Source organism: Onishia taeanensis (assembly GCF_003268885.1).
Lineage (GTDB): Bacteria > Pseudomonadota > Gammaproteobacteria > Pseudomonadales > Halomonadaceae > Onishia > Onishia taeanensis_A.
The window spans coordinates 1-110,769 of the sequence record NZ_QLSX01000011.1 but is presented as its reverse complement, the minus strand read 5'-3'; the positions used below and the strand labels follow the sequence as shown (position 1 = coordinate 110,769).

The window sequence follows — 110,769 nt, the reverse complement described above, 5'->3', positions numbered from 1 at the left end:
GCCATCAGCCAGAGTATGGCCAGAACCGCCAGGCACGCTTTCTGAGTGGGGCAGGTGAGGTAGCTCATACCGAGGGTTCCTGGGTCACGGCGGGGCTCGTCTCGAACTGGGCCAGGAAGGTCTCGAGCTCGGCAAACATGCTCTGACGGATCTCCTCTGCTTCATTGACCAGGTGATGACGCGCTTCGGGGTGGCGGTGGACGATGGCGCGCGGAAACTTGCCGCGCAGCACCTCGAGGTTCCATTGCCAGTCGACGGTCAGGTCCTGCTCGCCCTGCAGGATCAGCACGGGCAGTTCGCTGGGGGGCAGCGCCAGCAGGCGCGGCATCCAGCGGCGCATGGCGTTGATCCAGCTTACCGGCAGGCGATCGGGCTGCAGGGGGTCACTCTCCTTGAGGAAGGTAGTGAAATCGCTGTCGGTGGAGTTGGGATTGAAGCGCCTTGGCAGGCTGCGCAGGAAGGGGCCGGCGAGCAGGTGCAGCCAGCTCGACTGCGACCAACCAAAGGGCCGGACCAGCGGCGCCAGCAGGGCGAGCCCCGCCCACTGACTGTTGGGCCCCTGGCGCAGGGCATCGGTGGCAAGTATCGCCGCACCGGTGCTCTGGCCGATGCCGATCCAGGGCTGTGGCGCCAGACCGCGGTTGGAAAGATGGTCCTGCAATGCGCGCAAGCACAGCCCGTAGTCGTCGAAATCCTCGATGGTGGCCCGGGGACCGCTGGACAGGCCATGGCCGGGCAGGTCCCACATCACGACTCGCCAGCCGCGCTCGAGCAGCAGGGCCAGCAGGTGGCGGTAGAGTCCTAGATGGTCGAAATAGCCATGCACCACGAAGGCCGTGCCCTTGGGCTCGGCTGGGCTCCATACCTGGGCCCAGAGACGAAAGTTGCCGGCCTCGACAAACCCTACGTGCAGGCCGACCTGGTCGGCGAGCAGCGGCGACAGCTGGTAATGCTCGAGATATCGGCCGAGGGTCCCGGCATGAGGTGGGCCGCCGGGGGCACCTGTGCGTTCCATCGGCCCAAGCGCCTGCAGTGATGCGAAGTCGGTCATCAATCTCTCCCTAGTGCTCACATGCTAGCGCTAGCGGGGGGCACAAGCCATATTTGTAAACGACGGCTCTCATCATTTGGTCGAGGAGTTGACGACGCCCGACGAAATATGGGATAGCATCAGCTCGAGAATATTCTGGAATTAATTTCCACAAACAGCCCTCCGTGCCGACGAGAGGGCGCTCGCTGCGGCGAGCCTGGCCGGTTGGTCAGCGTGCATCAGGAGATCCCCATGGTTGAACGAGTTACCCACCACCGCCTTCAGGTGGCCCGCGAGCTGGATAGCTTCATCACCGATCAGGCCCTGCCGGGCAGCGGCATCGACGCCGAGGCCTTCTGGACCGGCGTCGATGCCCTCTTCGCTGATTTGACACCGCGCAACCGCGAATTGCTCGCCGAACGCGAGCGCCTGCAGCAGAAGCTGGATGCCTGGCATCGCGAACATCCCGGCCCGGTAAGCGACATGCCGGCCTATCGGGCCTTCCTCGAGGAGATCGGTTATCTGGTCGATGCGCCGAAGACCGTCAGCGCCACCACCGCCAATACCGATCGTGAGATCGCCGTTCAGGCCGGTCCGCAGCTGGTAGTGCCGGTCAGCAACGCCCGCTATGCCCTGAACGCGGCCAACGCTCGCTGGGGCAGCCTGTACGACGCGCTGTACGGCACCGATGCGATCAGCGAGGACGACGGTGCCGAGAAGGGCACCAGCTACAATCCCAAGCGCGGCGCCAAGGTGGTGGCTTACGCACGCGGCGTGCTCGACCGTGCCGTGCCGCTGGCCACCGGCTCGCATCGCGATGCCGTCGGCTATTCGCTGCGCGACGGCCACCTGCTGGTGCGTCTCGAGGGCGGCCGTGAGACCGGTCTCAAGGATCCGGGCAAGCTGATCGGTTATCAGGGCGAGGCCAGCGCGCCTACCGCCATTCTGATGGCCAATCATGGTCTGCATCTGGAACTGCAGTTCGACAGCAGCCACCCGATCGGTAAGACCGACCCGGCCGGGGTCAAGGACCTGGTGGTCGAGGCCGCACTGAGCACCATCATGGACTGCGAGGATTCCGTGGCCGCGGTGGATGCCGAGGACAAGGTCGGCGTCTATCGCAACTGGCTGGGGCTGATGCGCGGCGATCTCGAAGAGCAGATCGAGAAGGGCGGCAAGACCGTCACCCGTCGCCTCAACGCCGATCGCGACTATCTGACGCCTGACGGTTCCACGCTGAGCCTGCACGGCCGCTCGCTGATGCTGGTGCGCAACGTCGGCCACCTGATGACCACGCCGGCGATTCTTGACGCCGATGGTAACGAAGTGCCGGAAGGCATGCTCGACGCCGTGGTCACCGGCCTGCTGGCGCTGCACGACCTGAAGAAGGCCGACGGCGCGCCGCGCAACTCGCGCAGTGGCTCGGTCTACATCGTCAAGCCGAAGATGCACGGCCCGGCCGAGGTCGCTTTCGCAAGCGAGTTGTTCTCCCGCGTCGAGGACCTGCTGGGCATGGATCGGGACACCTTGAAGATGGGCATCATGGACGAGGAGCGTCGCACCTCGGCGAACCTCAAGGCCTGCATCCACGAGGCTGCGTCACGGGTCGCCTTCATCAATACCGGCTTCCTGGATCGCACCGGCGACGAGATGCACACGGCCATGGAAGCCGGGCCGATGATCCGCAAGGGCGACATGAAGGGCAGCAAGTGGATCGGGGCCTACGAGCACAACAACGTGCAGATCGGTCTGGCCTGCGGCCTGCGCGGCCGCGCGCAGATCGGCAAGGGCATGTGGGCGATGCCGGATCGCATGGCCGCCATGCTCGAGCAGAAGGTCGGCCACCCCAAGGCCGGTGCCAACACCGCCTGGGTGCCCTCGCCGACTGCCGCTGTACTGCACGCCCTGCACTATCACCAGATCGACGTGGCCGGCGTCCAGCGTGAGCTGGAAGCCAAGGGCGAGGCCGACCTGCTGGATGATCTGCTGACCGTGCCGGTGGCCGAGAAGCCCGACTGGTCCGACGAGGACATCCAGCAGGAGCTCGACAACAACTGTCAGGGCATCCTCGGTTACGTGGTGCGCTGGGTCGAGCACGGCACCGGTTGCTCCAAGGTGCCGGATATCCACAACGTCGGCCTGATGGAGGACCGCGCCACCCTGCGTATCTCCAGCCAGCATATCGCCAACTGGCTCCACCACGGCGTGGTGAGCGCCGACCGCGTTCAGGAAACACTCGAGCGCATGGCGCGGGTCGTCGATGAGCAGAATGCCGGTGACCCGGACTACACGGCGATGAGTGCCGACTTCGCTGCCTCCAGCGCCTTCCAGGCCGCCTGTGACCTGGTGTTCAAGGGCCGGGTACAGCCTGCCGGCTACACCGAGCCGCTGCTGCACCACTGGCGGGCGGTGCACAAGGCGAAGGTTGCGCACTGACGGCGATATCCTCGCCTGGTCTCGCCTGGCTCCTCCCGCGCCAGTGGGCTGAGCCCTGAGTCCTGGTCAGTGTTGGGGCATGACTTGGACGCCCCAGGCCGAGGGACCGATTGACGTAAGCAAGCAAGGCCCCGGAACCTCTGTTCCGGGGCCTTTTTGCGTGGCCTGATGGCGGCCCGGTCTGCCACCTTTGAAGGGGCGTTGGGACTGGGCGCGCGGCCTGCCAATAGGCTATCTTGGGCCCGACCCCCGTGTATCATCGGAACACCTCATAGCAACACCTCATAGGAACGTCTCGCCGCAGGGAGCCCGCCATGACCGTGATGTCCGCCGCCGCCATCGAAGAATTTCTCGATGAGGCCTTCCCCCATCGCCAGGGCACCATCGAGGGCGTCGATGAGATGCGTGCCACCATGAGCCTCGCCATCGAGGATGAGCACCTGCGCCCCGGCGCCAGCGTGTCCGGCCCGAGCATCATGGGGCTTGCCGATGTTTGCCTGTACGTGGCGATTCTGGCCCAGATCGGCCCCGAGGCGATGGCCGTGACCACCGATTTCAACTGCCACTTCCTGCGCCGTGCCCGGGGTGATCGCGACCTTATTGCCAACGCGCGTATCGTCAAGCTGGGCCGGCGCCTGGCGGTCGGCGAGGTGGAACTCTACTCCGCCGGCGACGAGCAGCCGGTGGCCATCGTCACCGCGACCTATGCGCTGCCCGACGGCGACTGAAACTTGAGCGCCCTGTCTCTACGCCTAAGCCCTAGGCCCGCCAGGCGCTGAAGCCCAGTGCCAGCCAGCCGAGTATCAGGCACAGGCCGCCAAACGGGGTGATCAGGCCAAGCAGCGTCACGCCGCTGAGTGCCAGCGTATACAGCGAGCCCGAGAACAGCAGCATGCCCAGCGTCCACAGCCGGATCACCGCCAGCTGCCCGGCGCGCGGCAGGCTTGACCGCCAGGCCAGCACGCCGAGTATCGCCAGGGTGTGCCAGGCCTGGTAGCGAACGCCGGTCTCGAAAGCCGCCAGCAGCTTGGGGGCCAGGGTGTCGCCCAGGGCATGGGCGCCGAAGGCCCCGGCCATCACCGTCAGCGCGCCGCTGCCGGCTGCCGTCATCCACCATCGCCTATCTCGCATTCTGCTCTCCTGTTCAACTGGGGGCGGTGAGGCCGCTCGCCGCACCTGGCGCCGATGCCGGGATTACCGTACCCCGAGCGCCGCGAACAGGCTACAATATGTGCCCTTTAACAGCCTGTTGAGAGGATGCCATGCAGATCCAGCTCAATGGTGATGCCAAGCAGCTTGCGAGCGAGACCACCGTCGGCGAGCTGGTTGTTGCGCTTGAACTGGCCGGCCGGCGGATCGCTGTCGAGGTCAACGAAGAGATCGTGCCCCGCAGCCAGCACGAGGCCACCCGGCTCGCCGAAGGCGATCGCGTCGAAATCGTGCATGCCATCGGCGGCGGCTAGCTGGCGCGTTCACCGCGCGCCTGCCCCACCCGAGGAGACCAGATGTCTGAACGTATCGAGGATCAACCGCTGACGATCGCCGGCCGCGAGTTCGGCTCGCGGCTGCTGGTCGGCACCGGCAAGTATCGTGACTTCGACGAGGCGTCCCGCGCGATCGCGGCCAGCGCCGCCGAGATCGTCACCTTCGCGGTGCGCCGCACCAATTTGGGTCAGGACGCTGACGCGACCAATCTGCTCGATGTGATCCCGCCGAGCCGCTATACCCTGCTGCCCAACACCGCCGGCTGCTACACGGCTCGCGACGCCGTGCGCACCTGCAAGCTCGCCCGCGAGCTGCTCGACGGCCACAACCTGGTCAAGCTCGAAGTGCTCGGCGACGACGGCACCCTCTACCCGAACGTGGTCGAGACTCTCAAGGCCGCCGAGGAGCTGCTGGCCGACGATTTCGACGTCATGGTCTATACCAGCGACGATCCGATCGTTGCCCGTGAGCTCGAGCGCATGGGCTGTGCGGCGATCATGCCGCTGGGCTCGCTGATCGGCTCCGGCCATGGTATCCAGAACCCGCACAACCTGCGCCTGATCGTCGAGCAGAGCCAGGTGCCGGTGCTGGTGGATGCCGGCATCGGCACCGCCTCGGACGCGGCGTTGGCCATGGAGCTTGGCTGCGACGCCGTGCTGATGAATTCGGCGATCGCCCATGCCCGCGATCCTGAGCGCATGGCCAACGCTATGCGTCAGGCCGTGGAAGCCGGTCGCGAGGCCTTCCTGGCCGGCCGCATGCCGCGCCGCCAGAACGCCGAGCCGTCCTCGCCCTTCGCCGGACGCATCAACGGCTGATCACTGCCGTTGACTGACGACCGCCTTACTTATGACTCACGGATATTCGACCGCCGCCGTATGAACGACGACCGCACCCCGACGCCCGACACCGCAGCCGCCGCTAAGGTGGATGACACCGCCCCTGCCGCCGATGGCGCTGCGCAGGCGACACACGATGTATCTGTGCAAGAGAAGACAACGCAAGACGAGGCCGCGCCGCTGCACCGCCGCGGCATCAAGAGCTATGTGCTGCGGGCCGGGCGCATGACGCAGGCCCAGACCCGCGGCCTCGAGGAGGTCTGGCCGCGGCTCGGCCTGACGCTCGATGATGGCCCTCAGGACCCGGCGACCCTGTTCGGGCGTCAGGCGCCGCTGGTGGTGGAGATTGGCTTCGGCATGGGGGGCTCCTTGATCGAGCAGGCCGAGCGCCACCCCGAGACCGACTTCATCGGCATCGAGGTGCACGCCCCAGGCGTGGGCAAGCTGCTGGATGAGGCCGACAAGCGCGGGCTCAGCAACCTGCGGGTTTACCGTGAAGATGCCCTGCGGGTACTAGACGAGTGCCTGCCCGACGCGAGCCTTGAGCGCCTGCAGTTATTCTTCCCCGACCCCTGGCCGAAGAAGAAGCATCACAAGCGCCGCATCGTTCAGCCGGCCTTTGTCGAGCTGGTGCGCCGCTGCCTGAAGCCCGGCGGCACCCTGCACATGGCCACCGACTGGGAGGCCTATGCCGAGTGGATGGCGGAGGTGATGGCGGAGGTGATGGCGGAGGCGCCCGGCTATCGCAACACTGCCCCCGCCGAGAGCACGCCCTATGTGCCGCGCCCCGACTTCCGGCCGCTGACCAAGTTCGAGGCCCGCGGCGAACGACTCGGCCACGGCGTCTGGGACCTGATCTTCGCTCGCGAGGCCTGAGCCTCGCCCACCGGCCGGGCCTGGGTCTTAGGGATCTCCTGGTGCGCGTGCTCGCCATCGAGCGCGTCACTGACCTGGGCTGCCCAATGGGATGCCTCCATGTTGGCCTGAGAGGACGTCTGGCTGGTTGCCCGGTCGGGTGCTTGCGTCGAGCTGCTTGAGCGTGGGCGTGAGCCCAGGGCCATCAGCACCCCGGCGGCGGCCACCGCCATCCCCAGCCAGCCAAGCTGCCCCGGCAGCTCGTCGAACAGTACGGCGGTGAAGCCCAGCGTTACCGCCGGCGTCAGGTAGATCAACGTCGACAACCGCGCCACTCCCAAGCGTCCCAGCCCGACCACGAAGAAACCGTAGCCGCCGAAGGTGGCAAGTCCCACCAGCCAAGCCATCACGGTGAGCGTCTCGGCGTCCATCGCCGGCGGCGTCAGAGGGCTGCCAGCGGCAAGCGCCGCCGCGACGAACACCAGCGTTGCCGCCATGAGTTGAGCCGTCAGGCGTGCCATCAACGGCAGCTTCACCCGTGGCGTCGAGGTCATGACGCTGCCAAGCGTCACCGCTGCCACCGCCAGCACTGGCAGGGCATAGGCCCAGGCCGGCGCCCCGCCAACTCCTTGCACGTCATCCAGCACGCATAGTCCGGCACCCAGGGTGGCCACGCCCATGCCGATCCAGCGGCCGCGACCGTTGATTTCGCCGAGCCATAGGCCGGCCAATCCGGCGGCGGCCAGCGGCTGCAGTGCACCCACCAGCGAGGCGACTCCGGCACTGACGCCCTGCTGGACGGCCACCAGCATGGCCAGCAGATAAAGGCCCACGGTCAGGCTGCCAATCGCCGCCTCCCGCCCCAGTGACCGCCACGCAAGCTGCTCACGCAGGCCTTGCGGCCCCGACTGTGCCGCCCAGATCAGGGCCGCGATCAGGGTCGCCAGGGCGAAACGCCAGACGTAGAGGGTGAGTACCGGGGTGTCGACGGCGACCGCGAGGCGGCTGCCGACGAAGCCACTGCTCCAGCAGAGCACGAAGCCCGCGGCGATGGACAGGGTCCCGAGTGGCAGACGGTGAAAGAATCCAGGTGTCGATGAGTGCAGTTGCATGGTGTCTCCTAGCGCATCATCACATCCCAGGTGTTCAGCGGTCGTTGGCGATGATGGCGTGGCCATTCTCGGGCGACTAGAGTGTTAAGAGAATCGATTAAAATTGCAGTGAGCCTTCAATATGTCTGAAGTCGTGTCCAGCGCCCTGGATCTTGAGTCGTTGCGCAGCTTTCTGGCCGTCGCGCAGCTTGGCACCCTGGCCGCAGCCGCCGAGCAGCGGCATCGCACGGTCAGCGCGATCAGCATGCAAATCAAGCGATTAGAGGAGCGCTTGGCGACACGGCTGCTGATCCGCAGCGCTCGCGGCATGACGTTGACGCCCGCCGGCGAGTCGCTGATGCGCGAGGCTCGCGCCCTGCTGGGGCAGCATGATCGGCTGCTGGCGCGTTTCACCGGCCAAGGGCTTTCCGGCAGGGTGCGCTTCGGCATGCCGGAGGATTTTGCCCGCGAGCTGGTAGGCCAGATCCTGCCCGAGTTCATGGCTCAGCATCCTGATGTGCTGTTGGAGGCGGTCACCGCGACCAGCGGTGAACTGGCCCGACGGCTCGAGCGTGGTGAGCTGACGCTTGCGCTGCTGCTCGACCGCTCGCACCGGCTCGAAGGTGGCCAGCCGCTGTGGCGCACTTCACCGGTTTGGGCCGCGGCTCGGGAGTACGTGCTCGACCCGACGCAGCCCTTGCCGTTGGGCCTGCATCCGGTGGATTGCCCGTACCGAGCGATCGGCATTGAGGCGCTGGAGGCCGAGGAGCGCGCCTGGTATGCGGTCTTCACCAGCACCAGCGTTCATGCCCTGGAAACGGCGGTGGAGGCGGGGCTGTCGATCAGCGTGCTCGACCGGGAGCGGCTGACGCCGGCGATGCGCGAGCTAGGGCCGGCGGATGGGCTGCCGGCGCTGACCGGCGGCGAGGCGCAGCTTCACCTCGGCAAACGGATGTCGGCGGCCTCGAAGCCCGCGGTGGATGCACTGGCCGCACTGCTCCACGAGCGGCTCTATCAGCGCGGCCTGTGGCGGGAGCGGGGCGCTCGCTGAGGCTGTGCAGAGCATGCTGGCGCTGAGGAACGTGATGACACGGTCGAGCTTGACGGAGGACAAGGCGAGCCCGACCGATGCCCGGCACAATGGCCTTACCGTCTTGAAAGCCAGACAAAAAAACGCCGCCCGGGAGGGCGGCATTAAGACCGTGACTAGCTTGATGAGGAGAAACCATGACAGGGAACCTGACATTCTCTGCATGGTAAGTGGCGCTTGGCGAGCGCCACACACCAAAGATAAGCATTCTCATTTGATCGGTCAAGCGTAACGAGAATGTTTTTCAACAAAAGATCTGGCTCTAGGTCTCGACCCGTGTTTCCACAAGAGTTTTCAGAAGTTTTTGCACATAGAGTCTTCATACGGGTTTTTACCAGAGTCTTCACCAGAGTCTTCACAAGGAGGTGTCCGTGTCCCGCGTTGCCGTGTTCAGTGCTCAGCCCTACGACCGTCGTTTCTTCACCGAGGCGTGTGCAGGTCGCGATATCGACCTTCAGTTTCACGAGGTGACCCTGACGCCGGACAGTGCGGTGCTGGCCCAGGGTGTCGACGGGGTCTGCGCCTTCGTCAACGATCGGCTGGATGCCGAGGTGCTGGAAGCGCTGGCGGCCTTCGGCGTGCGTTTCGTTGCCATGCGCTGCGCCGGTTTCAACAACGTGGATCTGGCCGCCGCCGAGCGCTTGGGCCTCGCGGTGGCGCGGGTGCCGGCCTATTCACCGGAAGCGGTGGCTGAGCATGCTCTGGCGCTGTTGCTGACCCTCAACCGTCGCACCCACCGCGCCTTCAACCGGGTGCGCGAGGGCAACTTCATGCTCGAGGGGCTTTTAGGCATGACGCTTGCCGGCAAGACGGTGGGCCTGATTGGTACCGGCCGCATCGGCCTTGCCACGGCGCGCATCTTCCGCGGCTTCGGGTGCCGGTTGCTCGGCGAGGACCGTTACCCGAGCGAAGCCTTCCAGGCGCTGGACGGGGAGTATGTGTCCCGGGAACGGCTGTTGGCCGAAAGCGATGTGATCAGCCTGCACTGCCCGCTCACCGATGAGACCCGCTATCTGATCGATGAGCAGGCGCTTTGCCGGCTCAAGCCTGGGGCGATCTTGATCAACACCTCGCGGGGCGGGCTGATCGATACCCGGGCCGCGATCGCGGCGCTCAAGACGCGGCGTCTAGGGGGCCTGGCCATCGACGTCTACGAGCAGGAGACGTCGCTGTTCTTCCGCGACCACTCGGGCGACATCATCGATGACGATGTTTTCCAACGCCTGACCACCTTCCCCAACGTGCTGATCACCGGCCATCAGGGCTTCTTTACCGCCGAGGCGCTCACCGAGATCGCCGAGGTGACGCTTGCCAACATCGATGCCCTGAGTCGCGGTATGCCTTGCGCCAACCGGGTCACCCAGGAAGGCTAAAGCGGCGACTCGGAGAGCAGAATATGGCGTGATAGCCTCGCCAAAAGATCAGTCAGGCAAGAGGTTAGCCCATCACCAGGCCAAGCCACAGCGGCAGGGTCAGCATGGCCAGCAGGGTCTGGGCGGTGATCAGAGCGGCCATCAGTTCGGCATCGCCGCCCAGCTGGCGGGCGAGGATATAGGCCGAGGTGGCGGTGGGCAGGGCGGCGAACAGCAGCGCCACGTCGCGGCTGACGGGGGGCAGACCCAGCAGCAGAGCGAGGCACAGCACCAGCGCCGGCATCAGCGCGAGCTTGATGGCCGTGGCGGCCCAGACGCCGGCCGAGAGCCGCAGCAGAACCTGAGGACGCAGGGCGACCCCCACCGCCACCAGGCCCAGCGGCAGGGCGGCCCGGCCCAACAGACTGACCGCCGCTTCGCTCCAGCCGGGCAGCCCGGTGCCGGTAAGGTTGAGCGCGATGCCTGCCAGGCAGGCCAGGATCAGCGGATTTCGCGCCAGGGCGGCGAAGCTCTTGCCCAGGCTAGAGGGCCCCAGAGTGCCGGCGGCAACGAAGGCCGCAACGCACAGCACGTTGACCACCGGCACCATCAGCGCCACCGCCACGGCGGCCACTGTGGCACCGGCGTTGCCATGCAGGGCGGCGGCCCCGGCCACGCCGACATAGGTGTTGAAGCGCAGCGCCCCCTGGAAAGCCGAGGTAAAGGCCGGCTGGCTCAGCGACAGCCAGCCTCGGCCAAGCCATAGCAGCAGCGCGAAGACGAGCATCGCTCCCAGTAGCACAAGCGCCAGGCGCACCACTGGCACCGAGCCGACCTCAGCGGTGGCCAGGGTCGCCACCAGCATGGCGGGGAACAGCAGGTGATAGATGACCCCTTCGAGGCGCGTCCAGAAGTCGCCGCCGGGCCATCGTGCAACGCCCAGCAGCGCACCCGTCAGAATCAGCAGGAATAGCGGTCCGAGAGCCTGTTCGACGCTGGTCATGGCGTCTCCTCATCCTTGTGGTCGCCCTGCGACATTGCTGCCCAGGGCGTCAACGACAAATGCTGATAAGCTTAACCTTTTAGACATGCCTTGGGAGTGCTGTTTTCGCCGCCATGAACTCTTCCCCTCATGCTCAGGACGATGATGCTCCGCGCTCACCCCTGCTCAATCTGCTGATCATGGTCACTCTGGCCACCGTCGTGGTGGCCTGCTGGTATTTGCTGGACTACTACCTGCGAGACAGCCAGAGCGACGTGACCTGGTATCCACCGTCTGGCGCTTGCGACCTTCACGACGGGCCCTGCGAAGCCAATCTCGGGTTTGGTGGGCGACTGGTGTTTGGTGTTGGCAACGACCTGGCCCCGATGACGACCCTGCCACTCACCGTGGCCCTGGAAGGCCTCGACGCCAAGGCGGTCACGGTGGAGTTCGTGGGGCGCAACATGCCCATGGGGCTGCATCGCTTCCCGCTGAAAAAAGTCGGGCCGGGCACCTTCGTTGGAGAAGGACAGATCGGTTTGTGTACCGAGGCGGTAATGCCCTGGCGTGCCCAGGTGGTGGTCGAAACCGATAAGGCGCGTCGCGGCAGCTGGTTCGACTTCGAGGTGGTCAGAAGCCGTTGAAGCCGTGGCGGGGCAAGACGTGGGCGCTTGAGTGGTGTGCTCTTGCTTCGCTGACTGATTAGCAGGAGCAGGAGAAGGCTCAGCTGTCAGATGCTGCGCCATCGGGCAGGTCGAGCAGTTGTCGAACCATCTTTACCAATCCCGCCAACTGCTTGCCGGCACGGCTGTCGTGCTGAGGTTGCGGCTGCCAGAGACTTTCCTCATAGCCCCACCAGTCCCAGCAGCCCAGTGGGTTGGCGAGGCTGGTGGTGGCCTGAGGGTAGAGCACCACCAGGCCAAGGGTGTCGGCCCACTGATTGAGACTCGTGTCGCGCATGAAGGCCTCGCCGATCGCGGCGGCGTTCATGCTGCAGCCGTGCAGGGCAACGACCAGACTGCAGGTCCTGCCGGACTCGCAGGCTTGCGGCACATAGAGATAGCCCTGTTCGGCCAGATCGTCGTCGAAGGCTGACTGGTCGAAGGTGAACAACCGCTCGGGTGGTGGCGTTGTCGGGGTAGTAAGGGGCGTTTCTTCCTCACCTGACTCACCTTTCACACTTTCCTCACCATCTTCAGCATACAGCCAGCCAAGCGCCTCTCCGGCCCCATCGAGGCCGCAGTCCAGCAAGTAGGGCGTGCCACCTTCCCGGCAGTCGACGAACTCGGCCGAATCGCTCAGGACGCTGGCGTCCACCGGCCAGCCGTGCCCGGCGTCGGCCTGGCGCACGACCTTGAGCTGCGACTCGGGGGCGGTTAGCCAGTCGCGGTACTGCTCGGCGAGCATCTCGCCCAGAGCGGGCTCTACGGTGGTATCGGCGCTGCCATGCCAGAGATAAACCCGCTGGCCGGAAAGCGCCCTGGCCTGGCCGACCAACCCCTGAGTGCGGTAGTCCGAAAGGCGCGCCTGCAGAGCATCGCGCTCCGGCAGGCCGCGGAGGGTCGACATGCACTGGCCCAGTGCACGATTCAGCTCGCCCTGGGCACAGCCCCATGGGCCAGCGGCGAACACGGCGAGGCCCTGGAAGAGCTCGGGGTAGGCTACGGCAAGCTGGGTGGCCATGTAGCCACCGGAGGAGACGCCCATCACGATGGTGGCGCTGGGGTCGAGGGTGAGATCAGGGAGCGGAGGCGGGGGGGCGTCAGATGGCAGCGCTGGGCCCGCTAGGCCCAGCGCCAGAACGGCAGTGAAGCGTGCCGTTCTCATCCTGAGATCAAGAGTCGTCGGCTTGATCGGCATCCGGATTGACGTCGAGCAGCTCGACCTTGAAGGTTAACGTTTCGTTGGGGCCGATGGGGCCCTGACCGCTGCTGCCATAAGCGAGATCAGCGGGAATGTAGACCATCCAGGTGTCGCCGACGCTCATCATCTTCAGGGCTTCCTGCCAGCCCGGGATGACCTGGCCGACCTGGAAGCTGACCGGCTCACCGCGCTCGTAGGAGCTGTCGAAGACGGTGCCGTCGAGCAACTTGCCTTCGTAGTGGACCTTGACGGTGTCACCGGCACTCGGGGTAGCGCCATCACCGGCTTCCAGCACCTTGTACTGCAGGCCGGAGTCGGTAGTGGTTACTCCTTCTTTATCGGCGTTTTCGGCGAGGAATTCCTGGCCGGTTTCGAGGTTGGCGTTGGCCTCGGCCTTGGCGGCTTCCTGACGCTTGGCCATGGCCTGCTGCTGGAACTGCTGCAGCGACTTCGCCATTGCCTCTTCGCTCATGGCGAGGTCGTCGCCGGCATAGACATCTTCGAGGGCCTGAGTGAAGGACTCGAGGTCGAGATCCTCAACGTCTTGGACCAGGCTCTGACCCAGGGTCACACCCAGGCTATAGCCGAGCTTGGCTTCGTCGGTCTCGGGGGCAGCCAGAGCATAGGGCGCTGCTGCGGTCAGCAGGGCGCCAATCGTGGCGGCTTTAACCAATGTCTTCATGAAGGGTCCTTGCAGTCTTGAGGATGGATACGCAACCCTTCGGACTCTACCAAGCCTGATCGGGTTCCGCATCCGGTCGAATTGTCATGCAGGGTGATCGTATCAGCTGATCAGATCACCCGCTTCTTCCACCCGCTATACCACTCTCTAAATCACCCTCTAAACCACCAGGGTCGGGCAGTGGGCCTGACTGGCCACCCGTTGGGAAACGCTACCGAGGAAGGAGGCGCTCTTTTCGCCGCCGGCGCCCTGGGAGCCAATCACGATCAGGTCCACCTGGCGCTTCTTGGCGAAGCGCACGATGGTGCTGGACGGGCGGCCGCCCTTGACGAAGGCGCGCACTTCGGTGGCCCCCATCTTGAGCGCCCGGTTCTTGGCATCCACTGCGATCTCGGAGGCATATTCCTTGAGTGCATCGTCAGGCAGGTCCAGCTTGGCCGGGCGTACCATCGACAGCGATGCCTCGATCAGGCTGTGGTGCTTGAACACGCTCAGCACATAGAGTTCGGCGCCGGTGAGCTTGGCCAACTCTACCGCTCTGAACAGCGCCTCGAGGGCGCCCCTCGAGCCGTCTACGGGTACTAGAATCTTCTTGAACATGGCGTCATTCCCTCCGTCAGGGTCAATCGGCGAAGGCAATATCGCGCAGGAACAGGGCGATCTGCGGGAACATGATCAGCAGAGCCGCCGCCAGGATCAGAATCAGGATGAACGGGGGCGTGCCCTTGATCACATCCAGGTAAGGCCGCTTGAAGATGGCGATGGCCGTGAAGATGTCGCAACCGAAGGGTGGCGTCGCGGAGCCGATGGCGACCTGCAGCGTGATCAGGATGCCGACCAGCACCGGGTCGAGTCCTGTGCTTTCGATCGCCGGGGCGAAGATCGGCGTTAGCACCAGAATCACCACGATGGGATCGACGAACATGCAGGCCACGAAGAAGGCCACACAAATAGCGATCAGCACCCCGGTGGGACCGGCCTCGTTGATGCCGACCGACTCGAGGATCGCCTGCGGAATCTGCGCGAAAGAGATGATCCAGGAGAAACCGTTGCCGACCCCGACCAGAATGAACACCACAGCGGTGATCAGGCCGGTGGACTTGGCGATGGTGTAGATGTCGTACATCTTCAACGAACGGAAGATCACGAACTCCAGCAGGATGGCGTAGAGCACGCAGGCCGCCGCCGCTTCTGTGGGGCTGAAAATGCCGCCATAGATGCCGCCGACGATGATCACCGGGAAGCCAAGCGGCCACAGCGCCTGTTGAACGGCCGTCATGCGTTCACGCCAAGTAGAGCGTGGCTCGGTGGGCACGCCCTTGATGACTGCGTAGAGCACGCAGTAGATCGAGAACATCAGCAGAATCAAGAGCCCTGGGCCGATACCGGCGATGAACAGCTCGCCGATAGAGGTGCCCGAGATGACGCCGTAGATGATCATGCCGATGCTCGGCGGGATCAAGAAGGCAATGTCACTGGCGTTGATGATCAGTGCCAGGGTGAAGGAGTCCGAGTACCCGGCCTTGAGCATCTTGGGGCGCAGCGGCGAACCGACTGCGACCACCGTGGCCTGGGTCGAGCCCGAGACGGCGCCGAACAGGGTACAAGAGGCGGCAGTGCTGACCGCCAGCCCGCCTTTGATATGGCCGATGAAGGACATGACCATGGCGATCAGTCGGTTCGCCGACTGCCCCCGGGTCATGATGTCGGCGGCCAGGATGAACATCGGCACGGCAATCAGCGAAGCCGGACGGATCCCCGCCAGCATCTGCTGGATGAAGGTCTCCATCTGCCCGAAGCCGTTGAACATCATGAAGAAACCGATGACGGCCGCAGTAATCAGCGGAATCATCATCGGGAAGCCCAGCAACAGCAGGGCTATCATGGTCGATACCATTATTGTCGTCATCGCGCGCTCCTGCGAGTTAGCCCTGTGTCAGACTTCCGTTTCCGTGTCTTTATAACCGTCTACTACCGAGGTCGAGAGGTAGACGTCCCGCGTGCGGAAGTTCTTGATGCCAGTCAGGAGGTACTGGATGCCGGTGATCAGAAAGCCGACCGGGACCCAGATGTAGATAATGTAGATCGGAAAGCCAAGGGCGGGCAGGATGCGCCCCTTGCTGTATAGATCGACAATGTAGAGTACCGAATAGTAGAGCAGGAAAAACATCACCAGCGAGGTGAAGAACGAGATACCGATCATCAGCGCCTTGCGGCCACCTACGGGCAGGGCGTCATAGATCGCCGACATGCGGATATGCCGGCCATGGCGCGCCGCATAGCCGATCCCGGCGAAGGTGATCATGATGATCAGGATTCGATTGATCTCGCCGGAGAAGAAAATACTCTCACCGAACACGAAGCGGCCGACTACGTTGGCCACGGTATTGATTGCCATCAACAGCACGCCGATGGCCAGAATCACGGCCTCCAAGCGGCTGATGGCTGTATCGATCAGCCCCAGTACCCCGGGAAGCCCGGAGGTATAGGCTCTTTCTTCCTCGTCGGACATGCACACACTCCCTCGAACGGGTTCCCCAAATCTAGGCCCCCTCGCTGTCAGGCTACAAGAAACACGACAACCGGTAGCGGCCCGATCTCAACGCTGGGTGTACGTTGGGGAATCGGAAACAAAAAGGGGGCAGCCGTGGCCGCCCCCTTGGCGTGGTAGTAAGAGCCGTTACTCCCCGGTCACGGCCTTCAGATCGGCATTGAACTGATCCAGCAGTTTCTTGCCGCTGTCACCGGTCATGTCGATGAAGGCTTTCTCGACCTGCGGAGCGCGCTCCTTGAAGGCGTCCATTTCTTCCTCGGTGAGGCGCGTCACGGTCACATCATCGGAGGCCGCCTGAATCTTCGCGAGCGATTCCTCGGCGAGGCCCTGGATGTGCTCGATGGTCTTGGCGTATGCCGCATCGGTGGCGTCCTGGACCAGCGCCTTGTCTTCGTCGGAGAGACCCTCGTAGAAGTCCTGGTTGGCCATCATGGCGGTAGTGAACCAGCCGTGGCGGGTGAAGGTCAGGTTCGGAGAGACCTCATACAGGCCGCCGGACTCGATCCAGAAGATCGGGTTTTCCTGGCCGTCGATGATGCCGGTCTGCAGCGCGCCATAGACCTCGCCCCAGGGCAGCGGCGTCGGCGTGGCGCCGAAGGCGCTGTAGGTTTCCGACAGCAGCGGATTGGTCATCACGCGGATCTTCTTGTTGTCGAAGTCCGCAGGCGTGTGAATCGGCTCGTCGGCGGTGACCACCATCTCGCCTTCCGGATACATCTGCAGAAGCTCGAGACCCTGCTCGGCATAGAGCTCGGGGAACATCTCGTTGATGGCCTTGCTCTCGTCGAAGAACTTAAGCACGTCCTCCATGCCGGTCGGCATCAGGTACGGGATGAAGAAGATCTGCGCTTCGGGAATCAGTGAACCGGTGAAGCCGGGTGACTGGTTGACGAATTGCAGGATGCCGTTTTGGGTCTGCTCCATGATGTCGTCGGACTCGCCGAGCTCACCGAAGCGATAGATCTGCAGGGTGTTGTCGGAGTTGGCCTCGATGTAATCCTTGAAGGCCACGGCGAAGACATCCTGAACGTCGCCTTTATATTCCTCGTGCGCATAACGCCAGTTGTCGGCGAAGGACGCCGTGGATAGCCCCATCATCAGAGCACCCACACTGGCAGTAGTCAGCAGTTTTTGCACCTTCATTATTGTCATCCCCTTAGCCACATTTGGCATTGGATTGGCCGCATGACTCGGCCGCAAACTTTCACCCGCAAAGCGGCGAATTTAATAAGGTCTTCCTACTCAAACACTAGTCCGACGGACTTGGGGGGTCAAGACGCGCCTGCAGGGTATGCAGGGCTCGGAGGTCAGAAAATGTCGGTGCTGAGAGCCAAATACTCAGGCGTCTGGCCAGGTGAGGGTCCTCATCGCTCAGAGGACGAATGCCCTGTCCTGTGCTGGCCAGTGCTTGCAGTCGCGTCAGTGTCTCACGCTCGGCAAGTAGCTCGGCATGCTTGATTGTCTCTCGCAGTTCGGCGATGGCCGGGTTGGCGAGTGCTTGCTCCTTGAGCGCCCGGCGCTGACGCCTCAAGGGAGAAGTGATCTGGTCTTGCCAGGCCCAGATGTCGGCCCATAGCGGGTGATCGCCAGCGGCGAGTTCCGCCTCTGGGGTCAGGCCATGGGTATCGAGCCAGCAGGCCCAGAGCAGTGCATTGACGTCCAGATCCGCGCTGTCCTGCAGGTGCAGGCAGGCGGCCTCGATGCCTGGACGGGCATAGAAGGCCAGCGCGAAGTCCCATAGCGAGCGCCGCCAGGCTGGCGATGTATTGTCATCGCCAATTGGGGCCCGCAAGTGTTGGCGCAATTCGGTAGAATCCATGCTCATCGTGTCGTCGCCGCCTGAGGGGGTTGACCGGAGGGTGGGGCGCGAACTTTTTGAACTCCGGAGTCAGGCATGATTGCACTGCGTCAACTCAGTCTGCAACGCGGGACCCAGACGCTGGTCGAGGATGCCGACCTGACCCTGCACGACGGCCACAAGGCAGGCATCGTGGGCGCCAACGGTGCCGGCAAGTCGAGCCTGTTCAAGCTGCTGCTCGGCGAGCTGGCCCCCGACAAGGGCCAGCTCGAGATGTCCGGCGGCCAGCGCATCGCCCACATGGATCAGGAAATCGAGGCACTGGACGGGGCCATCGTCGATTACGTACTGGATGGCGACCATGAACTGCGCGCCACCGAGCGAGCCCTGGACGCGGCTCAGGCAAGCGGTGATAACCATCGCGAGGCCGAGCTGCACGGTGCCATCGAAGCGCTGGATGGCTACAGCGCCCGGGCGCGGGCTTCGCAGCTGCTGGTCGGACTGGGGTTCGACCAGGATGATCTCGAGCGGCCGCTGGCGGACTTTTCAGGGGGCTGGCGGATGCGCGTCAACCTGGCGCGTACCCTGTTCATGCCCTCCGACCTGCTGCTGCTCGATGAGCCGACCAACCACCTGGATCTCGACGCCCTCCTGTGGCTCGAACAGTGGCTCAGCCGCTACCCCGGCACGCTGTTGCTGATTTCCCACGACCGGGATTTCCTGGATGCGGTCTGCGATCACATCGTGCACTTTTACCAGCAGCGACTGACCTTGTATCGCGGCAATTACTCGACCTTCGAGCGCACTCGCGCCGAAAAGCTCGCACAACAGCAGGCCGAGGCCGCCAAGCTGCAGGCCCGTCGCGCGGAAATCGAGCGCTTCGTGGCGCGCTTTCGTGCCCAGGCCACCAAGGCCCGCCAGGCCCAGAGCCGGCTGAAGATGCTCGAGCGCATGGGCACCGTCGCCCAGGCGCATGTGGATTCGCCCTTTCACTTCACCCTGCCCTCCGCCGACAAGACCTCGCACCCGCTGCTGGTGCTCGATGAGGCGCGGCTGGGTTATTCCAGCGAGGACGGCGAGCGGGTTCAGCTCGACGACGTCAAGCTGACCCTGCTGCCCGGGCAGCGCATTGGACTACTGGGCCCTAACGGTGCCGGCAAGTCGACCCTGATCAAGTCGCTGACCGGCGAGCTCGCGCCACTGGCCGGCAAGCGGGTCGCCGGGGAGCACCTGGCCATTGGCTACTTCGCCCAGCACCAGCTCGAGGGGCTGGATCTGGGCGCCACGCCCTTCCTGCACGTGCAGCGGTTGTCGCCTACCGCCAGCGACCAGGATATTCGCAACTTCCTCGGCGGCTTCGGTTTTCGCGGCGATGATATCTTCGCCCAGGTCGGCAGCTTCTCCGGGGGCGAGAAGGCCCGCTTGGCGCTGTCGCTGGTGGCCTGGCAGAAGCCCAACCTTTTGCTGCTCGATGAGCCCACCAACCACCTGGACCTCGAGATGCGCGAAGCGCTGACCGAGGCCTTGGCGGGCTTCGAGGGCACGGTGATCATCGTCTCTCACGATCGTCACCTGCTGCGGGCCACCGTCGATGAGTTCTGGCGAGTCGCCGATCATCGCGTGACGCCCTTCGATGGCGATCTCGATGACTATCGCGTCTGGCTCAAGCAGCGCCTCGAAGAGTCGCGCCGCGAGGCCCGGGCCGACAAGGCCGAGGACAGCGCGGCCAAAGCCGCCTCAAGCGGCGTGCAGAAGGATGACCGCAAGGCACAGCGTCGCGCCGCCGCGGAGCTTCGCGAGAAGCTGCGCCCGCTCAAACGCGAGTGCGACAAGGCCGAAAAGGAGCTCAACCAGGTCGTCGAGGCGCTCACCGCGCTGGAGGCGGAGCTTGCCGATGCCGAGCTCTATACCGACCCGGCGCGCAAGGATGAGCTGGCCACAAAGCTGTCTCGCCAGGCAGAGCTGACCAGCCGTCAGGCGCGCCTGGAAGAGCGCTGGATGGAGGCCGCAGAGATCATGGAAGCCGAAGAGCAGGCGCTGCTGGCCGAGGACTAAGGGGGCGTCTGCCATCGTCGGCCTCAGCTTTCCAGCAGGAAGGTCACCGGGCCGTCGTTGGTGAGCTCTACCTGCATATCGGCGCCGAACTCTCCGCAGGCGACGTTTGACCAGCGCGCACGGGCCGCATCGACTAGGTACTGATAAAGGCGCTCACCCTCGGCGGGGGGCGCGGCTCGGGAGAAGCTGGGTCGCAGCCCCTTGCGGGTGTCGGCGGCCAGGGTGAACTGGGACACCAGCAGCAAGCCGCCCTCGACCTGCTGCAGGTCGAGGTTCATCTTGTCATCGGCATCGCTGAAGACCCGGTAGTGCAGCAGCTTGTGTAGAAGCTTGTCGGCCCGCGCCTCGTCATCGTCGCGCTCGACGCCGACCAGTACCGCAAGGCCCTGATTGATGCTCCCGGTTTCGCGTCCCGCCACGCTGACGCGGGCGTGGCTGACGCGCTGAATCAAGGCTCTCATGGCGGCTTCCCCTGGCTGAATGAAAGGGTGAAGCCTAGCATGGCGTCGGCTCAGCGCCCCAGCAGGGCGTCGCGGAAGTCATCCCCCAGCGGCGCATCGCCGAGCCAGATGCCGAACAGGGCCTTGGCCAGGGGCAGGTCGTTATCCTCGAAGATTCTCTCGCCATTGAGCGCCAGGCTCAGGGTCGTGCCGTCCCAGCTCAGGGTGTAGCGATCGCCCGGAACGACGTCGCGATACTGGCGACTGAAGGCCTCGACTCGTTGGCGAATCTCTTGATAGGCGTCGTTGCTAAGGTTGTCGCGCAGCGTGTCCTCGGTGGCCTTGGCGAAGTCCTCTGCGTCGATGGCGTGGAAGTACTCGAGCTCCAGGCGCCTCGGTACGTCCGATTGGGGCGCAGGCTCAGGCACGTCGCTGGCCTGGTAGTAGGCGCCAGCGTAGGCATCCCACATCAGGTAGCGAAACATGCCGCTGCCGATCAGCCGGTAGGACTGCCCCTGCTGCTCGATCCGGGTAGGAAAGGTCGCCCCTTCTACTTCGACCTGCTCCTGGGCGAGCGCGGTCGGGGCGATAAACATGGTCAGTAGCCAGGCGATCAGCGGAATAAGTCGCGTCAGGGGCAGGTGCATGCGTCACTCTCCAGCAGCAATAGGGTCACTGTAAGGACACGAGGGCTGGGGAAAGGTTCGGCAGGCCTCTTACCAGGCGCGACAGACCATGACATCGCAGTGGGGCTCGGCCAGCAGTCGCTCGCTGAGCTGCCCCCTGGCCTGCCAGTCACCGCGGCTGCCCAGCGCCAATAGGTCCGGGGGCTGGCGGCGCAGGCGATTCATCAACACCGCCTCGGGGTTACCCTGTTCGAGCTCAAGCTCCAGTTCCGGTACGTCGTCGAGGGTGGCCATCAGGGCCTCGACCTCGGCCTGCAGCTGGCGGCGCAGCTGGCGCACGCGGGTATCGCGCCACTGGGCATAGTTCGGCGTCGAGCCGAGCTCGCGTTCACCGGGCAGCTCCCAGGCATGCAGCAGTGTCAGATGTGCGGCGGGGAAGCGCGTGAGGGTCTCGCGCAGGGCATTGCGACAGGTCAGCGAGAAGTCCACCGGTACCAGGATATCGCGCCAGGTCTGGGTGGGCGGATGGCTGATCGAGATCACCGGGCAAGGCGCCCCTCGCAGCACCCGAGCCATAGTGGTACCGGCAACCAGGTCGGGCTGGCCACGCTTGCGGTGGGCGCCCATCACGATCATCTCGACCTCGCGTTCGTGCGCCTCGCGAATGATCTCGGCATAGGGCGCGCCGGTCACCGTCTGAATCAGGCACTCCGGCGCGGGGAGCGCATAATCCTCGCGGATGTCGGTGAGCATGCGCTCCATGTCGGCGATCACTGCCTGCTCGAGGTCATGCAGGGCCGCATGTGGCAGGTAGGGGTCGAGGACGTGAAGGACATCGAGTCGGGTACCGGTCTCCAGCGCCAGGCGGATGGCCCGGCCGAAGGCGGCACGGTTCTCGGCGGACAGGTCACAGGCGAACAGCAGGGTGCGGGTCATGGTCTCCCTCCCTCTCGTCTCGCGCATCAGCCGGCGCGGGGCAGGCAGTTTTCAGCATGGTGGCAGTTGCCGATGCCTGCAAGGCGGATCATGACGATGGCGTCCTGCCAGGACAGGTCAAGCATCACGCCGGCCACTCATGTCAGCCACTCATGTCAGTGTCAGCCGCGTGCGCCGGGCATTTACGCTAGCCTTTCATGCCCGCTCATCTCGCAGGAGGCTCTCGCCGCATCCTCGATCAGAATCCGTTGCCTCGTCGCTGCGTCACCACCAGGCATGAAAATGGTGCACAGGGCCGCGACCCTTGCCGATCTGCAGACGGTGACTGGCTTCCAGCCCGGCATGCAGCCAGTGCTTGGCGTCGCCAATGGCTGCCACGATGTCGGCCTGGGAGGCATCGGCCGGCAGACGCGACAGCTTGGCGGCAATCGCCGAGGACAGCGCACAGCCGGTGCCGTGCAGGTTGTCGGTGGCCACGCGCGGGGCCGGCAGCCAGGCGCTATCGGTGGGAGTGGCCAGCAGGTCCGGGCAGGCGGCACCGGCGAGGTGCCCTCCCTTGAGCAGCACATAGGGGGCCTTGAGCGACTGCAGGCCGGGAAGCATTGCCTCCATGGCGTCGGGAGTCTGTGGCACCTCGCTATCCAGCAGCACGGCGGCTTCGGGCAGGTTGGGAGTGATCACGTCGGCCAGTGGCACCAGTACCTCGCGCACCGCCCGGATGCCGTCGGCATCGACCAGGATATCGCCGCTCTTGGCCACCATGACCGGGTCGAGCACGATCCAGCGGGGCCGTCGCTGGATCAGGACATCGTGTATCGTCTCGGCTACCTCGCGACTGGCTACCATGCCGATCTTGACTGCATCGATGCATACGTCATCGAGCAGGTTGTCGAGCTGCTCGCGGATGACCTCGGCAGGCACCGGGTGAACCGCCGCCACGCCGCGGGTATTCTGTGCGATCACCGCGGTGATGACATTGGTCGCGTAGGTGCCGAGAGCCGAGAACGTCTTGATATCACCCTGCAGGCCGGCGCCACCCGAGGGGTCAGAGCCTGCGATAGTCAGGGTATGGGGAATGCGAGGAGAGTTGGACATCGTGGCATCGTCTTTTAGCCGGAAAACGCCGCTCAGCATACGCCAGTCGCGGCGCTTCCGGCCATGTTAAGCCTCTTCCTGGTGGCGCTGGCCAGCGCCACTCTGCTGCCTGGAGGCTCCGAGCTTTGGCTGGCGCGGCTGTGGTGCCAGGGCGAGCCGGCGCTGGCGCTTTGGAGCGTGGCCACTGCCGGGAATACCCTTGGCAGCTTGATCAACGTGGCCCTGGGGCGGCATGCCCGCCACTATCAGCATCGACGCTGGTTTCCGGTTTCTCCACGGGCATTGGCGCGAGCCGAACGGGGCTACCGGCGCTTTGGCGAGACAAGCCTGCTACTGGCCTGGGCACCGGTGATCGGCGATCCGCTGACGGTGCTGGCCGGTCTTTTCCGGCTGCCCTGGTGGCGGGCCACGCTGTGGATCCTGGTCGCCAAGGGGGGACGCTATGCGCTGGTACTGTGGCTCGCCGAGCGCTTTCTGGCGCCGCTTTGCGCCGGGTGAGGCCGGCCGCGTGGGGGAAATGTCAGAGGGAAGGACATCTAATGCAACGGCCTCGGGGGAAAAGCCCAGGCTCACAAAGAGAGGACAAAAAAAGGGCCACCCGAGGGTGGCCCTGATCTGAGCGGCGTGTGCCTTACTCGGTGGTGTCGCCCTCGGGGTTGCGGGCGTTGTAGTAGGCCTGCTCGGAGATGGCGTGATAGTTCACGACCTTCTCCTGGAAGCTGGTGTAGGAGTCGTAGATCTTCTTGGCCATCTCGCTGGACTCGCCAAGCTCTGCGACGACCTCGGCGGACAGTTCCTTGGCCCGGGCCAGCACGTCGTCCGGCAGGCGACGCAGCTCGACGTCATGCTCGTTGATCAGCGTCTCGAGAGCGTCGTTGTTGCGCGCGGTGTATTCGTCGAGCATGTCGGCGTTGACGTCACGGATCGCGGTCCTGAGGATCGCCTGCAGGTCGGCCGGCAGCGACGACATGGCCTCGTCGTTGACGATTGCCTCGAACATCACGGTCGGCTCGTGCCAGCCCGGATAGTAGTAGTAGTCGGCCGCCTGATAGAGGCCAAAGGCCAGGTCGTTGTACGGGCCGATCCACTCGGTGGCGTCGATGGCACCGGACTGCAGCGACGTGAAGATCTCGCCGCCCGGCATGTTGACGATGGCCACGCCCATGCGGTTCATGACCTCGCCGCCGAGGCCCGGCATGCGCATCTTGAGGCCGTCCAGGTCGGCGGTGGAGTTGATCTCCTTGTTGAACCAGCCCCCCATCTGCACGCCGGACGCGCCGGCGACCATGACGTCTACGCCGAACGGCTCGTAGAGCTCGTTCCACAGTTCCATGCCGCCGCCGTAGTGCAGCCAGGCGTTCATTTCCTGGGCGTTCATGCCGAAGGGCACCGCCGCAAAGAACTGGGCTGCCGGGGCCTTGCCTTTCCAGTAGTAGGAAGCGGAGTGGCCGAGTTCGGCGGTGCCTTCGGCGACGGCGTCGAAGACCTCGAAGCCGGGCACCAGCTGGCCGGCGCCGTAGACGTCGATGGTCAGACGTCCGTTGGACATTTCATCGACCAGCTTGGCCAGGCGCTCCGGCCCTTGGCCGACGCCCGGGAAGTTTTTCGGCCAGGAGGTGACCATCTTCCATTCGAAGTTTTCCTGAGCCTGAGCGGTGTTATCCACGCTGGAGACCAGGAATAGGCCGGAGGCGGCGGTGCTGATGGCCACGGCGGCGACGAGTGATTTAAGTTTCATGCGACTTCCTCTCGTTATTTTGCGCATTGTTGTACAGGTTGTTTTGCGGATTGTTGTACGGATTGTGGTGCGAGAGGCCCGCCGAGGCGGACCGGCATGCGAGTTGGGCCAGTGGCCCGGGGCCGGCACTGTAAGAGTGCCGGGAAACTTCATGCACTTCTTATGTAATCAGCATCGGTCAGAATTGCGCTGGAAGCCAGGTGGCAAGCTCCGGGAAGAAGGCCAGGGCGATCAGCATGCCCAACTGCAGGCCGATGAACGGGATGACCCCTCGGTAGATGGCCGATGTCGGTACCGACTCCGGTGCTACGCCACGCAGGTAGAACAGCGCGAAGCCGAAGGGCGGTGTCAGGAATGAGGTCTGCAGGTTGATGGCGATCATGATGCCCAGCCAGATCGGGTCGAGCCCCATGGCCAGCAGAATCGGCCCGACGATTGGCACCACCACGAAGGTGATCTCGATGAAGTCGAGGATGAAGCCGAGCAGGAAGATCACCACCATCACCACCAGGGTCGCTCCCACCACGCCGCCAGGCATGTTGTTGAAGACCTCGTGGATCAGTTCCTCGCCGCCGAAGGCGCGGAACACCAGTGAGAACAACGCCGCCCCGATCAGAATCAGGAACACCATGGTGGTGACATGGGCAGTGGAGCGGAGCGCTTCCTTGAGGGTGTTGAAGTCCAGCTGGCGATAGGCCAGGGCCAGCACCAGGGCGCCGAAGGCACCCACCGCCGACGCCTCGGTGGGCGTGGCGAAGCCGCCGAGGATCGAGCCCAGCACCGCGATGATCAGCATGATCGGCGGCACCAGTCCCTTGAGCAGCAGCGTGAACAGGCTGCCCTGGTGGCCAAGCTCTTCCATCAGCTCTTCGCGGTTGGCGGGCGGCGCCGTCTCGGGCTTGAGCCAGGCGATGAAGGCGACATAGGCGATGTAGAGCGCCACCAGGATCAGACCGGGCACCAGGGCACCCATGAACAGATCACCTACCGAGACGGTCTTGGGGCTGAAGATACCCATCGACAGCTGTGCCTGCTGATAGGCCGAGGACAACACGTCACCCAGCAGTACCAGGGCGATCGACGGCGGAATGATCTGGCCCAGGGTGCCGGTGGCGCAGATGGTGCCGGTGGCGAGCGGCATGCTGTAGCCGCGTTTGAGCATGGTCGGCAGCGACAGTAGGCCCATGGTCACTACGGTGGCACCGACGATGCCGGTAGAGGCCGCCAGCATCATGCCGACCAGGGTCACCGAGATGCCCAGGCCACCGCGCAGCGAGCCGAACAGCAATGCCATGGCATCAAGCAGGGTCTCGGCAACCTTCGACTTCTCGAGCAACACGCCCATCAGCACGAACAGCGGCACCGCCAGCAGTGTCTGGTTGGTCATGATGCCGTAGAGGCGGTTGGGGAAGGCCGACAGGAAACTGGGGTCAAAGTGGGCGTTGATGCCAAGCGCTTCTAGGCCCATGCCGAAGCCGGCAAAGGCAAGCGCGGTGCCTGCCAGCGACAGGGCGACCGGGAAACCGAACATCAGCACCACGCAGATGACGGCGAACAGGATCAGGGGCATGAATTCCAGCATTACAGCAGTTCCTCGGCGTCGTCATCGTGGGTCGGCGCCAGGCGCCCGGTGAAGATCATGGCGTTGCGTGCGATCTCGACGAGACCCTGCAGAATCATCAGGCCAGCAAAGGCAGGGATCAGCGTCTTGAGCAGGAAGACGCCGGGGATACCGCCGGATTCCGGTGAGCCTTCAAGGATCGCCCAGGATTTATCGACATAGCCAAGGCTCGAGACGATCACGAAGATCATCACCGGCAGCAGCAGGAAGAGGGTGCCGAGGAGGTCAACGAGCGCTTTCTTGCGCGCCGTCATGGCGCGATAGAAGATATCCACCCGCACATGACCGTCGTGCTTGAGGGTATAGCCGGCGGCCAGCATGAAGACGCTGGCATGCATGTACATCACCGATTCCTGCATGGGGATGCTGTTGAAGTTGAAGGCGTAGCGCAGCACCACGATCAGGAACTGGATCAGCATCATGATCAGGATCAACCAGGCCAGGCTTTTGCCCAGCCATTCGGAGGCCTGGTCAAGCCTGGCAAAGATGCCCGGCAGAGTGGAAGAGGGGGGCATGGGAGTCTCGCTTTGGGTATCCAACGGAGGTCTACGCCGCAGGCTCGCCAGCGATGGCAAGCCGGGCGGGTGGTCACTACCACCATGGTCGATGAGTGTACGTGATTTGCCCAAGCGCTGTTATGCCAAGCACTTATCCATTGGTCGAAGGAATTGGTCTTACCTATTGCCCAGGGCGGCGTAGCATGCCTCTGGCAGGGTGATATCGACGGCGATCGGCAGATGGTCGGAAAACAGCTGATCGAGCACGCGCACCTCGGTGGCGTCGAGGGACCTGGAGAGCAGGATGTGATCCAGCGCCCGTCGCGGCTGCCAAGACGGATAGCTCAGCGGGGGAAGCACCGGATCTAGCGGCAAGGAGGCGCAGAACCGTGAGTGAGAGTGCAGCTGTTCGGGGGTGCAGTTCAGATCGCCCATCACCACCACATGGTTAAGCGGACTGATGATCTCGCTCAGGTAATCCAACTGACGAGAACGGGCGCGATAGCCCAGCGCCAGGTGGGCGACGAACAGGTGCAGGGCGTTGGGGCCGGTGCCGAAACGGGCATGGATGGCGCCTCGCCCGGGTAGGGTGCCGGGTAGGCGATGCTCCATGAGCCGCGTGGGCGTGAGCCGCGAGAGCAGACCATTGCTGTGCTGGGCGACCCGGCCCAGATTGCGATTAAGCTGCTGATAGTGATGGGGAAAACCGGCCTTGCGGGCCAGGTACTCGACCTGGTTGACGTGGCCGGACCGAAAGCTGCCTCCGTCGACCTCCTGCAGGCCGACGAGGTCAAAGTCCCTGAGCACGTCGCTCATCATCGTCAGACGATCGAGACGGCGAGGGTGCGGCAGCAGGTGCTGCCAGCTGCGGGTCAGGTAATGGTGATACGCCGAGGTCTGAATGCCGACCTGCAGGTTGAAGGTCAGCAGGCGCAGGCGGTGGCCGTCGCGATGCAGCCGATGGCCTTCGGCGCGGGACATGGCGTGGCTCATGGCAACCTTACCCCGCGCCTGGAAGCGTTTATCTCGCTCATGAGGCGTCGTCACGTTCCTCGCGGACCTGGTCGATCAGCTCCCCGGCAATCTGTGGCATATTCTCAAGGCTGCCGGCGCTTGACGGAGTGATCACGTAGCGGCCGTCGACGATCAGGGCCGGCACGCCCATTAGCTGCATGGCGCGCATGCGGGCATGGGCCTGGTTGACCTGGCTCTTGACGCCGAAAGAGTTCAGCGCATCGAGCGCGTCTTGCTCGCTGACGCCGTAGTCGCTGAAGAAGGCAGCGATCTCTTCGGGGTCGGTCAGTTGCTTGCCGTCCTGGTGGATCGCATTGAAGAAATCATCGTGTATCGCTTCCTGGATGCCCAACTGCTTGGCGGCATAGAAGGCCATGGCGTGACGGTTCCAGGCACCGCCCATGGTGGCCGGCATGCGCTGGAAGGTGACGTCATCGGGCAGTTCTGACACCCAGGCGTTAAGCGGTTCCTCGAGCTTGTAGCAGTGCGGGCAGCCGTACCAGAACGCTTCAGTGACCGCGATCTGGCCGTCCTCGACGCGGGTCGGTACCGGTTCATCCAGCACCTCATAGTGCTGACCGGCAACCGTCGGGGCCGCCATGGCCAGGGTGGACATGCCGAGGCCGATAAGGGCAACGCTTAGTGTCTTGAACATGCGACAGACTCTCCTTGAAAAGGCTTGTACGGATCGCGGAACCGTTAGGATATCCACAAAGGTAACAGGAAATGCCGGCGGGGTGAGCCCCAGCCACAGGCTTTGAGCCCGGCCGGGCGACAGGGTTCCATTAGCGATGCCCGCTGATGCCATGGCCTCGACGTGGGGTACCTCAACGCAAAGGGCGACCCTCGGGCCGCCCTCATCAGATCTGCGCTGGCGTCAGGCCCTCACACAGGTTCGTTCATAGTGCTGTCAGGCGCCGAAGGCTGCCTGGCGGCTGTCTTGATACAGGCCTTAATGCAGGCCCAGCACGTACTGGGAGACCGCCTGCATGTCATCATCGCTCATCTTGCCGGCAATGGTGCGCATCATGGCGTTGGGATCGTTGGCCCGTTCGCCGGCCGCGAAGGCTTGAAGCGTGGACACGATGTAGTCGGTCTTCTGGCCGGACAGCGCCGGATAGGCAGCGGTGCCGATGCCCTGTCCGGTGGGGCTATGGCAGGCGGTACAGGCCGGGATGCCCTTGGCGATGTCGCCGGCACGGTAGAGTTGCTCGCCGCGGTCGATGACCTCTGGCTGTGCATCGACCTGGCCGAGGTTCGGCGTCTTGCCGGCAAAGTAGGCGGCCACGTCGGCGGCATCCTGGTCGGAGAAGTTATCGACCTGTCCGGCCATCTGCGCCACCACCCGATTGCCGTCGCGGATATCCCTGATCTGCTTGGCCAGATACGACGCCTGCTGCCCCGCGAGGTTCGGGAACATGCCCACGGCACTGATCCCTTCGGCTCCGTGACAGGCGGCGCAGCTTTGCGCCATTTCGCGACCCGCTGCCGGATCGCCCTTGAGTTCGGCCTGGGCCACGCCGCCTGCGCTCAGGGTGATGGCCAAGCTTACCAGTGCCAGTAACTTTCTCATCGCAAATCCACTCTGCCTAAACGTGATGCCTGTCCGTAATTGACCGGTACGTCCCCGGTGGGAACGCCGTGTCATGAGCGCGGCCTAACCGTCAGGGCGCGGTTCGCGGTCGGTGAGAGCGCGGTGGTACACTAACCCTCTCTATGCCGCAGATATTAGAAACTGCAGTATAGCCAGTTCATCTAGCAACTTGAATTGCCCGATAGTCGCCGTCAAGCCTCAGGATTCCCACCGATCATGCCGCGTCTCAATTATCAGACTGCCCGTTTCCTCACCAGTGCGCCGACGCTTGCCAAGTGCCCGCCGGACCTGGGCGTTGAAGTGGCCTTTGCCGGCCGCTCCAATGCTGGAAAATCCAGCGCCATCAATGCCCTGACGCAGCAGAAAGCGTTAGCGCGGACCTCCAAGACGCCGGGCCGCACCCAGCTGATCAACTTCTTCGGCCTCGCCAACGGCGAAGAGTGCCGTCTGGTGGACCTTCCCGGTTATGGTTATGCCAAGGTGCCGGAGCAGGTCAAGCTCGAGTGGCAGCGCCACCTGGCGGAGTACCTGCAGGAACGTGAATCGCTGCGTGGCCTGGTGCTGCTGATGGACGTGCGCCATCCGCTGACCGAGTTCGACGAGATGATGCTGGGCTGGGCCGACGATAAGGACATGGCGGTTCGCATTCTGCTGACCAAGGCCGACAAGCTGAAGCCGGGGGCGGCCAAGAACGCCCTGCATAACGTGCGCGGCCGGCTGCGGGAGTGGGAGGACTTAGTGTCGGTCCAGCTGTTCTCGGCGCTCAAGCGTCAGGGCGTCGATGAAGTGCATCGTCAGCTTGATGACTGGCTGCTGGGCGACGAGGCGAGCTGAGAAGGCGGGGCTGGCCCTTCCGGGTCGGCGATGTAGCAGACTCAGCCGATCAGAAAACCCAGACCGGCGCCGCCTGACGATGATGATCGAGGAGGCGCTGGCGCAGGGTCTCAAGGCACTCACCGCTGCAGCCGGCGCCTTCCAGACCGGTCGCTTCACGCTCAGAATGCTTGGGCCAGGTGCGATGGGGCGGTGCACCTTTCCCCTCCCAGGCCCCCCAGGGCTTTAAGGACGGCGCGATATTGGCCGTGCCATTCACCGCGACCGTGGGCTCGACTGCCATCGCTTGCGCCGGCACCGGGTAGTGCCTGTCGCTGAACATCACGTTGAACGATGCATCGGTAAGCCCCCAGCCAAGCACCAAGGCCAGGGCGGGAGATAGGGCTTGGGATCGGGCGGGAAATAGAGCTGAAAATAGGGCTGCCTTGGTCGAGGCGACGCAGTCACGAGGGCGCATGAGTTATGCCTCCTATACACATCCTGTACAGAAGTATGGTTCTGCGCCGCCTTTTGTACAAGGGTTCTGGCATCTCATCCCGCCTTCTTCACCACTCGTTGTTCGCCTTGCTTTTCTTACCCCGCTTGTCTTGCCCGGCTTTCCTTTCCTCGCTATTTAAGCCACGCGCTCTTCGTTCCGGTCAGTCGCCCCAGTAGAGGGGCCGATGGGGCGACGCGACATGTCATGTCGGGATATCGGTTGCGGTACGGGCCGTGGCGCCGACTGCGTCAGCGGCCGCCTTGCTCGAGGCTCGCCAGCAGCGCGGGCAGCTCCCGGACGTGGGGCAGCCGGTGTACGCCCGGCAGGTGCGACGGTAGCCCCTCGTCACGCTTGTCGATCCACGCCACGCGCATCCCCAGGCGCTGGGCCGGTAGCACGTCCTCGGCCCAGGAATCTCCCACATGCATGGCCTGCGACGGCGTCGCCCCCAAGCGTGACAGGGCCGCCAGGAAGGGGCGCGCGTCGGGTTTGGGCGCGTGCATCTCGCCGGCGGCAATGCGCACCGGAAAATGATGCGCCAGCGGTAGCCTTGTCAGGTCGACGTTGCCGTTGGTGACGGCGGCCAGTCGAAAGTCTGCGCCGAGGGCGGTGAGTAGGGGCTCGACTTCGACATAGGGTGTCAGGCGATGGCGCAGGGTCATGAACTCGTCCATGGCGGCGGTGGCCCAGCGCCGTGCCTCCTCGGTGGCCAGCCCATACTCCGTCAGCAGCTCATAGAGGCTCTGCTCGCGAATCCAGGTGAAGTCGCCACGGCGCAGCGGGTGGCGTGCGGCCAGCTCGCCGCGGCGCTGCTGGTAGGCGGTGAGCGGGAAACGCTCGCCGAATCGGCCCAGGGCATCGAGGCGGGGGGCATGCCAGGTGGTCAGGGCCTCGTCGAGCCAGGCGTAGTGGCCGGTTTCGGTGTGGGCCATGACCTGGCCGTTATCCCAAAGGGTGTCGTCGAGATCGAAGGTCAGGGCCGTCAGCGGCCGGGCCTGTGTCATGGGGTTCCCTCGTCGGACGGCGGGCGGCGTCGCGCCCTTGGGTGGGCGGCATCGTAGCTGGCGGCCAGGTGCTGCCAGTCGAGCCTTGTGTAGACCTGGGTCGTCGACAGGTGGGCATGGCCGAGCAGCTCCTGCACCGCGCGCAGATCCTGGCTCGATTCCAGCAGGTGGCTGGCGAAGGAGTGGCGCAGCCGGTGCGGGTGCAGATGCTCGGCGAGGCCGCGCTCCCGGGCAAGGGACGCCAGGCGCAGCTGAATGGCGCGATGGCCGAGCCTGGCGCCACGCTGGCCGACGAACAGCGCCGGCTCCCCGGCGCCGGCCCACTGGCCGCGGGCCTGAATCCAGGCGTCCAGCGCAGTGGCGGCGCGGCGCCCCACCGGCACTTGGCGGGGCTTGCCGCCCTTGCCGATCACTCGCACTCGCATCGATTCGAGATCGGTCAGATTCAGCGCCGCCAGCTCGGCCAGGCGCAGGCCGCTGGAGTAGAAAAGCTCCAGCATGGCCTGGTCGCGGCGTGCCAGCGGGTCGTCGTCATGCGGGGTATTCAGGAAGTGCGCCAGTTGGTCGACGTCCACGGGGCGCGGCAAGTGCTGGGGCTGGCGCGGCGAGGGCGTCAGCGAGACCGGGTTATGGGTCAGCATGCCCTCGTGAACCAGTGCGTCGGCGAACCGTGACAGGGCCGCACGGCGCCGGGCCAGGCTCCTCGGTGCCAGCCCGCGGCTGCGCTCCTGGCCAAGGAAACGGCGCACCAGGGCGGCGTCCAGCTGCGACCAGGATTCAAGCGATGCCTCCTCGGCGTAGGCACGAAAGCGGAGCAGATCGCGCCGATAGGCATCGACGGTGGCCGGGCTTGCGTGGCGTGCCAAGGCCTCGAGGAAGGCCGCCAGCGGCGCCTCGAGGGCGGGCTCAGGCATGGCGGGGCGTGTCATGGGGTGGCGGGGCATGACGGACCAGCAGTCGCGACACGACCTCGCCCAGGTATTCGGTGAACAGGGTGTCGAGGCTGGCACGGAAGTGATCCGGGTCGGGGCTCGCCAATACCAGATAGCCCAGCGGCTCACCAAGCGTCAGGCGGGTCAGGGCGCAGGAGCCTGCCTTTTCGGGAACCTTGGTGTGAGGCAGCAGGCGTTTCCAGTCGGTGACCGATAGCCGCGAGCAGCGGCTGGCTCGGCCGTCGAGCAGTGCGGATAACCGCGTCTCAGCGGCCGAGTCGAGCACCTGGCGCGGGGCCTGGGGCGGAGTGTTCTCACCGTCGCTGAGGCTTGATGGGCACCACAGCGCTACGCTCGGCGTCTGAAAACGCTCGCTGAGCTCCCGAGCCAGGGCCTGGCCCAGGTCGTCGTTGCTCTCGGTCTCAAGCAGTGCCAGCACCAGCTCCCGGATGCGCCGGTACTGAGCCTCGTTGTGGCGCGCCGATTCGAGCAGCGTCTCGAGGCGCCATTCGGCGGTTTCGGCGCGGCCGCGCAGATCGTGTACCAGGCGCTCAAGCAGCGAGGTGGCGCCGCGGGTCTCGGGATGCGGGACCTTTAGCTGCTGCAACAGGCCCTCTCGCCCTTCGAAGAAGTCAGGGTGGCGCGCCAACCAGTGAGCGACCATCTCCGGGTCCAGGGTCTGGCGCGGCTCGGGGATCTTGGCACCGGCCATTGGGCACTCCTTCTGTCGTCTCGTTTCGCCTTGCTCGTTTTGCCAGCCCATCGTAATGGCGGCGCGGTATCAGCTTAGCGCGACCCGCCCGTCGAAGACACGCACAACCGGCCCGGTCATCACCAAAGGCGCATCCTGGCTCGGCCAGGCGATGGTCAGATCGCCGCCGGGCAGGTGCACGGTGACCGGGCTTTCGAGCCGGCCCTGGCGAATGCCGCAGGCCACCGCCGCGCAGGCGCCGGTGCCGCAGGCCAGGGTCTCGCCGCTGCCGCGCTCGAAGACCCGCAGGCGGATCTCGTGGGGCGACACCACCTGCATGAAGCCGACGTTGACCCGACGCGGGAAGCGCGGATGTGCTTCGATTGCGGGGCCTAAGCGGGCCACCGGGGCCGTGTCGACGTCCTCGACCGTGAGTACCGCATGAGGATTGCCCAGGGAGGCCACGCCGATCTCAAGCGTTTCGCCGTCGACCTCCAGGCGATGGCGCAGGCGGTCCTCGTCGGCCTCGAAGGGCAGGCTTTGCGGCGCAAAGCGCGGCACGCCCATGTCGACGCTGACCCGACCGTCGTCCTCGACCTTGAGGGTCAGGGGGCCGCCGCGGGTTTCGACGTGGATCTCATGCTTGTGGGTCAGGCGCTGGTCGCGCACGAAGCGGGCGAAGCAGCGCGCACCGTTGCCGCAATTCTCCACTTCGCTGCCATCGGCGTTGAATATCCGGTAGCGAAAGTCCATGTCCGGGTCCAGCGGCGGCTCGACGATCAGCAGCTGATCGAAGCCGATGCCGAAGTGGCGGTCGGACAGTTCGCGAATCTGCTCGTCGCGCAGCCGGGCCCGCTGGGTGATCAGGTCGACGACCATGAAGTCGTTGCCGAGCCCGTGCATCTTGGTGAAGTGCAGGAGCATCAGCATGCCTCCTGGCCATCGGGGAGCAGCGCCTCGCCGGTCCACAGTTCCTCGATGCGCTCGCGGCGGCGCACCAGGTGCATCGTCTCGCCGTCGACCATCACCTCGGCGGGGCGCGGTCGGCTGTTGTAGTTCGAGGCCATCACGAAGCCATAGGCGCCCGCCGAACGCACCGCCAGCAGGTCGCCCGGGGCGATCGCCAGTTCGCGCTCCTTGCCGAGGAAGTCGCCGGTCTCGCAGACCGGACCGACCACGTCGTAAATGGCGCTCTCACGGGCCTCGCGGGTGTCGACCGGCAGAATCGCCTGCCAGGCCTGGTAGAGCGCCGGGCGAATCAGGTCGTTCATGGCCGCGTCGACGATGGCGAAGTTCTTGGTTTCGCCGGGCTTCAGGAACTCGACCCGGGTCAGCATCACCCCGGCGTTGGCGGCGATCGAGCGGCCCGGCTCGAACAGCAGGGTCAGTGAACGGCCGCCGTGGCTTGCCAGGCGCTCGAGCAGCGCGGTGGCATAGGCGAAGGGTTCGGGCGGCCGCTCGCCTTGGTAGGGCACGCCGAGGCCGCCGCCGAGATCCAGGTGCTCGACCTGGATGCCGCGCTCCTCGAGACGCTCGAGCAGCGCCAGCAGGCGGTCGAGGGCATCGAGGAAGGGCGCGAGCTCGGTGAGCTGTGAGCCGATATGGCAGTCGATGCCAACCACGTCGAGATGGGGCAGGGCAGCGGCGTGCTCGTAGGCGGCCAAGGCATCGTCCACCGGGATGCCGAATTTGTTGTCCTTGAGGCCGGTGGAGATATAGGGGTGGGTGCGGGCGTCGACGTCGGGATTGACCCGCAGCGACACCGGCGCCACCTTGCCGAGCCGCCCGGCGACGGCGTTGAGACGCTCGAGCTCGGGCAGCGATTCGACGTTGAAGCACTTGATGCCGAGCTCCAGTGCCCGGGCCATCTCATCTTCCTGCTTGGCGACGCCGGAGAACACCACCTTGGCGGGGTCGCCGCCGGCGGCCATCACCCGCTCCAGCTCGCCCCGGGAAACGATGTCGAAGCCGGCGCCGAGGCGGGCCAGCACGTTGAGCACGGCGAGGTTGGAGTTGGCCTTGACCGCGTAGCAGATCAGGTGTGGGTGGCTGCCCAGCGCCTCGTCGTAGGCGCGGAAATGCCGCTCCAGGGTGGCCCGGGAGTAGACGTAGCAGGGCGTGCCGAAGCGCTCGGCGACCGAGGCCAGGGGCACGTCTTCTGCGTGCATCACGCCGTTGCGGTAGTCGAAATGATCCATGCTCAGCTCTCGTCTTCGGGTGCGTCGGGGGCCGCATCGACCGGCGTGCTCTCGCCGGTCTGGTCGTTGGTATCGTCGCTCGCTGTCTCGCTCGCTTTCTCGTTCACTACGGCGGCGTTGTCGCCTTGGCTGTCAGCGGGCATATACAGCGGCCCTTTCTGGCCGCAGCCGGCGAGCAGCAGGGCCGCCAGGGCGATCATCGTCAGGGCGCGCATCTTAGCTCTCATCTCAGCCCTCGCTGCGCAGGGTGGCCAGGGCGTCGCGGGCGCGCTGGGCGGCGGCGCGGACCTGGTCCGGGGCGGTGCCGCCGATATGGTCGCGGGCGGCCACCGAGCCTTCCAGGGTCAGCACTTCGAAGACATCCTCGCCGATGATGTCGGAGAACTGCTTGAGCTCGTCGAGGGTCATCTCGGACAGGTCCTTGCCTTCCTTCAGGCCGAAGGCGACCGACTGGCCGACGATCTCGTGGGCGTCGCGGAAGGCCACGCCCTTGCGCACCAGATAGTCGGCGAGGTCGGTGGCGGTGGAGAAGCCCTTGCGCGCCGCTTCATACATGCTGTCGGCCTTGGCTTCGATGGCCGGCACCATGTCGGCGAAGGCCTTGAGGCAACCCTTGACGGTGTCGAGGGTGTCGAATAGCGGTTCCTTGTCTTCCTGATTATCCTTGTTGTAGGCCAACGGCTGCGACTTCATCAGCGTCAACAGGCTCATCAGGTGACCGAAGACGCGTCCGCTCTTGCCGCGCACCAGCTCGGGCACGTCCGGGTTCTTTTTCTGCGGCATGATCGAGGAGCCGGTGCAGAAGCGGTCAGGCAGGTCGATGAAGTCGAACTGGGCGCTGGTCCAGAGCACCAGTTCCTCGCTCATGCGCGACATGTGCATCAGCAACAGGCTGGCGAAGGACGTGAATTCGATGGCGAAGTCGCGATCGCTCACCGAGTCCAGGCTGTTCTCGCTGGGCCGGTCGAAGCCGAGCAGCTCGGCGGTGATGTGACGATCGATGGGGAAGGTGGTGCCGGCAAGGGCCGCGGCGCCCAGCGGCATCACGTTGACGCGGCGGCGGCAGTCGAGCAGGCGCTCGTGGTCGCGGGTCAGCATTTCCTGCCAGGCCAGCAGATGATGACCGAAGGTCACCGGCTGGGCGGTCTGCAGGTGGGTGAAACCGGGCATGATGGTGTCGGCTTCACCGGCGGCCAGTTCGATCAGCCCTTCACGAAGCCGGCCGAGCTCGGCGCTGACCGCGTCGATCTCATCGCGCAGGTAGAGGCGAATGTCGGTGGCGATCTGGTCGTTGCGCGAGCGCCCGGTGTGCAGTTTCTTGCCGGTGATGCCGATCTTCTCGGTCAGCCGCGCCTCGAGGTTCATGTGCACGTCTTCGAGCTTCACCGACCAGGCGAAGCGGCCCTCGGCGATTTCCTGCTCGATCTCACCGAGGCCCTGGATGATCGCATCGCGCTCGTCGGCGGTCAGCACGCCGACCCGCTCGAGCATGGTGGCGTGGGCGATGGAGCCGCGAATATCGTGGTGATAGAGGCGCTGGTCGAAATCCACCGAGGCAGTGAAACGCTCGACGAAGGCATCGGTGGGCTCGCTGAAGCGACCGCCCCAGGACTGATTGGTAGACGTCGTCATCGGACTGGCAATCCCGCTGTGAAGTAGCATGAGAGTATGACTTCGGAGTGTACCAGAGTCGGCGAGGCTGGCCACGCTGCCCGCCGGGGGCAGTCGGCGGGCTGAGAGAATTTTTCCTGCCCCCGCGGGTGCTTTATGATGAGGTCATGACCGACGCGGGCGTCTCGCCCCGTTAGCGTCTCGAGCGCCGCCCGAGACGCGTCTCGCCCCGATTGGAGATCGCTGTGCCTGCCAAGACATCCTTACGCATCGCCACCCGCAAGAGCCTCCTCGCCCTCTGGCAAGCCGAGCACGTGCGCGACCGCCTGATGGCCCTGTATCCCAATCTCGAGGTCGAGCTGGTGGCCATGTCCACCCGCGGTGACAAGATTCTCGACACGCCGCTGGCCAAGGTCGGCGGCAAGGGGCTGTTCGTCAAGGAGCTCGAGGACGCCATGCTCGACGGCCGCGCCGACATCGCCGTGCACTCGATGAAGGACGTGCCGATGCACTTTCCGGAGGGGCTGGGGCTGTCGGTGATCCTCGAGGGGGCCGAGCCCACCGATGCCTTCGTGTCCAACCATTACACCTCGCTTGCCGAATTGCCCGAGGGCGCTCGAGTCGGCACCTCAAGCCTGCGGCGCGGCCTGCAGGTGCGCGAGGCGCGTCCGGACCTCGAGGTGCTGAGCCTGCGCGGCAACGTGCAGACGCGCCTGCGCAAGCTCGACAACGGCGACTTTGACGCCATCATCCTCGCCACCTCCGGCCTCAAGCGCCTGGGGCTCGAAGACCGCATCGCTCAGGATATGCCGCCCGAGATTAGCCTGCCGGCCTGTGGCCAGGGCGCCTTGGGCATCGAGTGCCGCAACGATGATGCCGACCTGGTGCGCCTGCTGGCCGCCCTCGATGACCCCGATACCGCGGCCCGGGTGCGCGCCGAGCGGGCCATGAACACGCGCCTCGAGGGCGGTTGCCAGGTGCCGATCGGTGGCCATGCGGTCTTCGAGGACGGCGGTCGCACCCTGTGGCTGCGTGCCCTGGTGGGCAATCCGGAGGGTACCGAGGTGCTGCGTGCCGAGGGGCGTGGCTCGGCCGAAGAGCCCGAGGCGCTGGGCATTCGTGTGGCCGAGGACCTGCTCGATCAGGGCGCCGGCGAGATTCTCGCCCGAGTCTACGGCGACGTTTGAGCATGACGGTGCCGCGGGTACTGATTACCCGACCCGGTGAGCGGGCACGGCATCTGGCCGCCTCTATCGCGGCGACCGGTGCCGCTCCCGAGGCCCTTGAGGTGATGCGCCTGGAAGCGCTGCCCGAGACGCCGGAACAGCGCAGCCTCTGGCTGAACGTCGATGAGTTCCGGCGTGTGGTAGTGGTCAGCCCCTTGGCGGCCGAGTGTCTGGTTGACGCACTCGATCGCTACTGGCCACAGCTACCGGTCGGTGTGGATTTTTATGCGGTAGGTGCCGCCACCGCCGCTATCCTGCATGAACGGCTCGGCGTTCGTGTCCGTGTGCCAAGCTCTGGACGAGGCTTGATCGGGCACGACGCTGGCGAAACACGCCAAGCGCAGGGAGATACCAGCGAGGCGTTGCTGGCGTTGCCTTCGCTGCAGGTGCTTAATGAGCAGAAGGTGCTGGTGGTGGCCGGCGAGGGCGGCCGTCCTCTGCTGGCCGACACCTTGGCGGCGCGTGGCGCCCGCCTGACCCGTCTGGCGGTCTACCGGCGCGTGCTTCTCACGCCAGAAGCGAGCATGCAGCAACGGTTGGCCACCGGCGACTACGCCGCGCTGGTGGTGAGTAGCGGCGAAATCCTCGAACATCTGGCAGGATGGTGCCAACCGGCAGCGTTGAACCAACCGCTAATCGTTTCCAGTCAGCGCTTGGCTACACTGGCAGGCAGCCTGGGCTTCGCGGATTGCCGCGTCGCCGCAGGCGCCACGCCAGTCGCTCTGGCGGCTGAAGTCGCCAGGGCCTGCCACCTGGACGGTGCCGATGTCGATCATGACGATCTTGAAAAGGGCTAGCGACAGATGAGCAAGCAATCACACGATCAGGACGAACCGCAGCAGGCGCCGGGCACTTCCGCCTCGGCCGCCGCTGCTCAGAATGACACCTCATCGTCGGGCGCCGAGTCGTCGACCGCCGATGCGCCGGATACCCGCTCAGCGGATGCGTCCGGCATGGGCGAGACGAACAAGACGAGCGCACGTGGCCGCCCTCGGGGGCGTCGCGGCGGCAAGGGACGTACCTCGAACACGCGCGATAGCGCGAGCACCGGAGCTCAGCATGACGATGCCTCGCAGCAGGCGAGCGATCCGGCCGCCAGCAAGAGCGCCGATAGCGGGGCCGCGGATGCCAAGAGCTCTGATAGCAGCAGCTCGCAGAGCAGCAACAGTTCAGAGGCTAAAAGCCCCGATAGTATGAGCTCTGAGAGCAAGAGCCCGGATAGCAAGGCGTCCACTAGCAAGACGTCCAGTGACAAGAACACCGGCGCGAGTGCCGACGCCAAGGCCTCGACCGGGACATCATCGGCGAGTGCTGCGGCCTCCAAGCCAGAATCTTCCAAGCCATCATCTTCCAAGCCATCAACGTCAAAGGCCTCACCCTCCCCGTCTGCGTCGACAGCTGGTGGGACAGGCGGCACCGGTCAGGGTGGTTCGGCCACGGCTGCCTCAGGCAGGGGCGGCGGCGGGCGCCAGACCATCGGCACCGTTGCCTTGGTGCTGGTGATTCTGTTGGCCGTGGGCGTGGTGGTCGCTGGCTGGTTCGGCTGGCAGCGCCTGGAGCAACAGCAACAGCGCCTGGCACAGGTCGACTCCAACCGTGAGGCAGTCAGTGCCCTAGAGAGTCGCCTCAGCGAGGCCGAACAGGCCCGCGCCTCGGTGGATGACGCCGTGGCGAGTGTCGAGAGTGAGTTTTCCGACTACCGAAGCCAGGTCAATGACACCCTGGATCGCGTGCTCGATGAGCTCAATAGCCAGCAGCAGACCGATGAGCGCGAGTGGCTGCATGCCGAAGTCGCCTACCTGCTGCGCCTGGCCAATCAGCGGCTGCAGCTTGAACGCGACGTGGGCGGCGCCATGGCGCTGCTCGAGACCGCCGACAAGCGTCTGAAAGAGGCCGACAACCCGGCGTTGCTGCCGGTGCGCCGAGCCGTTGCCGATGAGCTTGCCAAGCTGGATGCGGTGCCGGATGTCGATCGCACCGGTCTCTATCTGACGCTCAATGCCCAGCAGGAGCAGCTTGCCAGCCTGCCCCTCAAGCAGGACGTGGCCGAGATCGCCGCCGAAGGCAGCATCGAGACGCCGCCCAGCGGCGACTGGCAGCAGCAGCTGAAGCGCTTTGGCAGCGAGCTCAAGGACCTGGTCACGGTGCGCCGCCACGACCAGGCCCTGGAAGCCTTGATCACCCCCGAGCAGGAGACTTACCTGCGCCAGAACGTGCGTCTGGTGATTGAGCAGGCCCAGCTGGCGCTGCTCAAGGAAGAGCCGGAGCTGTACCGGGCCAGCCTCGACAAGGCCGTGACCCTGATCGAAGGCTACTACGACACCGATCGTGATAGCGTCAAGACTTCCATCGCGCGGCTCACCGACATGCGTGGCAAGACCATTCGCCCCGAGCTTCCGGACATCAGCGGTTCTCAGCAGGCCATGGCGCACTTCATCCAGACGCGTTTCGATGCCGGTGCCCAGGGAGGTGATGCATGAGAAAGCTGATCCTGCTGATCGTCCTGGGGCTGGCCGTTGGCGCCCTGTTCGGACAGCTGATGCAGACAGTGCCCGGCTACTGGCTGGTCCGGGTCGGCGATACCTCGGTGCAGACCTCTTTCTGGTTCGGTCTGGTGCTGTTGCTGGGCGCTTTCCTGGTGCTGCATTTCGTGCTGCGGATACTGATGCGCATGCGTCGCCCGGTCAGCCGCCTGAAGCTGTGGAGCAGCCGCAACCGTAACCGCAACGCCATGCGTCGCACGGTGCGGGGGCTGGTGGCGCTGGCCGAAGGCCGCTGGAAACGCGCCGAGAAATCGCTGGTCAAGGCGGCCGATGATTCCAGTACGCCACTGGTCAACTACCTTTCCGCAGCCCTGGCGGCCCACTATCAGGGGCGCTACGAGCAGGCCGATACCTTACTCAAACGTGCCCACCTGTCCACCGAAGGGGCCGACACTGCAGTGGGCATGGTGCAGGCCCAGCTGATGCTCGATCGCCAGCACTACGAGGAAGCCCTGGCCACCCTGACGCGCCTCGACAAGCAGCTGCCCGATCACCCGCAGATCCTCAAGCTGCTTAAGCAGGCGTACCTGAGCGTCAGCGACTGGGATGGCCTGCGCCGGCTGATGCCGCGCCTCGCGAGACACCAGCTGATCGCCGAGGACGAACGCCAGGAACTCGAGCAGCGTGCCTATCGTGAGCTGATCGTGCAGGCCTCACGCAACCCCGACGACATCGAGCGGGTACGCAACCTGTGGGCCGACATGCCCGACCACCTGCGCAGCAACATCGAGCTGGTGGGGCTGTACGCCGAGGCGCTGGTGCGCGGCGGCGAGGAAGGCCTCGCCGAGCGCCTGCTGCGCCATTCGCTGAAGGATCACTGGGACGCGCGCCTGGTGATGCGCTATGGGCTTCTGAATGTCGATGCCTCGCGCCAGCTGGCCTATGCCGAGAAGTGGCTGCAGGAGCGGCCCAACGACCCTGACCTGCTACTGACGCTGGGTCGCCTGTCGCTGCGCAATGCCTACTGGGGCAAGGCGCAGGAATACTTCGAATCCAGCCAGCGCCAGCGCCCCAGCGGGGTGGTCTGTGCTGAGCTTGCCAGGCTGTTTGCCAACCTTGGCGAGCACAACAAGAGTCAGCTCTACTATCGCCAGAGCGTCGAGCTGCTCGATCGCTCGCTGCCTGCCCTGCCTCAGCCCAGCGATGCCAATCGCTGAGCGATCCCCTGTTTTGCTCTTCCGGGCGCCTTCGTGGCGCCCTTTTTTATGCGGGTATCCGGATTAAGTGGTTGATGATCTCTTCTGAGCCACCAAGACATTAATCCTTCCAAAGGGTTGATAGATCGATGCCGTAGTTCTCCTCAACCTCGAGAAGATCCATGCTGTAGGTCATGGTTGTCCTGCCCAGGAACGGGAATTCCTTGGCCTGTGGTGACTTCATTTTGTGTTTGGTGGTGAAGAGCATCCGGGCTCGCATTACCTCGAATGAGTAGCCCCGGCCATCGCGGTTCTTGTCCTTAGCCAGGCGGTTGATCGACTCCGTGAAGGCGTTGGTGATCGGTATGTCGGTCTCGAAATAGGTCAGCATTTCTTCACGCTAGCTACTGACGGCACTGACGAGATCCTTCCAGACCTCTTCCTGCCTCGTCAATCCAGCGAGCCAGAGCCACCTCGGCATCACGCCGACTGGCGCAGTCCCAAATGTGCTAGAACCGCTCCTTATGCTCGTAGGCTGCCAGGAGCTGAGGGAAGGCTCCTGTCCAAGTCTCCATGATTAGGCGTTCGCGGTCTGAGGCATCGTTTCAGTAGAATCTTCCGGTCGGTCCGTCGCTGGTTGGCCTTCAGTTCCTTCCTGAGGCCCTTGCGAATCTTCTCCAGGGCCTCGTTGGACATCCGCGCGACATGGAACTTATCGACCACGCTGCGAGCCTGTGGCAGTGCCGCCTGGGCAGCACGGCGGTAGGGCTTCCACATGTCCATGCTGACAATCTCGACCTCGTCGCGGTCGGTCATGCTCATGAGGCGCTTTGTCACCGCCTCCTGCTGGCGACCCGGCAGCAGGTCCAACAGAGTGCGCTCCTCCAGGTTGGTCAGGATGCAGCGGTAGCACCGGTTCAGGTACAGCTCATCAATCCCTAACCAGCGGGGCGTTTAGAAACGGTGCCAAGCCGCAAGGAACTCGGCCTTCTTCTTGAAGTCCGCACGGACGGTCTTCTCTTCAAGGTCCGTGGTATCGGCCAAATAGGCGAAGGGATAGTTGAAGGCTTCCTTCTCAACGTGACTGTAAAGCCTCTGCGTCATGCGATGATCGTCCACCATCTCGGGAAGCACTGGGCAAAATGTCTTTCCTCAGGCTCGGCAAGTGTAGCGGCGACGGACCGCCCATAGAGTGACACGCTTGCCGTGGAAGGGTAGATCTCGGTAAGCCACATTGCGCTTACCAAACCTGACGAACTCTCCCTCTACGCCGCACTCCTCGAAGGCCACATGGACCGGAGCTTCGACCTGAAAGTGGAGATCATGCTCTTCCATCTTTGTTGCCAGGATGCCGTATTCCGGTAAAGTGAAGGATGCTGTCAGGCAGACTGGTCATGCAAACGTTCCTTGTGCCTCTTTGTCATGTCACGATGGCCATCTCGTGTGATGACCATCGATCACAAAGGCGTGCTGATGCCAGCCTACCGGATGATAGTGGGGATGGCGATGCGGTTCCGGCCCCTCCCAGCCTTCATGCTCATGCTCATGCTGGTGGTGGTCGTCGTGGTAATGCCGATGGGTGTGCTCCACGGGAGCATGAGCATGCTCAAGCGCCATCGGGTCCCGTGACGGCCAGATACGGGTCGCGAGCACCGTCGATACCAGTGCGATCGTACCCAGCAGAGCGAAGGTCTCGATTAGGCCCACCTCGGCCCCTACCCAGCCGGCCAGCGGATAGGCCACCAGCCAGCAGCCATGCGACAGCGAGAACTGCGCGGCGAACAGCGCCGGACGGTCCTCGGGGTGACATGACTGCTTGAGCAGGCGTCCGGTGGGCGTCATGACCAGCGAGGCGCCGACGCCCAGCAGGAACCACAGCCCCATCAGGCCGACGAACCCGGGGGCGAGCAGGCCGAGGAACAGGCTCACCGTCATCAACGCGCCGCCCGCGAGCATGATCGGGCGTTCACGGACTCGCTCCAGTACTTTCGGCAGCAGCAGGGCTACCAACATCGAACCGCCTCCGACCGCCGCTAAGGCCATGGCCACCGCCTGCTCGCCCAGTCCCAGGGTAGAGCGGACGTAGACCACGGTATTGACGATCTGCATGGCGCCGGCGGCCGACACCACCATGTTCAGGGCCAGCAGCCCGCGCAGCCGAGGCGTCTTCAGGTAGATCCTCATGCCGTGGGAGACCTTAAGCCACACGCTCGGCGCCTCGTCCTCCGCCGCCTGGGGCGACGGCAACACCACCGAGACCACCAGACCGGCCGAGACCAAGAAGGCCAGGCCGTTGAGCAGGAACAGCACATCGAAGCTCATCACCATCAGCAGCGCCGCGGCCGCCATGGGGCTGAGCAGGTTCTCGAGGTCGTAGGCGAGCCGCGACAGCGACAGCGCTCGGGTGTACTGCCCCTCGTCCTCGAGGAGATCCGGGATCGTCGCCTGGAAGACCGGGGTGAAGCCCGCCGAGGCGGCGTTGAGCAGGAAGATCAGCACATAGATCTGCCAGACCTCGGTGACGAAGGGCAGCGCACAGACCACGGACGCCCGCAGCAGGTCGAGGCCTACCAGCAGGGTGCGGCGCGGCAGACGCGAGGCGTAGGCCCCGACTACCGGCGCGATGCCCACATAGGCAACCATCTTGATCGCCAGGGCCGTACCTAAAACGACCCCCGCCTGCCCGGCCGCCAGCTCATGGGCTAGCAGCGCCAAGGCGACGGTGGTTAGGCCGGTACCGACGAGGGCGGTAACCTGAGCCAGAAATAAATGGCGGTAACGACGGTGGCTTAGCACCTGAAGCATGGGACCTCCTCGAGGCGTTGCTGTCGGTTACAGACGGCATGCTGGGATAGAACGATTTATACACATTTACCTTTCTTGCAAGAGCTCATACTACCCCCTAGTATCGATATACTACCACCATGTATAGTTTTCCTTCTCAAAAGAGACAACCACATGCACACGATCAAAGACAAAGCGAAGCTGCTAACTCGTGTTCGACGCATTCAGGGGCAGGCAGCCGCACTGGAAAAGCAACTTGATAAGGAGGGAGATTGCACTGCCGTGCTGCAACAGACCGCTGCGATTCGCGGGGCAGTGAATGGTCTGATGGCAGCCATCATTGAGGGCCACCTGACTGATCACGTCGTCAGGGAGCCCGAGCTGGAGCAGCGGCAACAAGACTTGGATGCGGTGCTACAGGTAATAAAGTCCTACCTCAAGTAGGACAGAAAGAAGCCTGGCACACAGAATACTCAAAATGAATGAGAGTAAAGAGCAAGACCGCCACTTGCTCGAAGAAAAGGCTCAAAGGCACTGGCGCCGGTACCGAGATCACCAGCGCCTAGAGTGATTTCTGTTACGAGACGACTACAGTTATCCGCCCCGGCTTCCTCGCTGTGCTGAGCCCCCCCGGGACACTGGCCATGTTTCTTGTTGGACACCAGTATCGAGTAGAGAAAAGGGCCGATGACAACAAAGCCAATCTCGAACGCCAAACAATGGGTTCGAACGATCAAACGAGATATACACGCCGTCTGGCTTGCCGCTCGTGATCCACGGACTCCATGGCTCGCAAAGGTGTTAGCAGTGGTTGTCGCGGCCTATGCTGTCTCACCCATCGACTTGATCCCCGACTTCATTCCCTTACTCGGCTACGTGGACGACATCATCATTGTGCCACTCGGGATATTGTTGGTGGTGAAACTTATACCACCAGAGGTCATGAACGAGCACCGAGAAACCGCTGACGAAGCCTCTGAACGCCCGGTAAGCCGAATAGCTGCTGGGGTGTTTATCGCTATCTGGATCGTTTTCGCAACCTTCCTGGCAAGACTGTTCTTGTAAATATATCCAACCGAAAAGTGGCAGGTACATCCTGCCTTTTATCAGCGCGGAAAAACGTATCGACCCAATGGCTTGATAGAGAGAGCAGTCCGCTGGGAGTCTCGAGGGCCAATAACGAAGGAAGCATATATGTCAGACCACAATCACAGCCATAGCGGCGGCAAGACCTTGCTGTTCGCACTGGTATTCACCACAGGTTTTGCAGCTATCGAAGTCTTCGGCGGCCTGTTAGCTGATTCTCTTGCTCTGCTATCGGACGCAGGCCACATGTTTACCGATTCATTGTCGTTAGGGATTGGTGCCTTCGCTGCTTGGCTGGCCAAGAAGCCAACATCGCGTCAGCACTCCTTTGGACTCAAGCGCGCGGAAATTCTCGGCGCCCTGTTCAACGTGCTGTTTATGTTCGGGGTGATTGTATTCATTGCCTACGAGGCGATCCGCCGCATGGCAGATACACCAGCAGTTGCCGGTGGCATGGTTTTGGCGATCGGCGGGCTCGGTTTGCTGGTGAATATGGTAGTGGCTTGGGTGCTGATGCGTGGAGAGCAGACCATAAATGTTCGCGGAGCGCTCCTGCACGTGATGGGAGACTTGCTGGGCTCGGTCGCTGCGCTGGTTGCCGGGGCGATCATTTATCTGGGCGGGCCGTCCATTGCTGACCCGGTCCTGTCTCTTTTCGTCAGCCTATTGATTCTGGTGTCCGCGATTCGACTACTGCGTGAGGTGACGCACGTGTTGATGGAAGGTGTGCCAAAAGGAATCGATGCGCATGAAGTTGGCTGCACTCTCGTCCGGGTCGACGGTGTCTGCGCTATCCATGACATGCATATCTGGAGCCTGTCATCAAACAGCCAGGCTCTAGCGGCGCACATTGATGTGGAGGCGATGGGAAGATGGGAAGAGATACTGCCGCAACTGCAAAAGATATTGCGGGAGCGCTTCGATATTGAGCACAGCACTCTACAACCTGAGGATGCCGTTATCCGCCAAGCTTGTGATGCCGATCCCGATTGCGGGGCGGGTAATTTGAGTTAGGTAGACAATCGCCAGTGGGCCCCACCTGGGCTGCACCTAGCAGCACCAATAACTGCGGCTCCGCTTGATACCCATTACGTTTGTCCCCTTGGGGAGTAGTCTGCTTCTCAACCGCTCAGGAGCGCCCGTATCAACACTCTCGGCAACCTGCCGTGGTGCGGACACCTTTCGGTTGGCGAGACCATTGGCATATCCACGCCAAAGCCGGACGTGTGGATATGTCGTGGCCTCTATGCCCGGCTTGAAGTGTTTATGAATCCGTTCTCGATAGTAATGCTCGGACTTGCCATGGCTACCGGTGCTTTTGCCGCCGCTGTCGGTAAAGGGCACAAAAAAAGGGCCACCCGAGGGTGGCCCTGCATCGATCCTTGATCTATCCGAGTCAGGATCAGGACTCGTCGTTCTCGCCTCGGTAGTCGACCGCGGGAATCGATCCTTTGCCTTGCTCCACCGGCTGCTCATCGTGAGACTCGTCGTCTGTGTCGGCACTGGACCGGCGCTTAGCACGGCCTTCCAGGACGCGAATGTTGCCGGCCGGCGATGAGCCGTCCTTGTCCTCGCCGAAGTAGAGCGTGGTGTGCGGGAAGGGAATCTCGATGCCCGCGGCGTCGAAGTGCATCTTGACCAGCCGGTTGTAGGCACGGCCGGTGGCCCACTGGGTGCCCGGTGTGGTCTTCAGGCGCACGCGGATATTCACCGAGCTGTCGGCCAGGGCGATGACGCCAGCGACTTCCAGCGGGGCGAGCAGGTTCTGCTTGTGATCGTCGCTGGCGGCCAGTTCCTCGAAGGCTTCCTTCAGGCACTCGATCGCCTCGTCGATGCTCTCGCGATAGGCGATGCCGTATTCGCCGACGTGGTAGGCGAATTCACGCATGTAGTTGGACACGGTATCGACGCTGGAGAAGGGCACGATGTGGTAGGTGCCGGACAGGTCGCGGATGCCCACCGAGCGGATGCTCAGGCGTTCTGCGGTGCCAGTGACGCCACCCACGGTGACCACGTCGCCGGTATTCATGGCGTTTTCCACCTGGATGAACACCCCGGTGATGATGTCCTGTACCAGCTTCTGGGCACCGAAACCGATGGCCAGACCCAGCACCCCGGCACCCGCGATCAGCGGGCCGATATTGATGCCGATCTCGGACAGCGCAATCATCAGCGTCATGGCAATGATGGTGATAGCCAGGGCGTTACGGAACAGGCTCAGCAGCGTCTGGGCGCGGGCCGTGGGTTCGCCGCTGCCGGTTTCCGGGTTAAGGCGGTGCTCGATCAGACTGGCGAGCCCGACCCACAGGGCCATGGCCACGGTCACGATCAGCAGCACGCTGATGACCTTGGCGACCAGGCCGCGGCCCACGTCAGTGGCATACCAGCCGGCCAGGTCGAAGATGCCCCAGGCGCTGGCAGCGATCATGATCACCGTGATCAGGATCAGCGCCCGGACCACCCGCAGCAGGTTGGGCACGTAGGCATTGAGACGCGTTTCGAGCAGCGGCAGCTTGCGCTTGAGGTCTTCCGGCAGGCGAATGCGTTTGCCGATGGTCTGGGTCAGCAGGCTGGAGACCAGCATGCCAGCGCCGACCACTGCGAGTGTCTGCAGGGTAGCGAGCATCACGAAGGGCAGCGCATCTTCCGGGCGGGTGAAGGTCAGCACCAGCACCATCAGGAAGTAGGCGATCGCCAGCAGATGCCATACGCGGGCAAACAGCTTCAGCGAGACCCGGGTGGCACTCATGGTGGCCTTAGCGGCTTGGGCGTCGATGCCATCGCGCAGGCGCTGACGATTCTTGAGCACCACGCCTACCGCGTAAATGAAGGCACCGATCATGATCAGGGTGCCCACGCCCTGGCCGAGGGCCGGCGACAGGTAGTAGTTGAGTAGCGGTACCACCACCATCAGGCCGTAGCCGACCAAGCCGATCAGGCGGGCGATCCAGCGGTTCCAGTAGCTCGCTTCTTCAGCCGCGATGGGCAGCAGGCGCAGCCCCTCGTAGCGAGAGGCGAACAGCATGCGTACCCCGGCCTTGAGCAACTCGATAATCAGGAAGGCATTGAGGAACAGCGAGGCTCGGGTCGACAGCTCGCCGCTCTCGCCGATGGCGAAAGTGGCCAGCAGGTTGCCGCCCACATAGGCCAGGGCAATCACCAGCACGTCGACGATGGCGGCGATCGCCACGGCCAGCACCAGGCGCAGCACTGGCGTCATGCCTGTGCCCTGCTGGGACCAGTGGCCGATTGATGAGAAGGCCGGCCGTGCCAGGCGCCTGAGTGCAACGAACAGCACGAAGGCGGCGATGATCACCAGCCCCAGGTTTAGCGCCGCCGAGCTGAAGGCGTCCATGTCGAAGGGCTGTCCAGTGCCTGCTCCCTGGAAAATGCCGCTGAGAGCCGCCGCGAGCGCCTCAAGCTGACTGCCGATCTCGCTGGCGACAGTGCTGGTCAGTTCGGCCAGCTGGCGCGGCAGCGAGGCTGCATTGGCCTCCTGGCCGCTGGGGGCCTGAGTGGCGCTGGTCTCAGCGCTTGAGTCGGCTGCTGCCTGAGCGTTTTCCTTAGCGCTATTGGCCATGCCGCGCAGTTGATCGATCAACTGGGTGCGGCTTGCCTCGTTCTCGAGCAGGTCAGCCAGCGTGGAATAGGCGGGCGTTTCAGTGGGCGGGCTCTCTTGAGCCTGTGCCGGCAAGCCGAACAGCATCAATGCCGTCAGCAGCCAGGCCATCAAGGGTAGCAGTCGCAATTTCAGCACACATGCCTCCATGTAATGGTGTGAATGATGGGGGGCGCTCGACGGCGCTTTGCTTGGCATCACAGCATGCGCTGAGGTGAGCCACAAGATGTTGTCTGTAATGCCTGGGTCATGCAGTTCCGCTATAAAAGTCGCCAGATTGGCGCCAGTTGAGGGGTATCATCTCATGACAAGCCCCTTGTTATACAGAGATTGTACATCGTGCAATCAATCGTGCACTATATAATACCAGAAGTCGCAGGCGCAGGAGGCGCGCGACGCATCATGTCATCAGGAGGAAAGCGGTATGTTGGACGTTCGTCTGGAGCTGGAATGTTCGCTGTGCGGTGCCCAGCACTTTCGAATTCCCACGCGCGATGAAGATCGGCAAGTGGTGATCTGTGCACGCTGTCATAGCGTCAAATGCCGGGCAGATGACCTGGAATGGCGCATGGCTCAGGCCAGCGAGGTGCGTCGCGAGGCCCGAGAGGCACTCCTGGCCAGTTGAATCGTCTGCAACCGGACGCCCGCTTGGCGTCCGGCGCTAGGGCCTATCAGTCAAGATCGCCCGAGATACATCTTTTTCCAGCCGTTTCCGACAAGCAGTTTTTGGCAAGCAAGCAGTACCTTGAGCAGTATCTTCGACCACCCGCATGCGGGTGGTTTTTTTTGCCTGCCGGCTCGCTACTTCTCGTCGGCGTAGGGCACTGTCTTGGAATCCGCGTCGCAGCTAGGATCGCTGAGGAAGGTCTTGTCGACATCCAGCACACCCAAGTGGCTGATGGTGCGACGGCCCAGCAGCACCGGATAATTCATCTTGCTGCGATTACGCAGGCTGAAGTCTTCCTCATAGCGCGTATCGCCAAGGCAGATCGTCATGATGACGGTGGGGCGGCGCGAGGTGCCGCCGGCGCCGCGCAGCAAAAGGTTGCGATTAACCGGCCGCTCAAGTGTTTTTTCGAACACATCGCCGCTGTCTTCATCCTCGAGTTCGAGGCGAAAACGCACCCAGTCTTCACCGTCCTTCTCGAAGCGTTCAATGTCGCGGGCATCCAGCGACGAGGTCAGCGCGCCGCTGTCGAGCTTGGCCTTTACCTCGACTCCCCAGGGCTCGACAAACGCCTTTTCTACCCAGCCGAAGACCGGCTGGTCGGTGGTTTCCTGCGCAATGGCTGGCGTCAGGGTGGTCGTGGCCAGCAGGGCGGCCAGGGACAGGTGGCGCATCAAGGCAAACATCGAGCCTCCTCGGCATGGTCTAGACGCAGTGAGAGTAAATCAAAGCGTGATGGTTCCACTGCCAGCGGCCTAGAGCAAGCCCCGGGTGTGGAGAGCGCCGACACGCGGCTGGACTGAGTGCCGTCGGAAACGAAAAAAGCCACCCGGTGTGGGTGGCTTTTCTCTGGTGTTGGTGGAAGTGGCGGGATTGGACCCCGGGGTGTAGAGAGTGCCGACACGCGGCTGTACGGGGTGTCTCCGGAAACGAAAAAAGCCACCCGGGTGGGTGGCTTTTCTCTGGTGTTGGTGGAGGCGGCGGGAATTGAACCCGCGTCCGCCGACACGCACTCTTCGGCTCTACATGCTTAGGTCCGTCTTTTGATTTAACGGGCCTGGCTCCGACGGGCAGGATCCAGTACCGCGATTCTTCTAAGGTTTAACGTTTGGCAGGAAGACGCTACCAACCGCGATCCCATTATCTTTGGCTCTTATCCCGTCCGTCACGAATGGGCACGTAACTTCTGGGCCAGGCTAACAACTAACAGCTATTTAAGCTGCCAGTGCGCCCTGAGCGTAGTTGTCGTCGTTTGCGACTATTTAGTCGTGATGTTGGATTTACGAGATACATCACGCTCTCGGCATGCACCTAGGAGGTTGTCATCGGCGTCGAAGCCATGTCGCCCCCGTGGAACGTCTTTAGTTTAACAGGTGGGGCCATCTTTACGCCAGTTCAAGGTGTTGCGAGCGCAAAAAGAAGGCCGCCTTACTTGGCGTCGCGCATGATACGTGCCTTCTGCCGATTCCAGTCGCGCTCCTTCTCGGTGGCTCGCTTGTCATGCTGCTTCTTGCCCGTCACCAGCGCCAGCTCGCACTTGATCAGGTTCTGCTTCCAGTACAGCTTGAGAGGCACGCAGGTGTGTCCCTTGTCCTGGGTGCGCGAGAAGATCTTGGCGATCTCCTTGCGATGCAGCAGCAGCTTGCGGGTCCGCGTCGGATCGGCCAGCTCGTGTGTGCTGATGGTATTGAGCGGCGTGATGTGACTGCCCAGCAGCCAGGCCTCGCTGTTCTTGATCAGGATATAGGTGTCGGTGAGCTGAGCCTTGCCCGCGCGCAGACTTTTTACTTCCCAGCCGGACAGGGCCAGACCGGCCTCGAAGGTCTCATCGATGTGATACTCGAATCGCGCCTTCTTGTTCTGGGCGATGACGTTGCTGCTCGGGCCCTTGCCCTTGCCTTTTTTATTGGCCATGGAACCTCTGTCTCGATATGCCTCGGTGTTCGCTTCACTGCGTTGGATGGTAGGTGGGGGGAAGCGTGATACCATTCAAGGCCTGACGAATTAACCGCTCATGATACGCCCAAGCCCCTGTAAAGTCAGCGGAGAGGTAGATGCCAACGGTCAATCGGTCCGCCCTGGTGCGGCATTCCCCCCAGGCGATGTTCGACCTGGTCAATGATTTCGAACGCTACCCGGAGTTCCTGCCGGGTTGTCGACGGGCCCGTCTGATCGAGTCCGATACGGAGCACCTTGTTGGTGAGTTGACGCTTGCCAAGGCCGGCGTCGAGCAGAGCTTCACCACTCGCAATGACCTCTACAGCCCGGAGCGCATCGAGCTGTCGCTGGTGCAGGGCCCGTTCCGTCGCCTGCGCGGACGCTGGCTGTTCACGCCGATGGGTGAACAGGCCTGCAAGGTCAGCTTGGAGATGGAGTTCGAGTTCGCCAACCGCCTGATGGGCATGGCTTTTGGCAAGCTCTTCCAGCAGGTGGCCGGTCAGTTGGTCGATTCCTTTTCGCGCCGCGCCAACGACCTCTATGGCGGCGATGGACGCTACTGAGGCCAAGGCGATTCGGGTCGAGGTGGCCTATGCGCTGCCGGCACGCCAGAAGATCGTCGAGATGGACGTGCCGTTCGGCACCACGGCTCGCCAGGCGGTGTCGATGGCGGAGCTTGGGCGCTACTTTCCCGATGTGCCGGCGGCGGAGTTTCTGGAGGCGAACCTGGGGATCTTCGGCAAGGCACTGCGTGACCCCGAGAGCCAGGCCCTGCGCGAGGGGGATCGGGTCGAGGTCTATCGGCCGCTGAAGATCGACCCTAAGGCCGCGCGTGCAGCACGCGCGGCCAAGGCGGCTAAGTCCCGCTAGAGCATGACCTGCCTGTAACGAACGCTATTCGCTCATCCTTCCCGCAGCGTTATTCGATCGGCGTGCCCACCGTGGGCGCGTTGCCCGGGCGCAGCGGCGCCGAATCGGTCTCGGGCATGTTGTCGGGGCCCATGCCCGGCTGAGCGGTGAAGTCCAGCGCCTCGTCGAAATCGCCGCTCATGCTCATGTCGGCCAGCCGGTTGTTCTCGAAGCTCAGGGTCACGCGGCGCTTATCTACACCGCCGTAGGCCTTGTCGAGGCGGAACAGGTAATCCCATTCGTCGTCATCGAAGGGAGCCTCGAGCAGCGGACTGCCCATGATCTCCTTGACCTGGCTACGGCTCATGCCGGGCTGAAGTTGGCTGACGGCTTCCTGAGTCACCAGGTTGCCCTGAACCAGATCGCGCTTGTAAACGCCCAGATAGCTGCACCCGGTGACTAGCGTCAGGGTCAGCGAAAGGGTGACCATTTTTATCAACTTTTGCATTTGCGCCTGTTCTTCACTATCGTGGATTCGGTCGATCATACCCGACCCTACACGTTACTGCGAAGAGCAACCATGGCCGACCAGAACCATGAACTGCGCAAGGCGGGCCTCAAGGTCACACTGCCGCGCGTCAAGATACTGCAGATCCTCGAGAATGCCCCCGATCAACATCACCTGAGCGCAGAAGACGTCTATAAGGCGTTGCTGGAAGCAGGCGAAGATGTAGGGCTTGCCACCGTCTATCGCGTACTGACTCAGTTCGAGTCCGCGGGCTTGGTGGTGCGCCACAACTTCGACGGCGGTCACGCGGTCTTCGAGCTGTCTCACGATGAACACCATGACCATATGGTGTGCCTTGAGAGCGGCGAGATCATCGAGTTCTATGATGAACAGATCGAGCGTCGCCAGCAGGAAATCGTCGACGAGCATGGCTATGAGCTCGTTGACCATGCGCTGGTGCTCTATGTGAGGCCCAAGGGCTCCAGGGCCACGCGCCAGGAAAGTCCTAATTCCAAGAAATCCTAAGAACAAGGCCTAGTAGGCAGTTCTTGGTAAGTCTGCGATGAGCAGTGCTCGCTGCGCCTGAGCCTGCACGCGACGTATTTCACGACAACGCCGACCCTTCAGGGTCGGCGTTGTCGCGTCTGGCTGCTTTGTATGGCAACGAGTAAGGGCAATAAGCTATTGCACGTGTTGTCCTTGCGAGAGAGGTGCTGGCGCTAGTGGTGCGGGCGCTGGCTGGCGTCGAGCATTTCTCGGGCGTGCGCCAGGGTGCGCTCGGACAGGTTGACGCCGCCCAGCATGCGGGCCAATTCGCTGATGCGGCCCCCTTCGTCGAGCAGCGCCATGCGGGTCTGGGTGCTGTCGCGTTTGGCCTGTTTCTCGATATGCAGGTGCTGGTGCGCCTGGGCGGCTACCTGGGGCAGGTGGGTCACTGTCATTACCTGGCCGCTGGTGCCGAGCCGCTTGAGTAGCTGACCGACGATTTCGGCGGTGGCACCGGAGATGCCGACGTCGACCTCATCGAACACCAGAGTGGGAATCGTCGAGTGGCTGGCGGCTACCACCTGGATGGCGAGGCTAATGCGCGACAGCTCGCCGCCGGAGGCGACCTTGGTCAGCGCTCGTGCCGGCTGCCCCGGGTTGGCGCTGATCAAGAACTGCACGCGATCGAGGCCATCCGGTGCCGGGCTGGTGCGCTCCTCGAGAGCTACCTCGAAGCGCGCCTTGCCCATGGCCAGGAAAGCCAGTTGGCCCTGCACTTCCTTGCCGAAGCGCTTGGCTGCCTTGCGGCGTGCCTCGCTGACGTCCTTGGCCTGTTTTCGCCACTGCTCGCGCAGGGTCTCGACTTCGGCGCTGAGCGCTTCGATATCGTGCTCGCCGCCATCCAGACCCTCGAGCTCTTCGCGCAGCCGCTGATGCAGGGCGGTCATTTCCTCGGGCATCACATGATGCTTGCGGGCAATGCGGTGCACTTCGCCAAGGCGATGGTCGACCTGAGACAGGCGCTCCGGGTCGAGCTCGGTGGCGTCGGCGAAGCGTGCCAGCTCCCGGGCGGCTTCTTCAATCTGAATGCGCGCGCTGTCGAGCATGCCGAGTGCCTCGGCCAGGGCGCCTTTTTCGCTGCCGGGCAGAGGGGAAAGGTGGCTCATGGCCTGGTTGAGCAGGGTCAGAGCCCCGCCTTCGTCACTTTCGCAGCACTCGCTGGCGAACTGGCTCTCGCGCAGGTGTTCTTCGGCATGGGCGAGGCGTTCCTGCTCTTCCTCGAGCTCGGCGAGCTCGCCCTCGGCCAGCGCCAGCTGGTCGAGTTCTTCGACCTGATAGCGCAGCAGCTGGCGACGGGCCTGGATCTCGTCGCCGTCCTCGGCGAGGCGCTTAAGCTGCCTGCGGCTCGACTGCCAGGCCCGGAACGTCTCGGCCAGTTGGGTCACGGCGGGGCGATGGCCGGCAAAATCGTCGAGCAGGCGCAGGTGCGTATCCTCGTTCAAAAGCGCCTGATGGGCATGCTGGCCGTGAATCTCGATCAGATGCTCGCCGAGCGCCTTGAGATCGGCGATGGTCGCTGGCTGGCCGTTGATCCATGCCTTGGAGCGGCCACCCTTGGTGATGACCCGGCGCAGCAGGCAGTCGTCGGCGGGCAATTCACGGGCATCCAGCCAGTCGCGGCCAGCCGGCAGGTCAGCGATATCGAAGCGGGCGCTGAGGTCGGCGCGTTCGGCGCCGTGGCGCACGCTGCCGGCATCGGCGCGCTCGCCGAGGCAAAGCCCCAGGGCGCCGAGCAGAATCGATTTGCCGGCGCCGGTTTCGCCGGTGATGGCGGTCATGCCGCCCTGAAGCTCCAGGTCGAGTCGCTCGACAATGGCAAAGTCCTGAATGGCAAGCTGCACCAGCATGGCTGTCTCCCGCACGTGATGGGTAATGTCCCGCCGTCTCGCGTCGTGGTCTGTGCGTTTATACAGTAGTCTATGCCCCCCTTCAATTGCCAGCGCAAACGCTGCCTCGTCATGCCTTGAGTTCGCCGTGACCATCCCCATATAGGCGTGAGTTCACCCATACAGTTGACCCATTCAGCTGCCAGGGCGGCCTTGGGCCGCCTTTCGACGTCAGGAGATGCTTCATGGCCAAAGAACCTCAGACGCCATCACAGCAAGACGAGGCCGAGCACAGCACGCTCGAGGAAGAAATTCATGACACCGTCGAGGCCATCGAGCCCGAGAGCGAAGCCGTCGACAACGCCGAGGCCGACGTGCTGGCCGCGAAGGTCGAAGAGCTCGAAGAGAGCCTGAAAGAGGCCAAGGATCAGCAGCTGCGCGCCGCGGCCGAAGCGCAGAACGTGCGTCGCCGTGCCGAGCAGGATGTCGACAAGGCGCGCAAGTTCGCGCTGGAAAAGTTCGTCAAGGAACTGCTGCCGGTCATCGACAGCCTCGAGAAGGCCCAGGAAGCCATGGAAGACGGCGCCAGCGAGTCGCACCGCGAGGGCGTGGCGATGACCCTCAAGCTGCAACAGGACGTGCTGGGCAAGTTTGGGGTTGAGGTCGTTGACCCGCAGGGCGAGCCGTTCGACCCGCAGTTCCATGAGGCGTTGACCATGGTGCCGTCGCCCGATGTCGAGCCCAACTCGGTCATCGAGGTGATGCAGAAGGGCTACCTGCTCAATGGTCGCCTGGTTCGCCCGGCGATGGTCGTGGTCAGCCAAGCTGCCAGCTGATCGCGGGCAGGCGCCCCCTGCTTGGGGTGCGCCCGCCTAGCCAAGGCAGAAATAAAGACGTCAGCAACATCTACGTCAGTAAAACAGGATAGGTCGTCAAAAATAGGGCTTGAAATGATCTCAGCGGCCCCCACATAGACGACAACCCCGCGGCATTTGTCGCGAGTAACGAATCAAAGCAACGACTTTTCGAGGATTTCCTATGGGACGCATCATCGGTATTGACCTGGGGACAACCAACTCCTGTGTCGCCGTTCTCGACGGCGACAGCGCCAAAGTCATCGAGAACGCTGAAGGTGGCCGCACCACGCCGTCCATCATCGCCTACACCGATGATGGCGAGACGCTGGTAGGTCAGGCGGCCAAGCGCCAGGCCGTCACCAATCCGCAGAACACCCTGTACGCCATCAAGCGCCTGATCGGTCGTCGCTTCAAGGACGATGTCGTCCAGAAGGACATCAAGATGGTGCCCTACACCATCACCGAAGCCGACAATGGCGACGCCTGGGTGCAGGTGAAGGACAAGAAGCTGGCACCGCCGCAGGTCAGCGCCGAAGTCCTGAAGAAGATGAAGAAAACCGCCGAGGACTACCTGGGCGAAGAAGTGACCGAAGCGGTGATCACCGTGCCGGCCTACTTCAACGACTCTCAGCGTCAGGCTACCAAGGACGCGGGTCGCATCGCCGGCCTCGAGGTCAAGCGCATCATCAACGAGCCGACCGCAGCTGCTCTGGCCTACGGCATGGACAAGGCGCGCGGCGACAAGACCATCGCGGTCTATGACCTGGGTGGCGGCACCTTCGATATCTCCATCATCGAAGTGGCCGACGTCGACGGCGAAACCCAGTTCGAAGTGCTCGCCACCAACGGCGATACCTTCCTGGGCGGCGAAGACTTCGACATGCAACTGATCAACTACCTTGTCGATCAGTTCAAGTCCGATAGCGGCATCGACCTGTCCGGCGACAACCTGGCCATGCAGCGCCTCAAGGAAGCCGCCGAGAAAGCCAAGATCGAGCTGTCCAGCGCCCAGCAGACCGACGTCAATCTGCCCTACATCACCGCTGACAACACCGGTCCCAAGCACCTCAACGTCAAGGTGACCCGTGCCAAGCTCGAGTCGCTGGTCGAGGATCTGGTCAAGCGCTCCATGGGCCCCTGCAAGACCGCCCTGTCCGATGCCGGCCTTTCCTCTTCCGAGATCGACGACGTGATCCTGGTGGGCGGTCAGACCCGCATGCCGATGGTGCAGAAGCAGGTCGCCGAGTTCTTCGGCAAGGACGCCCGCAAGGACGTCAACCCGGACGAAGCCGTGGCCGTGGGTGCTGCTATCCAAGGCGGCGTGCTGGGCGGTGACGTCAAGGACGTGCTGCTGCTCGACGTGACCCCGCTGACGCTGGGCATCGAGACCCTCGGCGGCGTGATGACGCCGCTGATCGAGAAGAACTCGACCATCCCGACCAAGAAGACCCAGACCTTCTCGACCGCGGATGACAACCAGACGGCCGTGACCATTCACGTCCAGCAGGGCGAGCGCAAGCAGTCCAGCGGCAACAAGTCCCTGGGTCGTTTCGACCTCAGCGACATTCCGCCGGCACCGCGCGGCGTGCCGCAGATCGAAGTCGCCTTCGACCTCGACGCCAACGGCATCCTGAACGTGTCCGCCAAGGACAAGGCCACCGGCAAAGAGCAGTCGATCGTGATCAAGGCCTCCAGTGGCCTGTCCGAGGAAGAAGTCGAGCAGATGGTCCAGGACGCCGAGGCCCACGCCGACGAGGACAAGAAGTTCGAGGAGCTGGTCCAGCTGCGTAACCAAGCCGACGGCATGGTTCACGCCGCCAAGAAGACCATCGAGGAAGCCGGCGACAAGGCGACCGACGATGAGAAGCAGAAGATCGAAACGGCCATCGCCGAGCTGGAAGAAGCCTCCAAGGGCGACGATCAGGAAGCCATCCAGGCCAAACTGGATGCCCTGACCGAAGCCTCCGGTGCGCTGGCGCAGAAGATGTACGCCGAACAGGCCGAAGGCGAGCAGGCCGAGGCCGGCGCCGAGGCGGGTGCCAAGCAGGAAGATGACGTGGTCGACGCCGAGTACGAAGAAGTCAACGACGACCAGAAAAAGCAGTAAACCACGACATCTGAATGACGGATGACGCCAGCGCGGGAGCCTGACTCCCGCGTTGGTGTTTCCGCACTGTCGCTACGGAGGCGGACAGACCCATGTCCAAACGTGATTACTATGAAGTTCTGGGCGTCGAGCGCGGGGCCGACCAGAAAGAGGTCAAGAAGGCCTACCGACGCCTCGCCCAGAAGTTTCACCCGGACCGTAATCCGGATGACGAAGGCGCGCAGCAGAAGTTCCAGGAGGTCTCCGAGGCCTACGAGGTTCTGAGCGACGCCGATAAGCGCGCGGCCTACGACCAGTTCGGCCATGCCGGTGTCGATGGCCAGGCCGGCGGTGGCTTCGGCGGCGGCGCCGGTGCCGGCGGCTTCAGCGACATCTTCGGCGACGTGTTCGGCGACATCTTCGGCGGCGGCGGTGGTCGACGCCACCCGAACGCCCCGCAGCGTGGTTCCGACCTGCGCTACAACCTTGAGCTCGACCTCGAGGATGCGGTGGCCGGTACCTCGGTGGATATCCGCGTGCCGCGCCATGTCGAATGCGGTCGCTGTGACGGTGGCGGTGCCGAGCCCGGTTCCACCAAGGAAACCTGCCCGACCTGTGCCGGTCACGGCCAGGTGCGCATGCAGCAGGGCTTCTTCGCCGTGCAGCAGACCTGTCCGACCTGTCATGGCAGCGGCCAGCAGATCAAGGTGCCCTGCCACGAGTGTCATGGCGAAGGTCGCGTGCGCGAGACCCGCACCCTGTCGGTGAAGATTCCCGCAGGCGTCGATACCGGCGATCGCATTCGCCTCAACGCCGAGGGCGAGGCCGGCATCAACGGTGGTCCGCCCGGCGATCTCTACGTACAGGTGGCGATCAAGCCGCACAAGATCTTCCGCCGCGACGGTCGTGATCTGCTGTGCGAAGTGCCGATCAACTTCGTCGATGCCGCCCTTGGCGGTGAGCTCGAAGTGCCGACCCTGAACGGCCGGGTCAAGCTGAAGATTCCCGCCGAGACCCAGACCGGCAAGCTGTTCCGCATGCGTGGCAAGGGCGTCAAGCCGGTGCGCGGCGGCCCCGCTGGCGACCTGCTGTGCAAGGTCGTGCTGGAGACCCCGGTCAAGCTCAGCGACGACCAGAAAGACCTGCTGCGCCAGTTCCAGGACAGCCTGGAAGGCAGCAACAACCATCACTCGCCGAAGAAGACCAGCTTCTTCGACGGCGTGAAAAGGTTCTTCGAGGACATGAAGCCGTAAGGCCTCTCGAAGCCGGCTGTGATGGAAAAGGCCCTCGTCATCTCGAATGGCGGGGGCCTTTTCATTATCAGGCTTTCACCCTGGCGCAAGCCCGGGGTTCGTAGATAGTCTGTTGGAAGAACCGACCCCTCCCGCCTTTTACCCTCGAGGATACCGTCATGCCCATTTCACGTACCGAAATTCCCACCGAGTCCGGGGCCAAGCTGATCAATCGCCTGTGCAAGCACTGGGCGCACAAGTTCCAAGTCGAGCACGAAGAGGGCCATGGCCGTGTCCATTTCGACGCCGGCACCTGCCTGATGGAAGCCGATGCCACGCACCTGCGAGTGGCCGTCGAGGCGCTGGATGTCGAGAGTCTCGATACGCTCGAGGGCGTGGTGGCGAGCCACCTGGAGCGCATGGCCGGCGATGAGCCGCTGAAGATGGTCTGGGAAAACTGAGCAGGCGCACTCCGTGATCCTCAAGGCCCATCTCGGCCTGCTGTTGTGGGCGCTGCTGGTAGGCCTGTCGTTTCCCGCGGTGGGGCTGATCGGCGCCGACCTGCCGCCGATGTTGCTGACCGCCCTGCGCTTTACGGTAGCGGCGCTGGCACTCTGGGGGCTGGCCAGGCGAGCGCCGGATCGCTGGCCCGACGGCGCCGCCTGGCTGCTTTATGGGCTGATGGGGCTGTGTCTCGCGGGATTCTTTACGGCCATGTTCTGGGCGGCGAATCATGCGACGGCGCTGTCGATGGCCACGCTGTTCGTCAGTGTGCCGCTGTTGGCCTTCCTGTTTGGCCTCGCGGCAGGGCTTGAGCGCCGCGGCTGGCGGCTTCCACTGATCCTTGCCCTGGGCGCCGCCGGTGCGCTGTTGCTGGCGTTTGTCGAGGCCGGAAGTCAGGACAGTGCCAGCCTCGGTGTCGTCTTTGGGCGCGGCGAAGCGGTGTTTCTGCTCGGTTGCATGGCCAGTGCGCTCTATCCGGTGCTCTCGAAATGGGGGCTTGCCCGGGGGTGGCTGTCGACCTCGGCGGCGGTGCGCACCTTCTGGAGCCTGGCGCTGGGTGGGGGCTTGGTCGGCGCCCTGGGCCTTGTGGTCGAGCCCGTCGCGGCGCTATCCACGATGCGCCTCAGGGATGCCCTGGTGGTGATCTACCTGGGGCTCTTCTCCAGCGCCGTGACCTTCTGGCTGCAGCAGCGGGCGACCGCGGTGCTCACCCCCGCTGCCGTCACCGCCTACGGCTACCTGGTGCCCTTCGTGTCGATGCTACTGCTGTTTCTTCAGACACCCGACCGGCTTGGCTGGGAGTGGCTGCCCGGTAGCGTACTGGTACTGGCGGCGATGGTATGGCTGTGGCGTGAGGATGTCCTCAGTCGGTGGGCAGCGAGAAGCAACTGAGCAACGTCGTCTGCAGCATGATGAAGTTGTCGTCGCTGACCATCAGGAAGCGGCCATTGTCGAGCCGTGTCAGGCCTTCGAAGTTATCGAGCCGCCAGCCCTCGCCGCTGGAGAGGCGAGCGACGGTCTCGACCTCGGCCACCCCGCTGTCGGTCAGGCGCACCCGGCGCAGGCTGATCACCAGCGGCGCCGGTGGCGCGAAGGCGCGCTCCAGAGCCAGCAGGGTGTCGCCGTTCCCTTCCAGCGCCGTCAGGCCGCTACCGGCTTCCGGCGCCAAGGGGTAGCGCCACTGTCGACCGCTTGCGGGGGCGAACAGGCGTGTGGTGCCCGCAGGCATGTCGGCAGGCGGGCCTTCCAGGCCGACGATCAGGCCCTCGCGACGGTCGACGGCGAGGGCCTCGGCGCCAGCATTGAAGTCGGCGCCCTCGAAGCCCGCTGGCCGCATGGGCTGCCCCACTGGCTGGCCGTCGGGAGTGAAGCGTTGTAGGCGGTGTTCGCGCTCGAAGCCGACCAGCAGGGTGGCGTCGCCATCAATCCCGTTGGCGCCGCCTTCGATGATCAGCGATTCGGCATCCGCCGCGTCGTCTTCGAGCGGCTGACCATCGGCATCCTTGAGGGGCAGGGAGGCAAGCAGGGTGAAACCGCTGAGCTTGTCGGCCGTGAAGTCGAGGCGCGCCTGGTACAGCTGGCCACGATCGGATAACAGGTAGAGCAGCTGGGCGTCGCTGTCCCAGCCCAGCGCCGAGAGGCCGCCCAGCGCCGTGCCGTTAAGAGACGTGCCGTTCAAAGACGCGCCACCCTGCTCCTCAGATTGCCATTCGGAGGGCAGTTTGAGGGTGCCGCACTCCTCGATGCCCTGGCGTGACACGCCGGTTGGCGGGGCCAGCTGGGTCGGGCTGACGCCGCCTGCACAGCTCAGGGGCACGAGGGCGAGGGCGATCATGACGGGCAGCAGCCAGACGGCAATGCGCAGCAGGCATCGGGTCACCGGGCGAGCGCATGCTCGAGGGGCTGAGTGAAGGCCCGAGACAGGCCAGTATGGCAACGGGGGGCGAGACATGGTGGCGTCCGGTGGGGTGACCCTCCGAGCTTAGGCCAGTCGCGGGGCGCGCGCATGACAGACGCGCCGCGTCGGCAGTTGCTATACTCCCGCGACTTTTTGCACGACGTTTCACTTACACGACTTGCCTCGTGATGTTCCGCGACTTGTCCCGCAAGTTTCGCCAACCGCTTGGAGACTGTATGTCCTCTCACGCTCCCCGCATTGCTATCGTCGGTGCCGCCGGCCGCATGGGCCGCACCCTGATCAACGCCGTCACGCAGGATCCGGAGGCCATCCTGGCCGCGGGCATCGTCGAGTCGGGTAGCTCGCTCGCGGGTGCCGATCTTGGCGAGCTTGCGGGCCTTGGCAAGCTCGGCGTGGTGGCCAGCGACGACCTTACCGCTGTGCTCGATGACGTCGATGTGCTGATTGACTTCACCGCGCCTCGGGTGACGCTGGATAATCTGGCGCTGTGCGCCCAGCACGGCAAGGCGATCGTGATCGGCACCACCGGGCTTTCCGATGATGAGATCGCCGAGCTCGACGGCTATCGTGATCGGGTGCCGATGGTCTTTGCCCCCAACATGAGCGTCGGCGTCAACCTGACTCTCAAGCTGCTGGAGACCGCCGCCAAGGCGCTGGGCGATGAGGGCTACGATATCGAAGTGATCGAGGCCCACCACCGCCACAAGGTCGATGCGCCCTCCGGCACGGCGCTGAAGATGGGCGAGGTGATGGCCGATGCGCTGGAGCGGCCCCTCAAGGAGTACGGCGTGTTCGAGCGGGTCGGCCACTGTGGTCCGCGTACCGACAAGGAGATTGGCTTCGCCACCGTGCGCGCCGGCGACATCGTCGGCGAGCATACGGTGATGTTTGCCACCGAAGGCGAGCGCATCGAGATTACCCACAAGGCCTCGAGCCGCATGACCTTCGCCAAGGGCGCGGTGCGCGCGGCGCGCTGGGTGTCTGGTCGTGAGGCCGGCCGCTATGATATGCAGGATGTGCTCGAGCTCAAGTAACGCGAACCTGCCCGGTGCACGGCGTCCATTGGACCAAAGGGCTAGCCGTTGGGCAGTGATTCCGGTAACATTGATCAAATTTTTTGGCCGGGCGATGTTGCCACGCTTGTAGCGGATCGCACCTCGCTTGTAGCGAATCGCCCCAGCAGGCATGTAGAGCGAATGACAACAAGCGGGATGAAACCGGTTCTCCGGGTTTCGTCCCGCTTTTTTACGAGCCGCCGGCAGCGCCCGCCGCCATAAAAGCACACCAGTCGTCGGACGATGAGGCCGTTGCCCCTGACGGTCTCCTGAGCATGGGAGGAAGTTGCGTTGAACAAACCCGCGATATTGGCCTTGGAAGATGGCAGCGTTTTCCACGGCACTGCGATCGGCGCCGATGGGCAAACCAGCGGTGAAGTGGTGTTCAATACCGCCATGACCGGTTACCAAGAAATTCTCACCGACCCCTCCTACACCCGACAGATCGTCACCCTCACCTATCCCCACATCGGCAACACCGGCATCAACTCAGAAGACGTCGAATCCGGCGCCATCGCCGCCGCCGGTCTGGTGATTCGCGATCTGCCGCTGCTGGCCAGCAACTTTCGCAGCGAGCAGCGCCTCGATGACTACCTGAGAAGCCAGAACGTGCTCGGCATCGCCGACATCGATACGCGTCGGCTGACCCGCATCCTGCGTGACAAGGGGGCCCAGAACGGCGCCATCCTGGCCGGCGCGGATGCCGAGGGCGATGACGCCGTCGAGCGTGCCCTGGCCGCGGCCAAGGCTTTCCCGGGCCTCAAGGGCATGGATCTGGCCAAGGTGGTGTCCTGTCAGAGCCCCTATGAGTGGAGCGAAGGCGAGTGGACCCTGGGTCAGGGTTACGCCGATACCTCCACCCACGAGCGTCCCTTCCATGTGGTCGCCTACGACTTCGGCGTCAAGCGCAACATTCTGCGCATGCTGGCCTCTCGTGGCTGTCGCCTGACCGTGGTGCCGGCCCAGACCCCGGCCGCCGAGGTGCTGGCGCTCAACCCGGATGGCGTCTTCCTGGCCAACGGCCCGGGTGACCCCGAGCCCTGCGACTATGCAATCACTGCGATCCGCGAGATTGTCGACACCGAGCTTCCGGTGTTCGGCATCTGCCTGGGCCATCAGCTGCTGGCGCTGGCCAGCGGCGCCAAGACCGCCAAGATGAAGTTTGGCCACCACGGCGCCAACCATCCGGTCCAGGACCTGGAAACCGGGCAGGTGATGATCACCAGCCAGAACCACGGCTTTGCCGCCGACGAGGCGAGCCTGCCGGCCACGCTGCGCGCCACCCATCGCTCGCTGTTCGATGGCTCGCTGCAGGGCATCGAGCGCACCGACCGTCCGGCATTCAGCTTCCAGGGTCACCCCGAAGCGAGCCCCGGCCCGCGCGATGTCGCGCCGCTGTTCGACAAGTTCGTTGCCCTGATGCAGGCCCGCCGCTAGGCGGTCCCTGCTCGATCGCGCCGTCGTCTGTCACCTTTTTTTTGCGGGAAACGTCATGCCCAAGCGTACCGATATCCAGAGCATCCTGATCATTGGCGCTGGCCCGATCGTCATCGGCCAGGCCTGCGAATTCGACTACTCCGGCGCCCAGGCCTGCAAGGCCCTGCGCGAGGAGGGCTACCGGGTCATCCTGGTCAACTCCAACCCGGCGACCATCATGACCGACCCGGTGATGGCCGATGCCACCTACATCGAGCCGATCACCTGGGAAACGGTGGAGAAGATCATCGAGGCCGAGCGTCCCGATGCGGTGCTGCCGACCATGGGTGGCCAGACCGCCCTGAACTGCGCCCTGGAGCTCGACAAGCACGGCGTGCTCGAGAAGTACGGCGTGGAGATGATCGGCGCCAATGCCGACACCATCGACAAGGCCGAAGATCGTGATCGCTTCGACCAGGCGATGAAGAAGATCGGCCTGGAGTGCCCCAAGGCCAAGGTCGCGCACTCGATGGATGAGGCCTGGGAGATTCAGGCCGAGCTTGGCTTCCCGACCATCATCCGCCCGTCCTTCACCATGGGCGGCTCCGGTGGTGGCGTGGCCTACAACAAGGAAGAGTTCGAGGAAATCTGCGACCGCGGCTTCGAGCTTTCCACCAATCATGAGCTCCTGATCGACGAGTCGCTGCTCGGTTGGAAGGAGTACGAGATGGAGGTCGTGCGCGACAAGCACGACAACTGCATCATCGTCTGCGCCATCGAGAACTTCGACCCGATGGGCGTGCACACCGGCGATTCGATCACCGTGGCTCCGGCCCAGACGCTGACCGACAAGGAATACCAGATCATGCGCGACGCATCGCTTGCGGTGCTGCGCGAGATCGGCGTCGAGACCGGCGGCTCCAACGTGCAGTTTGGCGTCGACCCGGACACCGGTCGCATGGTGGTGATCGAGATGAACCCGCGGGTGTCACGCTCCTCGGCGCTGGCCTCCAAGGCCACCGGCTTCCCGATCGCCAAGATCGCCGCCAAGCTGGCGGTCGGCTACACCCTCGATGAGCTCAACAACGACATCACCGGCGGTCGCACGCCGGCGTCCTTCGAGCCGGCCATCGACTACGTCGTGACCAAGATTCCGCGCTTCACCTTCGAGAAGTTCCCGCAGGCTAACGATCGTCTGACCACCCAGATGAAGTCGGTGGGCGAGGTGATGGCGATCGGCCGTACCTTCCAGGAATCGCTGCAGAAGGCACTGCGCGGCATGGAGACTGGCAAGGACGGTCTCGATCCGGTGGTCGACGACTATTCGCCGGAGAGCATGGCGCACCTCAAGGGCGAACTGCAGGCCGCCGGCGCAGAGCGCATCTTTTACATCGCCGACGCCATGCGCGCCGGCCTCTCCGTTGACGAGATCTTTGCGCTCACCAACGTCGACCGCTGGTACCTGGTGCAGATCGAGGACCTGATTCGCCTCGAGGAAGACCTCAAGCGCCGCTCGCTGTCTGACCTTGGCGGTCGCGAGATCTTTGCACTCAAGCGCAAGGGCTTCAGTGACGCCCGCTTGGCGGCCCTGCTAGGCGTGTCCGAGGGCGAGTTCCGCAAGGCGCGCCATGGCCATGACGTGCGCCCGGTCTACAAGCGCGTCGACACCTGCGCCGCCGAGTTCGCCTCCGACACCGCCTACATGTACTCCACCTACGAGGAAGAGTGCGAGGCCGAAGTCAGCGACAAGAAGAAGATCATGGTGCTGGGCGGTGGGCCCAACCGCATCGGCCAGGGCATCGAGTTCGACTACTGCTGCGTCCACGCGGCACTCGCCATGCGCGAGGATGGTTACGAGACCATCATGGTCAACTGCAACCCGGAGACCGTGTCCACCGACTACGACATCTCCGATCGCCTCTACTTCGAGCCGGTGACCCTCGAGGATGTGCTGGAGATCGCCGACAAGGAGCGCCCGGAGGGCGTGATCGTGCAGTTCGGCGGTCAGACCCCGCTCAAGCTGGCGCGTGCCCTGGAGGCCGCCGGCGTGCCGATCATCGGTACCACCCCGGACGCCATCGACCGCGCCGAGGACCGTGAGCGCTTCCAGCAGATGATCGACAAGCTGGGCCTCAAGCAGCCGCCCAACGCCACCGCCAGAAGCTTCGAGGAGGCCTTCGCCAAGGCCGAGGCCATCGGCTACCCGCTGGTGGTGCGCCCCTCCTACGTGCTGGGCGGCCGGGCCATGGAAATCGTCTACTCGGCAAGCGAGCTCGAGCGCTACATGACCCATGCGGTCAAGGTCTCCAACGACTCGCCGGTGCTGCTGGATCACTTCCTCAAGGCGGCCATCGAGGTCGACGTGGACGCGGTCAGCGACGGCGAGCAGGTGGTGATCGGCGGCATCATGCAGCACATCGAACAGGCCGGCGTGCACTCCGGTGACTCCGCCTGTGCGCTGCCGCCGTATTCGCTGCCGGCCGATGTGCAGGATGAGATGCGCGACCAGATCAAGCGCATGGCGGTGGAGCTCAACGTGGTGGGCCTGATGAACGTTCAGCTCGCCTGGCAGGACGGCGAGATCTACGTCATCGAGGTCAATCCGCGGGCCTCACGCACCGTGCCCTTCGTGTCGAAGTGCATCGGTACCTCGCTTGCCCAGGTCGCGGCGCGCTGCATGGCCGGCCAGACCCTGGCCTCTCAGGACTTTACCCGCGAGATCGTGCCGCACTTCTACAGCGTCAAGGAGGCGGTCTTCCCCTTCAACAAGTTCCCGGGGGTCGATCCGATCCTGGCACCGGAGATGAAGTCTACCGGTGAGGTGATGGGCTCGGGCGAGACCTTTGCCGAAGCCTTCTACAAGGCGCAGTTGGGCGCCGGCGAGGCGATTCCGCGCCTGACCGGCGAGCGCAAGGCCTTCCTGTCGGTCCGCGAGCCCGACAAGGAGGGCGTTATCGAGGTGGCCCATTCTTTGATAGAATTAGGCTTTACCCTTTGCGCTACCCGCGGCACTGCACGCGCCCTCGAGGCCGCGGGTATTGCCGTCGAGTCCGTCAACAAGGTCAATGAAGGCAGGCCACACATCGTCGACATGCTCAAGAACGACGAGGTGGCCTACATCGTCAATACCACCGAGGGGCGCCAAGCCATCACCGACTCCTCGGTCATCCGCCGCACCGCTCTCGCCCGCAAGGTTCCCTACGCCACTACGTTGGCGGGGGCGCGGGCCGTTTGTCTGGCGCTTGAGTACGGCAATCAGATCACGGTGCGGCGGCTTCAGGAACTGCATGCAGGAGCGACACAATGAACAAGGTCCCGATGACCGTGGCCGGCGAGCAGAGCCTGCGACAAGAGCTTGAACAGCTCAAGAGCGTGGAGCGCCCCCAGGTGATCGCCGCCATCGCCGAGGCCCGTGAACACGGCGATCTCAAGGAAAACGCCGAATACCATGCCGCTCGTGAGCAGCAGGGATTTATCGAAGGTCGCATCCAGGAGATCGAGGGCAAGCTCTCGAGCTCTCAGGTGATCGACGTCACCAAGCTGCCCAAGACCGGCAAGGTGATCTTCGGCGTGACCGTCGAGCTGATCAATCTGGATAACGACGAGGAAGTGCGCTATCGGATCGTTGGCGAGGACGAAGCCGACATCAAGTCTGGCAAGATCTCGGTCACATCCCCGATCGCCCGTGCCCTGATCGGCAAGGAGGAAAGCGACGTGGTGGTGGTCAAGACCCCCGGCGGAGAGGTCGAGTACGAGATCGGTAGCGTCGAACACCTCTGATCTCAGGACCTGATCGTGAGCTCTGGGGCGGCCCCTCGGCACAGGGGCCAGGCCTCAAACCGGTCACGAGAGGCCGGTCAGCAAGGCTCGTCACCAGAGCCCGTCACCAGAGCCCGTCACCAAGAGAGCCAGGGAACAGCCACAAAAAAGCCCGCGACACTGTCGCGGGCTTTTTTATGCGGCGTTGGGCGAGAAGCGCCCGCCGGGCCCTGGTCTAGCGACGGCCGTGATGTTCCTCGAAGCGCTTGATGTTGGAGAGCTTCGGGTTGGCCTTGGGGTTGGCGCGATAGAGCAGCACCATCTTGCCGATGCTCTGCACGTTGATGGCGCGAGAGGCCTTGGTCAGCTCATCGATGACGGCGGCGCGGTCGTCGCGCTCGGGGATGGCAAGCTTGACCTTGATCAGCTCATGGTCGCCCAGGGCGCGGTCGAGTTCCGCCAGCACGCCCTCAGAGATGCCGTTCTCGGAGACGGTCACGACCGGGTTGAGGTGATGGCCGATGCTGCGCAGTGCTTTCTTTTGTGCCTGTGACAAGCTCATGATATCTTGATCGTTCCGGTTGTGCTGACAGATTGTACTGAACAGGCCATGGTACGTGGAAGTTGGTCTTTGCGAAAGCGTTGGCCTTTGCGAAAACGTTGGTCTTTGCGAAAACACTGTCTCCGCGAAAGCCAAGCGACCGGTCCCCTCTAGTTATTCGATTCCCCAAGCATTTCAGGTGATGACGTGGCACGCTCCACCAGCTCCAAGAGTGCCGGGTCACGTGGTGGCCAGGCCAGCAAGACCAGCGGTAACTGGCTCAAAGAACACTTCGACGACCAGTACGTGCAACGCTCCTGGCAGGATGGCTATCGCAGCCGGGCGAGCTATAAGCTGCTCGAGCTGGATGCCAAGGACAAGCTTTTCAAGCCAGGCATGACGGTCATTGACCTGGGGGCGGCCCCCGGCGGTTGGAGTCAGGTCGCCGCCGAAAAGGTCGGTGAGCGCGGTCTGGTGATCGCTTCCGACATCCTCGAGATGGATGCCCTGGCCGACGTTACCTTCCACCAGGGCGATTTCACCGAGGATTCGGTGCTTGAGGCAATCCTCGAAACCCTCGGCGAGCGGCGCGTAGACCTTGTTATGTCTGACATGGCCCCCAATATGAGTGGTATGGCCGCGATCGATCAGCCTCAGGCGATGTATCTGGTCGAGCTGGCCCTTGATCTGGCTCGCCAGACGCTGTCACCTGGCGGTCGGTTCCTGGCCAAGGTCTTCCAGGGCGAGGGCTTCGATGCCTACCTCAAGGAATTGCGCGGCAGCTTCACCAAGGTCATGACCCGCAAGCCGGAGGCCTCCCGGGCGCGTTCTCGGGAAGTCTACCTGCTGGCGGACGGTTTTCGCGGCTGATCCCCTTTAGGGTTGCACCGCTTGGGCGAGGGCAGGGTGCCGTCGCCCTTCATAGCGATTGGCTATGGTTCTCATGTACGGACACGTACTGTCGAGTGTGCGATGCTGATCGACGCTGGCGTCGGGTGGTTGAACGCGCTGGGCTCCTGTAGTGTCGAATGCATAACCACGTTGGCAGTTTGATTTCAGCAATGAGGGTATTCCCTTGAATGATATGGCGAAGAACCTGATCCTGTGGTTGGTCATCGCGGCGGTGCTGCTGACGGTGTTCAACAACTTCAGTGTCGAGAACTCACCGCAGACGATGAACTACTCTCAGTTCGTCCAGCAGGTGCAGAACCAGCAGGTCCGCACGGTCACCATCGATGGCTATACCATCACCGGTGAGCGCACCGACGGGTCGGATTTCCAGACCATTCGGCCGTCTGCGCAAGACCCCAAACTGATGGATGATCTGTTGGCCAACGATGTCACCGTGGTCGGCAAGAAGCCCGAAGAGCAGAGCCTGTGGACGCGGCTCTTGATCGCCAGCTTCCCGATCCTGATCATCCTTGCCATCTTCCTGTTCTTCATGCGTCAGATGCAGGGCGGTGCCGGCGGCAAGGGTGGGCCGATGAGCTTTGGCAAGTCCAAGGCCAAGCTGCTCTCCCAGGATCAGATCAAGACCACTTTCGCCGATGTCGCCGGCTGCGACGAGGCCAAGGAGGAGGTCGAAGAACTGGTCGACTTCCTGCGTGACCCGTCCAAGTTCCAGCGCCTGGGGGGCACCATTCCCCGCGGCGTGCTGATGGTGGGCCCGCCGGGTACCGGTAAGACGTTGCTCGCCAAGTCCATTTCCGGTGAGGCCAAGGTGCCGTTCTTCTCGATCTCTGGCTCCGACTTCGTCGAGATGTTCGTGGGTGTCGGTGCGTCCCGCGTGCGTGACATGTTCGAGCAGGCCAAGAAGCAGGCACCCTGCATCATCTTCATCGATGAAATCGATGCCGTGGGCCGCTCGCGTGGCGCCGGCATGGGCGGCGGCAATGATGAGCGCGAGCAGACGCTGAACCAGCTGCTGGTCGAGATGGACGGCTTCGAGGCCAACGAAGGCGTCATCGTCATCGCCGCCACCAACCGTCCCGACGTGCTCGACCCGGCGCTGCTGCGTCCGGGCCGCTTCGACCGTCAGGTGACTGTCGGCCTGCCGGACATCCGCGGCCGCGAGCATATCCTCGGCGTCCACCTGCGCAAGGTGCCGCTGGCGGATGACGTCAAGCCGTCGCTGATCGCCCGCGGTACTCCCGGTTTCTCCGGCGCTGACCTGGCCAACCTGGTCAACGAGGCAGCCCTGTTCGCCGCGCGTCGCAACAAGCGCTTGGTGGGCATGGAAGAGCTCGATCTTGCCAAAGACAAGATCATGATGGGCTCCGAGCGCAAGTCGATGGTCATGACCGACAAGGAAAAGCTCAACACCGCTTACCACGAGTCCGGCCATGCCATCATCGGTTTGGTGATGCCCGAGCACGATCCGGTCTACAAGGTCACCATCATTCCCCGTGGCCGGGCGCTGGGCGTGACCATGTTCCTCCCCGAGGAAGACCGTTATAGCCTGTCCCGTCAGCAGATCATCAGTCAGATCTGTTCGCTGTTCGGCGGCCGGCTGGCCGAGGAAATGACGCTGGGTCCGAATGGTGTCACCACCGGCGCCTCCAACGACATCAAGCGTGCCACCGAGCTGGCCCACAACATGGTGGCCAAGTGGGGCCTGTCCGAGGAGATGGGGCCGATCATGTACGACGAGGATGAGTCGCATCAGTTCCTCGGCGGCGGTGGCCAGGGCGGCGGCAAGTTCAAGTCCGGCGATACCACCACCAAGCTTGATCACGAGGTGCGTCGCATCATCGATGGCTGCTATGCACAAGCCAAGCAGATCCTCGAGGACAACCGCGACAAGCTGGATGCCATGGCCGAAGCGCTGATGCAGTTCGAGACCATCGACGCCGACCAGCTCGCCGACATCATGGACGGTCGCCCGCCGCGCCCGCCCAAGGATTGGGATGATGACGGCGGCAGCGGTTCGCCGATCGGCGGCGCGCCCAGCGCAGACGATCAGTCCAGCGGCAAAGAAGACGACAAGGACACCTCGTCTGACGCCGATGAGGACGATGACGAGCCGCGTCGCCGTCCCTCTGACCCCCTGGGTGGCCCCGCCGGCCATTAAGGCAGGGCATCCCAGCAAGACGCGAGGCGCCCCTAGTGGGCGCCTCTCGCGTTTATTGGGTATCATGCGCACCAGCATCCCCCGTGCGGGGCCAATTGCCAGTCAGCAGGATCAAGCAAGCCATGAATGACGGACAAGGCGCCAGTGCGCTGCAGTGCGGCCGGCATCGCCTGGATATTTCCTTTCCCCGCGTGATGGGGATCCTCAACGTGACACCGGATTCTTTCTCCGACGGTGGCCAGCACGCGGCCATCGACGATGCGCTGCGCCATGCCGAGCGCATGCTGGCCGAGGGCGCGGCGATCATCGACGTGGGCGGCGAATCGACCCGGCCGGGAGCGGTCGAGGTTTCGCCTCAGCAAGAGCTCGATCGGGTCGCCCCGGTGGTAGAGCGCTTGGTGCGCGAGCTTGATGCCCTGGTATCGGTCGACACCAGTGCCCCCGAGGTCATGCGCGAGACCGCCGCGCTGGGGGCGGGCATGCTCAACGACGTGAGGGGCCTGCGCCGTGAAGGCGCGTTAGGGGCGGCCGCACATAGCGGCTTGCCGGTGTGCCTGATGCATATGGTCGGCGAGCCTGACACCATGCAGCGAGCCCCGGGCTATGAGCAGCCGGTGGAAGAGGTCGTTAAGGTCTTTCTCGAGGAGCGCATCCGCGCCTGCGAGGCGGCGGGCTTGCGGCGCGAACGCTTGATCCTCGATCCGGGCTTCGGCTTTGGCAAGAGCGTCGAGCACAACCTGCGCCTGCTCAACCGCCTGGCGGGCCTCAAGGATCTGGGGCTGCCGATTCTCGCCGGCATGTCGCGCAAGAGCATGATCGGCAAGGTGCTCGAGCGCCCGGTGGAAGAGCGCCTGCCGGGCAGCCTGGCGCTGGCGGCACTAGCCGTCGAGCGCGGCGCACGGATTCTGCGTGTCCACGATGTGGGGCCCAGTGTGGATGCCGTGAACATGACCTGGGCCGTGATGGAGGAGGGGTTTACCCCATGAGCAGACGTTATTTTGGTACCGACGGTATCCGCGGCACCGTGGGCGATTACCCGATCACTCCTGATTTCATGCTCAAGCTCGGCTGGGCCGTGGGGCGCGTGCTGGCCCGTGAAGGGCGGACCAAGGTGCTGATTGGCAAGGACACCCGGATTTCCGGCTATATGTTCGAGTCGGCACTCGAGTCGGGTCTGTCGGCGGCCGGTGTCGATGTCTCGCTGCTGGGGCCGATGCCGACGCCGGCCATTGCCTATCTGACCCGCACCTTCCGGGCGCATGCCGGGATCGTGATCTCCGCGTCGCACAATCCCTTCGAGGATAACGGCATCAAGTTCTTCTCCGCCGAAGGCGCCAAGCTCCCCGATGCGATCGAAGAGCGCATTGAGGAGATGCTCGAGGCGCCGTTGACCACTGTGGCGCCGGATCGGCTCGGTAAGGCCGTGCGAATCGACGATGCGCCGGGTCGCTACATCGAGTTCTGCAAGTCGACGGTGCCCGATCGGGTCAGTCTGCATGGCTTGAAAATCGTCCTCGATTGCGCCCACGGTGCGACCTATCACATCGCACCCAGTGTCTTTCGCGAGCTCGGCGCCGAGGTCAGCGTGGTCGGTGCTAGCCCCGACGGTCTCAATATCAATCATGAGGTCGGCTCGACGCACCCGGCCAGCCTGCGGGCAGCGGTGATCTCACGGGGCGCCGACCTGGGTGTCGCCTTCGACGGCGACGGCGACCGGGTGCTGCTGGTCGATGCCGACGGCCGCGAACTCGACGGCGACGACATCCTGTTCCTGATCGCCCGCGACCGTCATGCTCGCGGTGAGCTGGGCGGCGGGGTGGTCGGCACGCTGATGTCCAACTTTGGCCTCGCCGCGGCCCTTGAAGCGCTGGGCATACCCTTCGAGCGCGCCAAGGTCGGCGACCGCTATGTGATCGAGCGCCTGGTGGCCAACGGCTGGCAGCTGGGCGGTGAGTCCTCCGGGCACATCGTCTGTGGCCACATCCAGACCACCGGCGACGGCATCGTCTCGGCGCTTCAGGTGCTGGCGATCATGGTCCGCGAGGGCCAGACGCTTGCCAAATTGCTGGGCGGTTTCGAAAAGGCGCCTCAGGCCCTGGTCAATGTGCGCCTTAATGCCGCCACCGATCGCGGCGCGCTGATGGATAGCGAGTCGCTGAAGAAGGCCGTCGCAAGCGTCGAGGCTGAGCTCGGCAATGAGGGGCGTGTGCTGCTGCGCCCTTCCGGCACCGAGCCACTGATTCGGGTGATGGTCGAGGGGCGGCCTCATCTCGATGTGGACGGCCTGGCCAGGCGCCTGGCCGGCGAGGTCGAATCGCTGGTCGACTGAGTCACACCCGCTGATGGCCGGCATGCCTTGTGGTGTGCTGGTTGTCATGCTATGAGCGCTCCTATACCATTTCGCACCACCTTGAAAGAGGACCGTCTATGCGTACTCCGCTGATTGCCGGTAATTGGAAGATGAATGGCTCGTTGGCGCTGGTCGATAGCTTCGCTCGCGCCCTTGCAGCGCGCGGCGTTTCCGCGACGGCCGACGTGGCACTGATGTTGCCGGCGCCCTATCTGCATGCCGCGCATCAGGCGTTTGCCGAATTGCCGGTGGCGCTGGGCGGTCAGACGCTCTATCACCAGCCGAGTGGCGCCTTCACGGGCGAAGTCAGCGCTAGCATGCTCAGCGATTGCGGGGCCCGCTACGTGCTGGTCGGTCACTCCGAACGGCGCGAGCTGTTCGCTGAAGACGATGCCGAGGTGCTGGCAAGGGTCAAGGCGGCCCTCGCCGCCGAACTAACGCCGGTGCTGTGCGTCGGTGAGACCCTCGAAGAGCGAGATGCCGGCCGTACCGAGGCGGTGGTGCTCGGGCAGCTGGCGGCGGTCTTCGACGCTCTCGCTGCGGACGAACGGTCTCGGCTGGTCGTCGCCTACGAGCCGGTCTGGGCCATCGGTACCGGGCGCACCGCGACGCCCGAACAGGCTCAGCAGGTGCATGCGGCGCTTCGTGCGCATCTTGCGACCTATGATCCGACGCTGGCCGAGGGCCTGCGTCTGTTGTACGGCGGCAGCATGAAGGCTGCCAACGCCGCCGAGCTGCTCGCGCAGCCGGACATCGACGGCGGCCTGGTGGGGGGAGCCTCTCTCCAGGTCGACGATTTTCTAGCCATTTGCCAGTCAGCAGGTTGAACCCCATGCAAGTTGCCTTTCTCATGATCCACGTGGCGATCGCCATCGCCTTGGTCGTTCTCGTCCTGCTGCAGCAGGGCAAGGGCGCCGATGCCGGCGCCTCCTTCGGCGGCGGTGCCTCGCAGACCGTGTTCGGGTCCCGCGGCAGCGGCGGTTTCCTGTCAAAGTTCACGGCGCTGCTGGCGGCGGGTTTCTTTGCCACGTCCCTGACGCTTGCCTACTTTGCCTCCCAGGCAGGCCAGGCGCCTGAAACCGGCATTCCGGACGCCAAAGTTGTGGAGCAGCAAAACAACGTGCCAACGCTTGACGACTCCTCATCCGATATGGATAATACAGCGCCAGTGCTAGAGGAGAGCGGCAGCTAAGCCGGCCTCAATTAGTGCTCCCCTGATGCCGAAGTGGTGGAATTGGTAGACACGCTATCTTGAGGGGGTAGTGACCTTACGGTCGTGCGGGTTCAAGTCCCGCCTTCGGCACCATCTGGAACGCCTTGTTATGCCGAGGCCTTCAGTAGCAAGATTGGCATTCAGGCGATTGTCACTTCCACGGCAAGGTAAGAGTTCTTGACGTGAGCCAGAGTGGCAGGTAATATCGCCGACCTGTGATGCGGGGTGGAGCAGTCTGGTAGCTCGTCGGGCTCATAACCCGAAGGTCATCGGTTCAAATCCGGTCCCCGCTACCATTTAGGCCGTCAAGAGACGCCAAATGGGATATAAGGATTCTTGTGAAAGGCCCCTTCCAGTGAAGGGGCTTTTTGTTAGTAGCTCATCTGTTAGCCGTTCCCCTGTTACCAGCCTTCGCTGGTAACACGCCAATCAGCCACCTCGCTTCCTCTTTATCTCCCGGCCAGGTGCCTGACGCAACGGCTGTAGGAGTCTTCGTCTGTGGCAATCAAGGACGCTGCGCTATACGCGTTAATCGAGCCGGTGGCCTCCGCCATGGGCTTCGAGCTCTGGGGACTCGACTACCTGTCCCAGGGCAAACACTCCCGCCTGGTGATCTATATCGATGGCCCCAACGGCGTGACCGTCGACGACTGTGCCGATATCAGCCGCCAGATCAGTGCGGTCATGGATGTCGAGGACCCTATCGCCGGCGAGTACCGGCTTGAGGTGTCGTCCCCGGGCATGGACCGGCCGTTGTTCACCCTCGATCATTTCGAACGCTTCAAGGGGCATGTGGTGGCCATCAAGCTGCGCACACCCTTCGACGGTCGGCGCAAGTTCCAGGGACTGCTGGCCGGTATCGAAGAGGACGAAGTGTTGTTGCAGGTTGAAGGCGAGGAGTACTGCTTTCCCATCGACAGCATCGATCAGGCGCGTGTCGTGCCCCAGTTCGAGGATTGAGGTCGATGCATAAGGACAGGTTTTCTGGCGAGGCAAAGGCATGAGCAAAGAGATTTTGATGGTCGTTGACGCGATCTCGAATGAGAAGGGCGTGCCCCGTGACGTCATCTTCGAAGCCGTAGAAGCGGCGCTGGCCAGTGCATCGCGCAAGCGGTTCGACGGTCAGGAAGTCAACGTGCGGGTGGCAATCGATCGTGCAACCGGCGACTACGATACCTTCCGTCGCTGGGTGGTGATCGAGGACGACGAGTTCGAGAACCCGGACGCCGAGATCAAGCAGTCCTTCGCCGAGCGTCGTGATCCGCCGCTGACCGAGGGCGACGTGGTCGAGGAGCGCATCGAGAATGCCACCTTCGGTCGCATCGCGGCGCAGACCGCCAAGCAAGTGATCGTGCAGAAGGTCCGTGAGGCCGAGCGCGCCGAAGTGGTGCGCCAGTATACCGATCGCGAAGGCGAGCTGGTGGCCGGCATTGTCAAGAAGACGACACGTGAAGGGCTGATCATCGATCTGGGCGACAACGCCGAGGCGTTCCTGCCGCGTAATGAGATGATCCCGGGCGAGCGCTACCGCATGAACGAGCGGGTGCGTGCGCTGCTGGTCAAGGTCGACGCCGAGGCGCGTGGCGCCCAGTTGATCCTGTCGCGGACCTGCCCGGAACTGATCATCGAGCTGTTCAAGATCGAGGTGCCGGAAATTGCCGAGCAGCTCATCGAGATCAAGGGCGCGGCGCGGGACCCCGGTTCGCGGGCCAAGATCGCGGTCAAGACCAATGACCGCCGCATCGACCCGGTCGGTGCCTGCGTCGGCATGCGCGGTTCGCGAGTGCAGGCGGTGTCCACCGAGCTGCAGAACGAACGTGTGGATATCATTCTTTGGGACGACAACCCCGCGCAGCTGGTGATCAACGCCATGGCGCCGGCGGATGTCGCCTCGATTCTCGTCGATGAGGACAGCCATGCCATGGATGTCGCCGTCGCCGAGGACAATCTCGCCCAGGCCATCGGTCGCAGTGGCCAGAACGTGCGGCTCGCTTCAGAGCTGACCGGCTGGAAACTCAACGTGATGACCGAGGACGAGGCCGAGGGTAAGCGCGAGCAGGAAATCGATAGTCAGGTGGAATTCTTCATCAACCACCTGGAGATCGACGAGGAGCTGGCACGTATCATGGTCGAAGAAGGCTTCACTTCCCTGGAAGAAGTTGCCTACGTGCCCCTCGAGGAAATGCTCGAGATCGAGGAATTCGACGAGGATCTCGTCGAGGAGCTGCGTGCACGCGCAAAAGATGAGCTGTTGAACCTGGCAATTGCTTCCGAAGAGCAGCTCGACGGCGCCCAGCCCGCCGACGACCTGCTCGAGATGGAAGGGATGGAGCGTCACCTGGCCTTCATTCTGGCCAGCCGGGGCATTGTCACCATGGAGGACCTTGCCGAGCAGTCCGTCGATGATCTTGAAGACATCGAGGGCGTGGACGAGGAGCGCGCTGCGGCATTGATCATGACTGCCCGTGCGCCTTGGTTCGAGAGCGAACAGTAAACAGGTCACGGGCTCAGGAGGGTCGTTAATGTCAGACATGACCGTAAAAGATTTTGCCGTAAAAGTGGGGCGCGAAGTGCCCCGCTTACTAGAACAGATGAAAGAAGCCGGCCTGCCGCACAAGGCCGAGGGCGACGCTGTGTCCGAAGCGGACAAGAAGCGCCTGCTCGACTATTTGACCAAGAGCCACGGCGGCGATAGCGACGCCGGGGCCAAGAATCGCGTCACCCTGACGCGCAAGACCAAGAGCCGGATCCGTTCCGGTGATCGTGGCAAGTCCATTGAGGTCTCGGTCCGCAAGAAGCGCACCTACGTGAAGCGCGACGAAGAGCCGGCCGAGAAACCCAAGACCGAAGAAACGGGACCGCGCCAGCTGGTCGGCGACATGGCCGATTCCCAGGCCGAGCGAGCTGCCCGCGAGGCGGAAGAAGCCAAGGCCGCCAAGGCCAACGCCGAAGCCGCCAAGGCAGAGGAAGCGGCCAAGGCGACAGCGGCCGAGCCGGAGATTCCGGTGCCGGAGCTCGAGACTGCCGAGCCTGCTGCCCCCGAAGTCAACGCACCACCCAAGGAGCCCCGCGGCGATACGCGTCGGGCGCCCAAGAAGGCCGGTGCCAAGGCCAAGAAGGGTCGTCAGGAGCGTGACGATGACGATCGCGAAGAGCGCCGTCGCGGCGGCAAGAAAGCCAAGCGCGCTGAGCGTCGCGGCAGCCGTCGTGGCGGTCGTGAAGGCGGCGGCAAGCACGGCTTCCAGAAGCCGACGCAGCCGATCGTGCGCGAAGTGTCGATTCCCGAATCGATCAGCGTCGCCGAACTTGCCGACAAGATGTCGATCAAGGCCAACGAAGTTATCAAGGCCATGTTCAACATGGGCGCGGCCGTGACCATCAACCAGACCATCGACCAGGAGACCGCGGTAATCGTGGTCGAGGAAATGGGCCACAAGCCCAAGCTGGTCAAGGACGATGCCCTTGAGACCGAAGTGCTCGAGAGCATCTCCTACGAGGGCGAAGAGATTACGCGCTCTCCGGTGGTCACCGTTATGGGTCACGTCGACCACGGCAAGACCTCGCTGCTCGACTACGTGCGTCGTGCCAAGGTGGCGACCGGTGAAGCCGGCGGCATTACCCAGCACATTGGTGCCTATCACGTTGAGGACGATCACGGCGGCGTGACCTTCCTCGATACCCCGGGCCACGCGGCGTTCACCGCCATGCGTGCTCGTGGTGCCAAGGCGACCGACGTGGTGATCCTGGTGGTCGCTGCAGACGACGGCGTGATGCCGCAGACCATCGAGGCGATCGAGCACTCGAAGGCTGCCGGCGTGCCGATGGTCGTGGCGGTCAACAAGATCGACAAGGCGGGCGCTGATCCGGACCGGGTCAAGAACGAGCTGTCCCAGCACGGCGTCATCTCCGAAGAGTGGGGCGGCGACACCCAGTTCGTCCACGTCTCTGCCAAGTCTGGTGAAGGCATCGAAGACCTGCTGGAATCTATCCAGCTGGTGTCCGAAGTGCTCGAGCTCAAGGCCGTGCCGGAAGCGCCTGGCAAGGGCGTCGTGGTCGAGTCGCGTCTCGACAAGGGCCGTGGCCCTGTCGCGACCGTGCTGGTCCAGAACGGCACTCTGAAGAAAGGCGACATCGTGCTCGCCGGCCTCCACCACGGCCGCGTGCGTGCCCTGACCAACGAGCTTGGCAAGCAGGTCGACGAGGTCGGTCCGTCCATGCCGGTCGAGATCCAGGGTCTCGATGGCACGCCGGATGCCGGTGATGACTTCATGGTGCTCGAAGACGAGAAGAAGGCCCGCGAGATCGCCAACTTCCGTCAGGGCAAGTACCGCGAAGTGCGCCTGGCTCGCCAGCAGAAAGCCAAGCTGGAGAACATGTTCAGCCAGATGGGCAAGGAAGAGGTCGCCAAGGTCAACATCGTCCTCAAGGCCGACGTCCAGGGCTCGCTGGAAGCCATCAAGAGCGCTCTCGAAGAGCTCTCCACCGACGAAGTCGAGGTCGCCGTGGTGTCCTCGGGTGTCGGCGGCATCACCGGTACCGACGCCAACCTGGCGCTGGCCAGTGAGGCCATCGTGGTCGGCTTCAACGTCCGTGCCGACGCCGCTGCCCGCGAGATCATCGAGCGTGAAGGCCTGGATCTGCGCTACTACAGCGTGATCTACCAGCTGATCGACGAGGTCAAGCAGGCCATGAGCGGCATGCTGGCACCGGACTGGAAAGAAGAGATCGTCGGCGTGGCCGAGGTTCGCGACGTCTTCCGCGCGCCGAAGATCGGCGCCGTGGCCGGCTGCATGGTGGTCGAGGGCACCGTTCACCGCAACAAGAAGATCCGTGTGCTGCGCGAAAACGTGGTCATCTACGAAGGCGAGCTGGAATCCCTGCGTCGCTTTAAGGATGACGTCAACGAAGTGCGCAACGGCATGGAATGCGGTATCGGCGTCAAGAACTACAACGACGTCCAGGCCGGTGACAAGATCGAGGTCTTCGATCAGGTCAAGGTCGAACGCACCCTGTAACCGACCGAGGAGAGCTGGTCATGCGCGAGTTCAAGCGTACCGATCGGGTAGCCGACCAGCTGCAGCAGGAGCTGGCGGTACTCATCCAGCGCGAGGTCAAAGACCCGCGCCTGGGCATGATCACCGTCAGCGGGGTCACGGTCAGCCGTGACCTCGGCTATGCCGACGTCTATGTCACGCTGCTCGGCGAGAATGACGCCGAGCGGGTTAAGGACAACCTCAAGGTGCTCAAGCGCGCCGCAGGCTTCCTGCGCAGTCAGGTCGCCCGTCGCATCAAGCTGCGTCACGTGCCAGAACTGCGCTTTCACTATGATGAGAGCGTGGTGCGTGGCCAGCAGCTGTCTTCGCTGATCGAGGAAGCGGTCGCCAGCGATCGCGCCCAGCATCACGAGGAACAGGACGATGACGGCGATGTCGCCGATAGCCACGGCGATCAGAGCCGCGACGAGGACGGCCGCTGATGGCGCGAAAGCGTCGCGGCCTGCCGGTCGATGGAGTGCTGTTGTTCGACAAGCCCAAGGGCGCGTCGAGCAACCATGTGCTGCAGCGCGTCCGGCGGCTCTATCAGGCCCAGAAAGCCGGACACACCGGCACGCTGGACCCGATGGCCACCGGTCTGCTGCCGATCTGCTTCGGCGAAGCCACCAAGTTCAGCTCCTTCCTGCTCGAGGCCGACAAGGTCTACGAGACCCGGGTGAAGCTGGGCGAGGTGACCGACACCGGCGATGCCGAGGGCGAGATTGTCGAGCGCGCTCCGATACCGGCCTTGAAGGAGGCCGATATCGAGGCTGTGCTTGCCCGTTTTCGCGGCGAGATCGACCAGGTGCCGCCGATGTATTCGGCGCTCAAGCACGAGGGGCGCAAGCTCTATGAGCTGGCCCGGGAAGGCAAGACAATCGAGCGTGCAGTCCGGCGCGTGAGCGTTTATGATAGCCGGCTGCTCGAGGCAGATGCCGAGGGTTTCGAGCTGCGGGTGCAGTGCAGCAAAGGCACCTATATCCGCACGCTTGCCGAGGATATCGGCCAGGCGCTTGGCTGCGGTGGCCACATCACGGCCCTGCGTCGGCTCAAGACCGGCCCCTTCGACGGTGACGGCATGCATACCCTGGACGCTCTGGAGGCATTGGCCGATCAGGACGCCCGGGAAGCCCTGCTGATGCCGATCGATGTGCTGGTGGCGCATCTGCCGGCCCTTGAGGTCGACGACGTGGCGGCCTCCCGGATCCAGCACGGCCAGCAGGCCCGCGTGGATACCGGAGAGCTCGGCGTTGATGACACCGTCAGACTCTATCGTGGCGAGGTCTTTCTGGGCCTGGTCACGGTCAAGGCGGCGGGGGAAATTGCCCCCCGTCGCTTGTTGAATACCGCCGCTGCCCAGTCGGGTGGCGATGCGTAAAGCAACCCGCACCGCGTGGAACCTGCCGCGCGGTGTAGGCGTGGAGACTGCAAATATGCGTGGTCTCCGACATTCATCACCAGGCATATTGCTTACTGGAGAAACAGATGGCACTGACCGCTGAAAAGAAGGCCGAGATCGTCAATGAATTCGGCCGTGTCGAAAATGACACCGGTTCCCCCGAAGTTCAGGTGGCCCTGCTGAGCGCCAACATCGACGGCCTGCAGGATCACTTCAAGACCAACAAGCAGGATCACCACTCCCGTCGTGGCCTGATCCGTATGGTCAACCAGCGTCGTAAGCTGCTCGACTACCTGAAGCGCAAGGACTTCGAGCGCTACCAGTCGCTGATCCAGCGCCTGGGCCTGCGTCGCTAAGCGGCAGCCGGTAGCCAGACAGGGAAGGGTCCACGGATTCTTCCCGAACCCGCGGCAGCGCCGCAGGGTTCTTCGAACAAGCAACCCCACGGGGTTGCTTGTTGTTTTATGGGATCTTGGTAGCCCTTGCCTCGACGACCTCCTAAAATGGTCGACGTGTCAAAAAAGACCCAATGTGAATTCGACAAGTTGAAGGAAGCCGCCGTGAACCCGGTCAAGAAAACATTCCAGTACGGTCGCAGCACCGTGACTCTCGAGACGGGCCGCATCGCCCGTCAGGCCACTGGTGCCGTGCAGGTCACCATGGGCGATACCGTGGTGCTGTGCACCGTGGTGGGCAAGAAGACCCGCAAGCCTGGCCAGGACTTCTTCCCGCTGTCCGTGCACTACCAGGAAAAGACCTATGCCGTGGGCAAGATCCCCGGCGGCTTCTTCAAGCGTGAGGGGCGTCCCACCGAGAAGGAAACCCTCACCTCGCGCCTGATCGATCGTCCGATCCGCCCGCTGTTCCCCAAGGGCTTCATGAACGAAGTCCAGGTCATCTGTAACGTGATGTCCGCCGATCGCAATCAGGACCCGGATATCGCCGCCATGATCGGCACCTCCGCGGCGCTGGCCATTTCCGGCCTGCCGTTCAGCGGCCCGATCGGCGCCGCCCGCGTCGGCTTCGACGAGGAGAAGGGCTACTTCCTCAACCCGACCGTCGAAGAGCTGACCCGCTCAGAACTCAACATGGTTGTCGCCGGTACCGCGAAGGCCGTGCTGATGGTCGAGTCCGAAGCCAAGGAACTGCTCGAAGACGAGATGCTCGGTGCGGTGCTGTTCGCCCACCAGGAGATGCAGGTCGCGATCACTGCGATCAACGAGCTGGTCGCCGAAGCCGGCAAGCCGAAGTGGGACTGGCAGCCGGCTGAAGAGAATGTCGCCCTCAAGGAAGCCCTGGCCAAGGACTTCGAATCCAAGGTCGGCGAAGCCTATCGCATCACCGACAAGATGGCTCGCCAGGATGCCCTGAGTGCTGCCAAAGACGCCGCCATCGAAGCGCTGGCTGGTGAAGAAGAGGGCACTTTCGACGCCGACGAGGTTGCCAAGGCCTTCGCCGCGCTCGAGAAGCGTGTGGTGCGCTCGCGGGTGGTCAAGGGCGAGCCGCGCATCGACGGCCGCGACCTGAAGACCGTGCGTCCGCTGGACATCGAGGTGGGCATGCTGCCCAAGACGCATGGCTCGGCGCTGTTCACCCGCGGCGAGACCCAGGCCATGGTGGTGGCTACCCTCGGCACCCTGCGCGACTCCCAGCTGATCGAATCACTGGAAGGCGAGCGCAAGGATCGCTTCCTGCTGCACTACAACTTCCCCCCGTACTGCGTGGGTGAAGCCGGCTTCATGGGCGGGCCCAAGCGTCGCGAGATCGGTCACGGTCGTCTGGCACGCCGCGGCGTCCAGGCCATGCTGCCCAGCGATGACGACTTCCCCTATACCATCCGCGTGGTCTCCGAGATCACCGAGTCCAACGGCTCCAGCTCCATGGCCTCGGTGTGTGGCACCTCGCTGGCCCTGATGGACGCTGGCGTGCCTCTCAAGGCGCCGGTGGCCGGCATCGCCATGGGCCTGGTCAAGGATGAAGACGGCTTCGCCGTGCTGACCGACATCCTGGGTGACGAGGACCACCTCGGCGACATGGACTTCAAGGTGGCCGGCAGCGCAGAAGGCGTGACCGCCCTGCAGATGGACATCAAGATCGAGGGCATCAACGAGGAGATCATGGAGCAGGCGCTGCAGCAGGCCCATGACGCGCGTCTGACCATCCTCGAGCAGATGAACCAGGTGATCGGTCAGAGCCGCAGCGAAGTGTCCGATAACGCCCCGTCGATGGCCACCATCAAGATCAACCCGGACAAGATCCGCGACGTGATCGGCAAGGGCGGCGCCACCATCCGCAAGATCTGCGACGACACTGGCGCCTCCATCGATCTGGACGACGACGGCACAGTGCGCATCTATGCCGAGGACAAGACGGCCGCCAAGGCAGCGATCGACACGGTGCTCGCGATCACCGCCGAAGCCGAGATCGGCAAGCTCTACAAGGGCAAGGTCGTGCGCATCGCCGACTTCGGCGCCTTCGTCAACATCATGCCGGGCACCGACGGTCTGGTGCACATCTCCCAGATCGTGCCCGAGCGGGTCAACGACGTGCGTGAATTCCTCAACGAAGGGGACGACGTGATCGTCAAGGTGCTGGACATCGACAACCGCAACCGCGTGAAGCTCTCCATCAAGGAGATCACACCGGAAGAGAAGGCTGCCTTCGAGGCCGCCGAGGTGGTCGTCGACTGATCCCGCTCGACGCCGCAACGACAACGCCCCCGCAGCCTTGGCTGCGGGGGCGTTTTTTATGCGCTGGCGACGTTTAGGTCGCAGTGTGGGTCAGGCCTTTTGGGCTCAGCGCTCGATGGCGAGCGCCACCCCCTGCCCGCCGCCGATGCACAGCGTCGCGAGGCCCTTCTTGGCGTCGCGGGCAATCATCTCGTGGACCAAGGTCACCAGCACGCGGCAGCCGGAGGCGCCGATCGGGTGGCCGATGGCGATGGCGCCGCCGTTGACGTTGATCTTGTCGGTATCCCAACCAAGCTCCTTGTTGACCGACAGCGCCTGGGCGGCGAAGGCCTCGTTGGCCTCGATCAGGTCCAGCTCGCCGATGGCCCAGCCCGCCTTGTCGAGGCAGCGACGGGTTGCCGGCGCCGGGCCGATGCCCATGATCGCCGGGTCGACGCCGGCGTTGGCGTAGGCCTTGATGCGAGCCAGCGGTTCGAGCCCCAGCGCCTTGGCCTTCTCGGCGGAGCACAGCATGACCACTGCGGCGCCGTCGTTGATGGAGGAAGCGTTGCCGGCGGTCACGGTGCCGTCCTTCTTGAAGGCCGGGCGCATGCCACCAAGCTTCTCGGCGGTCACACCCGGACGCGGGCCTTCGTCGGTGTCGAAGACCACCGGGTCGCCCTTGCGCTGGGGAATCTCGACCGGGACGATCTGGCTCTTGAACTTGCCGGCCTCGATGGCAGCGGTGGCCTTCTGCTGGGAGGCAGCGGCGAAGGCGTCCATCTCCTCGCGGGTGATGCCGTACTTCTCGGCCAAATTCTCGGCAGTGATGCCCATGTGATAGTCGTTGAAGGCATCCCACAGGCCGTCATGGACCATGGTATCGATGGCCTTCCAGTCGCCCATGCGCTGGCCGGTGCGTGAGTGCGGCAGCACGTGGGGCGACGCGGACATGTTTTCCTGGCCGCCGGCGAGGATCAGCTCGGCGTCGCCACAGCGGATCGCCTGCGTCGCCAGATGCAGCGCCTTGAGGCCGGAGCCGCAGACCTTGTTGATGGTCATGGCCGGTACGCCGTCGGGCAGGCCGGCCTTGATGGCGGCCTGGCGCGCCGGGTTCTGGCCGACACCGGCGGTCAGGACCTGGCCGAGCAGTACTTCGTCGACCTGATCACCCGCGACGCCGGTCTGCTTGAGGATATCCTTGATGACCAAGGCACCCAGCTCGCTTGCAGGAATGTCGGCGAGCGAACCACCGAAGGTGCCAACGGCAGTGCGGCGGGCCGCGACAATCACCACGTCTTGCATAAAGAGACTCCTCGAAAAGGGCTAGTGACCTTTAAGCATAGGAGAGTCTTGTGCGCCGCGACAATGGCTAATCGCTTAAATGGTACCAAAGAGCAAGTCGAGAAGAGGAGGTGAGCGACCTCGCGGATGGCGGGCGCAGCGGCCGGCGAGAGGAGAAAGGTGCCGGCCGCGCGCGAGGTGCTTGGTGAGCGAGTTGTTTACTGTTAGCTACCAGGCGCTATGTTTCAGGTTAAGGTTCAGACTTAGACTCAGGCCAGCTGGACGGGAATGGCATGGCTGGTGTGGCTGACGTCGTTGCCTTCCTGCAGATAGACCAGGGCCGGCTGGTGCTGCTCCACTTCGCGATCATCGTAATGGGCATAGCTGCAGATGATCACACGGTCACCGACGCTTGCGAGGTGGGCCGCAGCACCGTTCACCGAGATTACCTTGGAGCCTTCCTCGGCGCGGATGGCGTAGGTGGTGAAGCGCTGGCCGCCCTCGACGTTATAGATCTGGATCTGCTCGTTTTCGCGAATGCCGGCCATGTCGAGCAGCTCGCCGTCGATGGCGCAGGAGCCTTCATAGTTGAGCACGGCGTGGGTGACGCGGGCCATGTGCAGCTTGGCCTTGAGCATGATGGTGTACATCGGATTGGCTTCCTTATCCGTCGCGATGCGACAGGCTAACGGTCAGGTTGTCGATCAGGCGGGCCGGCCCCAACTGGGCCGCGGCGAGAATCACTGCGTCTCGGGTGTCGGCGTCAACCTCGCCGAGATCGTCGGCGCGGCGCAGCGCCAGATAGTCGGGCACGAACCCGCGCGTGATCAGGCGTTCATGGGCGGCGGCGAAGGCATCGGCCACTGAGGCGCCGGCGATGATCGCTTCGCGCAGCTCGCAAAGAGTGAGGTGAAGGCCGGGAGCCCGGGTGCGCTCCTCTTCGCTCAGATAGCCGTTGCGCGATGAAAGCGCCAGGCCATCGGCCGCGCGCACGATCGGCACGCCGACGATCTCGATGGGAAAGTGCAGGTCGTGAGTCAGCTGGCGAATCACCGCCAGCTGCTGATAGTCCTTCTCGCCGAAGCAGGCAAGGTCCGGCTGCACCAGGTTGAAGAGCAGGCTGACCACGGTGGCTACGCCGTCGAAGTGACCCGGTCGCGAGCCGCCGCACAGCCCCTCGCTGACCCCGGCGACGCGGACTCGGGTCTGCACGCCGAGGCCCTGGGGGTAGAGCTCGCGGGTCGACGGCGCGAACAGCAGGTCGCAGCCGGCGTCGGCGAGCCCGGCCTGATCCTCGGCGAGGGTGCGCGGGTAGGCGTCCAGATCCTCGTCGGGGCCGAACTGCAGGGGGTTGACGAAGATCGTGGCTACGACCAGGTCGGCGCGCGCCCGCGCCTCGGCGACCAGTGCCAGGTGGCCCGCATGCAGGTTGCCCATGGTCGGCACCAGGGCGATGCGTTGCCCTGCGCGCCTGGGGCCGGCCAGCGCCTCACGCAGCGCCTGGACGTGATGCAGGGTGTCCATCAGAAGCTGTGCTCCTCGGCCGGAAAGCGGCGTGCCTTGACGGCGTCGTGATAGCGGCGGAAGGCGTCCTGGATGTCCTCGGCCTCGGTCATGAAGTTCTTGACGAAGCGCGGCGTACGGCCATGGGTGATGCCCAGCACGTCGTGCATGACGAGAATCTGGCCATCGACGTCGGGACCCGCGCCAATGCCGATCACCGGCACCTCCAGCGCATCGCGCACCGCGCGGCCGAGGCTTGCCGGCACGCATTCGAGCAGGATCACCGAGGCGCCGGCGTCTTGCAGTGCCTTGGCGTCATGGAGAATCTGTTCGGCGCGCTCGGTGTCACGGCCCTGTACCTTGTAGCCGCCCAGCTGATGCACCGACTGCGGTGTGAGGCCCAGGTGTGCGCACACCGGCACGCCGCGTCGGGTGAGTTCACGGATGCCGTCGGCCATCCAGGCCTCGCCCTCGACCTTGATCAGCTCAGCGCCCGCGCGCATCAGTGCGCCGGCATCGTCAAGCAGCTTCGGCAGGCTTGCGTTGCTCATGAAGGGCAGGTCGACCATCAGCAGGCTGGCACCCTTGCCGCGGACCGCGCAGCGGGTGTGATAGCAGATGTCGTCGAGGGTGACCGGCAGGGTGCTGTTGTGGCCCTGCAGCACCATGCCCAGGGAATCACCGACCAGCAGCACCTCGATCCCGGCGTCGCTGGCGGCGCGGGCAAAGGAGGCGTCGTAGGCGGTCAGGCAGCTGAAGGTCTCCCCCGCCCGCTTGTGGGCCGAAAGCGTGCTCAAGGTGACGGTTTTCATAGTATTGCGGTCTCGTCGATAGCGTCGTGGGATCGCGTTGAAGGCACGCGGTCGCCTGGCTGGCGTCGGGGCTGGAGCCATCAAAGTGTTACCCCGTCAGCCCTTGGAAGTGTGGAATGGTAACAAAAGTCGGGCAACTCTACCTTTGGGGTAACAGTGCCCGCAAGTCGTCAGCGTCCTGCCAGGCGGGGAGCACTGCCAGAGAACCCAGGCCCGGCAGCTCGAGGGTCGGTGCCAATTCGTGAAGAGGCACCACCACGAAGGCGCGATTGGCAATCTCGGGATGCGGCAGGCGCAGGCGTGGGTGGTCCAGGCACTGATCGTTGTACAGCAGCAGGTCGAGATCCAGGGTGCGCGGCCCCCAGTGGCGACGTCGCACTCTGGCGTGGCGCTGTTCGAGGGCCTGCAACTGATCGAGTAACGCGAGAGGCGACAGCCGGGTCTCGATGAGGGCCACGGCATTGATGAAGTCGGGTTGGTCCTGGGGACCCACCGGACGACTCGCGTAACAGGATGACGCGGCTATCAGGTGGGTCAGCTTCAGGCCGTCGAGCTCACGAAGCGCCCGCTCGATGTGATCGCGCGGGCCGTCGAGGTTGCTGCCAAGGCCGATATAGGCGTGCGACAGCATGCGCTCAGTCCTGCTGGTCCGACGTTGAAGGTGCCGCGCTGCGCCGACGCCTGCGCGGACGGCGCTTGCGCTTCTTGCCGCCACCGCTGCCGGCGGGGTCGCTGCCTAGCTTCTGCAGCAGGCGGCGCTGTTCGTGTTCGTCGGCGTCCTGGAAGGCAGTCCACCAGGTGCCCAGGCCGGGCTCGATCTCACCGGCTTCTTCGCGCAGTAGCAGGAAGTCGTAGGCGGCGCGGAAGCGCGGGTGCTCAAGAGTCTGGAAGGCCCGCTTGCCGTGGCGCTTGGGTAGATGCATCTGCAGATCCCAGATTTCGCGCATCGGGATGCTGAAACGCTTGGGGATCGAGACATGCTTGAGCTGACGGCCCACCACCTGCTGGGCGGCGCTATGCAGTGCCGGTACCTCTGGCATGCCGTCGTCGATCAGCGTCTGGTGGCGAAGCGTCACGGCTGGCCACAGCAGGGCGCCGATCAGGAAGGCCGGTGTCACCGGCCGGTCACGGCGGATGCGATCATCGGTGTTCGCAAGCGCCCGCTCCATCAGCTGCTCGGCCCAGGGCAGGGCTTCAAGTGCCTCGTCGGCTTCCGGGAAGAGCATCGGGAAGAGACCGTGGTGGCGCAGCGCACGGAAGGTGTCCAGGGCGTGACCTGCCAGGAACAGCTTGAGGATCTCGTCGAACAGCCGGGCCGGCGGGATCTGCAGCAGCAGCGGCGCCAGCTCGCGGATCGGCGCCTCGGTGGCGGCATCCATGTCGAAGTCGAGCTTGGCGGCGAAGCGCACTGCGCGCAGCATGCGCACCGGGTCTTCGCGGTAGCGGGTCGCCGGGTCGCCGATCAGGCGCAGCGTGCGCGCTTCGATGTCGCGCACGCCGTTCGCCCAGTCATGGATCGAGAAGTCGGCAATGTTGTAGTAGAGCGCATTGACCGTGAAGTCCCGGCGCAGCGCGTCTTCCTCGACATTGCCCCAGACGTTGTCACGCAGCAGCAGGCCGTCCTGGGACTGCTGTGACTGCTGGCCGCCATGATCGTCGCCAGGGCGTCCGCGGAAGGTGGTGACCTCGATCACCTCGCGGCCGAAGCGCACATGCACGATGCGAAAGCGCCGCCCGATGATGCGCGAATTGCGGAACAGATCGCGCAGCTCTTCGGGGGTCGCATCGGTGGCGACGTCGAAGTCCTTGGGCGTCTTGCCGAGCAGAGAATCCCGGATGCTGCCGCCGACCAGGTACGCCTCGAAGCCTGCATTGTGCAAGCGATAGAGAACCTTCAGCGCGGCATCGGAGAAGAGCTTGCGGGAAACGTCGTGGTTATCGCGGGGAATCACGCGCAGCGCGGGTGTCTGACCGGCAGCATCCTGAGGGCTGAAAAGCGACTTCAAGCGCTCACCGGGAGCTTGTAGAAAGCGGGTAAATCCTTTGAACATGCAGCGAAATCGACTCGCTAAGGCAAAACCCAAGTGTAGCCGACCACCGACACCTTGGGAACCATTGCCTGGTTTAGGGAACGGGTTGGTGCAAAAAATGTCTAGGTGGCCATGGCCGCCAGACGCAGAAAGGGGAGGCCAGTTGGCCTCCCCTGTAAGCATGAAATCAGCATCCCTGCTGTTGGTTTTTCTTCGTGATGGCGCATCGCCTTGAATACGCACCACAGTCACCAAAGCTGGTTCAGGCAAGCAAGATTCTTGTTGTTGTCGACCTTCCTGATGGCGACCGTCTCGTATTCAAAACAATAGTCCAACCACGACGGCAGAGAATTTGCCTACCTCCGGTGTGTTGTTGTTGTTACCGGAGGTGCATCGCGTGAGGGCTTGTTGTTGTTATGCCCTGTCGGGATGCGTTTCGTCCTGGTCAGCTTTCCGGACCCTCGACCGCAATTATTGTTGTGGTGGTCGAGCCGCACCGGCATGACTTGTCATTGTTCTTGTGAACGTCATTGCCATCATGGGTGCTGTGTCACGCCGTCAGCATTGTTGTTGTTGGGCTGTTGGCGGTGTCTGAAGCCTCGCCGTTGTTGTTATTAGCGCGAGTGCTCAGTGACGTCCGGCTGTTGTTTTTCTTGCCTTAAACATTGCACTGCTCATGCCATGTCTAAGAAAAATTATGTAAATCAATTTGTTATATTTTTTCGAATCAGTTCCGTCTGATATGCACATCGATTGTGTTACCCCCTGATGCCGCATACTGGGGCATTTCTTGTGTGGGATGGTAACAACTGGTGCAGAGATGGCTGCCATGATGAGGAAAAGCGCCTGCGAATGGAACTCGCAGGCGCTTAGACCATGGTCGTGTGGGTGGGGAAGCGCAGACCTGATCAGGCCTGCCGGCTGCGGGCGCTGCGCTTTCGGGGTATGCCCAGGCGCTGCCGGCGCTCCCACAGGCATTTGCGGCTGATGCCGAGCTTTTGGGCCAGTTCGGTCTCGCTCATCTCTTCCTGATGTTCGAGCACGAAGTGCTGGAAGTAGTCCTCCAGCGACAGGTCTTCCTCGCTGAGGTCCTCAGGTGTAGCCACGTCATCTTTCGATGCCGCGGGGCTCACGGTGGGCCGAGCCGAGGCTGACACGGGCCGCAGCCCCAGGTCATCGGGATGGATCAGGTGGCCTTCGGCGAGGATCACGCCCCGCTCGAGGGCGTTCTCGAGCTCACGGACATTGCCGGGCCAGAGGTAGTCGCGGATCTCGCGGCGTGCGCTGCGCGATAGCTTGAGCCCCTGGCGGTCATGGCGGCGGCAGGCGGCTTCGAGCAACACGTCGGTGATGGTCAGGATATCGTCTTCGCGCTCGCGCAGCGGCGGCAGGTCGATTTGCATCACGTTGAGGCGATAGTAAAGATCGAGGCGAAACTCGCCGGTCTTCGACAGTGCCTGCAGGTCGCGGTGGGTGGCGGCGATCAGGCGCACATCGACATGACGGGTTTCCACCGAGCCGATCTTGCGGATCTCGCCCTCCTGCAGCACGCGCAGCAGCCGGGCCTGGGCATCCAGCGGCAGCTCGCCGATCTCATCCAGAAACAGGGTGCCGCCGTCGGCGGCCTCGACCAGACCGGTGCGGGCAGCGCTGGCACCGGTGAAGGCTCCCTTCTCGTGGCCGAACAGTTCGGATTCGATCAGCGTCTCGGGAATCGCCGCGCAGTTGACGCAGATCAGCGGTGCCTTGATGCGCTTGCTCTGGCGGTGAATGGCGCGGGCCACCAGTTCCTTGCCGGTGCCCGACTCTCCCTGGATCAGCACCGTGACGTCCGCCGGAGCGGTCTTGCGGATCCGGGTATAGACCACCTGCATGGCCGGGCAGTCGCCGATCATCGTCTGAGGCGCGGCCTCGCTGGCTGTGTCAGGCGCAGGGGGCTCGCCGCCATGCTCGCGCAGTGCCCGGTCTACCGTCTCGAGTAGCTCGGCATGGTCGAAGGGTTTGGCGACGTAGTCGACCGCGCCTTGTTTCAGGGCATCGACGGCCGAGCGCATGCTGGCGTAGCTGGTCATGATCAGCACCGGCACCGGTGCTGCGCGCTCGATCATCGCGGTGCCGGGTTCACCGGGCAGGCGCAGGTCGCTGATCACCAGGGAAAAACGCTGGGGGTCTAGCGTTTCGGCCTCGGCTACCGAAGCGGCTTCGCTGACCTCGTGGCCATGGCGCTCCAGCAGCCGCTTCAGGGCGCTGCGGATGATGCTTTCGTCTTCAACGATCAGAATCCGGCTCATGGGGGAGCTCGTTGTCCTCTTTGCTCAGTGGTGGCCTGCTGACAGGTAGCCACATGACGATGCGGGTGCCGCTTTCGCGCCCGGTGGGAGGCGATTCTATATGGATCCGTCCCTGGTGGTCGGCCAGGATGCCATAGACCAGTGCGAGGCCCAGGCCGGTGCCCTCGCCGGGCGCCTTGGTGGTGGTGAAGGGCTCGAAAAGATGATCGCGGACCCTGGCATCGATGCCCGTGCCGGCATCGGTCACGCTCCATTCTATGCCATTACGGCCCTCGCCATCTGCAAGACGCCGGGCATCGATCTCTATCGCGCCGTTGGTGGGGCTGGCATCGCGGGCGTTGCCCAGCAGGTTGATCATCACCTGGACCATACGCTGGGCATCAGCCTCCAGCTCTAGGTCAGCGGGGCAATGATTGTGATAGACCACATCCTGACCCGTGCGTGCCAACTGGATCAAGTGAAGCGCCTCATTGGTGAGTTCGCGGGGGTTGACCGTGGCATAGCGCCCGGCGCTCTCCTGATGGCCGCCGTGGGCGAAGCCGACCAACGAGCCGATGATGCGCGAGACGCGCTCGGTGAGGGTCTGGATCTGGTCGGCGGTCTCCAGCAGCGCGGGGTCATCGGTGTCGTAGCGCAGGTTCTGGGCCAGCGAAGAGATGCCGGTGATGGGATTGCCGATTTCATGGGCGACTCCGGCGGCCAGTTGGCCGATCGAGGCCAGCCGGGCGGCGTGCACCAGCTCGTCCTCGAGCCACTTCATCTCGCTGTGATCCTCGACCAGAATCACCCGGCCGCCATAGGGGTCGTCCTCGGCATCCAGCGTGGCCTGGTGCAGGCTCAGGTAGCGCGTGGTGCCGGAAAGCGTCACCGGCTGCTTGTAGAGATGACGCTGGCCGTTGCTGAGCAGGCGCCCGAGTAGCTCGCCCCAGGGCTCAGGCAGGCTATCTCGGCGGGCGCCGACGACGTGCTCGCCGTCGATGCCGGAGAGCGCGGTCAGGGCGTCGTTCCACATCAGCAGTTCATCGTCGTCGCCGAAGGCGCACAGGCCGATGGGGAGCTGGGTGAGGGTGCGGCGATGGTAGCGACGCAGGCCGTCGAGCTCTCGGGCGAGGCCGGTGAGTCGCGAGCGATAGGCTTCCAGGCGGCTTTCGACGAAGTGAATGTCGTCAACCGCCTCTTTTTCTAGTCCTGCTCCGTCGCGACGATAGGGCAGGCAACGATCAACGATGTCCTGGGCCACCGACGGGCCCATCAGCCCCGAAAGATTGGCCTGGATACGATCACGCAGCCGGCGCAGGGCATAGGGGCGCCGATCCCAGGACGTCAGCTCTAGTGCCGCCAGGGCGCGTTCGACCTCGCGCTCGGCGACGTCGGCCCCCAGCGCCGGGGCGAGATGATGCTTGAAGTCTTCGCCGTGGGTGACGGTCAGCGCCAGGCGCTTGGGGCGAATCACCGGGTCCGCCGCGCAGGCCTCGGCGGCGGTTCGTTCGCCTGCCGAGGTGCGAGTCAGCAGCGAGACGAGAATCAGGATCAGACCGTTGGCGGTCAGCGCCACCAGCGTCACGGCGTACCAGGCGGGCGCGCTCGACAGGCTCTCCAGGCCGGGCGGCACCAGCACCCAGGGCGACAGACCAGTGACCAGCGGCAGCCACAGGCCCACCATCCACAGGCCCGTACCCACCAGCAGCCCACTGACCATGCCCTTGCGGTTGGCGCCGGGCCAGTAGAGCAGTGCCAACAACCCCGGCAGGCATTGGGCCATGCCGGAGAAGGAGGCGATTCCGAGGGTCGTCAGGTCATGGGCAAGCCCCAGGGTGCGATAGTAGAGCCAGCCTGAGAGAATCACCGCCACCACCAGCGCCCGCCGCAGCCAGCGCAGCCAGCGGTACAGATCGCCTCGGTGATCCGGCGGGTGGGCGACCAGCACCAGGTGATTGAGGATCATCCCCGACAGGGCCATGGCAATGATGATCAGGGTGCCGCTGGCCGCGGCGAGGCCGGCCAGGAAGACCAGCGCATCTACCCACGGCGAGGCGGACAGGGCGAAGGCCAGATAGGCGCTCTCAAGCCCCGGCGGGGCGATACCCACGCGCTGGGCGCCCCACAGGATTAGCGGCACCGGCAGGGCCATCAGCAATAGATAAAGCGGCAGACTCCAGCCGGCCTGCAGCAGCGCACGCGGGGACAGGCGCTCGGCGAAGGTCAGGTGGAACATGTGCGGCATCAGAAAGGCGGCGGCGAAGAACAGCAGCAGCAGGGTGCGCCACTGCCCCGAATCTAGCTCGCTGACGCCGGCCTGATGGACAAGCCCCGGGCCTTCGAGCCAGGCCTGCAGGTCGCTCGGGCCATCGAAGATGCCGAACAGGGCGAAGGCCCCCAGCGCCAGCATGGCGGCGAGCTTGACCAGCGACTCCACGGCGATGACGGCAAGCAGGGTGTCTTGATGGGCGTTGAGGTGAGTGTGACGCGCGCCAAAGAGCACCGCGAACAAGGCGATCACCAGGCAGAACCCTAGCGCGGCAAGCGCCGGCGACGCTGTGCCGGTGAGCTGCTGGATTGCCTGGCCCAGGGTCTGCACCTGCAGTGCCAGCAGCGGCAGCACCGCCATGGCGCTGATCACGGTGATCAGAGTGCCGACCCAGCGCGAGCGGAAGCGGAAGGCGAACAGGTCGGCCAGTGACGCCAACTGGTAGGTGCGGGTCAGGCGTTGGATCGGCAGCAGCAGCACCGGTGCCAGCAGGACGGCACCGGCGGCCCCCAGATAGTAGGCCAGATAGCCATAGCCGACCCGGCCGGCCAGTTCCACGCTGCCGTACACCGCCCAGGCGCTGGCATAGACGCCAAGCGCCAGGGTATAGACCGCCGGGTGGTGCACGAGACGCGAGGGAACCCAGCGCCGTTCCACTGCCAGGGCACACAGGAAAAGTAGCGCAAGATAGCCACCGCCTACCAGCAGCAAGGGAGACAGGCCTTCAGCGTTCATCGAGGGCCCTCTTTTGTTCGAGCCACAGCGACAGCGCGATCAGTACGCCCCAGATAACGAAGGGGCGATACCAGGCGCTATCGGGGCTGGCCCAGCCATTCATCAGCACCGGTGAGAGCAGGTAGCCGACGAAGACCAGCAACAGCATGATGCGATAGACGTACATGGGCCTCTCCTCGTAGTTGACGCCCGTGGCGCGAGCAAGGCTTACCAAGCCTTTTACGCCAGGCGGCCTGGCTTTCTAAGGGGCCGGGCAACTGGCGTTACCTACCGTCAGTGAAACATCCTGGGTTATGCATCGGGCCAGTCCGGGGCAACGAGGACGTCATCTGTGGTCAGACGCGCCGGTTCCCAGGCGGCGATGGCGGCGGCCAGCTGGTCTTCGACCGGAGCGGTGGAAAGGGCGGAGTCGGGCGCCTGTTCGAGCGCCGTCAGGGCCTGATGCACCAGCGGACGGACGCGTTCGTCTTCGGGCAGCGGCCGGGCCAGGTTCTGCTTGGAGAGCTTTTGGCCGTCGTCGCCGATCACCAGCGGCAGGTGCAGGTAGCGGGGCTCAGGCAGCCCCAAGGCAGCCTGCAGCTGGCGTTGCCAGGGCGTGTTGTCGAGCAGGTCGACGCCGCGCACCACATCACTGATGGCCTGGTCGGCATCGTCGACCACCACCGCCAGCTGATAGGCCCAGAGGGCATCCTTGCGTTTGAGCACCACGTCGCCGAGGTCGGCCGGGTCCAGGCACTGTCGGCCATAGAGCCGGTCGTGCCAGACCACCGGGCGCAGCCCAAGGTCGCTGCGCAGCCGCCAGGCAAGGGGCGCCTCGGGAACGCAGGGACCATCGCGGCACCAGCCGGGATAGATGGGGTAATCTCGCCACTGCTTGCGCGAGCAGCTGCAGGGATAGGCGAGCCCCGCGTCAGCGAGCCGTTCCAGAGCCGCCGCGTAAGCCTCGCCGCGCGTTTGCTGGTAGCGCACCGGGCCGTCCCAGTGAAGGCCGAAGGCCTCGAGCTGGCGCAGGATGGTATCGCTCGCGCCTTTTGGGCAGCGCGGCGGGTCGATGTCTTCGATGCGCACCTCCCAGCTGCCACCTGCCTGACGGGCATCCAGGTAGCTGCCCAACGCCGCGACCAGCGACCCGAAATGCAGGGGGCCGGAGGGGGTAGGGGCGAAGCGTCCGCGGTAGTCGTTCATGGCAGGGGCTCGTCTGGGCTCATCGGGATAAGTGGCAAGGGAGCTGGGAAGCGGGCGCTGAAGCAGGGCCGCTGGATACGCCGACGGGCACCCGAGGGTGCCCGTCGAAGATGGCCAAGGTGGCCGCGCAGGCCTGGCGGGCAAGCAAAGATCAGCCGCCGAGCTGCTTTTCCTTGAGTTCGGCCAGGGTCTTGCAGTCGACGCACTGAGTGGCCGTGGGACGCGCTTCGAGGCGGCGAATGCCGATCTCGACGCCGCAGGCCTCGCAGAAGCCGTAGTCGTCCTCGTCGATCTTATCGATGGTCTCGTTGATCTTCTTGAGCAGTTTGCGCTCGCGATCCCGAGTGCGCAGTTCCAGGTTGAAGCCTTCTTCCTGGGTGGCGCGGTCTGCCGGATCGGCGTAGTTGTTGGCGTCTTCCTGCAGGTGACGCACGGTGCGATCCACTTCTTCCATCAAATCCTTTTTCCAGTCGAGCAGGATCTGCCGGAAGTGCGCTAGCTGCTTGTCGTTCATATACTCTTCACCCGGCGCCGGCTCGTACGGGGTGAATCGCTTGAGAGCTTCCGGGGTTTGTGCTGCTGCTGGCATGTGGCTGCCTCATTACTCGAGTGACTGGGGCCGATACCCGTTCGAAGGGTGCTATCCATCGCGGGCCCAAAACCCAGTGTATTTAGCGAAAAAAAGCTGCGAACGCAACCGTTGTGACACCTTCTTTGCTGTAGAGGCGCTGCGTTAACCGGTTACCATACCGTATTGACCGTGCCGTCTGCTGGTGGTGCCCGGTGTTTCTCGCCAGCGGTCGCTTATTTTTGCCACTCATCTTGGCCGCTGATGGGGTCACTACAGGGAGTCGCCTATGTCGTTCAGTGATGGGTCGTTCAGTGCCAGGCTGGATCGGGTTCAGCCGTTTCGGGTGATGAGCCTGCTCGAGGTTGCCCAGGCTCGCGAGGCGGCGGGCCACGACGTGATTCATCTGGAAATCGGCGAGCCCGATTTTCCGACGCCGGCGCCGGTGATCGCTGCCGGCCAGCAGGCGCTGGCGGCGGGCCATACCCGGTATACTCCCGCCGCCGGGCTGCCGGCGCTGCGCGAGGCCATCGCCGGCCACTACGCCGAGCACTTCGGTGCCCGGGTCGATCCCGCGAGGATCATCGTCACTCCGGGGGCCTCCGGGGCCCTGCTGCTGGCCAGTCAGCTGCTGGTGCAACGCGGCGATCGGGTGTTGATGGCCGATCCGACCTATCCCTGCAACCGCCATTTCATGGCACTGGCCGAGGCTGAACTCGATACCGTGACGGTGGGCCCGGAAAGCGGCTGGCAGCTGGATGCCGCGCTGATCGAGCGTCACTGGCGCGATGAGACCCGGCTCGCGATGCTGGCCACGCCCTCCAACCCTACCGGGCATACCCTGGATGCCGGCCAGATCGCCGCGGTGGCCGAGACAGTGGCCGCGCGTCAGGGGGCGCTACTGGTCGACGAGATCTATCAGGGCCTTACCTATGACGTGGCGCCGGTGTCGGCGACCGCCGTGGCGCCCGAGGCTTATGTGGTCAACAGTTTCTCGAAGTATTTCGGTATGACCGGCTGGCGCCTCGGCTGGCTGGTGGCGCCTGAGGAAGCCGTGGAGCCGCTGACGCGACTCGCCCAGAATGTCTTTCTCGCCGCGCCGACGCCCTCCCAGCATGCCGCTCTGGCCGCCTTTACGCCGGAATGCCGTGACGAGCTGGAGCGCCGCCGTCGCGAGCTGCATCGCCGCCGCGATGCGCTGCTCGAGGGGCTTGCCGGCCTGGGGCTTTCGCCCTCGCTGCCGCCTCAGGGGGCCTTCTATCTGTGGCTCGATATCAGCCGCTACAGCCAGGACAGCCTGGCCTTCTGCCGCCGTCTGCTGGAGGAGGAGAACGTCGCCATCACCCCGGGCATCGACTTCGCAGTGACCGGCGGCGAGTACCATGTGCGCATCGCCTTTACCGCCGAGATTTCGCGTCTTGAAGAGGCCGTAGTGCGCCTCGGGCGCTTCCTGGCGCGTCAGTCTGGCCCGTCGGTGATGGAGAGGCCCTGATGGACTATCCCCGCCTGGTGCCCGGCATCCTGATCCGCCGCTACAAGCGCTTTCTCGCCGATGTGCGTCTCGACGACGGTCGCGAGGTGGTGGCGCATTGCCCGAACACCGGCTCGATGCGTGCGGTGAACGTGCCCGGGGCCCGGGTCTGGCTGTCATCAAGCGACAACCCCAAGCGCAAGCTGAGCTGGACCTGGGAGCTGATCGCGCTGCCACAGCCGGGTGGCGGCACGGCACTGGCTTCGGTGCACACCGGGCGCACCAATGCGATCGTCGGAGAAGCGCTGCGCGCGGGGAGCGTCGCGCCGCTAGCGGGCTTCAGCGAGCTTAAGCGAGAAGTGCGCGTCGAGGGCGCGCGGCTCGATTTCCGCCTAGCCGAGTCAAGCGCGGACGCCGGTAGCGCTGCTTACGTTGAGGTCAAGCAGGTCACCCTCAGGGAGACCGACGGCCACGGCTATTTTCCGGACGCGGTCAGCGAGCGAGGGCGGCGTCATCTTGAGGTGCTGAGCCGTTTGGCTTGTGAGGGCCAGCGTGCGGTGCTGCTGTTCTGCGTGGCGCATACCGGGATCGACGACGTCGCCCCGGCGGCGCACATCGACCCGGGCTATGCCCAGGCGCTTGGCGAGGCTGTCGCCGCGGGCGTCGAGGTGCTGGCCTATGGCTGTGAGATCGACTGGCAGAGGGCCGCGCCTGCCGCCATACGGCTGGCGCGGCCCTTGCCGGTATCACTCACGCGCCAGGTAGATGCCGCCCTGGTCGTCGACGGTGAGGGCTAGCGGCTCCAGTGATTCGTACTGGCAGGGGCCGGCCACGCATTCGCCGTTCTCCGGCAGGAAGAGGGCGCCATGATGGGCGCACTGGATCAGTTCGCCGCCGGTGGCCAGAAAGCTGTCCGGGTCGATGTCGAGCCGGCTGTCACGGTGCGGGCAGCGGTTTTCAAAGCCATGCAGGTGGCCGTGCACCTTGACCAGGAAGCCCGCACGGCCATCGGGGAGGGTGATGGCGAGGCCGCCGGTGGCGTCGAGGTCTGCGAGGTGGGCAAGAAGGGTGCCGCGCATGGGCGCTCCGGTCGGTTCAGCGGTCGATATAGAAGCGCTGGATGAAGCTCACCTCGCCAGGTGGCGCATTGCGGTCATAGCGTACGCTCAGATCGAAGCGCATCGGCTCGTCTTCCTGAATGCGGAAGGTCGCCAGGTGATAGACGGCGCCGTCCTCGCGCACGGTGCGAAAGGTGAGCGGCTGCGACTGACCGGCGAGGTTGCCGACCCGGCCTTCCACCGAGGCTTGCACCGGTCGGGTGGTGCCGTCCTCCTGTTCCTCACGCACGCTGACATTCAGCAGCGCCTGCACTCGGCTGCGCTGGATGCCGTTGGCCGCCGCGACCTCCGGTGTCAGGAAGCTGGTGTTCACCGCGTTGTAGTGGACCTGGTAGCGGCCGAAGCGTTCGAACTGTTCGGCCTGGGCCGTTCCCCAACCTGTGCCTGCAAGCAGCACAAGGCCGAGCAGCCAGGCCATCCCACGATTGATAGCCCGGCCGTCTTGCCGGTGCCTATGCTTCACCATGATGACGTCCCCCGAAGGCAATACTCGGTGGCGATCATGCGTCGCCTGCACGGCTGACACGGAAGATCGCTGTTTCACCAAACAGGTTAGGCCATAGCCGTGAGCTCCAGTGTGCCTCGTGCTCGCCGTTGCCTACTGCCTGGTCCGTGATGGTCAGACCCTTGTCGCGGCACAGGCGTTCAAAGTCATTGAAGGTCGAGAGGTGAATGTTGGGAGTGTCGTACCAGGCATGGGGTAGCGACTTGGACACCGGCATGTAGCCCTTGAAGCCCAGGTACAGGCGATGGCGCCAGTAGGCGAAGTTGGGGAAGGTGATGATGCATTCCCCGGCCACCCTGAGCATCTCGTCGAGCATCAGATCGGGGCGACGCAAGGCTTGCAGGGCCTGGGTCATGATCACCAGGTCGTAGGCGTTGTCGTCGAAATTGGCAAGCCCCTCGTCGAGGTTCTGCTCGATGACGTTGACGCCGCGGGCGACGCAGGCGGTCAGGCCGTCGGGGTCGATCTCCAGCCCGTAGCCGGTGACCTGTTTGTCGCGGGCCAGGGCATCGAGCAGGGTGCCGTCGCCGCAGCCCAGGTCGAGTACCCGGGCGCCCTCGGGCACCCAGCCATGGATCAGTTCAAGGTCGGCGCGCATCAGGAGCCCTCCAGCTGCTGGTCCCTGGCCACGCGCGCCATGAAGCCCGCGAACACCGCCTGATAGCGGGGCTCGGGCAGCAGGAAGGCATCATGGCCGTGGGGGGAATCGATGTTGGCATAGCTGACCGGCTTGTCGGCGCGCACCAGGGCGTCGACAAGCTCCCGGGAACGCCAGGGCGGGAAGCGCCAGTCGGTCGAGAAGCTGACCACCAGGAAGGGACACTGTGCCGGGGCCAGCGCCGCGGCGAGATCGCCGCCATGGGGTGCGGCCGGGTCGAAGTAGTCGAGCGCCTTGGTCATCAGCAGGTAGGTATTGGCGTCGAAGGACTCGGAGAAGGTGTCGCCCTGATGGCGTAGGTAGGATTCCACCTGGAACTCGACCTCGTAGCCATACCCGAGATCGTGACGCAGGTCACGGCCGAACTTGGAGCCCATCGCCGTCTCGGAGAGGTAGGTGATGTGGCCGACCATGCGCGCCAGCTTGAGGCCGCGCCGTGGCAGGGTGTCGTGCTCGCCGTACCAGCCGTCATGGAAGTCGGGGTCGGAGCGGATCGCCTGGCGCGCGACCTCGTTGAAGGCGATGTTCTGGGCCGAGAGGCGCGGCGTGGCGGCGATCACTGCGGCATGTGCGATGCGCTCCGGGTAGTCCAGCGCCCACTGCATCACCTGCATGCCGCCCAGGCTGCCGCCGACCACTGCGGCGAAGCGCTCGATGCCGAGCCGGTCGGCGAGTCTTGCCTGGCTGTGTACCCAGTCGCTGACCGTCATCATCGGGAAGTCCGGGCCCCAGGGACGGCCGGTTTCAGGATTGATGCTCAGCGGGCCGGTGCTGCCGTGGCAGCCGCCCAGGTTGTTGAGCGAGACGACGAAGAAGCGGTTGGTGTCGATGCTCTTGCCGGGGCCGATATGGGCATCCCACCAGCCGGGCTTGCGGTCACCTTCATGATGGCGCCCGGCGGCGTGATGGTGCCCGGAGAGGGCGTGACAGATCAGTACCGCATTGGTGCCCTCTGCGTTGAGGGTGCCATAGGTCTCGTAGACCAGGGTGTAGCTGGGCAGGGTCTTGCCGCAGGCCAGGGCCAGAGGGTCGTCGAAGTGGGCCGTCTGTGGCGTCACCACGCCGACCGAGTCGGAAGCAAGCTCGGGCATGGCGGTCTCAGTGTCCTGTCAGAAGAAGATAAACAACGGCGGGGCGCTCGGCCCCGCTTACAGTTCTGTCAATCACAGTCGCATCCATCACCGTGCCACCGATCACAGCCCCACCAGAGCGCCGGAGACGCCAGCGGCGCGAGTCAGTGAGCCGACCACCAGGTTGTCGAGCAGGCTGATGGAGATGAACACCACGATCGGTGACAGGTCGATCATGCCAAGCGGCGGGATCACCTTGCGCACCGGGGCCATGATCGGCTCGACCAGCTGCATGACCAGCATAGCGCCCGGATGGCTTGCCTGAGGCGCTACCCAGCTCAGGATGATCATCACGATCAGAGCGAAGAAGTAGATCTTGAGGATGCCGCTTGCCAGTGCGGCGACGCCGGCGATGGCCACGCCCGCGATCGGCGGCATGCCGTAGCCGGCGATCTGCAGGATCAGGATGATGCTGATTACCTTGATCAAGAAGGCCGCCGCCAGCGTGGCCAGGTCGAAGCGTCCCACTGGGCGCAGGAAACCCTGGAAGGGCTTCACCACCGGCTGGGTCACCTTGACCACCGACTGGCTGATCGGGTTGTAGTAGTCGGCGCGGGAGGCCTGCAGCAGAAAGCGCATCATCAGCATCAGCAAATAGATGTTGATCAGCGTATTGACCAGCAGCAGGCCGGCACTTCCCAATTGACTGCCCATGGGGGCTCCTTGTTTATAAAAGCCGGCAATGAAAGACGGCAACGAACGGCGGTGGCGACGGGGTGACGTCAGCGATGATCAGGCGGTCGGTTCGCCGACCGCCTCACCTCGACGCGGCGGCTTACTGCTTGCCGAGTTCCTCGCCCATCTCGCGGGCGCGGGCGGCACAGACCTCGGCGGCCTCGAGGAAAATCTGGCGCAGGCCGGCCTCTTCGAGGTGGTTCACGGCGCGCTCGGTGGTGCCGTTCGGCGACATGACATTGCGCCTCAGTTGGGCGGGGTCGGCGTCACCCTGCTGGACCATTCGGGCGGCGCCGAGGCCGGTCTGTACGGCCAGGCGACGGGCGCTCTCGGCTGGCAGGCCAAGCTTGACCCCCGCTTCCTCGAGGGCCTCGAAGACCAGATAGAAATAGGCGGGGGCGCTGCCGGCAACGGCGGTCACAGCTTCGAGCAGCACTTCCTCGTCGACCCACTCCACAATGCCCACGGCTTCCATCAGGGTGGTGGCAAGCGCCTTCTGGCGATCATCGACGAGACGATTGGCATAGAGGCCGCTGGCGCCGGTGCCCACCAGCGAAGGGGTGTTGGGCATGCAGCGGATCACCGGCAGTTCCCCGCCCAGCCAGCGCTCGAGGGTCTCGGCGGTCAGGCCGGCGGCGACCGAGACGATCAGCGGTTTGCGGTCCTGGACGGCATCACGCATGGCCGCACAGACGTCGTGCATGATTTGCGGCTTGACCGCCAGCACCACGACATCCGCATTGGCCACGGCGGCATTGTTGTCGGTCTCGGTGTGGATACCGTACCGCTCACGCAGCGGCGCCAGCATTGCGTCGTCGGGGGAGGTGGCGGTAATCGCCTCGCGCGGATAGCCGCTCTCGATCATGCCGCCGAAGATGGCGCTGGCCATGTTGCCGGCGCCAATGAAAGTCACGTTGCTCGCCATGCTGGAATCCTCTTCTGGTGTCTGGTTGGCCGTCTGCCTGGCCGTGTTCGTCGCCGTGCCTGTTCGGCTCGCGATTTTAGCGTGCTGTTTCTTCAGCGCGACATGCCGTCAGCTAAGACATCGCATCAGGCCGCTGGGCGTGGCCGCGCGCCGAACAGGGCCGTGCCTAGCCTCAGCAGGGTCGCACCCTCTGCGACGGCGGCCTCGAGGTCGCCGCTCATGCCCATCGAAAGGGTATCGAGCTCGGCCTCGGGGAAGCGTGCTTTGAGTGCCTCTAGGGCCTCGTGCAGCCTGGCGAAAGGGACACGCTGTTCGGCGAGCCCGCCGCTCGGGGCGGGAATCGCCATCAGCCCGCGCAGGCGCAGCCCCGGCAGCGATAGCACCGTTTCCGCCAGAGGCTCGAGGGCCTCGAGGGCGACACCGGCCTTGCTGGCCTCATCGCTGATATTGACCTGCAGGCAGACGTTCAGCGGCGGCCGGCCGGCGGGGCGCTGCTCGGCCAGGCGTCGGGCGATCTTCTCACGATCGACGCTATGAACCCAGTCGAAGTGCTCGGCGACCTGGCGGGTCTTGTTCGACTGCAGCGGGCCGATGAAATGCCAGATGATGTCGTCGAGATCGGCAAGCTCGGCCTGCTTGTCGAGGGCCTCTTGCAGGTAGTTTTCGCCGAACTGGCGCTGACCGAGGCCATGGGCCTCGCGAACCATCGCCGCGGGCTTGGTCTTGCTGACCGCCAGCAGCTCTGCGGCCTGCGGATCTCGGCCCGCGGCACTCAGCGCTGCATCGAGCCGCGACTTGGCAGCGGCGAAGGTTTCGGTTAACACAACCTCTGTCATACTGGGGCGACCTTACCTGGGAGCAGGGAATCTAATGGATATTACCGAACTGCTGGCATTCTCGGCAAAGCAGAACGCATCGGACCTTCACCTTTCCGCCGGCCTGCCGCCGATGATTCGGGTCGATGGTGATATTCGTCGGCTCAATGTGCCGGCCATGGACGATCGTGAGGTGCGGGCCCTGATCTACGACATTATGGGCGACCGCCAGCGCCGCGACTTCGAAGAGTTCCTGGAAACGGACTTCTCCTTCGAGGTGCCGGGGGTGGCACGCTTTCGCGTCAACGCATTCCAGCAGGGGCGCGGTGCCGCAGCGGTGCTGCGTACCGTGCCTGCGGAGGTGCTGACCATGGAAGCGCTGGGCATGGGCGATGTCTTTCGCCGTATGGCGCAGCTTCCACGTGGCCTGGTACTGGTCACCGGCCCCACGGGGTCGGGCAAGAGCACCACTCTGGCGGCGATGATCGACTTCATCAACGACACCCGCTACGACCATATCCTGACCATCGAAGATCCAGTGGAATTCGTGCACCGTAGCAAGCGTTGCCTGATCAACCAGCGTGAAGTGAGTCGCGATACTCACGGCTTCGCTCCTGCGCTGCGCAGCGCCCTGCGCGAGGACCCGGACGTTATCCTGGTCGGCGAGCTGCGGGACCTGGATACCATCCGGCTGGCGCTGACCGCCGCCGAGACCGGGCATCTGGTGCTGGGCACCCTGCACACCACGTCGGCAGCCAAGACCATCGACCGCATCGTCGACGTCTTCCCCGGGGCGGAGAAAGATATGGTGCGCTCGATGCTCTCGGAGTCGCTGCAGGGCGTGATTTCGCAGGTGCTGCTCAAGCGTGCCGGCGGTGGCCGGGTGGCGGCACATGAGATCCTGGTGGCGACCTCGGCGATTCGCAACCTGATTCGCGAGGACAAGGTGGCCCAAATCTATTCGGCCATCCAGACCGGCGGCAACCTGGGTATGCAGACGCTGGATGCGGCCCTGGCCAAAATGGTCAACGATGGGGTTGTGGTGCGTGAAGAGGCGCAGGCCGTGGCCAAGGGCGTGCTCAGCTGAGGCCATCGATGACTCGGTCAGTTGACGCCTTGATTAACTCCAATGACCAACAGCTCTGATCAATCATTAAAGAGGGCAGGCGAAATATCATGAAAGCGAACGAATGGTTGCAGCAGCTGCTCGAGATCATGGTCGATAAGGAAGCCTCGGATCTTCTGGTCTCGGTGAATGCTCCACCCACCCTAAAGATGGCCGGGCAGCTTATTCCGCTGGGCGACCAGGTGCTATCGCCGGCTCAGGTGGCCGAGCTGGTCAAGGCGGCCTTGCCGCCGGCCCAGCGTGAGCGCTTTGCCTCCGAGCAGGAGGCCAACTTTGCGCTGAGCCTTCCTGGACGCGGGCGCTTTCGCGTCAGCGCCTTCCAGCAGCGTAACCAGCCGGCCATGGTGCTGCGGCGGATATCCTTCGAGATTCCTAGGCTCGAGACGCTGAAGTTGCCGGCGACGCTGGGTGAGCTGGCTGGCGCCAAGCGCGGCCTGGTGCTGGTAGTCGGCGGCACCGGTACCGGCAAGTCGACGACCCTGGCGTCGATGATCCAGCAGCGCAACGAGACTCAAGGCGGGCACATCATCAGCATCGAGGACCCGATCGAGTACGTGCACCCTCACAAGAAGGCGATCATCAATCAGCGGGAAGTGGGCATCGACACCGAGTCGTTCGAGGTGGCGCTGAAGAACACGCTGCGCCAGGCGCCGGACGTGATCCTGATCGGCGAGATCCGCACCCGCAAGACCATGGAGCATGCCCTGACCTTCGCCGAGACCGGTCACCTGTGCCTGGCGACCCTGCATGCCAATAACGCCAACCAGGCCCTCGATCGGATCATCAACTTCTTCCCCTCGGAGCGCCACGACCAGGTGTGGCTCGACCTGTCGCTAAACCTGAAAGCCATCGTCGCCCAACAGCTGCTGCCTACGCAGGACCGTGGGCGCCGCGCGGCCATCGAGATCATGCTGCGCTCACCGCTGATCGGCGACCTGATCCGCAAGGGAGAAGTCGCCGAGATCAAGGACGTTATGCGCCGCTCGCGGGATCTTGGCATGCAGACCTTCGATCAGGCGCTTTATGAGCTCTACCAGGAGGGAGTGATCAGTGAGGACATCGCCATGGTTCACGCCGACTCGGCCAACGACCTGCGCATGATGATCAAGTTCGGCGACGAGGGCGGGGTGGCCGACGCCCAGGGCGCTGCCAGCCACCTCGAGCTGCGGCGTGGGGATGATTTCTAGCGGTGCCCTTGTAGTACCTCAGGAGCGCACATCGGTTGCGCAGAGGCCAGGGCATGGTCGGGACACATAGACGCAGTGACTGGATTAGTGTGAATAGATTCCGCCCAGCACTCGCGGGCCGGCGGCACCGGTGACCGCGGGCAGGTTGCCGGGCAGTCCCGCCAGGCGTCGCCAGGCCAGCCAGGCGAAGGCGCCGGCCTCCAGCCAGTCGGCGCTCCAGCCGTCCTGGTCAATGATGCCGATCTCGGTCTGCGGCAGTCGCCGGGCCAGTCGTTCGAGCAGATCGGCATTGCGGGCGCCACCGCCGCAGGGCAGCAGCCGGCTGGGAGGCGGGGCCTGATAGTGGGCCATGGCCTGGGCGATGCCGGAGGAGACGCTTGCCGCGGTCAGTTCGGCGAGTGTTGCCTGCACGTCCTGGGGCGACTCATTGCCGGTCAGCTGTGCCTCGAGCCAGGGCAGGTGAAAGGCCTCGCGGCCGGTGCTCTTGGGCGGCGGCGCGCTGAAGAAGGGGTCTGCGAGCAGGCGGGTGAGCAGTGGCTCGATGATCCGTCCGCCGGCGGCCCAGGCGCCGTTCATATCGACAGGCGTGCCCCGGTGGCGTTGATGCCAGGCATCCAGCAGCACGTTGGCCGGGCCGGTATCAAAGCCGATCACCTCGGCGGTGCAGGTGGCGGGGGGTAGCAGAGTCAGGTTGGCGAAGCCGCCCAGGTTGAGCACCAGCTGCCAGTCGCGGGGGTGGCGAAACAGCGCGGCATGGAAAGCGGGGGCCAGTGGCGCGGCCTGACCGCCGGCGGCCAGGTCGCGACGCCGGAAATCGGCGACCACCGGGCAGCCGGTCAGTTCGGCCAGCAGGCTGGGATTGTCGAGCTGCAGGGTATAGGGCGCGCTCGCATCCTTGTCATGATGCCCAAGGGGGGCGTGCTCGATGGTCTGGCCGTGGCTGCCGATGGCGGCCACCGCGCTTGCCGGAGTGTTGCTCGCCACCAGCAGTTCGCTCACGGCGCGGGCCTGCAGGCGGCAGAAGGCGTCTTCGGCGCGGGCCAGGTCGGCAAAGCGCACGGCGTCAGCATGGCAGAGTTCGAGCAGCGTCGCGCGCAGGCTCGGGGGCATGGCGACCTCATGAGTGGCCAGCAGGCGCGGCGCCTCCTGCGTTCCATCCGGCCCAGGCTCGCCGCACGCAATGAGGGCCGCGTCGATGCCATCGAGGCTGGTTCCCGACATCAATCCAATCAACAGTGGCATGCTCGTCTCCCTGGTATGTCCGGCGCTCAACCGATTGAGCAAGACATGCTACCATCTGCCCCCATTATCAGGCCTGCTCTTGATGCCAAAGGGCCTTGCCTGGCGATCAACTGCTTTTGAGGGGAGAACGGTAACGATGTCCGACGTCGCTGATGCGCTGGCGCTGCTTGAGCGCGGCACCCATGAGATTCTGCTGGCCGATGAGCTCAAGGAGAAGCTCGCCTCCGGTCGCCCCCTGCGCATCAAGGCCGGCTTCGATCCGACTGCGCCGGACTTGCACCTCGGCCACAGCGTGCTGCTGACCAAGATGCGCCAGTTTCAGGACCTCGGTCATCAGGTGATCTTCCTGATCGGCGATTTCACCGGGCGCATCGGCGACCCCACCGGCAAGAACGTCACCCGCAAGCCCCTCACCGAGGAAGAAGTGAAGGCCAACGCCGAGACCTACAAGGCACAGGTCTTCAAGATCCTCGACCCCGAGAAGACCGAAGTGCGCTTCAACGCCGAATGGTTCTCCGCGATGAGTGCCGCCGATATGATCGAGCTGGCCGGTCAGAGCACCGTGGCACGTATGCTTGAGCGCGATGACTTCGAGAAGCGCTATCAGGGTGGTCAGTCGATCTCCATCCACGAGTTCCTGTATCCACTGGTGCAGGGCTATGACTCGGTGGCACTGGAAGCCGACGTCGAGCTCGGCGGTACCGATCAGAAGTTCAACCTGCTGATGGGCCGCGAGCTGCAGAAGCACTTCGGCCAGTCGCCGCAGGTGGTGATCACCATGCCGTTGCTGGAAGGATTGGACGGCGTGCAGAAGATGTCTAAGTCGCTGGGCAACTATGTCGGCGTCGATGATGGCCCGGGCACCATGTTCAACAAGCTGGTGTCGATGCCCGACAGCCTGATGTGGCGCTATTTCGAACTGCTGTCGCTGAAGTCCAACGAAGACATCGAGGCGCTCAAGCGTGACGTCGAGCAGGGTGCCAACCCGCGTGACGTCAAGATGGTACTGGCTCGTGAGCTGGTCGGTCGCTATCACGGCGAGGACGCGGCGGCCAATGCGCACAAGTCTGCCGGCAACCAGCTGGCCGATGGCGAACTGCCCGAAGACCTGCCCGACGTGCACGTCGACTTCGAAGGCAGTGAGCAGGCGCCGATCGCCGCGGTGCTCAACCGCTCCGGCCTTGCCAACAACAGCGCCCAGGCCAAGGACATGCTCGGCAACGGTCGCGTCAAGGTCGACGGCGAGGTGGTCGCTCGCGATCACATGCTGGCGACCGGTGCGAGCTATGTAATCCAGGCCGGCAAGAAACGCTATGCCCGAGTAACCCTCGACTAAGCTCTCGGGTCTTCGTCCTTTGCCAGATGCTCTTTAGTCGGTTCGCCATATATTGGTTCTGCTATCGGTTCTGGTTAGCGGTCCCTCTAATGGCTCTGAAACGCCCGCCCTTGTGCGGGCGTTGTCGTGTCTGGCCCCTCGGTTTATCCACACCCGGTCAGCCGCCTTCATCTATCCACAACCTTGTCGTCACCTTTTTGCAAGAAAGGGGTTGTGTGGGTCCGCGATAATCCGTAAAGTACGCATCCGCTGCCGCCGACGGGCAAACGTCGGAAGCGGTAAAGGGTGTTGGAAGCACTTGTTTCCGTTAAGGTTTTTCGATCAGACTTGATCGACAGGCATTGACAAAACAGCCGGAAACGGTAGAATGCTCCTCCACTCGATCGGCGCTCAACTCGCCGCTGGTTCACTCGGTCATCTAGAGTGAGCAATAACAGCAAGGGTTGACATTCACTGCCGATTCAGTAGAATACGCCTTCCTCGCAGGGCGCCGGCCGAACGGCCAGGCAGATGCGAGATGCTCCCCTCTTAAGAGATCGGAGCTGCTCTTTAACAATCGATCAGATAATTCATGTGGGCGCTTGTCGATGAAGGGGTGATCAGTCACCGATACTTCAAGGCAAGCGACTCGTCAAAGCAAGCCATATCGGCTTCGTTTTTTGAGACGTTTGAAC

104 protein-coding genes, 2 tRNA genes, 1 other RNA gene and 3 pseudogenes (1 of these 110 only partly in view) are annotated in these 110,769 nt (G+C 64.1%); 51 read left to right on the top strand and 59 right to left on the bottom strand.

The window, feature by feature from the left end; translation table 11 throughout:
• Both BCL93_RS14525 and BCL93_RS14520 read right to left on the bottom strand, forming a co-directional pair.
• Window positions 1-68, bottom strand: partial view of a hypothetical protein gene (locus tag BCL93_RS14525; protein ID WP_112055983.1) — the start only. 457 nt of this gene lie to the left of the window's left edge; 68 of the gene's 525 nt are visible here — the first part of the coding sequence; the start codon lies at window positions 66-68; the stop codon falls past the left edge of the window.
• On the bottom strand, window positions 65-1,051 hold the full coding sequence (locus tag BCL93_RS14520) for an alpha/beta hydrolase (RefSeq protein WP_112055982.1): 987 nt from the start codon (window positions 1,049-1,051) through the stop codon (window positions 65-67). Before BCL93_RS14520 ends, BCL93_RS14525 begins: the two co-directional genes overlap by 4 nt.
• Before the next feature lie 231 nt (window positions 1,052-1,282).
• Here BCL93_RS14520 and BCL93_RS14515 point away from each other — a divergent pair, with 231 nt between their 5' ends.
• Entirely contained in the window at window positions 1,283-3,466 is a 2,184-nt protein-coding gene (locus tag BCL93_RS14515) for a malate synthase G (RefSeq protein WP_112055981.1), read from the top strand.
• Between the two features lie 314 nt (window positions 3,467-3,780).
• On the top strand, window positions 3,781-4,194 hold the full coding sequence (locus BCL93_RS14510; protein ID WP_112055980.1) for a PaaI family thioesterase: 414 nt from the start codon (window positions 3,781-3,783) through the stop codon (window positions 4,192-4,194).
• 31 nt (window positions 4,195-4,225) lie between these two features.
• Here BCL93_RS14510 and BCL93_RS14505 read toward each other — a convergent pair whose 3' ends face one another.
• On the bottom strand, window positions 4,226-4,597 hold the full coding sequence (locus BCL93_RS14505; protein ID WP_112055979.1) for a DUF423 domain-containing protein: 372 nt from the start codon (window positions 4,595-4,597) through the stop codon (window positions 4,226-4,228).
• Between the two features lie 131 nt (window positions 4,598-4,728).
• Here BCL93_RS14505 and thiS point away from each other — a divergent pair, with 131 nt between their 5' ends.
• Genes thiS through trmB form a run of 3 tightly spaced genes read left to right on the top strand, consistent with a single transcriptional unit; the run spans window position 4,729 to window position 6,666 of the window.
• Window positions 4,729-4,929 carry a sulfur carrier protein ThiS gene (gene thiS, locus BCL93_RS14500; RefSeq protein WP_112055978.1) on the top strand — a complete coding sequence of 67 codons (201 nt, stop codon included), beginning with the start codon at window positions 4,729-4,731 and terminating at the stop codon, window positions 4,927-4,929.
• A gap of 42 nt (window positions 4,930-4,971) precedes the next feature.
• A complete protein-coding gene (locus tag BCL93_RS14495; protein ID WP_112055977.1) occupies window positions 4,972-5,769 on the top strand; it encodes a thiazole synthase in 798 nt (265 codons plus the stop codon).
• A 60-nt stretch (window positions 5,770-5,829) separates the two neighbouring features.
• Complete coding sequence (trmB, locus tag BCL93_RS14490) at window positions 5,830-6,666, top strand: tRNA (guanosine(46)-N7)-methyltransferase TrmB (protein WP_112055976.1); 837 nt, start codon at window positions 5,830-5,832, stop codon at window positions 6,664-6,666.
• On the opposite strand, the gene BCL93_RS14485 is transcribed toward trmB, so the two are convergent.
• A complete protein-coding gene (locus tag BCL93_RS14485) occupies window positions 6,564-7,757 on the bottom strand; it encodes a DMT family transporter (RefSeq protein ID WP_258396594.1) in 1,194 nt (397 codons plus the stop codon). The genes trmB and BCL93_RS14485 overlap by 103 nt on opposite strands.
• A gap of 121 nt (window positions 7,758-7,878) precedes the next feature.
• Between BCL93_RS14485 and BCL93_RS14480 the strand changes: the two genes are divergently transcribed.
• Window positions 7,879-8,787, top strand: a complete 909-nt coding sequence (locus tag BCL93_RS14480) for a LysR family transcriptional regulator (RefSeq protein ID WP_112055974.1) — start codon at window positions 7,879-7,881, stop codon at window positions 8,785-8,787.
• Window positions 8,788-9,197: 410 nt separating this feature from the next.
• Window positions 9,198-10,199 (top strand): 2-hydroxyacid dehydrogenase, encoded by a 1,002-nt coding sequence (locus tag BCL93_RS14470; RefSeq protein WP_112055972.1) that lies wholly within the window; start codon window positions 9,198-9,200, stop codon window positions 10,197-10,199.
• A gap of 64 nt (window positions 10,200-10,263) precedes the next feature.
• Here BCL93_RS14470 and BCL93_RS14465 read toward each other — a convergent pair whose 3' ends face one another.
• Window positions 10,264-11,181 carry an AEC family transporter gene (locus tag BCL93_RS14465; protein WP_112055971.1) on the bottom strand — a complete coding sequence of 306 codons (918 nt, stop codon included), beginning with the start codon at window positions 11,179-11,181 and terminating at the stop codon, window positions 10,264-10,266.
• Window positions 11,182-11,294: 113 nt separating this feature from the next.
• Between BCL93_RS14465 and BCL93_RS14460 the strand changes: the two genes are divergently transcribed.
• Window positions 11,295-11,804 (top strand): hypothetical protein, encoded by a 510-nt coding sequence (locus BCL93_RS14460; RefSeq protein WP_112055970.1) that lies wholly within the window; start codon window positions 11,295-11,297, stop codon window positions 11,802-11,804.
• A gap of 79 nt (window positions 11,805-11,883) precedes the next feature.
• On the opposite strand, the gene BCL93_RS14455 is transcribed toward BCL93_RS14460, so the two are convergent.
• The 7 genes from BCL93_RS14455 to BCL93_RS14425 form a co-directional block, all read right to left on the bottom strand.
• On the bottom strand, window positions 11,884-12,987 hold the full coding sequence (locus BCL93_RS14455) for an extracellular catalytic domain type 2 short-chain-length polyhydroxyalkanoate depolymerase (RefSeq protein ID WP_112055969.1): 1,104 nt from the start codon (window positions 12,985-12,987) through the stop codon (window positions 11,884-11,886).
• A 7-nt stretch (window positions 12,988-12,994) separates the two neighbouring features.
• On the bottom strand, window positions 12,995-13,705 hold the full coding sequence (locus BCL93_RS14450; protein WP_112055968.1) for an FKBP-type peptidyl-prolyl cis-trans isomerase: 711 nt from the start codon (window positions 13,703-13,705) through the stop codon (window positions 12,995-12,997).
• Window positions 13,706-13,864: 159 nt separating this feature from the next.
• Window positions 13,865-14,305, bottom strand: a complete 441-nt coding sequence (locus tag BCL93_RS14445) for a universal stress protein (RefSeq protein WP_112055967.1) — start codon at window positions 14,303-14,305, stop codon at window positions 13,865-13,867.
• A 22-nt stretch (window positions 14,306-14,327) separates the two neighbouring features.
• Complete coding sequence (locus BCL93_RS14440; protein WP_112055966.1) at window positions 14,328-15,614, bottom strand: TRAP transporter large permease; 1,287 nt, start codon at window positions 15,612-15,614, stop codon at window positions 14,328-14,330.
• A gap of 27 nt (window positions 15,615-15,641) precedes the next feature.
• The gene (locus BCL93_RS14435; RefSeq protein WP_112055965.1) at window positions 15,642-16,217 is read right to left on the bottom strand and encodes a TRAP transporter small permease; all 576 of its coding nucleotides are present in this window, start codon (window positions 16,215-16,217) and stop codon (window positions 15,642-15,644) included.
• 168 nt (window positions 16,218-16,385) lie between these two features.
• Window positions 16,386-17,402, bottom strand: a complete 1,017-nt coding sequence (gene dctP, locus BCL93_RS14430) for a TRAP transporter substrate-binding protein DctP (protein ID WP_112055964.1) — start codon at window positions 17,400-17,402, stop codon at window positions 16,386-16,388.
• A 106-nt stretch (window positions 17,403-17,508) separates the two neighbouring features.
• Window positions 17,509-18,078, bottom strand: a complete 570-nt coding sequence (locus tag BCL93_RS14425) for a TIGR02444 family protein (RefSeq protein ID WP_112055999.1) — start codon at window positions 18,076-18,078, stop codon at window positions 17,509-17,511.
• Between the two features lie 75 nt (window positions 18,079-18,153).
• Between BCL93_RS14425 and BCL93_RS14420 the strand changes: the two genes are divergently transcribed.
• Window positions 18,154-20,112 carry an ABC-F family ATP-binding cassette domain-containing protein gene (locus BCL93_RS14420; protein WP_112055963.1) on the top strand — a complete coding sequence of 653 codons (1,959 nt, stop codon included), beginning with the start codon at window positions 18,154-18,156 and terminating at the stop codon, window positions 20,110-20,112.
• A gap of 23 nt (window positions 20,113-20,135) precedes the next feature.
• Here BCL93_RS14420 and dtd read toward each other — a convergent pair whose 3' ends face one another.
• The 4 genes from dtd to thiD form a co-directional block, all read right to left on the bottom strand.
• Window positions 20,136-20,573, bottom strand: coding sequence for a D-aminoacyl-tRNA deacylase (dtd, locus tag BCL93_RS14415; RefSeq protein ID WP_112055962.1), 438 nt, complete (start codon window positions 20,571-20,573; stop codon window positions 20,136-20,138).
• A 50-nt stretch (window positions 20,574-20,623) separates the two neighbouring features.
• Window positions 20,624-21,199 (bottom strand): chalcone isomerase family protein, encoded by a 576-nt coding sequence (locus BCL93_RS14410; protein WP_112055961.1) that lies wholly within the window; start codon window positions 21,197-21,199, stop codon window positions 20,624-20,626.
• A gap of 69 nt (window positions 21,200-21,268) precedes the next feature.
• Window positions 21,269-22,114: a universal stress protein gene (locus BCL93_RS14405; protein WP_112055960.1), complete on the bottom strand. Its 846-nt coding sequence runs from the start codon at window positions 22,112-22,114 to the stop codon at window positions 21,269-21,271.
• A gap of 264 nt (window positions 22,115-22,378) precedes the next feature.
• Window positions 22,379-23,209 (bottom strand): bifunctional hydroxymethylpyrimidine kinase/phosphomethylpyrimidine kinase, encoded by an 831-nt coding sequence (gene thiD / locus BCL93_RS14400; protein WP_112055998.1) that lies wholly within the window; start codon window positions 23,207-23,209, stop codon window positions 22,379-22,381.
• A gap of 63 nt (window positions 23,210-23,272) precedes the next feature.
• Between thiD and BCL93_RS14395 the strand changes: the two genes are divergently transcribed.
• Window positions 23,273-23,707, top strand: a complete 435-nt coding sequence (locus BCL93_RS14395) for a YqaA family protein (protein WP_112055959.1) — start codon at window positions 23,273-23,275, stop codon at window positions 23,705-23,707.
• A 133-nt stretch (window positions 23,708-23,840) separates the two neighbouring features.
• Here the strand turns inward: BCL93_RS14395 and BCL93_RS14390 are convergent, their stop codons facing one another.
• The 6 genes from BCL93_RS14390 to BCL93_RS14365 all read right to left on the bottom strand — a co-directional run bounded on the left by BCL93_RS14390 (window position 23,841) and on the right by BCL93_RS14365 (window position 29,652).
• Entirely contained in the window at window positions 23,841-24,947 is a 1,107-nt protein-coding gene (locus BCL93_RS14390; protein WP_112055958.1) for a TRAP transporter substrate-binding protein, read from the bottom strand.
• A 178-nt stretch (window positions 24,948-25,125) separates the two neighbouring features.
• Window positions 25,126-26,529, bottom strand: coding sequence for a TRAP transporter large permease (locus BCL93_RS14385; RefSeq protein ID WP_112055957.1), 1,404 nt, complete (start codon window positions 26,527-26,529; stop codon window positions 25,126-25,128).
• Window positions 26,529-27,083 (bottom strand): TRAP transporter small permease subunit, encoded by a 555-nt coding sequence (locus BCL93_RS14380; RefSeq protein WP_112055956.1) that lies wholly within the window; start codon window positions 27,081-27,083, stop codon window positions 26,529-26,531. Before BCL93_RS14380 ends, BCL93_RS14385 begins: the two co-directional genes overlap by 1 nt.
• A 159-nt stretch (window positions 27,084-27,242) precedes the next feature.
• Entirely contained in the window at window positions 27,243-28,046 is an 804-nt protein-coding gene (locus BCL93_RS14375; RefSeq protein ID WP_112055955.1) for an endonuclease/exonuclease/phosphatase family protein, read from the bottom strand.
• Window positions 28,047-28,095: 49 nt separating this feature from the next.
• Entirely contained in the window at window positions 28,096-28,734 is a 639-nt protein-coding gene (locus BCL93_RS14370; RefSeq protein ID WP_112055954.1) for a thiol:disulfide interchange protein DsbA/DsbL, read from the bottom strand.
• A gap of 297 nt (window positions 28,735-29,031) precedes the next feature.
• A complete protein-coding gene (locus BCL93_RS14365; protein WP_112055953.1) occupies window positions 29,032-29,652 on the bottom strand; it encodes a c-type cytochrome in 621 nt (206 codons plus the stop codon).
• Between the two features lie 237 nt (window positions 29,653-29,889).
• Here BCL93_RS14365 and yihA point away from each other — a divergent pair, with 237 nt between their 5' ends.
• Window positions 29,890-30,507, top strand: coding sequence for a ribosome biogenesis GTP-binding protein YihA/YsxC (gene yihA, locus BCL93_RS14360; protein ID WP_112055952.1), 618 nt, complete (start codon window positions 29,890-29,892; stop codon window positions 30,505-30,507).
• A 49-nt stretch (window positions 30,508-30,556) separates the two neighbouring features.
• Here the strand turns inward: yihA and BCL93_RS14355 are convergent, their stop codons facing one another.
• The 8 genes and pseudogenes from BCL93_RS14355 to argH form a co-directional block, all read right to left on the bottom strand.
• The gene (locus tag BCL93_RS14355) at window positions 30,557-30,964 is read right to left on the bottom strand and encodes a hypothetical protein (RefSeq protein WP_112055951.1); all 408 of its coding nucleotides are present in this window, start codon (window positions 30,962-30,964) and stop codon (window positions 30,557-30,559) included.
• 269 nt (window positions 30,965-31,233) lie between these two features.
• Entirely contained in the window at window positions 31,234-31,989 is a 756-nt protein-coding gene (locus BCL93_RS14350; RefSeq protein ID WP_112055950.1) for an HAD family hydrolase, read from the bottom strand.
• Window positions 31,986-32,903 (bottom strand): tyrosine recombinase XerC, encoded by a 918-nt coding sequence (locus BCL93_RS14345; RefSeq protein ID WP_112055949.1) that lies wholly within the window; start codon window positions 32,901-32,903, stop codon window positions 31,986-31,988. The genes BCL93_RS14350 and BCL93_RS14345 overlap by 4 nt, the downstream gene beginning before the upstream one ends.
• A complete protein-coding gene (locus tag BCL93_RS14340) occupies window positions 32,896-33,633 on the bottom strand; it encodes a DUF484 family protein (RefSeq protein ID WP_112055948.1) in 738 nt (245 codons plus the stop codon). Before BCL93_RS14340 ends, BCL93_RS14345 begins: the two co-directional genes overlap by 8 nt.
• Window positions 33,634-33,702: 69 nt before the next feature.
• The gene (dapF, locus tag BCL93_RS14335) at window positions 33,703-34,536 is read right to left on the bottom strand and encodes a diaminopimelate epimerase (RefSeq protein WP_112055947.1); all 834 of its coding nucleotides are present in this window, start codon (window positions 34,534-34,536) and stop codon (window positions 33,703-33,705) included.
• Window positions 34,536-35,810 carry a diaminopimelate decarboxylase gene (gene lysA / locus BCL93_RS14330; RefSeq protein WP_112055946.1) on the bottom strand — a complete coding sequence of 425 codons (1,275 nt, stop codon included), beginning with the start codon at window positions 35,808-35,810 and terminating at the stop codon, window positions 34,536-34,538. Before lysA ends, dapF begins: the two co-directional genes overlap by 1 nt.
• A gap of 110 nt (window positions 35,811-35,920) precedes the next feature.
• A pseudogene (lptM, locus tag BCL93_RS17715) lies at window positions 35,921-36,025 on the bottom strand (LPS translocon maturation chaperone LptM); the annotation flags it as partial.
• A gap of 13 nt (window positions 36,026-36,038) precedes the next feature.
• Complete coding sequence (argH, locus tag BCL93_RS14320; protein WP_112055944.1) at window positions 36,039-37,442, bottom strand: argininosuccinate lyase; 1,404 nt, start codon at window positions 37,440-37,442, stop codon at window positions 36,039-36,041.
• Between the two features lie 224 nt (window positions 37,443-37,666).
• Here argH and hemC point away from each other — a divergent pair, with 224 nt between their 5' ends.
• The 4 genes from hemC to BCL93_RS14300 are packed head-to-tail and all read left to right on the top strand — an operon-like array spanning window position 37,667 to window position 42,347.
• Window positions 37,667-38,608, top strand: coding sequence for a hydroxymethylbilane synthase (hemC, locus tag BCL93_RS14315; protein WP_112055943.1), 942 nt, complete (start codon window positions 37,667-37,669; stop codon window positions 38,606-38,608).
• A gap of 2 nt (window positions 38,609-38,610) precedes the next feature.
• The gene (locus BCL93_RS14310; protein ID WP_112055942.1) at window positions 38,611-39,444 is read left to right on the top strand and encodes a uroporphyrinogen-III synthase; all 834 of its coding nucleotides are present in this window, start codon (window positions 38,611-38,613) and stop codon (window positions 39,442-39,444) included.
• A gap of 6 nt (window positions 39,445-39,450) precedes the next feature.
• Window positions 39,451-41,127, top strand: a complete 1,677-nt coding sequence (locus BCL93_RS14305) for a uroporphyrinogen-III C-methyltransferase (protein WP_112055941.1) — start codon at window positions 39,451-39,453, stop codon at window positions 41,125-41,127.
• Window positions 41,124-42,347, top strand: a complete 1,224-nt coding sequence (locus BCL93_RS14300) for a heme biosynthesis HemY N-terminal domain-containing protein (protein WP_112055940.1) — start codon at window positions 41,124-41,126, stop codon at window positions 42,345-42,347. Before BCL93_RS14305 ends, BCL93_RS14300 begins: the two co-directional genes overlap by 4 nt.
• A gap of 100 nt (window positions 42,348-42,447) precedes the next feature.
• On the opposite strand, the pseudogene BCL93_RS14295 reads toward BCL93_RS14300, so the two are convergent.
• Together BCL93_RS14295 and BCL93_RS14290 are read right to left on the bottom strand one after the other, a co-directional pair.
• Window positions 42,448-43,722, bottom strand: a pseudogene (locus BCL93_RS14295) (ISL3 family transposase).
• A gap of 29 nt (window positions 43,723-43,751) precedes the next feature.
• Window positions 43,752-45,131: an MFS transporter gene (locus BCL93_RS14290; RefSeq protein WP_112055939.1), complete on the bottom strand. Its 1,380-nt coding sequence runs from the start codon at window positions 45,129-45,131 to the stop codon at window positions 43,752-43,754.
• A 153-nt stretch (window positions 45,132-45,284) separates the two neighbouring features.
• Here BCL93_RS14290 and BCL93_RS14285 point away from each other — a divergent pair, with 153 nt between their 5' ends.
• From BCL93_RS14285 to BCL93_RS14270, 3 genes and pseudogenes are all read left to right on the top strand, one after another.
• Window positions 45,285-45,554: a metal/formaldehyde-sensitive transcriptional repressor gene (locus tag BCL93_RS14285; protein ID WP_112055938.1), complete on the top strand. Its 270-nt coding sequence runs from the start codon at window positions 45,285-45,287 to the stop codon at window positions 45,552-45,554.
• 261 nt (window positions 45,555-45,815) lie between these two features.
• A pseudogene (locus BCL93_RS14275) lies at window positions 45,816-46,175 on the top strand (YkvA family protein); the annotation flags it as partial.
• 129 nt (window positions 46,176-46,304) lie between these two features.
• Window positions 46,305-47,210, top strand: coding sequence for a cation diffusion facilitator family transporter (locus BCL93_RS14270; RefSeq protein WP_112055936.1), 906 nt, complete (start codon window positions 46,305-46,307; stop codon window positions 47,208-47,210).
• A 388-nt stretch (window positions 47,211-47,598) separates the two neighbouring features.
• On the opposite strand, the gene ybiO is transcribed toward BCL93_RS14270, so the two are convergent.
• A complete protein-coding gene (gene ybiO, locus BCL93_RS14265; RefSeq protein ID WP_112055935.1) occupies window positions 47,599-49,953 on the bottom strand; it encodes a mechanosensitive channel protein in 2,355 nt (784 codons plus the stop codon).
• A 286-nt stretch (window positions 49,954-50,239) separates the two neighbouring features.
• On the opposite strand from ybiO, the gene BCL93_RS14260 reads away from it, so the two are divergent.
• Window positions 50,240-50,440, top strand: a complete 201-nt coding sequence (locus BCL93_RS14260) for a hypothetical protein (protein WP_112055934.1) — start codon at window positions 50,240-50,242, stop codon at window positions 50,438-50,440.
• A 176-nt stretch (window positions 50,441-50,616) separates the two neighbouring features.
• Here the strand turns inward: BCL93_RS14260 and BCL93_RS14255 are convergent, their stop codons facing one another.
• The 3 genes from BCL93_RS14255 to smpB form a co-directional block, all read right to left on the bottom strand.
• Entirely contained in the window at window positions 50,617-51,168 is a 552-nt protein-coding gene (locus BCL93_RS14255) for an ATP-dependent zinc protease family protein (RefSeq protein ID WP_112055933.1), read from the bottom strand.
• Between the two features lie 283 nt (window positions 51,169-51,451).
• Window positions 51,452-51,832: a transfer-messenger RNA gene (gene ssrA, locus BCL93_RS14250) on the bottom strand.
• Window positions 51,833-51,910: 78 nt separating this feature from the next.
• The gene (gene smpB / locus BCL93_RS14245) at window positions 51,911-52,396 is read right to left on the bottom strand and encodes an SsrA-binding protein SmpB (protein ID WP_092526476.1); all 486 of its coding nucleotides are present in this window, start codon (window positions 52,394-52,396) and stop codon (window positions 51,911-51,913) included.
• Window positions 52,397-52,536: 140 nt separating this feature from the next.
• Between smpB and BCL93_RS14240 the strand changes: the two genes are divergently transcribed.
• Together BCL93_RS14240 and BCL93_RS14235 are read left to right on the top strand one after the other, a co-directional pair.
• Complete coding sequence (locus BCL93_RS14240; protein WP_112055932.1) at window positions 52,537-52,983, top strand: type II toxin-antitoxin system RatA family toxin; 447 nt, start codon at window positions 52,537-52,539, stop codon at window positions 52,981-52,983.
• The gene (locus BCL93_RS14235) at window positions 52,970-53,290 is read left to right on the top strand and encodes an RnfH family protein (RefSeq protein ID WP_112055997.1); all 321 of its coding nucleotides are present in this window, start codon (window positions 52,970-52,972) and stop codon (window positions 53,288-53,290) included. The genes BCL93_RS14240 and BCL93_RS14235 overlap by 14 nt, the downstream gene beginning before the upstream one ends.
• Before the next feature lie 49 nt (window positions 53,291-53,339).
• On the opposite strand, the gene BCL93_RS14230 is transcribed toward BCL93_RS14235, so the two are convergent.
• Window positions 53,340-53,777, bottom strand: a complete 438-nt coding sequence (locus BCL93_RS14230) for an outer membrane protein assembly factor BamE (protein ID WP_220086288.1) — start codon at window positions 53,775-53,777, stop codon at window positions 53,340-53,342.
• Between the two features lie 72 nt (window positions 53,778-53,849).
• Between BCL93_RS14230 and fur the strand changes: the two genes are divergently transcribed.
• Complete coding sequence (gene fur, locus BCL93_RS14225) at window positions 53,850-54,302, top strand: ferric iron uptake transcriptional regulator (protein WP_112055930.1); 453 nt, start codon at window positions 53,850-53,852, stop codon at window positions 54,300-54,302.
• A gap of 194 nt (window positions 54,303-54,496) precedes the next feature.
• Here the strand turns inward: fur and recN are convergent, their stop codons facing one another.
• On the bottom strand, window positions 54,497-56,170 hold the full coding sequence (gene recN / locus BCL93_RS14220; RefSeq protein ID WP_112055929.1) for a DNA repair protein RecN: 1,674 nt from the start codon (window positions 56,168-56,170) through the stop codon (window positions 54,497-54,499).
• 224 nt (window positions 56,171-56,394) lie between these two features.
• On the opposite strand from recN, the gene grpE reads away from it, so the two are divergent.
• The 5 genes from grpE to BCL93_RS14195 all read left to right on the top strand — a co-directional run bounded on the left by grpE (window position 56,395) and on the right by BCL93_RS14195 (window position 61,719).
• Entirely contained in the window at window positions 56,395-56,985 is a 591-nt protein-coding gene (gene grpE / locus BCL93_RS14215) for a nucleotide exchange factor GrpE (protein ID WP_112055928.1), read from the top strand.
• A 202-nt stretch (window positions 56,986-57,187) separates the two neighbouring features.
• Window positions 57,188-59,113 (top strand): molecular chaperone DnaK, encoded by a 1,926-nt coding sequence (gene dnaK / locus BCL93_RS14210; RefSeq protein ID WP_112055927.1) that lies wholly within the window; start codon window positions 57,188-57,190, stop codon window positions 59,111-59,113.
• Between the two features lie 92 nt (window positions 59,114-59,205).
• On the top strand, window positions 59,206-60,345 hold the full coding sequence (dnaJ, locus tag BCL93_RS14205; RefSeq protein WP_112055926.1) for a molecular chaperone DnaJ: 1,140 nt from the start codon (window positions 59,206-59,208) through the stop codon (window positions 60,343-60,345).
• A 158-nt stretch (window positions 60,346-60,503) separates the two neighbouring features.
• Entirely contained in the window at window positions 60,504-60,785 is a 282-nt protein-coding gene (locus BCL93_RS14200) for a DUF2218 domain-containing protein (RefSeq protein ID WP_112055925.1), read from the top strand.
• Between the two features lie 13 nt (window positions 60,786-60,798).
• The gene (locus BCL93_RS14195; protein WP_258396587.1) at window positions 60,799-61,719 is read left to right on the top strand and encodes a DMT family transporter; all 921 of its coding nucleotides are present in this window, start codon (window positions 60,799-60,801) and stop codon (window positions 61,717-61,719) included.
• Here BCL93_RS14195 and BCL93_RS14190 read toward each other — a convergent pair.
• Complete coding sequence (locus BCL93_RS14190; RefSeq protein WP_181463110.1) at window positions 61,691-62,707, bottom strand: esterase-like activity of phytase family protein; 1,017 nt, start codon at window positions 62,705-62,707, stop codon at window positions 61,691-61,693. The genes BCL93_RS14195 and BCL93_RS14190 overlap by 29 nt on opposite strands.
• A 254-nt stretch (window positions 62,708-62,961) precedes the next feature.
• On the opposite strand from BCL93_RS14190, the gene dapB reads away from it, so the two are divergent.
• The 4 genes from dapB (at window position 62,962) to greA (ending at window position 68,997) form a co-directional block, all read left to right on the top strand.
• Window positions 62,962-63,780 (top strand): 4-hydroxy-tetrahydrodipicolinate reductase, encoded by an 819-nt coding sequence (gene dapB / locus BCL93_RS14185; protein WP_112055923.1) that lies wholly within the window; start codon window positions 62,962-62,964, stop codon window positions 63,778-63,780.
• Window positions 63,781-64,092: 312 nt separating this feature from the next.
• Window positions 64,093-65,238 carry a glutamine-hydrolyzing carbamoyl-phosphate synthase small subunit gene (gene carA / locus BCL93_RS14180; RefSeq protein ID WP_112055922.1) on the top strand — a complete coding sequence of 382 codons (1,146 nt, stop codon included), beginning with the start codon at window positions 64,093-64,095 and terminating at the stop codon, window positions 65,236-65,238.
• Window positions 65,239-65,293: 55 nt separating this feature from the next.
• On the top strand, window positions 65,294-68,524 hold the full coding sequence (gene carB / locus BCL93_RS14175) for a carbamoyl-phosphate synthase large subunit (protein WP_112055921.1): 3,231 nt from the start codon (window positions 65,294-65,296) through the stop codon (window positions 68,522-68,524).
• Complete coding sequence (gene greA, locus BCL93_RS14170) at window positions 68,521-68,997, top strand: transcription elongation factor GreA (protein WP_112055920.1); 477 nt, start codon at window positions 68,521-68,523, stop codon at window positions 68,995-68,997. Before carB ends, greA begins: the two co-directional genes overlap by 4 nt.
• 214 nt (window positions 68,998-69,211) lie before the next feature.
• Here the strand turns inward: greA and yhbY are convergent, their stop codons facing one another.
• A complete protein-coding gene (gene yhbY / locus BCL93_RS14165; protein ID WP_112055919.1) occupies window positions 69,212-69,538 on the bottom strand; it encodes a ribosome assembly RNA-binding protein YhbY in 327 nt (108 codons plus the stop codon).
• A 186-nt stretch (window positions 69,539-69,724) separates the two neighbouring features.
• Here yhbY and rlmE point away from each other — a divergent pair, with 186 nt between their 5' ends.
• The 15 genes from rlmE to pnp all read left to right on the top strand — a co-directional run bounded on the left by rlmE (window position 69,725) and on the right by pnp (window position 85,272).
• Window positions 69,725-70,387 (top strand): 23S rRNA (uridine(2552)-2'-O)-methyltransferase RlmE, encoded by a 663-nt coding sequence (rlmE, locus tag BCL93_RS14160; protein ID WP_112055918.1) that lies wholly within the window; start codon window positions 69,725-69,727, stop codon window positions 70,385-70,387.
• Window positions 70,388-70,592: 205 nt separating this feature from the next.
• On the top strand, window positions 70,593-72,587 hold the full coding sequence (gene ftsH / locus BCL93_RS14155; RefSeq protein WP_112055917.1) for an ATP-dependent zinc metalloprotease FtsH: 1,995 nt from the start codon (window positions 70,593-70,595) through the stop codon (window positions 72,585-72,587).
• A gap of 122 nt (window positions 72,588-72,709) precedes the next feature.
• Window positions 72,710-73,573, top strand: coding sequence for a dihydropteroate synthase (gene folP, locus BCL93_RS14150; protein WP_181463109.1), 864 nt, complete (start codon window positions 72,710-72,712; stop codon window positions 73,571-73,573).
• Window positions 73,570-74,916: a phosphoglucosamine mutase gene (glmM, locus tag BCL93_RS14145; RefSeq protein ID WP_112055916.1), complete on the top strand. Its 1,347-nt coding sequence runs from the start codon at window positions 73,570-73,572 to the stop codon at window positions 74,914-74,916. Before folP ends, glmM begins: the two co-directional genes overlap by 4 nt.
• Window positions 74,917-75,014: 98 nt before the next feature.
• Entirely contained in the window at window positions 75,015-75,764 is a 750-nt protein-coding gene (gene tpiA / locus BCL93_RS14140) for a triose-phosphate isomerase (RefSeq protein WP_112055915.1), read from the top strand.
• A 5-nt stretch (window positions 75,765-75,769) separates the two neighbouring features.
• Window positions 75,770-76,129: a preprotein translocase subunit SecG gene (gene secG / locus BCL93_RS14135; protein WP_112055914.1), complete on the top strand. Its 360-nt coding sequence runs from the start codon at window positions 75,770-75,772 to the stop codon at window positions 76,127-76,129.
• 27 nt (window positions 76,130-76,156) lie between these two features.
• Window positions 76,157-76,243 (top strand) — tRNA-Leu (locus BCL93_RS14130).
• Window positions 76,244-76,369: 126 nt separating this feature from the next.
• Window positions 76,370-76,446: transfer RNA gene (locus BCL93_RS14125), tRNA-Met, on the top strand.
• A 202-nt stretch (window positions 76,447-76,648) separates the two neighbouring features.
• Entirely contained in the window at window positions 76,649-77,110 is a 462-nt protein-coding gene (gene rimP / locus BCL93_RS14120) for a ribosome maturation factor RimP (RefSeq protein WP_112055913.1), read from the top strand.
• 40 nt (window positions 77,111-77,150) lie between these two features.
• Window positions 77,151-78,644, top strand: a complete 1,494-nt coding sequence (gene nusA / locus BCL93_RS14115; RefSeq protein ID WP_112055912.1) for a transcription termination factor NusA — start codon at window positions 77,151-77,153, stop codon at window positions 78,642-78,644.
• Window positions 78,645-78,672: 28 nt separating this feature from the next.
• The gene (gene infB, locus BCL93_RS14110; RefSeq protein ID WP_112055911.1) at window positions 78,673-81,165 is read left to right on the top strand and encodes a translation initiation factor IF-2; all 2,493 of its coding nucleotides are present in this window, start codon (window positions 78,673-78,675) and stop codon (window positions 81,163-81,165) included.
• A 20-nt stretch (window positions 81,166-81,185) separates the two neighbouring features.
• Window positions 81,186-81,626, top strand: a complete 441-nt coding sequence (rbfA, locus tag BCL93_RS14105) for a 30S ribosome-binding factor RbfA (RefSeq protein WP_112055910.1) — start codon at window positions 81,186-81,188, stop codon at window positions 81,624-81,626.
• Window positions 81,626-82,561: a tRNA pseudouridine(55) synthase TruB gene (truB, locus tag BCL93_RS14100; protein WP_112055909.1), complete on the top strand. Its 936-nt coding sequence runs from the start codon at window positions 81,626-81,628 to the stop codon at window positions 82,559-82,561. Before rbfA ends, truB begins: the two co-directional genes overlap by 1 nt.
• A 107-nt stretch (window positions 82,562-82,668) precedes the next feature.
• Window positions 82,669-82,938, top strand: a complete 270-nt coding sequence (gene rpsO / locus BCL93_RS14095; RefSeq protein ID WP_112055908.1) for a 30S ribosomal protein S15 — start codon at window positions 82,669-82,671, stop codon at window positions 82,936-82,938.
• A 204-nt stretch (window positions 82,939-83,142) separates the two neighbouring features.
• Window positions 83,143-85,272 (top strand): polyribonucleotide nucleotidyltransferase, encoded by a 2,130-nt coding sequence (pnp, locus tag BCL93_RS14090; RefSeq protein WP_181463108.1) that lies wholly within the window; start codon window positions 83,143-83,145, stop codon window positions 85,270-85,272.
• Between the two features lie 105 nt (window positions 85,273-85,377).
• Here the strand turns inward: pnp and BCL93_RS14085 are convergent, their stop codons facing one another.
• The 11 genes from BCL93_RS14085 to dksA form a co-directional block, all read right to left on the bottom strand.
• Window positions 85,378-86,556 (bottom strand): acetyl-CoA C-acetyltransferase, encoded by a 1,179-nt coding sequence (locus BCL93_RS14085; protein ID WP_112055906.1) that lies wholly within the window; start codon window positions 86,554-86,556, stop codon window positions 85,378-85,380.
• 248 nt (window positions 86,557-86,804) lie between these two features.
• Complete coding sequence (gene panD / locus BCL93_RS14080) at window positions 86,805-87,185, bottom strand: aspartate 1-decarboxylase (protein ID WP_112055905.1); 381 nt, start codon at window positions 87,183-87,185, stop codon at window positions 86,805-86,807.
• A 13-nt stretch (window positions 87,186-87,198) separates the two neighbouring features.
• Entirely contained in the window at window positions 87,199-88,059 is an 861-nt protein-coding gene (gene panC, locus BCL93_RS14075) for a pantoate--beta-alanine ligase (RefSeq protein ID WP_112055904.1), read from the bottom strand.
• On the bottom strand, window positions 88,059-88,850 hold the full coding sequence (gene panB / locus BCL93_RS14070; protein ID WP_112055903.1) for a 3-methyl-2-oxobutanoate hydroxymethyltransferase: 792 nt from the start codon (window positions 88,848-88,850) through the stop codon (window positions 88,059-88,061). Before panB ends, panC begins: the two co-directional genes overlap by 1 nt.
• Window positions 88,851-88,989: 139 nt before the next feature.
• Window positions 88,990-89,481: a 2-amino-4-hydroxy-6-hydroxymethyldihydropteridine diphosphokinase gene (gene folK, locus BCL93_RS14065; RefSeq protein WP_112055902.1), complete on the bottom strand. Its 492-nt coding sequence runs from the start codon at window positions 89,479-89,481 to the stop codon at window positions 88,990-88,992.
• A gap of 4 nt (window positions 89,482-89,485) precedes the next feature.
• Window positions 89,486-90,901 (bottom strand): polynucleotide adenylyltransferase PcnB, encoded by a 1,416-nt coding sequence (gene pcnB / locus BCL93_RS14060; RefSeq protein WP_112055901.1) that lies wholly within the window; start codon window positions 90,899-90,901, stop codon window positions 89,486-89,488.
• A gap of 887 nt (window positions 90,902-91,788) precedes the next feature.
• Window positions 91,789-93,171: a sigma-54-dependent transcriptional regulator gene (locus BCL93_RS14055; protein WP_112055900.1), complete on the bottom strand. Its 1,383-nt coding sequence runs from the start codon at window positions 93,169-93,171 to the stop codon at window positions 91,789-91,791.
• Entirely contained in the window at window positions 93,149-96,154 is a 3,006-nt protein-coding gene (locus tag BCL93_RS14050; protein ID WP_112055899.1) for an ATP-binding protein, read from the bottom strand. Before BCL93_RS14050 ends, BCL93_RS14055 begins: the two co-directional genes overlap by 23 nt.
• On the bottom strand, window positions 96,144-96,320 hold the full coding sequence (locus BCL93_RS17280) for a hypothetical protein (RefSeq protein WP_175491668.1): 177 nt from the start codon (window positions 96,318-96,320) through the stop codon (window positions 96,144-96,146). The genes BCL93_RS14050 and BCL93_RS17280 overlap by 11 nt, the downstream gene beginning before the upstream one ends.
• Window positions 96,321-96,445: 125 nt before the next feature.
• Window positions 96,446-97,339 (bottom strand): tRNA glutamyl-Q(34) synthetase GluQRS, encoded by an 894-nt coding sequence (gluQRS, locus tag BCL93_RS14045; RefSeq protein WP_112055898.1) that lies wholly within the window; start codon window positions 97,337-97,339, stop codon window positions 96,446-96,448.
• A 151-nt stretch (window positions 97,340-97,490) separates the two neighbouring features.
• On the bottom strand, window positions 97,491-97,928 hold the full coding sequence (gene dksA, locus BCL93_RS14040) for an RNA polymerase-binding protein DksA (protein WP_112055897.1): 438 nt from the start codon (window positions 97,926-97,928) through the stop codon (window positions 97,491-97,493).
• 268 nt (window positions 97,929-98,196) lie between these two features.
• Here dksA and BCL93_RS14035 point away from each other — a divergent pair, with 268 nt between their 5' ends.
• Entirely contained in the window at window positions 98,197-99,399 is a 1,203-nt protein-coding gene (locus tag BCL93_RS14035; protein ID WP_112055896.1) for an aminotransferase class I/II-fold pyridoxal phosphate-dependent enzyme, read from the top strand.
• Window positions 99,399-100,175 carry a DNA/RNA nuclease SfsA gene (gene sfsA / locus BCL93_RS14030; protein ID WP_112055895.1) on the top strand — a complete coding sequence of 259 codons (777 nt, stop codon included), beginning with the start codon at window positions 99,399-99,401 and terminating at the stop codon, window positions 100,173-100,175. The genes BCL93_RS14035 and sfsA overlap by 1 nt, the downstream gene beginning before the upstream one ends.
• Here sfsA and BCL93_RS14025 read toward each other — a convergent pair.
• From BCL93_RS14025 to BCL93_RS13995, 7 genes are all read right to left on the bottom strand, one after another.
• The gene (locus BCL93_RS14025; protein ID WP_112055894.1) at window positions 100,125-100,457 is read right to left on the bottom strand and encodes a Rieske (2Fe-2S) protein; all 333 of its coding nucleotides are present in this window, start codon (window positions 100,455-100,457) and stop codon (window positions 100,125-100,127) included. The two genes, sfsA and BCL93_RS14025, sit on opposite strands and share 51 nt — an antisense overlap.
• A gap of 16 nt (window positions 100,458-100,473) precedes the next feature.
• Window positions 100,474-100,962: a DUF4426 domain-containing protein gene (locus BCL93_RS14020; RefSeq protein WP_258396581.1), complete on the bottom strand. Its 489-nt coding sequence runs from the start codon at window positions 100,960-100,962 to the stop codon at window positions 100,474-100,476.
• Between the two features lie 34 nt (window positions 100,963-100,996).
• The gene (gene metW / locus BCL93_RS14015; RefSeq protein WP_112055892.1) at window positions 100,997-101,599 is read right to left on the bottom strand and encodes a methionine biosynthesis protein MetW; all 603 of its coding nucleotides are present in this window, start codon (window positions 101,597-101,599) and stop codon (window positions 100,997-100,999) included.
• Window positions 101,599-102,750, bottom strand: coding sequence for a homoserine O-succinyltransferase MetX (metX, locus tag BCL93_RS14010; RefSeq protein ID WP_112055891.1), 1,152 nt, complete (start codon window positions 102,748-102,750; stop codon window positions 101,599-101,601). The genes metW and metX overlap by 1 nt, the downstream gene beginning before the upstream one ends.
• A 102-nt stretch (window positions 102,751-102,852) precedes the next feature.
• On the bottom strand, window positions 102,853-103,443 hold the full coding sequence (locus tag BCL93_RS14005) for a YggT family protein (RefSeq protein ID WP_112055890.1): 591 nt from the start codon (window positions 103,441-103,443) through the stop codon (window positions 102,853-102,855).
• A gap of 121 nt (window positions 103,444-103,564) precedes the next feature.
• Window positions 103,565-104,389: a pyrroline-5-carboxylate reductase gene (gene proC, locus BCL93_RS14000; protein WP_112055889.1), complete on the bottom strand. Its 825-nt coding sequence runs from the start codon at window positions 104,387-104,389 to the stop codon at window positions 103,565-103,567.
• Between the two features lie 125 nt (window positions 104,390-104,514).
• The gene (locus BCL93_RS13995) at window positions 104,515-105,225 is read right to left on the bottom strand and encodes a YggS family pyridoxal phosphate-dependent enzyme (RefSeq protein WP_112055888.1); all 711 of its coding nucleotides are present in this window, start codon (window positions 105,223-105,225) and stop codon (window positions 104,515-104,517) included.
• A 34-nt stretch (window positions 105,226-105,259) separates the two neighbouring features.
• On the opposite strand from BCL93_RS13995, the gene BCL93_RS13990 reads away from it, so the two are divergent.
• Window positions 105,260-106,291 (top strand): type IV pilus twitching motility protein PilT, encoded by a 1,032-nt coding sequence (locus BCL93_RS13990; protein ID WP_112055887.1) that lies wholly within the window; start codon window positions 105,260-105,262, stop codon window positions 106,289-106,291.
• An 89-nt stretch (window positions 106,292-106,380) separates the two neighbouring features.
• Complete coding sequence (locus BCL93_RS13985; RefSeq protein ID WP_112055886.1) at window positions 106,381-107,517, top strand: PilT/PilU family type 4a pilus ATPase; 1,137 nt, start codon at window positions 106,381-106,383, stop codon at window positions 107,515-107,517.
• Window positions 107,518-107,601: 84 nt separating this feature from the next.
• Here the strand turns inward: BCL93_RS13985 and BCL93_RS13980 are convergent, their stop codons facing one another.
• The gene (locus BCL93_RS13980; RefSeq protein WP_112055885.1) at window positions 107,602-108,759 is read right to left on the bottom strand and encodes an anhydro-N-acetylmuramic acid kinase; all 1,158 of its coding nucleotides are present in this window, start codon (window positions 108,757-108,759) and stop codon (window positions 107,602-107,604) included.
• Window positions 108,760-108,895: 136 nt separating this feature from the next.
• On the opposite strand from BCL93_RS13980, the gene tyrS reads away from it, so the two are divergent.
• Window positions 108,896-110,095: a tyrosine--tRNA ligase gene (gene tyrS / locus BCL93_RS13975; RefSeq protein ID WP_112055884.1), complete on the top strand. Its 1,200-nt coding sequence runs from the start codon at window positions 108,896-108,898 to the stop codon at window positions 110,093-110,095.
• Window positions 110,096-110,769 lie beyond the last annotated feature (674 nt).

What these genes read in the sequence shown, in the direction of transcription:
- dapB (WP_112055923.1), top strand. Translation starts at nt 62,962, where the DNA reads ATGTCCTCTCACGCTCCCCGCATTGCTATCGTCGGTGCCGCCGGCCGC.
- proC (WP_112055889.1), bottom strand. Translation starts at nt 104,389, where the DNA reads ATGGCGAGCAACGTGACTTTCATTGGCGCCGGCAACATGGCCAGCGCC.
- greA (WP_112055920.1), top strand. Translation starts at nt 68,521, where the DNA reads ATGAACAAGGTCCCGATGACCGTGGCCGGCGAGCAGAGCCTGCGACAA.
- metW (WP_112055892.1), bottom strand. Translation starts at nt 101,599, where the DNA reads ATGCGCGCCGACCTTGAACTGATCCATGGCTGGGTGCCCGAGGGCGCC.
- BCL93_RS14465 (WP_112055971.1), bottom strand. Translation starts at nt 11,181, where the DNA reads ATGACCAGCGTCGAACAGGCTCTCGGACCGCTATTCCTGCTGATTCTG.
- folP (WP_181463109.1), top strand. Translation starts at nt 72,710, where the DNA reads ATGAATGACGGACAAGGCGCCAGTGCGCTGCAGTGCGGCCGGCATCGC.
- BCL93_RS14435 (WP_112055965.1), bottom strand. Translation starts at nt 16,217, where the DNA reads ATGTCCGACGAGGAAGAAAGAGCCTATACCTCCGGGCTTCCCGGGGTA.
- BCL93_RS14480 (WP_112055974.1), top strand. Translation starts at nt 7,879, where the DNA reads ATGTCTGAAGTCGTGTCCAGCGCCCTGGATCTTGAGTCGTTGCGCAGC.
- BCL93_RS14085 (WP_112055906.1), bottom strand. Translation starts at nt 86,556, where the DNA reads ATGCAAGACGTGGTGATTGTCGCGGCCCGCCGCACTGCCGTTGGCACC.
- BCL93_RS14515 (WP_112055981.1), top strand. Translation starts at nt 1,283, where the DNA reads ATGGTTGAACGAGTTACCCACCACCGCCTTCAGGTGGCCCGCGAGCTG.
- lysA (WP_112055946.1), bottom strand. Translation starts at nt 35,810, where the DNA reads ATGGATCATTTCGACTACCGCAACGGCGTGATGCACGCAGAAGACGTG.
- BCL93_RS14495 (WP_112055977.1), top strand. Translation starts at nt 4,972, where the DNA reads ATGTCTGAACGTATCGAGGATCAACCGCTGACGATCGCCGGCCGCGAG.
- tyrS (WP_112055884.1), top strand. Translation starts at nt 108,896, where the DNA reads ATGTCCGACGTCGCTGATGCGCTGGCGCTGCTTGAGCGCGGCACCCAT.
- BCL93_RS13980 (WP_112055885.1), bottom strand. Translation starts at nt 108,759, where the DNA reads ATGCCACTGTTGATTGGATTGATGTCGGGAACCAGCCTCGATGGCATC.
- dctP (WP_112055964.1), bottom strand. Translation starts at nt 17,402, where the DNA reads ATGAAGGTGCAAAAACTGCTGACTACTGCCAGTGTGGGTGCTCTGATG.
- BCL93_RS14485 (WP_258396594.1), bottom strand. Translation starts at nt 7,757, where the DNA reads ATGCAACTGCACTCATCGACACCTGGATTCTTTCACCGTCTGCCACTC.
- yihA (WP_112055952.1), top strand. Translation starts at nt 29,890, where the DNA reads ATGCCGCGTCTCAATTATCAGACTGCCCGTTTCCTCACCAGTGCGCCG.
- rbfA (WP_112055910.1), top strand. Translation starts at nt 81,186, where the DNA reads ATGCGCGAGTTCAAGCGTACCGATCGGGTAGCCGACCAGCTGCAGCAG.
- BCL93_RS14455 (WP_112055969.1), bottom strand. Translation starts at nt 12,987, where the DNA reads ATGAGAACGGCACGCTTCACTGCCGTTCTGGCGCTGGGCCTAGCGGGC.
- BCL93_RS14310 (WP_112055942.1), top strand. Translation starts at nt 38,611, where the DNA reads ATGACGGTGCCGCGGGTACTGATTACCCGACCCGGTGAGCGGGCACGG.
- BCL93_RS14425 (WP_112055999.1), bottom strand. Translation starts at nt 18,078, where the DNA reads ATGGATTCTACCGAATTGCGCCAACACTTGCGGGCCCCAATTGGCGAT.
- BCL93_RS14255 (WP_112055933.1), bottom strand. Translation starts at nt 51,168, where the DNA reads ATGTTTGCCTTGATGCGCCACCTGTCCCTGGCCGCCCTGCTGGCCACG.
- BCL93_RS14340 (WP_112055948.1), bottom strand. Translation starts at nt 33,633, where the DNA reads ATGGCCGGTGCCAAGATCCCCGAGCCGCGCCAGACCCTGGACCCGGAG.
- BCL93_RS13995 (WP_112055888.1), bottom strand. Translation starts at nt 105,225, where the DNA reads ATGACAGAGGTTGTGTTAACCGAAACCTTCGCCGCTGCCAAGTCGCGG.
- BCL93_RS14420 (WP_112055963.1), top strand. Translation starts at nt 18,154, where the DNA reads ATGATTGCACTGCGTCAACTCAGTCTGCAACGCGGGACCCAGACGCTG.
- BCL93_RS14230 (WP_220086288.1), bottom strand. Translation starts at nt 53,777, where the DNA reads ATGCAAAAGTTGATAAAAATGGTCACCCTTTCGCTGACCCTGACGCTA.
- BCL93_RS14200 (WP_112055925.1), top strand. Translation starts at nt 60,504, where the DNA reads ATGCCCATTTCACGTACCGAAATTCCCACCGAGTCCGGGGCCAAGCTG.
- BCL93_RS14375 (WP_112055955.1), bottom strand. Translation starts at nt 28,046, where the DNA reads ATGTCCCGCGCCGAAGGCCATCGGCTGCATCGCGACGGCCACCGCCTG.
- gluQRS (WP_112055898.1), bottom strand. Translation starts at nt 97,339, where the DNA reads ATGAACGACTACCGCGGACGCTTCGCCCCTACCCCCTCCGGCCCCCTG.
- dapF (WP_112055947.1), bottom strand. Translation starts at nt 34,536, where the DNA reads ATGCTCCTGCACTTCACCAAGATGCACGGGCTCGGCAACGACTTCATG.
- BCL93_RS14035 (WP_112055896.1), top strand. Translation starts at nt 98,197, where the DNA reads ATGTCGTTCAGTGATGGGTCGTTCAGTGCCAGGCTGGATCGGGTTCAG.
- BCL93_RS14300 (WP_112055940.1), top strand. Translation starts at nt 41,124, where the DNA reads ATGAGAAAGCTGATCCTGCTGATCGTCCTGGGGCTGGCCGTTGGCGCC.
- BCL93_RS14055 (WP_112055900.1), bottom strand. Translation starts at nt 93,171, where the DNA reads ATGAGCCGGATTCTGATCGTTGAAGACGAAAGCATCATCCGCAGCGCC.
- BCL93_RS14505 (WP_112055979.1), bottom strand. Translation starts at nt 4,597, where the DNA reads ATGCGAGATAGGCGATGGTGGATGACGGCAGCCGGCAGCGGCGCGCTG.
- thiS (WP_112055978.1), top strand. Translation starts at nt 4,729, where the DNA reads ATGCAGATCCAGCTCAATGGTGATGCCAAGCAGCTTGCGAGCGAGACC.
- BCL93_RS14345 (WP_112055949.1), bottom strand. Translation starts at nt 32,903, where the DNA reads ATGCCTGAGCCCGCCCTCGAGGCGCCGCTGGCGGCCTTCCTCGAGGCC.
- BCL93_RS14025 (WP_112055894.1), bottom strand. Translation starts at nt 100,457, where the DNA reads ATGCGCGGCACCCTTCTTGCCCACCTCGCAGACCTCGACGCCACCGGC.
- pcnB (WP_112055901.1), bottom strand. Translation starts at nt 90,901, where the DNA reads ATGTTCAAAGGATTTACCCGCTTTCTACAAGCTCCCGGTGAGCGCTTG.
- BCL93_RS14460 (WP_112055970.1), top strand. Translation starts at nt 11,295, where the DNA reads ATGAACTCTTCCCCTCATGCTCAGGACGATGATGCTCCGCGCTCACCC.
- BCL93_RS14450 (WP_112055968.1), bottom strand. Translation starts at nt 13,705, where the DNA reads ATGAAGACATTGGTTAAAGCCGCCACGATTGGCGCCCTGCTGACCGCA.
- dtd (WP_112055962.1), bottom strand. Translation starts at nt 20,573, where the DNA reads ATGAGAGCCTTGATTCAGCGCGTCAGCCACGCCCGCGTCAGCGTGGCG.
- BCL93_RS14305 (WP_112055941.1), top strand. Translation starts at nt 39,451, where the DNA reads ATGAGCAAGCAATCACACGATCAGGACGAACCGCAGCAGGCGCCGGGC.
- folK (WP_112055902.1), bottom strand. Translation starts at nt 89,481, where the DNA reads ATGCTGTCGCACGCCTATATCGGCCTTGGCAGCAACCTCGACGGCCCG.
- BCL93_RS14020 (WP_258396581.1), bottom strand. Translation starts at nt 100,962, where the DNA reads ATGGTGAAGCATAGGCACCGGCAAGACGGCCGGGCTATCAATCGTGGG.
- infB (WP_112055911.1), top strand. Translation starts at nt 78,673, where the DNA reads ATGTCAGACATGACCGTAAAAGATTTTGCCGTAAAAGTGGGGCGCGAA.
- BCL93_RS14410 (WP_112055961.1), bottom strand. Translation starts at nt 21,199, where the DNA reads ATGCACCTGCCCCTGACGCGACTTATTCCGCTGATCGCCTGGCTACTG.
- thiD (WP_112055998.1), bottom strand. Translation starts at nt 23,209, where the DNA reads ATGTCCAACTCTCCTCGCATTCCCCATACCCTGACTATCGCAGGCTCT.
- BCL93_RS14270 (WP_112055936.1), top strand. Translation starts at nt 46,305, where the DNA reads ATGTCAGACCACAATCACAGCCATAGCGGCGGCAAGACCTTGCTGTTC.
- BCL93_RS14005 (WP_112055890.1), bottom strand. Translation starts at nt 103,443, where the DNA reads ATGGGCAGTCAATTGGGAAGTGCCGGCCTGCTGCTGGTCAATACGCTG.
- metX (WP_112055891.1), bottom strand. Translation starts at nt 102,750, where the DNA reads ATGCCCGAGCTTGCTTCCGACTCGGTCGGCGTGGTGACGCCACAGACG.
- BCL93_RS14510 (WP_112055980.1), top strand. Translation starts at nt 3,781, where the DNA reads ATGACCGTGATGTCCGCCGCCGCCATCGAAGAATTTCTCGATGAGGCC.
- BCL93_RS14385 (WP_112055957.1), bottom strand. Translation starts at nt 26,529, where the DNA reads ATGCTGGAATTCATGCCCCTGATCCTGTTCGCCGTCATCTGCGTGGTG.
- BCL93_RS14390 (WP_112055958.1), bottom strand. Translation starts at nt 24,947, where the DNA reads ATGAAACTTAAATCACTCGTCGCCGCCGTGGCCATCAGCACCGCCGCC.
- truB (WP_112055909.1), top strand. Translation starts at nt 81,626, where the DNA reads ATGGCGCGAAAGCGTCGCGGCCTGCCGGTCGATGGAGTGCTGTTGTTC.
- panD (WP_112055905.1), bottom strand. Translation starts at nt 87,185, where the DNA reads ATGTACACCATCATGCTCAAGGCCAAGCTGCACATGGCCCGCGTCACC.
- BCL93_RS14260 (WP_112055934.1), top strand. Translation starts at nt 50,240, where the DNA reads ATGTTGGACGTTCGTCTGGAGCTGGAATGTTCGCTGTGCGGTGCCCAG.
- nusA (WP_112055912.1), top strand. Translation starts at nt 77,151, where the DNA reads ATGAGCAAAGAGATTTTGATGGTCGTTGACGCGATCTCGAATGAGAAG.
- grpE (WP_112055928.1), top strand. Translation starts at nt 56,395, where the DNA reads ATGGCCAAAGAACCTCAGACGCCATCACAGCAAGACGAGGCCGAGCAC.
- panC (WP_112055904.1), bottom strand. Translation starts at nt 88,059, where the DNA reads ATGGACACCCTGCATCACGTCCAGGCGCTGCGTGAGGCGCTGGCCGGC.
- BCL93_RS14285 (WP_112055938.1), top strand. Translation starts at nt 45,285, where the DNA reads ATGCACACGATCAAAGACAAAGCGAAGCTGCTAACTCGTGTTCGACGC.
- BCL93_RS14405 (WP_112055960.1), bottom strand. Translation starts at nt 22,114, where the DNA reads ATGACCCGCACCCTGCTGTTCGCCTGTGACCTGTCCGCCGAGAACCGT.
- BCL93_RS14355 (WP_112055951.1), bottom strand. Translation starts at nt 30,964, where the DNA reads ATGCGCCCTCGTGACTGCGTCGCCTCGACCAAGGCAGCCCTATTTTCA.
- BCL93_RS14445 (WP_112055967.1), bottom strand. Translation starts at nt 14,305, where the DNA reads ATGTTCAAGAAGATTCTAGTACCCGTAGACGGCTCGAGGGGCGCCCTC.
- dnaJ (WP_112055926.1), top strand. Translation starts at nt 59,206, where the DNA reads ATGTCCAAACGTGATTACTATGAAGTTCTGGGCGTCGAGCGCGGGGCC.
- dnaK (WP_112055927.1), top strand. Translation starts at nt 57,188, where the DNA reads ATGGGACGCATCATCGGTATTGACCTGGGGACAACCAACTCCTGTGTC.
- BCL93_RS14235 (WP_112055997.1), top strand. Translation starts at nt 52,970, where the DNA reads ATGGACGCTACTGAGGCCAAGGCGATTCGGGTCGAGGTGGCCTATGCG.
- recN (WP_112055929.1), bottom strand. Translation starts at nt 56,170, where the DNA reads ATGCTGGTGCAGCTTGCCATTCAGGACTTTGCCATTGTCGAGCGACTC.
- BCL93_RS14520 (WP_112055982.1), bottom strand. Translation starts at nt 1,051, where the DNA reads ATGACCGACTTCGCATCACTGCAGGCGCTTGGGCCGATGGAACGCACA.
- carB (WP_112055921.1), top strand. Translation starts at nt 65,294, where the DNA reads ATGCCCAAGCGTACCGATATCCAGAGCATCCTGATCATTGGCGCTGGC.
- BCL93_RS14370 (WP_112055954.1), bottom strand. Translation starts at nt 28,734, where the DNA reads ATGTTCAAGACACTAAGCGTTGCCCTTATCGGCCTCGGCATGTCCACC.
- glmM (WP_112055916.1), top strand. Translation starts at nt 73,570, where the DNA reads ATGAGCAGACGTTATTTTGGTACCGACGGTATCCGCGGCACCGTGGGC.
- BCL93_RS14365 (WP_112055953.1), bottom strand. Translation starts at nt 29,652, where the DNA reads ATGAGAAAGTTACTGGCACTGGTAAGCTTGGCCATCACCCTGAGCGCA.
- argH (WP_112055944.1), bottom strand. Translation starts at nt 37,442, where the DNA reads ATGACGACGTCTACCAATCAGTCCTGGGGCGGTCGCTTCAGCGAGCCC.
- smpB (WP_092526476.1), bottom strand. Translation starts at nt 52,396, where the DNA reads ATGGCCAATAAAAAAGGCAAGGGCAAGGGCCCGAGCAGCAACGTCATC.
- sfsA (WP_112055895.1), top strand. Translation starts at nt 99,399, where the DNA reads ATGGACTATCCCCGCCTGGTGCCCGGCATCCTGATCCGCCGCTACAAG.
- BCL93_RS14290 (WP_112055939.1), bottom strand. Translation starts at nt 45,131, where the DNA reads ATGCTTCAGGTGCTAAGCCACCGTCGTTACCGCCATTTATTTCTGGCT.
- panB (WP_112055903.1), bottom strand. Translation starts at nt 88,850, where the DNA reads ATGAAAACCGTCACCTTGAGCACGCTTTCGGCCCACAAGCGGGCGGGG.
- dksA (WP_112055897.1), bottom strand. Translation starts at nt 97,928, where the DNA reads ATGCCAGCAGCAGCACAAACCCCGGAAGCTCTCAAGCGATTCACCCCG.
- BCL93_RS17280 (WP_175491668.1), bottom strand. Translation starts at nt 96,320, where the DNA reads ATGTACGTCTATCGCATCATGCTGTTGCTGGTCTTCGTCGGCTACCTG.
- yhbY (WP_112055919.1), bottom strand. Translation starts at nt 69,538, where the DNA reads ATGAGCTTGTCACAGGCACAAAAGAAAGCACTGCGCAGCATCGGCCAT.
- BCL93_RS14395 (WP_112055959.1), top strand. Translation starts at nt 23,273, where the DNA reads ATGTTAAGCCTCTTCCTGGTGGCGCTGGCCAGCGCCACTCTGCTGCCT.
- secG (WP_112055914.1), top strand. Translation starts at nt 75,770, where the DNA reads ATGCAAGTTGCCTTTCTCATGATCCACGTGGCGATCGCCATCGCCTTG.
- rpsO (WP_112055908.1), top strand. Translation starts at nt 82,669, where the DNA reads ATGGCACTGACCGCTGAAAAGAAGGCCGAGATCGTCAATGAATTCGGC.
- BCL93_RS14350 (WP_112055950.1), bottom strand. Translation starts at nt 31,989, where the DNA reads ATGACACAGGCCCGGCCGCTGACGGCCCTGACCTTCGATCTCGACGAC.
- BCL93_RS13990 (WP_112055887.1), top strand. Translation starts at nt 105,260, where the DNA reads ATGGATATTACCGAACTGCTGGCATTCTCGGCAAAGCAGAACGCATCG.
- fur (WP_112055930.1), top strand. Translation starts at nt 53,850, where the DNA reads ATGGCCGACCAGAACCATGAACTGCGCAAGGCGGGCCTCAAGGTCACA.
- BCL93_RS13985 (WP_112055886.1), top strand. Translation starts at nt 106,381, where the DNA reads ATGAAAGCGAACGAATGGTTGCAGCAGCTGCTCGAGATCATGGTCGAT.
- tpiA (WP_112055915.1), top strand. Translation starts at nt 75,015, where the DNA reads ATGCGTACTCCGCTGATTGCCGGTAATTGGAAGATGAATGGCTCGTTG.
- BCL93_RS14440 (WP_112055966.1), bottom strand. Translation starts at nt 15,614, where the DNA reads ATGACGACAATAATGGTATCGACCATGATAGCCCTGCTGTTGCTGGGC.
- BCL93_RS14050 (WP_112055899.1), bottom strand. Translation starts at nt 96,154, where the DNA reads ATGAACGCTGAAGGCCTGTCTCCCTTGCTGCTGGTAGGCGGTGGCTAT.
- trmB (WP_112055976.1), top strand. Translation starts at nt 5,830, where the DNA reads ATGAACGACGACCGCACCCCGACGCCCGACACCGCAGCCGCCGCTAAG.
- BCL93_RS14380 (WP_112055956.1), bottom strand. Translation starts at nt 27,083, where the DNA reads ATGCCCCCCTCTTCCACTCTGCCGGGCATCTTTGCCAGGCTTGACCAG.
- BCL93_RS14240 (WP_112055932.1), top strand. Translation starts at nt 52,537, where the DNA reads ATGCCAACGGTCAATCGGTCCGCCCTGGTGCGGCATTCCCCCCAGGCG.